At 63.6% G+C, this 114,601-nt stretch carries 105 protein-coding genes (2 of these 105 only partly in view); 58 read left to right on the forward strand and 47 right to left on the reverse strand.

Annotation, left to right across the window (positions count from 1 at the left end; all coding sequences use genetic code 11):
• Positions 1-147: the final stretch of a dihydroxy-acid dehydratase gene (gene ilvD / locus FA04_RS15340; RefSeq protein WP_034786822.1), read on the forward strand. The gene continues 1,692 nt to the left of window position 1, outside the view; 147 of the gene's 1,839 nt are visible here — the last part of the coding sequence; its start codon lies beyond the left edge, outside the window; it ends in the stop codon at positions 145-147.
• Positions 148-307: 160 nt separating this feature from the next.
• Positions 308-736: a lipocalin-like domain-containing protein gene (locus FA04_RS15345; RefSeq protein ID WP_034786824.1), complete on the forward strand. Its 429-nt coding sequence runs from the start codon at positions 308-310 to the stop codon at positions 734-736.
• A gap of 18 nt (positions 737-754) precedes the next feature.
• On the opposite strand, the gene FA04_RS15350 is transcribed toward FA04_RS15345, so the two are convergent.
• Both FA04_RS15350 and FA04_RS15355 read right to left on the reverse strand, forming a co-directional pair.
• Positions 755-1,159: a GFA family protein gene (locus FA04_RS15350; RefSeq protein WP_034786825.1), complete on the reverse strand. Its 405-nt coding sequence runs from the start codon at positions 1,157-1,159 to the stop codon at positions 755-757.
• A 141-nt stretch (positions 1,160-1,300) separates the two neighbouring features.
• Positions 1,301-1,708, reverse strand: coding sequence for a GFA family protein (locus tag FA04_RS15355; protein WP_034786827.1), 408 nt, complete (start codon positions 1,706-1,708; stop codon positions 1,301-1,303).
• A gap of 95 nt (positions 1,709-1,803) precedes the next feature.
• On the opposite strand from FA04_RS15355, the gene FA04_RS15360 reads away from it, so the two are divergent.
• Positions 1,804-2,277, forward strand: a complete 474-nt coding sequence (locus tag FA04_RS15360) for a MarR family winged helix-turn-helix transcriptional regulator (RefSeq protein WP_034787245.1) — start codon at positions 1,804-1,806, stop codon at positions 2,275-2,277.
• A gap of 11 nt (positions 2,278-2,288) precedes the next feature.
• Here the strand turns inward: FA04_RS15360 and FA04_RS15365 are convergent, their stop codons facing one another.
• Positions 2,289-2,735: a MarR family winged helix-turn-helix transcriptional regulator gene (locus FA04_RS15365; RefSeq protein ID WP_034786829.1), complete on the reverse strand. Its 447-nt coding sequence runs from the start codon at positions 2,733-2,735 to the stop codon at positions 2,289-2,291.
• Positions 2,736-2,796: 61 nt separating this feature from the next.
• Between FA04_RS15365 and FA04_RS15370 the strand changes: the two genes are divergently transcribed.
• From FA04_RS15370 to FA04_RS15385, 4 genes are all read left to right on the forward strand, one after another.
• The gene (locus FA04_RS15370) at positions 2,797-3,525 is read left to right on the forward strand and encodes a DUF899 domain-containing protein (RefSeq protein ID WP_034786831.1); all 729 of its coding nucleotides are present in this window, start codon (positions 2,797-2,799) and stop codon (positions 3,523-3,525) included.
• Between the two features lie 100 nt (positions 3,526-3,625).
• A complete protein-coding gene (locus FA04_RS15375; RefSeq protein WP_034786833.1) occupies positions 3,626-4,102 on the forward strand; it encodes a DUF1579 domain-containing protein in 477 nt (158 codons plus the stop codon).
• Positions 4,103-4,231: 129 nt separating this feature from the next.
• Positions 4,232-4,999, forward strand: coding sequence for a VOC family protein (locus FA04_RS15380; protein WP_034786835.1), 768 nt, complete (start codon positions 4,232-4,234; stop codon positions 4,997-4,999).
• 452 nt (positions 5,000-5,451) lie between these two features.
• Entirely contained in the window at positions 5,452-7,269 is a 1,818-nt protein-coding gene (locus FA04_RS15385; protein WP_064817010.1) for a GGDEF domain-containing protein, read from the forward strand.
• On the opposite strand, the gene FA04_RS15390 is transcribed toward FA04_RS15385, so the two are convergent.
• Entirely contained in the window at positions 7,241-8,152 is a 912-nt protein-coding gene (locus tag FA04_RS15390; protein ID WP_034786836.1) for a LysR family transcriptional regulator, read from the reverse strand. The two genes, FA04_RS15385 and FA04_RS15390, sit on opposite strands and share 29 nt — an antisense overlap.
• 129 nt (positions 8,153-8,281) lie before the next feature.
• Between FA04_RS15390 and FA04_RS15395 the strand changes: the two genes are divergently transcribed.
• The 14 genes from FA04_RS15395 (at position 8,282) to nudI (ending at position 30,799) form a co-directional block, all read left to right on the forward strand.
• On the forward strand, positions 8,282-9,316 hold the full coding sequence (locus FA04_RS15395) for an aldo/keto reductase (RefSeq protein ID WP_034786838.1): 1,035 nt from the start codon (positions 8,282-8,284) through the stop codon (positions 9,314-9,316).
• A gap of 162 nt (positions 9,317-9,478) precedes the next feature.
• Entirely contained in the window at positions 9,479-12,805 is a 3,327-nt protein-coding gene (locus FA04_RS15400) for a transglutaminase family protein (protein ID WP_034786839.1), read from the forward strand.
• Complete coding sequence (locus FA04_RS15405) at positions 12,806-15,214, forward strand: circularly permuted type 2 ATP-grasp protein (protein ID WP_034786842.1); 2,409 nt, start codon at positions 12,806-12,808, stop codon at positions 15,212-15,214.
• Positions 15,215-15,216: 2 nt separating this feature from the next.
• Complete coding sequence (locus FA04_RS15410) at positions 15,217-16,095, forward strand: transglutaminase family protein (protein ID WP_034786844.1); 879 nt, start codon at positions 15,217-15,219, stop codon at positions 16,093-16,095.
• A 217-nt stretch (positions 16,096-16,312) separates the two neighbouring features.
• Entirely contained in the window at positions 16,313-17,596 is a 1,284-nt protein-coding gene (locus tag FA04_RS15415) for a vWA domain-containing protein (protein ID WP_256385302.1), read from the forward strand.
• A gap of 207 nt (positions 17,597-17,803) precedes the next feature.
• Positions 17,804-20,266, forward strand: a complete 2,463-nt coding sequence (locus FA04_RS15420) for a glycogen/starch/alpha-glucan phosphorylase (protein WP_034787265.1) — start codon at positions 17,804-17,806, stop codon at positions 20,264-20,266.
• A complete protein-coding gene (glgB, locus tag FA04_RS15425) occupies positions 20,263-22,473 on the forward strand; it encodes a 1,4-alpha-glucan branching protein GlgB (protein WP_034786849.1) in 2,211 nt (736 codons plus the stop codon). The genes FA04_RS15420 and glgB overlap by 4 nt, the downstream gene beginning before the upstream one ends.
• Before the next feature lie 112 nt (positions 22,474-22,585).
• The gene (gene glgC / locus FA04_RS15430; protein ID WP_034786853.1) at positions 22,586-23,848 is read left to right on the forward strand and encodes a glucose-1-phosphate adenylyltransferase; all 1,263 of its coding nucleotides are present in this window, start codon (positions 22,586-22,588) and stop codon (positions 23,846-23,848) included.
• Positions 23,849-23,855: 7 nt separating this feature from the next.
• Positions 23,856-25,298, forward strand: a complete 1,443-nt coding sequence (gene glgA, locus FA04_RS15435) for a glycogen synthase GlgA (protein ID WP_034786855.1) — start codon at positions 23,856-23,858, stop codon at positions 25,296-25,298.
• 6 nt (positions 25,299-25,304) lie between these two features.
• Positions 25,305-26,933, forward strand: a complete 1,629-nt coding sequence (locus FA04_RS15440) for an alpha-D-glucose phosphate-specific phosphoglucomutase (RefSeq protein ID WP_034786858.1) — start codon at positions 25,305-25,307, stop codon at positions 26,931-26,933.
• Positions 26,934-27,221: 288 nt separating this feature from the next.
• A complete protein-coding gene (glgX, locus tag FA04_RS15445; protein WP_034786860.1) occupies positions 27,222-29,186 on the forward strand; it encodes a glycogen debranching protein GlgX in 1,965 nt (654 codons plus the stop codon).
• A 74-nt stretch (positions 29,187-29,260) separates the two neighbouring features.
• Positions 29,261-29,749 (forward strand): MaoC family dehydratase, encoded by a 489-nt coding sequence (locus FA04_RS15450; RefSeq protein ID WP_034786863.1) that lies wholly within the window; start codon positions 29,261-29,263, stop codon positions 29,747-29,749.
• A 23-nt stretch (positions 29,750-29,772) separates the two neighbouring features.
• On the forward strand, positions 29,773-30,312 hold the full coding sequence (locus FA04_RS15455; protein ID WP_034786865.1) for a GNAT family N-acetyltransferase: 540 nt from the start codon (positions 29,773-29,775) through the stop codon (positions 30,310-30,312).
• 49 nt (positions 30,313-30,361) lie between these two features.
• Positions 30,362-30,799 (forward strand): nucleoside triphosphatase NudI, encoded by a 438-nt coding sequence (nudI, locus tag FA04_RS15460; protein WP_034786869.1) that lies wholly within the window; start codon positions 30,362-30,364, stop codon positions 30,797-30,799.
• 67 nt (positions 30,800-30,866) lie between these two features.
• Here nudI and soxG read toward each other — a convergent pair whose 3' ends face one another.
• The 4 genes from soxG to FA04_RS15480 are packed head-to-tail and all read right to left on the reverse strand — an operon-like array spanning position 30,867 to position 36,000.
• A complete protein-coding gene (gene soxG, locus FA04_RS15465; protein WP_034786872.1) occupies positions 30,867-31,418 on the reverse strand; it encodes a sarcosine oxidase subunit gamma family protein in 552 nt (183 codons plus the stop codon).
• Positions 31,411-34,404 carry a sarcosine oxidase subunit alpha gene (locus FA04_RS15470; protein WP_034786875.1) on the reverse strand — a complete coding sequence of 998 codons (2,994 nt, stop codon included), beginning with the start codon at positions 34,402-34,404 and terminating at the stop codon, positions 31,411-31,413. Before FA04_RS15470 ends, soxG begins: the two co-directional genes overlap by 8 nt.
• Positions 34,401-34,736, reverse strand: coding sequence for a sarcosine oxidase subunit delta (locus tag FA04_RS15475; RefSeq protein WP_034786877.1), 336 nt, complete (start codon positions 34,734-34,736; stop codon positions 34,401-34,403). The genes FA04_RS15470 and FA04_RS15475 overlap by 4 nt, the downstream gene beginning before the upstream one ends.
• A gap of 10 nt (positions 34,737-34,746) precedes the next feature.
• Positions 34,747-36,000: a sarcosine oxidase subunit beta family protein gene (locus tag FA04_RS15480; protein WP_034786880.1), complete on the reverse strand. Its 1,254-nt coding sequence runs from the start codon at positions 35,998-36,000 to the stop codon at positions 34,747-34,749.
• 324 nt (positions 36,001-36,324) lie between these two features.
• On the opposite strand from FA04_RS15480, the gene rpsU reads away from it, so the two are divergent.
• The 3 genes from rpsU to FA04_RS15495 all read left to right on the forward strand — a co-directional run bounded on the left by rpsU (position 36,325) and on the right by FA04_RS15495 (position 38,299).
• Positions 36,325-36,537, forward strand: a complete 213-nt coding sequence (rpsU, locus tag FA04_RS15485; RefSeq protein WP_034786884.1) for a 30S ribosomal protein S21 — start codon at positions 36,325-36,327, stop codon at positions 36,535-36,537.
• Positions 36,538-36,800: 263 nt separating this feature from the next.
• Positions 36,801-37,688 (forward strand): tetratricopeptide repeat protein, encoded by an 888-nt coding sequence (locus FA04_RS15490; RefSeq protein ID WP_034786887.1) that lies wholly within the window; start codon positions 36,801-36,803, stop codon positions 37,686-37,688.
• A gap of 134 nt (positions 37,689-37,822) precedes the next feature.
• A complete protein-coding gene (locus FA04_RS15495) occupies positions 37,823-38,299 on the forward strand; it encodes a DUF992 domain-containing protein (protein WP_034786890.1) in 477 nt (158 codons plus the stop codon).
• A 112-nt stretch (positions 38,300-38,411) separates the two neighbouring features.
• On the opposite strand, the gene FA04_RS15500 is transcribed toward FA04_RS15495, so the two are convergent.
• The 6 genes from FA04_RS15500 to FA04_RS15525 form a co-directional block, all read right to left on the reverse strand.
• Positions 38,412-39,812: an NAD(P)(+) transhydrogenase (Re/Si-specific) subunit beta gene (locus FA04_RS15500; RefSeq protein WP_034786893.1), complete on the reverse strand. Its 1,401-nt coding sequence runs from the start codon at positions 39,810-39,812 to the stop codon at positions 38,412-38,414.
• Between the two features lie 10 nt (positions 39,813-39,822).
• A complete protein-coding gene (locus FA04_RS15505; RefSeq protein ID WP_034786897.1) occupies positions 39,823-40,233 on the reverse strand; it encodes an NAD(P) transhydrogenase subunit alpha part 2 in 411 nt (136 codons plus the stop codon).
• The gene (locus FA04_RS15510; protein ID WP_034787268.1) at positions 40,233-41,378 is read right to left on the reverse strand and encodes a Re/Si-specific NAD(P)(+) transhydrogenase subunit alpha; all 1,146 of its coding nucleotides are present in this window, start codon (positions 41,376-41,378) and stop codon (positions 40,233-40,235) included. Before FA04_RS15510 ends, FA04_RS15505 begins: the two co-directional genes overlap by 1 nt.
• A 387-nt stretch (positions 41,379-41,765) precedes the next feature.
• Positions 41,766-41,990: an aa3-type cytochrome c oxidase subunit IV gene (locus tag FA04_RS15515; RefSeq protein WP_034786900.1), complete on the reverse strand. Its 225-nt coding sequence runs from the start codon at positions 41,988-41,990 to the stop codon at positions 41,766-41,768.
• Positions 41,991-42,225: 235 nt separating this feature from the next.
• Positions 42,226-42,999 (reverse strand): N-acyl amino acid synthase FeeM domain-containing protein, encoded by a 774-nt coding sequence (locus FA04_RS15520; protein WP_034786904.1) that lies wholly within the window; start codon positions 42,997-42,999, stop codon positions 42,226-42,228.
• 232 nt (positions 43,000-43,231) lie between these two features.
• Positions 43,232-45,541, reverse strand: a complete 2,310-nt coding sequence (locus tag FA04_RS15525; RefSeq protein ID WP_034786908.1) for a putative bifunctional diguanylate cyclase/phosphodiesterase — start codon at positions 45,539-45,541, stop codon at positions 43,232-43,234.
• 429 nt (positions 45,542-45,970) lie between these two features.
• Here FA04_RS15525 and FA04_RS15530 point away from each other — a divergent pair, with 429 nt between their 5' ends.
• Positions 45,971-46,729, forward strand: coding sequence for a gamma-glutamyl-gamma-aminobutyrate hydrolase family protein (locus FA04_RS15530; protein ID WP_034787271.1), 759 nt, complete (start codon positions 45,971-45,973; stop codon positions 46,727-46,729).
• Positions 46,730-46,771: 42 nt separating this feature from the next.
• Here FA04_RS15530 and FA04_RS15535 read toward each other — a convergent pair whose 3' ends face one another.
• The 3 genes from FA04_RS15535 to FA04_RS15545 form a co-directional block, all read right to left on the reverse strand.
• Positions 46,772-47,737 (reverse strand): 2-hydroxyacid dehydrogenase, encoded by a 966-nt coding sequence (locus FA04_RS15535; protein ID WP_034786911.1) that lies wholly within the window; start codon positions 47,735-47,737, stop codon positions 46,772-46,774.
• 27 nt (positions 47,738-47,764) lie between these two features.
• Positions 47,765-48,787 (reverse strand): LacI family DNA-binding transcriptional regulator, encoded by a 1,023-nt coding sequence (locus tag FA04_RS15540; protein WP_034786913.1) that lies wholly within the window; start codon positions 48,785-48,787, stop codon positions 47,765-47,767.
• 168 nt (positions 48,788-48,955) lie between these two features.
• Positions 48,956-49,453 carry a MarR family winged helix-turn-helix transcriptional regulator gene (locus FA04_RS15545; protein WP_034786917.1) on the reverse strand — a complete coding sequence of 166 codons (498 nt, stop codon included), beginning with the start codon at positions 49,451-49,453 and terminating at the stop codon, positions 48,956-48,958.
• 113 nt (positions 49,454-49,566) lie between these two features.
• Here FA04_RS15545 and FA04_RS15550 point away from each other — a divergent pair, with 113 nt between their 5' ends.
• The 3 genes from FA04_RS15550 (at position 49,567) to FA04_RS15560 (ending at position 52,797) form a co-directional block, all read left to right on the forward strand.
• Positions 49,567-50,358: a creatininase family protein gene (locus FA04_RS15550; protein WP_034786920.1), complete on the forward strand. Its 792-nt coding sequence runs from the start codon at positions 49,567-49,569 to the stop codon at positions 50,356-50,358.
• Between the two features lie 79 nt (positions 50,359-50,437).
• Complete coding sequence (locus FA04_RS15555) at positions 50,438-51,841, forward strand: hypothetical protein (RefSeq protein ID WP_034786923.1); 1,404 nt, start codon at positions 50,438-50,440, stop codon at positions 51,839-51,841.
• A gap of 77 nt (positions 51,842-51,918) precedes the next feature.
• Positions 51,919-52,797 (forward strand): glycosyltransferase family 2 protein, encoded by an 879-nt coding sequence (locus FA04_RS15560; protein WP_034786925.1) that lies wholly within the window; start codon positions 51,919-51,921, stop codon positions 52,795-52,797.
• A gap of 15 nt (positions 52,798-52,812) precedes the next feature.
• On the opposite strand, the gene FA04_RS15565 is transcribed toward FA04_RS15560, so the two are convergent.
• A complete protein-coding gene (locus FA04_RS15565; RefSeq protein ID WP_034786928.1) occupies positions 52,813-53,904 on the reverse strand; it encodes a glycosyltransferase family 4 protein in 1,092 nt (363 codons plus the stop codon).
• Positions 53,905-54,091: 187 nt separating this feature from the next.
• Here FA04_RS15565 and FA04_RS15570 point away from each other — a divergent pair, with 187 nt between their 5' ends.
• From FA04_RS15570 to cysE, 3 genes are read left to right on the forward strand one after another with little or no spacing between them, the layout of a single operon-like run.
• A complete protein-coding gene (locus FA04_RS15570) occupies positions 54,092-55,180 on the forward strand; it encodes a CobW family GTP-binding protein (RefSeq protein ID WP_034786931.1) in 1,089 nt (362 codons plus the stop codon).
• Positions 55,180-56,169: a WD40 repeat domain-containing protein gene (locus tag FA04_RS15575; protein WP_034786943.1), complete on the forward strand. Its 990-nt coding sequence runs from the start codon at positions 55,180-55,182 to the stop codon at positions 56,167-56,169. Before FA04_RS15570 ends, FA04_RS15575 begins: the two co-directional genes overlap by 1 nt.
• A gap of 10 nt (positions 56,170-56,179) precedes the next feature.
• Entirely contained in the window at positions 56,180-57,007 is an 828-nt protein-coding gene (gene cysE, locus FA04_RS15580; protein WP_034786945.1) for a serine O-acetyltransferase, read from the forward strand.
• 16 nt (positions 57,008-57,023) lie between these two features.
• Here the strand turns inward: cysE and FA04_RS15585 are convergent, their stop codons facing one another.
• The 3 genes from FA04_RS15585 to FA04_RS15595 all read right to left on the reverse strand — a co-directional run bounded on the left by FA04_RS15585 (position 57,024) and on the right by FA04_RS15595 (position 60,089).
• The gene (locus tag FA04_RS15585) at positions 57,024-58,208 is read right to left on the reverse strand and encodes a ZIP family metal transporter (protein ID WP_034786948.1); all 1,185 of its coding nucleotides are present in this window, start codon (positions 58,206-58,208) and stop codon (positions 57,024-57,026) included.
• Positions 58,205-59,332 (reverse strand): multicopper oxidase domain-containing protein, encoded by a 1,128-nt coding sequence (locus FA04_RS15590; protein WP_034786951.1) that lies wholly within the window; start codon positions 59,330-59,332, stop codon positions 58,205-58,207. Before FA04_RS15590 ends, FA04_RS15585 begins: the two co-directional genes overlap by 4 nt.
• 310 nt (positions 59,333-59,642) lie before the next feature.
• Entirely contained in the window at positions 59,643-60,089 is a 447-nt protein-coding gene (locus FA04_RS15595; protein WP_034786954.1) for a glyoxalase superfamily protein, read from the reverse strand.
• 274 nt (positions 60,090-60,363) lie between these two features.
• Between FA04_RS15595 and FA04_RS15600 the strand changes: the two genes are divergently transcribed.
• The 3 genes from FA04_RS15600 (at position 60,364) to FA04_RS15610 (ending at position 62,122) form a co-directional block, all read left to right on the forward strand.
• A complete protein-coding gene (locus FA04_RS15600; protein WP_034786957.1) occupies positions 60,364-60,996 on the forward strand; it encodes a LysE family translocator in 633 nt (210 codons plus the stop codon).
• 1 nt (position 60,997) lies between these two features.
• Entirely contained in the window at positions 60,998-61,570 is a 573-nt protein-coding gene (locus FA04_RS15605) for an ASCH domain-containing protein (protein WP_034786960.1), read from the forward strand.
• Positions 61,571-61,714: 144 nt separating this feature from the next.
• The gene (locus FA04_RS15610) at positions 61,715-62,122 is read left to right on the forward strand and encodes a VOC family protein (RefSeq protein ID WP_034786961.1); all 408 of its coding nucleotides are present in this window, start codon (positions 61,715-61,717) and stop codon (positions 62,120-62,122) included.
• Positions 62,123-62,128: 6 nt separating this feature from the next.
• On the opposite strand, the gene FA04_RS15615 is transcribed toward FA04_RS15610, so the two are convergent.
• The 3 genes from FA04_RS15615 to odc2 form a co-directional block, all read right to left on the reverse strand.
• Entirely contained in the window at positions 62,129-62,755 is a 627-nt protein-coding gene (locus tag FA04_RS15615; protein WP_034786964.1) for a LysE family translocator, read from the reverse strand.
• A gap of 197 nt (positions 62,756-62,952) precedes the next feature.
• On the reverse strand, positions 62,953-63,543 hold the full coding sequence (locus tag FA04_RS15620) for a GNAT family N-acetyltransferase (RefSeq protein ID WP_034786966.1): 591 nt from the start codon (positions 63,541-63,543) through the stop codon (positions 62,953-62,955).
• A gap of 88 nt (positions 63,544-63,631) precedes the next feature.
• Positions 63,632-64,771, reverse strand: coding sequence for an ornithine/lysine decarboxylase (odc2, locus tag FA04_RS15625; protein WP_218686560.1), 1,140 nt, complete (start codon positions 64,769-64,771; stop codon positions 63,632-63,634).
• Between the two features lie 695 nt (positions 64,772-65,466).
• Between odc2 and FA04_RS15630 the strand changes: the two genes are divergently transcribed.
• The 3 genes from FA04_RS15630 to FA04_RS15640 all read left to right on the forward strand — a co-directional run bounded on the left by FA04_RS15630 (position 65,467) and on the right by FA04_RS15640 (position 68,152).
• Complete coding sequence (locus FA04_RS15630; RefSeq protein ID WP_034786968.1) at positions 65,467-66,360, forward strand: LysR family transcriptional regulator; 894 nt, start codon at positions 65,467-65,469, stop codon at positions 66,358-66,360.
• A gap of 101 nt (positions 66,361-66,461) precedes the next feature.
• Entirely contained in the window at positions 66,462-67,106 is a 645-nt protein-coding gene (locus FA04_RS15635; protein ID WP_034786971.1) for a DUF1007 family protein, read from the forward strand.
• Positions 67,100-68,152, forward strand: coding sequence for a nickel/cobalt transporter (locus FA04_RS15640; protein ID WP_034786973.1), 1,053 nt, complete (start codon positions 67,100-67,102; stop codon positions 68,150-68,152). Before FA04_RS15635 ends, FA04_RS15640 begins: the two co-directional genes overlap by 7 nt.
• Positions 68,153-68,174: 22 nt before the next feature.
• Here the strand turns inward: FA04_RS15640 and FA04_RS15645 are convergent, their stop codons facing one another.
• From FA04_RS15645 to FA04_RS15660, 4 genes are all read right to left on the reverse strand, one after another.
• Positions 68,175-68,381, reverse strand: a complete 207-nt coding sequence (locus FA04_RS15645) for a hypothetical protein (RefSeq protein ID WP_034786975.1) — start codon at positions 68,379-68,381, stop codon at positions 68,175-68,177.
• Positions 68,382-68,423: 42 nt separating this feature from the next.
• On the reverse strand, positions 68,424-69,119 hold the full coding sequence (locus tag FA04_RS15650) for a GNAT family N-acetyltransferase (protein WP_034787278.1): 696 nt from the start codon (positions 69,117-69,119) through the stop codon (positions 68,424-68,426).
• Between the two features lie 120 nt (positions 69,120-69,239).
• Positions 69,240-69,953, reverse strand: a complete 714-nt coding sequence (locus tag FA04_RS15655) for a tellurite resistance TerB family protein (protein ID WP_034786977.1) — start codon at positions 69,951-69,953, stop codon at positions 69,240-69,242.
• A 207-nt stretch (positions 69,954-70,160) separates the two neighbouring features.
• Positions 70,161-70,799 carry a 2-dehydro-3-deoxy-phosphogluconate aldolase gene (locus FA04_RS15660; RefSeq protein WP_034786978.1) on the reverse strand — a complete coding sequence of 213 codons (639 nt, stop codon included), beginning with the start codon at positions 70,797-70,799 and terminating at the stop codon, positions 70,161-70,163.
• Positions 70,800-70,999: 200 nt separating this feature from the next.
• On the opposite strand from FA04_RS15660, the gene FA04_RS15665 reads away from it, so the two are divergent.
• The 3 genes from FA04_RS15665 (at position 71,000) to trhO (ending at position 73,444) form a co-directional block, all read left to right on the forward strand.
• Positions 71,000-71,473 (forward strand): CYTH domain-containing protein, encoded by a 474-nt coding sequence (locus FA04_RS15665; protein WP_034786982.1) that lies wholly within the window; start codon positions 71,000-71,002, stop codon positions 71,471-71,473.
• A complete protein-coding gene (locus FA04_RS15670) occupies positions 71,470-72,378 on the forward strand; it encodes a CHAD domain-containing protein (RefSeq protein ID WP_034786985.1) in 909 nt (302 codons plus the stop codon). Before FA04_RS15665 ends, FA04_RS15670 begins: the two co-directional genes overlap by 4 nt.
• A 109-nt stretch (positions 72,379-72,487) precedes the next feature.
• On the forward strand, positions 72,488-73,444 hold the full coding sequence (gene trhO, locus FA04_RS15675; protein ID WP_034786988.1) for an oxygen-dependent tRNA uridine(34) hydroxylase TrhO: 957 nt from the start codon (positions 72,488-72,490) through the stop codon (positions 73,442-73,444).
• Positions 73,445-73,707: 263 nt separating this feature from the next.
• Here trhO and FA04_RS15680 read toward each other — a convergent pair whose 3' ends face one another.
• The 4 genes from FA04_RS15680 to FA04_RS15695 form a co-directional block, all read right to left on the reverse strand.
• Positions 73,708-74,115: a GFA family protein gene (locus tag FA04_RS15680; protein WP_034786992.1), complete on the reverse strand. Its 408-nt coding sequence runs from the start codon at positions 74,113-74,115 to the stop codon at positions 73,708-73,710.
• A gap of 113 nt (positions 74,116-74,228) precedes the next feature.
• A complete protein-coding gene (locus FA04_RS15685; protein WP_034786995.1) occupies positions 74,229-75,005 on the reverse strand; it encodes a MetQ/NlpA family ABC transporter substrate-binding protein in 777 nt (258 codons plus the stop codon).
• A 36-nt stretch (positions 75,006-75,041) separates the two neighbouring features.
• The gene (locus tag FA04_RS15690; protein WP_034786999.1) at positions 75,042-75,707 is read right to left on the reverse strand and encodes a methionine ABC transporter permease; all 666 of its coding nucleotides are present in this window, start codon (positions 75,705-75,707) and stop codon (positions 75,042-75,044) included.
• The gene (locus tag FA04_RS15695; RefSeq protein WP_034787001.1) at positions 75,697-76,779 is read right to left on the reverse strand and encodes a methionine ABC transporter ATP-binding protein; all 1,083 of its coding nucleotides are present in this window, start codon (positions 76,777-76,779) and stop codon (positions 75,697-75,699) included. The genes FA04_RS15690 and FA04_RS15695 overlap by 11 nt, the downstream gene beginning before the upstream one ends.
• Positions 76,780-77,193: 414 nt before the next feature.
• On the opposite strand from FA04_RS15695, the gene FA04_RS15700 reads away from it, so the two are divergent.
• A complete protein-coding gene (locus FA04_RS15700; RefSeq protein ID WP_034787004.1) occupies positions 77,194-78,066 on the forward strand; it encodes an NAD-dependent epimerase/dehydratase family protein in 873 nt (290 codons plus the stop codon).
• A 54-nt stretch (positions 78,067-78,120) separates the two neighbouring features.
• Here the strand turns inward: FA04_RS15700 and FA04_RS15705 are convergent, their stop codons facing one another.
• The 4 genes from FA04_RS15705 to xylA all read right to left on the reverse strand — a co-directional run bounded on the left by FA04_RS15705 (position 78,121) and on the right by xylA (position 83,766).
• Positions 78,121-79,488, reverse strand: a complete 1,368-nt coding sequence (locus tag FA04_RS15705; RefSeq protein ID WP_034787007.1) for a GH1 family beta-glucosidase — start codon at positions 79,486-79,488, stop codon at positions 78,121-78,123.
• 146 nt (positions 79,489-79,634) lie between these two features.
• Positions 79,635-80,816 carry a Gfo/Idh/MocA family protein gene (locus tag FA04_RS15710; RefSeq protein ID WP_034787011.1) on the reverse strand — a complete coding sequence of 394 codons (1,182 nt, stop codon included), beginning with the start codon at positions 80,814-80,816 and terminating at the stop codon, positions 79,635-79,637.
• Positions 80,817-81,076: 260 nt separating this feature from the next.
• A complete protein-coding gene (locus tag FA04_RS15715) occupies positions 81,077-82,129 on the reverse strand; it encodes a sugar phosphate isomerase/epimerase family protein (protein WP_034787015.1) in 1,053 nt (350 codons plus the stop codon).
• Between the two features lie 326 nt (positions 82,130-82,455).
• Positions 82,456-83,766: a xylose isomerase gene (gene xylA / locus FA04_RS15720; RefSeq protein ID WP_034787018.1), complete on the reverse strand. Its 1,311-nt coding sequence runs from the start codon at positions 83,764-83,766 to the stop codon at positions 82,456-82,458.
• A 142-nt stretch (positions 83,767-83,908) separates the two neighbouring features.
• On the opposite strand from xylA, the gene FA04_RS15725 reads away from it, so the two are divergent.
• Entirely contained in the window at positions 83,909-84,271 is a 363-nt protein-coding gene (locus FA04_RS15725) for a nuclear transport factor 2 family protein (RefSeq protein ID WP_034787281.1), read from the forward strand.
• Positions 84,272-84,306: 35 nt separating this feature from the next.
• Here the strand turns inward: FA04_RS15725 and xylB are convergent, their stop codons facing one another.
• The 5 genes from xylB to FA04_RS15750 form a co-directional block, all read right to left on the reverse strand.
• Positions 84,307-85,761 carry a xylulokinase gene (xylB, locus tag FA04_RS15730; protein ID WP_034787284.1) on the reverse strand — a complete coding sequence of 485 codons (1,455 nt, stop codon included), beginning with the start codon at positions 85,759-85,761 and terminating at the stop codon, positions 84,307-84,309.
• A gap of 50 nt (positions 85,762-85,811) precedes the next feature.
• Positions 85,812-86,849: a LacI family DNA-binding transcriptional regulator gene (locus FA04_RS15735; RefSeq protein WP_034787022.1), complete on the reverse strand. Its 1,038-nt coding sequence runs from the start codon at positions 86,847-86,849 to the stop codon at positions 85,812-85,814.
• Between the two features lie 145 nt (positions 86,850-86,994).
• Positions 86,995-88,110 carry a metallophosphoesterase gene (locus FA04_RS15740; protein WP_034787024.1) on the reverse strand — a complete coding sequence of 372 codons (1,116 nt, stop codon included), beginning with the start codon at positions 88,108-88,110 and terminating at the stop codon, positions 86,995-86,997.
• 89 nt (positions 88,111-88,199) lie between these two features.
• Entirely contained in the window at positions 88,200-89,789 is a 1,590-nt protein-coding gene (locus FA04_RS15745) for a DHA2 family efflux MFS transporter permease subunit (protein WP_090427252.1), read from the reverse strand.
• A gap of 148 nt (positions 89,790-89,937) precedes the next feature.
• Positions 89,938-91,149 carry an HlyD family secretion protein gene (locus FA04_RS15750; RefSeq protein WP_034787034.1) on the reverse strand — a complete coding sequence of 404 codons (1,212 nt, stop codon included), beginning with the start codon at positions 91,147-91,149 and terminating at the stop codon, positions 89,938-89,940.
• A gap of 191 nt (positions 91,150-91,340) precedes the next feature.
• Between FA04_RS15750 and FA04_RS15755 the strand changes: the two genes are divergently transcribed.
• From FA04_RS15755 to FA04_RS15765, 3 genes are all read left to right on the forward strand, one after another.
• Positions 91,341-92,012, forward strand: a complete 672-nt coding sequence (locus FA04_RS15755) for a TetR/AcrR family transcriptional regulator (protein WP_226020723.1) — start codon at positions 91,341-91,343, stop codon at positions 92,010-92,012.
• A 111-nt stretch (positions 92,013-92,123) separates the two neighbouring features.
• Positions 92,124-92,963 carry an AraC family transcriptional regulator gene (locus FA04_RS15760; RefSeq protein ID WP_034787039.1) on the forward strand — a complete coding sequence of 280 codons (840 nt, stop codon included), beginning with the start codon at positions 92,124-92,126 and terminating at the stop codon, positions 92,961-92,963.
• 169 nt (positions 92,964-93,132) lie between these two features.
• Complete coding sequence (locus FA04_RS15765) at positions 93,133-93,882, forward strand: TerC family protein (protein ID WP_034787044.1); 750 nt, start codon at positions 93,133-93,135, stop codon at positions 93,880-93,882.
• 239 nt (positions 93,883-94,121) lie between these two features.
• On the opposite strand, the gene FA04_RS15770 is transcribed toward FA04_RS15765, so the two are convergent.
• Both FA04_RS15770 and FA04_RS15775 read right to left on the reverse strand, forming a co-directional pair.
• Positions 94,122-94,502, reverse strand: a complete 381-nt coding sequence (locus tag FA04_RS15770) for a VOC family protein (protein ID WP_034787050.1) — start codon at positions 94,500-94,502, stop codon at positions 94,122-94,124.
• A 226-nt stretch (positions 94,503-94,728) separates the two neighbouring features.
• A complete protein-coding gene (locus FA04_RS15775) occupies positions 94,729-95,076 on the reverse strand; it encodes an ArsR/SmtB family transcription factor (protein WP_034787053.1) in 348 nt (115 codons plus the stop codon).
• 257 nt (positions 95,077-95,333) lie between these two features.
• Between FA04_RS15775 and gltX the strand changes: the two genes are divergently transcribed.
• Both gltX and lysS read left to right on the forward strand, forming a co-directional pair.
• Positions 95,334-96,791 carry a glutamate--tRNA ligase gene (gene gltX, locus FA04_RS15780; protein WP_034787058.1) on the forward strand — a complete coding sequence of 486 codons (1,458 nt, stop codon included), beginning with the start codon at positions 95,334-95,336 and terminating at the stop codon, positions 96,789-96,791.
• A gap of 10 nt (positions 96,792-96,801) precedes the next feature.
• Positions 96,802-98,298 carry a lysine--tRNA ligase gene (lysS, locus tag FA04_RS15785; RefSeq protein WP_034787063.1) on the forward strand — a complete coding sequence of 499 codons (1,497 nt, stop codon included), beginning with the start codon at positions 96,802-96,804 and terminating at the stop codon, positions 98,296-98,298.
• Positions 98,299-98,395: 97 nt separating this feature from the next.
• On the opposite strand, the gene FA04_RS15790 is transcribed toward lysS, so the two are convergent.
• A complete protein-coding gene (locus FA04_RS15790) occupies positions 98,396-99,055 on the reverse strand; it encodes a hypothetical protein (protein WP_034787288.1) in 660 nt (219 codons plus the stop codon).
• Positions 99,056-99,254: 199 nt separating this feature from the next.
• A complete protein-coding gene (locus FA04_RS15795) occupies positions 99,255-99,578 on the reverse strand; it encodes a hypothetical protein (protein ID WP_034787066.1) in 324 nt (107 codons plus the stop codon).
• A gap of 204 nt (positions 99,579-99,782) precedes the next feature.
• Between FA04_RS15795 and FA04_RS15800 the strand changes: the two genes are divergently transcribed.
• From FA04_RS15800 to mnhG, 11 genes are all read left to right on the forward strand, one after another.
• Positions 99,783-100,736: a nucleoside hydrolase gene (locus FA04_RS15800; RefSeq protein ID WP_034787069.1), complete on the forward strand. Its 954-nt coding sequence runs from the start codon at positions 99,783-99,785 to the stop codon at positions 100,734-100,736.
• 88 nt (positions 100,737-100,824) lie between these two features.
• A complete protein-coding gene (locus tag FA04_RS15805; RefSeq protein ID WP_034787073.1) occupies positions 100,825-101,835 on the forward strand; it encodes a ligase-associated DNA damage response exonuclease in 1,011 nt (336 codons plus the stop codon).
• Positions 101,836-101,839: 4 nt separating this feature from the next.
• Positions 101,840-103,459: a cisplatin damage response ATP-dependent DNA ligase gene (locus FA04_RS15810; protein WP_034787074.1), complete on the forward strand. Its 1,620-nt coding sequence runs from the start codon at positions 101,840-101,842 to the stop codon at positions 103,457-103,459.
• Between the two features lie 63 nt (positions 103,460-103,522).
• A complete protein-coding gene (locus tag FA04_RS15815; RefSeq protein WP_034787077.1) occupies positions 103,523-103,708 on the forward strand; it encodes a DUF3008 family protein in 186 nt (61 codons plus the stop codon).
• Positions 103,709-103,840: 132 nt separating this feature from the next.
• Positions 103,841-106,480, forward strand: a complete 2,640-nt coding sequence (locus FA04_RS15820) for a bifunctional diguanylate cyclase/phosphodiesterase (RefSeq protein ID WP_034787079.1) — start codon at positions 103,841-103,843, stop codon at positions 106,478-106,480.
• 284 nt (positions 106,481-106,764) lie between these two features.
• Positions 106,765-109,710, forward strand: coding sequence for a monovalent cation/H+ antiporter subunit A (locus tag FA04_RS15825; RefSeq protein ID WP_082573068.1), 2,946 nt, complete (start codon positions 106,765-106,767; stop codon positions 109,708-109,710).
• Positions 109,710-110,057 (forward strand): Na+/H+ antiporter subunit C, encoded by a 348-nt coding sequence (locus FA04_RS15830; protein WP_034787081.1) that lies wholly within the window; start codon positions 109,710-109,712, stop codon positions 110,055-110,057. The genes FA04_RS15825 and FA04_RS15830 overlap by 1 nt, the downstream gene beginning before the upstream one ends.
• A complete protein-coding gene (locus tag FA04_RS15835; RefSeq protein WP_034787084.1) occupies positions 110,050-111,666 on the forward strand; it encodes a monovalent cation/H+ antiporter subunit D in 1,617 nt (538 codons plus the stop codon). The genes FA04_RS15830 and FA04_RS15835 overlap by 8 nt, the downstream gene beginning before the upstream one ends.
• A gap of 3 nt (positions 111,667-111,669) precedes the next feature.
• Positions 111,670-112,155 (forward strand): Na+/H+ antiporter subunit E, encoded by a 486-nt coding sequence (locus FA04_RS15840; RefSeq protein WP_034787086.1) that lies wholly within the window; start codon positions 111,670-111,672, stop codon positions 112,153-112,155.
• The gene (locus FA04_RS15845) at positions 112,152-112,433 is read left to right on the forward strand and encodes a K+/H+ antiporter subunit F (protein ID WP_034787089.1); all 282 of its coding nucleotides are present in this window, start codon (positions 112,152-112,154) and stop codon (positions 112,431-112,433) included. The genes FA04_RS15840 and FA04_RS15845 overlap by 4 nt, the downstream gene beginning before the upstream one ends.
• Positions 112,430-112,801, forward strand: coding sequence for a monovalent cation/H(+) antiporter subunit G (mnhG, locus tag FA04_RS15850; RefSeq protein ID WP_034787092.1), 372 nt, complete (start codon positions 112,430-112,432; stop codon positions 112,799-112,801). Before FA04_RS15845 ends, mnhG begins: the two co-directional genes overlap by 4 nt.
• Before the next feature lie 53 nt (positions 112,802-112,854).
• On the opposite strand, the gene cobM is transcribed toward mnhG, so the two are convergent.
• Positions 112,855-113,616: a precorrin-4 C(11)-methyltransferase gene (cobM, locus tag FA04_RS15855; protein ID WP_034787095.1), complete on the reverse strand. Its 762-nt coding sequence runs from the start codon at positions 113,614-113,616 to the stop codon at positions 112,855-112,857.
• A 68-nt stretch (positions 113,617-113,684) separates the two neighbouring features.
• Positions 113,685-114,601: the 3' portion of a bifunctional cobalt-precorrin-7 (C(5))-methyltransferase/cobalt-precorrin-6B (C(15))-methyltransferase gene (locus FA04_RS15860; RefSeq protein ID WP_034787097.1), read on the reverse strand. It continues 325 nt past the right edge of the window; only the last 917 of its 1,242 coding nucleotides appear in the window; its start codon lies beyond the right edge, outside the window — the gene reads right to left on this strand; the stop codon is at positions 113,685-113,687.

A 114,601-nucleotide genomic window follows, 5' to 3' on the forward strand; every position in this document is an offset into this window, starting at 1 on the left:
CTTAGCCGTCGTCGCACTGAGCAGGACGCCCAGGGCTGGAAGCCGACCGAACAGCGCAAGCGCAAGGTGACGACGGCGCTCAAGGCCTATGCCGCCTTTGCCACCTCCGCCGACCGCGGTGCTGTGCGCGACCTCGGCGAACACTGACCAGCTAAGTTCGGGCAGCGCCCGAGCGGCGCAAGAAACAACGAAGGGCTCCCGCGCGTCGGGGGCCCTTTTCTTTGATCTCATCCTAGGGATCGGCCCGACTTTGCCGGACAGGAAGCATCTGCTATTTTAGTTTATCCTAAAATCAAACAGGTGGGTCATGGCGGACGAGTCTGGATTGCTCGGCACCTGGAAGATGCTTTCCTGGACGCGCGAGGTCGTCGCCACTGGCGAAGTCACCGATGCCATGGGCCCCGATCCTATCGGCTATCTCTCGTACTTTCCCGATGGCCGGATGACCGCCGTTGTGGTGAAACGCGATCGACCGCAGCTCAAAGGACTCGTGCCGTCTCACGACGAAAAGGCGGCACTGTTTGACTCCATGCTCGCCTATTCCGGCTCCTATTCGCTCAAGGACGGCCGGATCATCCATCATGTCGAGGCAAGCTGGAACCCGGCCTGGGGCGTCTCCGACCTGATCCGCCCCTTTGTCCTGCAAGGGGATAAGCTGGTGATCTACGGCGCGCCGGGCGTGGACCCGGCAACCGGCGAGGAGGTCATCTACCACCTCGAATTTCGCAAGATGTAACCAGCTTCGCTGTGGGCTTTAGAGGTGACGGGTCTCGGCTGGCGCGTGGAACCAGTTGTTGTTGCGCCCGTCCATGTACTGCACCGGTGCTTCGGCCAGCACCGCCGGATCGAGGTCGTCGAGGCAGGCGAGGTTGACGGAGTAATAGGCGCCGCCAATCTCCTCGATATAGCCGTGGCCGAAGGCGGCAACGCCGCAGGTCCTGCAGAAGCGGTGATGCACGCTGTCGCTGCCGAACTGGTAGTCAGCGATATTGGCTTCGTCGCACTGCAGCCGGAAGGCGTCGGGCTTCACGACCGCCCCCCAGTAGCGCCGCTTCCAGCAAATCGAGCAGTTGCATTTGCCGGTGCCGGCATCGAGGTCGATGTCGGCCTCATAGCGGATGTTTCCGCAATGGCAGCTTCCCTTATAGGTCAGTTTCATACCCGTCGCTCCTGCGTGGCGGGCCAGGCAGGCCCCCTATTGCCGCCCACCCGGCAGGCGATATGCTGCCAGGTGAAACTCATGCAGTCCATATGCCATATTGACAATATATTGTCAAATAGGTGCGAGATCTCGCACGCGTCAGAGATGACGGAATTCGGCAGGCGTTTCATCCCAGCGGTCGTTCCGGCCATCCAGATATTGCACCGACACCTTAGCCAGGACCGTCGGATCGACATCGTCCAGCGTTGCGACATTGATGCTGCAATAAGCGCCGCCGAGTTCCTCGACATAACCATGGCTATAGGAGGCGATGCCGCAGGCAGGGCAGAAGCGGTGGTTGCCAACCTTGGCGCCAAACTGATAGAGCCCAACCTGATCTTCCGGTGACAGGAGGCGAAAATCCTCCGGCTGGACCTGTGCACCCCAGTAGCGGGCCTTGCCACAGAACGAGCAATTGCATCGCGTCGTCCCCGCATCGAGATCGAAAGTCGCTTCGTATCTGACCTTGCCGCAATGGCAACCGCCGCTGTAAGTCCTTCTCGCCATGCTCTCATCTCCCTTGCTAAATTGACTTGCTGAAACGACCGCATCATGACAACATGATGTCATACAAACATTCACACGACGGTGGTGCTGTCAACATGAAAGATCCCGATCGGACACCCGCCGGAGACGCCTTTGCGGAGTTCGCCATATCGGTACTGCGGCTAGCGGGCCCGCTGACGCAGGCCGGCGACGCACTCGCCAAACCTTCCGGACAGACGAGCGCCCGCTGGCAGGTGCTGGCCGCGGCAAACCATGCGCCGATGTCGGTTGCCGATGCGGCACGCGCGCTCGGCCTTGCGCGCCAGGGGGTGCAGCGCATCGCCGATCTCTTGGAGGCCGAAGGGCTGATCGCCTACAGGGACAACCCGACCCACCAGAGGGCAAAGCTCATGGTTCTGACTGCGGCGGGAGAAACGGCACTGCACGACATCAAGGAGCGGCAGGCGGCCTGGGCGGACGGCCTGGGCGGCGCACTCGGCGAACGACGGCTGCGGCAGGCCTCTGCCTTGATCGCCGAGGTGATCGAGGTGCTCAAGGAGCGCCCCGCGCCAGAGCCGTCCGAGGACTGACCGGCCGCGCGTCAAGCCAGCCTTAAGAGATCGGCACGCAGGCGGTCCGAACCGCCGTCATCGAGCACCGGATCGAGCGCCTCATGCAGGTTCCGCCAGATCGGCACGGCGCGCGCCAGCAGCGCCTGCCCTTCGGTCGTCAGCCGCAATCGCCGCGACCGCCGGTCGTCGGCATCCGGGAAGCTTTCGACCAGGCTGCGCCGTTCCAGCGGCTTCAACGCCGCCGTCAAGGTCGTCCGGTCCATGGCAAGAAGCGACGCCACCGAGCCCATATTGGGCGGCGCCGGGCGGTTGAGCGACATCAGGAGAGAGAACTGTCCGTTGGTGATATCGAGCGGGCGCAGCGCCTCGTCGAACCGGCGGGCAATGGCGCGCGCTGCGCGTTGCACATGCAGGCAGAGGCAGGTGTCCTTCACATGCAGGGTAGTGTCGAACGAAACAAGCGGCATTTTTGACATGCCCGATTAATGTTGATATCAACGTAAATAGTCAAGTGCAACGTTGGAAGGAGGAACGGGCATGAGACAGGATCACGCAGTGGTATCGCCTGGAGAGTGGCTGAAAGCGCGCAAAGATCTGCTTGCGCTGGAAAAGGAACACACCCACGCACGCGACAAGGTCAATGCCGCCCGGCTGGCCTTGCCCTGGGTGAAGATGGAAAAGACCTACGTCTTCGATACGCGGGCGGGCCGCAAATCCCTGTCCGAGCTTTTCGACGGCCGCAGCCAGCTCATGGTCTACCATTTCATGTTCGGCCCCACCTGGGAGGCCGGTTGCCCCGGCTGCTCCTTCCTGGTCGATCATTTCGCCGGCATGCTGCCGCACCTCAACCATCACGACGTGACGCTGGTCGCCGCATCGAACGCGCCGCTCGCAAAGATCGAAACCTACAAGAAACGCATGGAGTGGGATTTCCCCTGGGTCTCGGCGGAAGGCAACGGCTTCAACCATGACTTCCACGTGGCCTTTTCGCCAGACGAGCTCGCAAGCGGCAAAGTCGGGTACAACTTCACCGACATAGAAAGCGCCAATGCGCATGAGGAACTGCCCGGTCTCAGCGCCTTCCAGAAGGGCGAGGACGGCACGATCTACCACACCTATTCGTCCTATGCCCGCGGGCTCGAGGAACTCGTGGGCACACTGATGCTGCTCGACCGCGCACCCAAGGGGCGCAACGAGGACGGGACCATGAGCTTCGTTCGCCGCCACGACGAATATGATCGGGAGCCCGGACGCAAGGCGGGCTGAGGTCCGCATCCCGGCGGACGGAACTTTTCGCCCGCAAAATCGTTTTGAGAACGCTCGCGTGCCGGGCCGAACGTCTGCGCCCGGTCAAGAAGGAAATCCCGTGAGAGCAGAACCGGAAGAAGCGCACCGCTGGCTCGAGCAATTGCTGGGCGACTGGCACGTTCGCGCGGCCGGCTCCGATGGCGAGCCCGATGGCAGTGGCCCCTGGACCGAGCATGTCCGGTCACTCGAAGGCCTCTGGATCGTCTGCGAGGGTCAGGGAACGATGCCGGGCGGCAGTTTCGGCCAGACGCTGATGACGCTCGGCTTCAATCCGCAGACAAAACGTTACGTCGGCACCTGGGTCGGTTCGATGATGAGCCACATGTGGATCTATGACGGAGAACTGGACGCGGACGGCACGTCCCTCTCCCTCTACTGCGAGGGGCCAGATTTCGAAAACCCCGGCAGGACCATGCGCTACCGCGACGTCATCACGCTTGCCGGGCCATCCCGTCGGCTGCTGACGGCGCAGGCGCAGACAGCGGACGGAAACTGGAAAGACTTGATGACGGCGGAATACCTACGTCGGGATTGAAAGCCGCGCTGACGACGGCCTTGGCTGTTCGGCCATGCATCATGTCAGGCTGACCCGACAACAGTTCATTCGAACAGGCAAACAAGTGGCGCCAGATACGCCGCGCCAGAGCAAAACCGGAGGAAGGCAATGGCAGATCACGGCAAATTCGTTTGGTACGAACTGATGACCACCGACATGGCGGCCGCCGAGACGTTCTACAAGGACGTGGTCGGCTGGGCCGCCAGCGATGCCGGCATGGCCGGCATCAGCTACACGCTGTTCAACGTCGGCGAGATTCCGGTGGCGGGATTGATGACCATGCCGGAAGGCGCGCTCGAAATGAACGTGCCGCCCGCCTGGCTCGGCTATGTCGGCGTCGACGATGTCGACGTGAGCGCCGCCAGCATCGCCGCCAAGGGCGGCAAGGTGCACCGGGCGCCGGACGATATCCCGGGTATAGGGCGCTTCGCCGTCGTCACCGATCCGCACGGCGCGGTCTTCTCGATCTTCAAGGGTACGGGCGATCCGCCGCCGGTCACCGACCCGATGGCGCCCGGACTGATCGGCTGGCACGAGCTTGCCTCGGGCGACCTCGACACCGCCTTTCCCTTCTATTCCGAACTCTTCGGCTGGACGAAGGACCAGGGCATGGACATGGGCGAAATGGGCATCTACCAGATCTTCGCCCATGGCGGCGCCCCGATCGGCGGGATGATGACCAAGCCGAAGGAAGTGCCCGCGCCTTACTGGCTCTACTACATCAACGTACCGGCCATCGATGCCGCCATCGAACGCATCAAGGCTGGCGGCGGCAAGATCGTGCTGGAGCCGATGGAGGTCCCCGGAGGCGCCTGGATCGTTCAGGCGCTCGACCCGCAGGGCGCCCTCTTCGCACTGGTCGGGCCGAAGCGCTGAGACGACTGCTTGTCTCCTTAAATCGTCCTCGACGTAAGGGAACAGACTTGCAGAAAATCAAAGTGTTACAGCGACCTTAGCCCGTCTGATAAGACGCGCGGCGCTTTAGGCGGCAGCACAGATCACGTTGCCGTGAAGAGTTGCTGAAGTAAAATGACGACCAACCAAGTCCAGGCCCGCTTTCGGCAAGAAGGCGGGCAGGATTTATTGCGATCATGGACCGGAAAGCGAATACGGGGGCCGCAAAGCTGGGGTCTGCCGTGCGCCGGGCGCATCCCTCGGTTGCGGAATAGCCCCTAGTATTTCAGGGTATTTCAAGCATATTTAACATCTTATACGATAGCAGGGGCGGCAAGCACACTGATTTCGGATGGGTTTCTTGTCGGGTGGCAAGAATTTGTCGCGATTGTCGAGCAGACGGGCGGCGACGTGAGTGGAGCAACTTCGCGCAAATGAGCAATAAGGGCAGCACCTATGCGTCCCCTCAGATGGGCGTAGGGGAAGCGCGTACGGCCAAGGCCCTGCGACGCAAGCTCCAATGGCTGGTGGCGATCGTCGTTGCCTGCACGGGCATTCTTGCGACCGAAATCATCGCCGCATCCTATAGCGACTTTGTCGTCGCGCGCCGCAACCTGACGGAAGTCATGGCCTTTTGCCGCGTCCTCGACGCCGCAAACTACCTCTCGGCCGAACGTGGCCCGTCCAACGGTGTGCTCGGCCTTGGCGTAGCGCCCGGCTCGACTGTCCAGGCGCGGCTGGCGGAGTTTCGTGCCCGCAGCGACGCGGCATTGGCTCAGATCACCGCCGACATCGACAATGCCAGCCGCTCCGAACCGGCCGGCGCGCTTTCGCCAATCCTGGTCGAGGTCCATCGTCGGCTGATACTCGCGCGTGCGGAAGTCGATCGCATTGCGGCCCTTCCGCCGGAACGGCGGAACCTTGCCGAAATCGAAGCGACGATCGAGGCCATGTTCGGCGTGATCGATGCGCTTCGCCCCGCGATCGACTGGAACATTCAGCGCCTGACCAACACCGACCCGAACCTTGCGGGCATTGCCCTTGCAGCCCAGATGCTTGCCAATCTGCGTGAGGACGGAGGGCGCCTCGGCTCGCACGTCATGGCGCCCGTTGCCGTCGGCAAGCCGCTCGCGATCAAGAATCTGGCCGACAGCGAGCGCACGCGCGGCAGGCTGCAGGAGGTCTGGGCGATCGTCGGCAAGCCGGGCGCGCTTCCAGGCTTGGATCCGTCGAAGATCGGCGATCTCGCCAAGATCGACCGCGAGTTCTTTGCCGAAGGTTTTGCAATCATCGACAACATCGTCGCCGTCGGTAAACGCTCGGGCGACTACCCGATGACCGCCGAACAGCTCACCGACCTTTTCGTCCCGAAGATGAAACCGCTCGAAGATCTGCGTCGCGCCTTCATGGATTCGACCGTCGAGCGCCTGTCCGCCAACAAGACCCGCGCGTCGATCAAGCTCGCCGTGGCGAGCCTTGCGACCTTCTCGCTCTTCCTGATGTTGCTGATCTTGATGCGGCGCGCCCGATCGCTGGTGTTCGAACCGCTGCTTCTTGCGCGCCACAGCATCATCGAGCTTGCCAATGATCGCCCGATCGCGCGCCTTCAGGGCAAGGGTGGAGAAGGCGAAATGGGGCGCCTGTTCGATGCGATCGACATCCTGCGCCAGCGCCTCGACGAGCGCACGTTGCTGATGCAGCATCTCGAACGCCAGGCGGAAACCGACGAACTGACCGGCCTGCTCAACCGCCGCGCGCTGGAGCTGATCGGCGGCGCGGAAGACACGGACGGCAAGGATCAGGACGCCTGTCTGATCCTGATGGACATCGACCATTTCAAGCAGATCAACGATACCCACGGCCATCTGATCGGCGACATCGTGCTTCAGGAAACCGCCCGCATCATCCGCAATTCCGTGCGCAATTCCGATCTCGTCGCCCGCTTCGGCGGTGAGGAGTTTGCCGTGATCACGCCCGGCGACAGCATCGAGTCCGCCCTTGCCCTTGCCGAAAGGATCAGGGTCAACCTCGCGCACGAACCGATCGTCCTTGCCGACGGACGGAAGCTGAACGTCACCGCCAGCTTTGGCGTGGCCGAGGGCCGCAGCGCGAACGGTGGCTGGAAGCACCTGATCGAACTTGCCGATAACGAGCTCTATCGCGCCAAGTCCGAGGGCCGCAATCGCGTCTGCGGCCAGCCGGCCGAAGCGACGCACCAGCCGTTCAAGGCGATGAAATCCGCGCGCGCTTAGCCAGGAAATCAAGTACCACCCGCACGCGCGCCGGCAGGGCTCCACCCTGCCCGTGGAACACCGCATGGAATGCCTCGATGTCGCCCGGGTTCAAGTGCTCGGCGACCGCCGTCAGCCGGCCGCAACGGATATCCTCCTTGACCGTAAACGTGGGCAGTCGCGCCAGCCCGACACCGGCGAGCGTAAGCTGGCGCAAACCCTCGCCGTCGCTCACGCGGACCTGCTCCGTCGGCGCCAGCGTGAAAGGCTCCCCGTTCGACAGGAGCGGCCAACCATCGATCGAACGCGCATAGCTATGGCTCAGCCTGTTCATCGCTTCGAGGTCGCCGACACTCTCGGGCATGCCGAACCGTTGAAGATAGGACGGCGCGCCCACGATCGTCATCGACGTGCTGCCGAGCTTGCGGGCGATCAGGCTCGAAGACTTCAGAGGACCGGCGCGCACGGCGATGTCGGCCCGCTCCGCCATCAGATCGACCACGGCGTCGGTCTGCAGGATATCGAGCGAGACCGATGGAAAGGCCGAGAGAAACTCCGGCAGCACCGGCATCAGCACATGCACCGCATAGGAAGCGCTGACGTTTAGCCGCACGCGGCCCTCGGGCGTTTCGCCTGAACCCGCCTCGCGCTCCGCCTCGTCGATATCGGCAAGGATGCGCACCGCCCGCTCATAGAAGGCACAGCCTTCCGCCGTCAGCTGCAGCCGCCGCGTCGAGCGGTTGATGAGCCGGACGCCGAGCCTTTCCTCCAGCCTCTGCACGAGCTTGCTGACGGCCGAGGGTGTCATGCAGCAGACCTTTGCGGCGGCCGAAAAGCCGCCGAGCTCCACCGCCTTGGCGAAAACCGCCATCTCCCCCGAACGGTTGATAGACAAGCGCGACATGTGACTTCAACTCACAAATGATGTTCTTTCATCCGGTCTACATCGCAAATGGCTGCGATACCACCTTCTCCTGGTGGGCGAGCGGACTTCCGCTCTCGCAAAGACAAAACCAACGAGGAGTTTGACGACATGGAATACAGACGGCTTGGATCATCGGGACTGAAAGTGCCTGCCTTGAGCTTCGGCGCCGGCACCTTCGGCGGCAAGGGGCCGCTCTTCAGCGCCTGGGGCAACAGCGACGCCGCGGAAGCCCGGCGGCTGATCGACATCTCGCTCGAAGCCGGCGTCAATCTCTTCGATACCGCAGACGTTTACTCCGACGGTGCGTCCGAGAGCGTGCTCGGCGCGGCCATCAAGGGCCGGCGTGATGCCGTGCTTCTCTCCACCAAGATGGCATTGCCGATGGGCGACGGACCGAACGACGCCGGCACGTCGCGCACGCGTCTCGTCAAGGGCGTCGACGATGCCTTGAAGCGGCTCGGCACCGACTACATCGACCTTTTGCAACTGCACGCCTTCGACGCGGGAACGCCGGTCGAGGAGGTGCTTTCGACACTCGACAGTCTGGTTGCCGCCGGCAAGCTGCGCTACGTCGGTGCCTCAAACTTTGCCGGCTGGCAATTGATGAAATCGCTGGCTGTCTCGGAGAAGCACGGCCTCGTGCGCCACGTCGCCCACCAGGTCTACTATTCGCTGGTTGGACGCGACTACGAATGGGAACTGATGCCGCTGGGCGCCGACCAAGGCGTCGGCGCTCTTGTCTGGAGCCCGCTCGGCTGGGGACGTCTCACCGGCAAGATCCGCCGCGGCAAGCCGTGGCCCGAAGGCAGCCGCCTGCACGACACCGCGGCCTTCGGCCCACCGGTCGATGATGAGAAGCTCTACGATGTCGTCGACGTGCTCGACCAGCTCGCGGAGGAAACCGGCAAGACGATCCCTCAGATCGCCATCAACTGGCTGCTGCAGCGCCCGACGGTCTCGAGCGTCATCATCGGCGCCCGCAACGAGGAGCAGCTTCGCCAGAACCTCGGCGCCGTCGGCTGGTCGTTGTCAGCGGACCAGATCGCCCGACTCGACGCGGCGAGCCGAACGACGCCGGCCTACCCCTACTTCCCCTACTACCGCCAGGAGGGTTTTGCCCGCATCAATCCGCCGATCGTCTGACCGAGGATGGCCAATGTTTCGCACGCCCGTCCGGGCGTGCGAATGCGTTGCGCCGCCCTGATTTTCTGCGGGCGCTTTCGCGCTTGCATTCTCGATTTGCATTGCACAAACTTCGTGGCGATGGGGGGCGTCAGACCCGCCACGAAGGGGATCAAATCCGGCATGTCGATCAAGGCCAGTATCTATCACCTGACCCACTATATCTATGACCGTCCCGTAAGCCTCTCGCCGCAGATCATCCGGCTGAAGCCCGCTGCCCATTCCAAGACCAAGGTCATCAGCCACTCGCTGAAGGTTTCGCCCGGCAACCATTTCGTCAACCTGCAGCAGGACCCCTACGGCAACTACCTCGCCCGTTTCGTCTTTCCCGATCCGGTGAGCGAGCTGAAAATCGAAGTCGATCTCGTCGCCGACATGACCGTCTACAACCCCTTTGACTTTTTCGTCGAGGAAGAGGCCGAACATTGGCCCTTCCCCTACCCCGAGGATCTCAGCGACGATCTCCGGATCTATATGACGCCGGAGCCGCTCGGCCCGGCGCTCTCCGCCTTCATGGCAACGGTCGACCGTTCCCGCCAGCGCACCATAGACATGGTCGTCGGGCTCAACGCACGCCTGCAGAAGGAAGTCGGCTATGTGATCCGCATGGAGCCGGGCGTGCAGGACCCGGAGCAGACGCTGACATCGGCAAGAGGATCCTGCCGCGATTCCAGCTGGCTGCTCGTACAGATCCTGCGCAATCTCGGCTTCGCCGCCCGCTTCGTCTCCGGCTATCTCATTCAGCTGACGCCGGATCTGAAAGCCCTCGACGGCCCCTCCGGCACCGACCACGACTTCACCGACCTGCATGCCTGGGCCGAAGTCTACCTGCCCGGCGCCGGCTGGGTCGGGCTCGACCCGACCTCGGGCCTGCTGACCGGCGAGAGCCACATTCCGCTTGCCGCAACGCCCCATTACCGCAACGCCGCGCCGATCTCCGGAGAATTTTTCGGCGATCCCGAGACCCGCACCGACTTCGCTTTCGACATGAAGGTGAGGCGCGTCGCCGAGCACCCGCGCATCACCAAACCCTTCTCCGACGAAAGCTGGGATGCGCTGAATGCACTCGGCGGGAAGGTTGACCGGGAGCTTGAGGAAAACGACATCCGCCTGACGATGGGCGGCGAGCCGACCTTCGTTGCGATCGACGACTTCGAGTCCGAGGAATGGAACACGGAGGCCGTCGGACCAACCAAGCGCGAGAAGGCCGACACACTGATCCGCCGGCTGCGCGAACGCTTCGCCCCCGGTGGCTTCCTGCATTATGGCCAGGGCAAATGGTATCCGGGCGAAACCCTGCCGCGCTGGACCTTCTCCCTCTACTGGCGCAAGGACGGCGTGCCGATCTGGCGCCGGCCGGACCTGATCGCCGAGGAGACCAGCCGCCACGACGTGACGGTAGCGGATGCCGAACGCCTGCTGCATCTGGTCGCAGGCGAATTGAGCCTGCCGACCGAAATGGTCGTGCCGGCCTTCGAAGACCCGGCCGACTGGCTGCTGAAGGAGGCAAACCTCCCCGACAACGTCGATCCTGCCAACTCCAAGCTGAAGGATCCCGAGGAGCGCAGCCGCATGGCCCGCGTGTTCGAGCGCGGCCTGACGGCGCCGACCGGCTATGTTCTGCCGGTGCAAGCCTGGAACGCGCGCGCCACCGGCGTGAAGTGGATGAGCGAGAAATGGCAGACGCGCCGTGGCCGCATCTTCCTCGTTCCCGGCGACAGCGCCGTCGGCTATCGCCTTCCGCTCGGCGCCCTACCCTATGTCGCGCCCTCCGCTTACCCCTATATCCATCCGGTCGATCCGACGGTCCCGCGCGACGATTTGCCGGACTTCAGCGAAAGCAGCGCCCGCACGCAGCATGCACGCTTCCAGGCCTCGGAAGTTCCGGAAACGCCGCTCCCGGCGCCGCGCGACGAGATCGCCGGACTGGTGCGCACCGCCATCAGCGTCGAGCCGCGCGACGGCCGGCTCTGCGTCTTCATGCCGCCGACGACCAGCGTCGAGGAGTATCTCGATCTGATCGCGTCTGCGGAGCGCGCTGCCGCTGCGATCGGCCTGCCCGTGCACATCGAAGGCTATGCACCGCCGCAGGACGAGCGCATCAACGTCATCCGCGTTGCGCCGGACCCGGGCGTCATCGAGGTCAACATTCATCCGGCCGCCCATTGGCAGGACTGCGTCGATATCACCACGGCGATCTACGAGGAGGCGCGCCAGAGCCGGCTCGGTGCCGACAAGTTCATGATCGACGGCCGTCACACCGGCACCGGCGGCGGCAATCACGTGGTCGTCGGCGGCGCCAATCCGAATGACAGCCCGTTCCTGCGCCGCCCGGATCTGCTAAAAAGCATGGTGCTGCACTGGCAGCGGCATCCCTCGCTCTCCTACCTGTTCTCCGGCCTCTTCATCGGCCCGACCTCGCAGGCGCCGCGTATCGACGAAGCCCGGCACGACCAGCTCTATGAACTCGAAATCGCCCTGGCGCAGGTGCCGATGCCGGGCTCTGCAACGCCGCCGCCCCTGCCCTGGCTCGTCGACCGGCTGTTCCGCAACCTGCTCGTCGATGTCACCGGCAACACCCATCGGGCGGAGATCTGCATCGACAAGCTGTTTTCGCCTGACGGGCCCACCGGCCGCCTCGGCCTCGTCGAGTTCCGCGGTTTCGAGATGCCGCCGAACGCCCGCATGTCGCTTGCCCAGCAATTGCTGGTGCGCGCCCTCATCGCCCGTTTCTGGAAACACCCGGTCGACGGTCGCTTCGTGCGCTGGGGCACAGCTTTGCACGATCGTTTCATGCTGCCGCATCACGTCTGGCAGGATTTTCTCGACGTGCTCGCCGATCTCCGGGCGCATGGCTTCGATCTGAAGCCGGAATGGTTCGAGGCCCAGCTCGAGTTCCGCTTCCCCTTCTGCGGCGAGGTCGAATACGAGGGGGCAAAGCTCGAAATCCGTCAGGCGCTCGAACCCTGGCACGTGATGGGCGAACAGGGCGCGATCGGCGGCACCGTGCGCTATGTCGACAGCTCGATCGAACGGCTGCAGGTCAAGCTCGATACCGCCAATCCCGAGCGATATACGGTCGCCTGCAACGGTCGGCCCTTGCCGCTCACACGCACTGGTTCGAATGGCACGGCGGTGGCCGGCGTCCGCTACAAGGCGTGGCAGCCGGCCTCAGGGCTACACCCGGTGCTACCGGTCAACACTCCCCTTACATTCGATATCTATGATACATGGTCGAATCGGGCGATCGGCGGCTGCATCTACCATGTCGCCCACCCGGGTGGGCGCCACTACGACACGTTTCCGGTCAACGGCAACGAGGCGGAGGCGCGACGCCTGGCGCGGTTCGAGCCTTGGGGCCATACGCCGGGAGGCTATCCGCTGCGCCCCGAAAGCCCGTCGACGGAATTCCCGATGACGCTTGATCTCAGGCGTCCACCAGGAGCGTAAATGCCGAAGAAGCAGACAGCGGCCGCAAACCATCCGGGCACCGACGACGATCCGGTCTTCGGCTACCGTGCCCTACCGGGCATTGCCGACGAAATGCTCGACCAGGAGGGCAATGTCCGCCCGGTCTGGCAGCGGCTGCTCGCGACGCTTGGGCGGCTCGACGAGACCGAACTTGCCAACCGCTTCGCGCGCGCCGACCGCTATCTGCGCGACGCCGGCGTGTTCTATCGCGTCTATGGCGCCAAGGAGAGTTCCGAGCGAAGCTGGCCGCTGTCGCACATTCCGGTTCTGATCGACGAAAAGGAATGGGCGCACGTCTCGCAAGGCCTCGTGCAGCGCGCCGAACTTCTGGAAAAGGTGGTCGCCGACATCTATGGCGAGAACCGGCTGGTGCGCGAAGGGCTGTTGCCGCCGGCGCTCGTCGCCTCCAATCCGGAGTTCCTGCGCCCGCTCGTCGGCGTCAAACCGGCCGACGGCCACTTCCTGCATTTCGTCTCCTTCGAGATCGGCCGTGGCCCCGACGGTAACTGGTGGGTCCTGTCCGATCGCACCGAGGCACCTTCGGGCGCCGGCTTCGCCCTGGAGAACCGGGTCGCGACCACGCGTGCCTTCTCCAATCTTTATGCCGAAAGCCACGTCCACCGGCTGGCCGGCTTCTTTGGCGAGTTCCGCGACACGCTGCAGAGCCGCCGGCTGCACCCGGACGACCGCATCGCCGTTCTTTCGCCGGGGATCGCCAACGAGACCTATTTCGAACATGCCTATATCGCCCGCTATCTGGGCTTCATGCTGCTTGAAGGCGAGGATCTGACCGTGCTCGGCGGCCGGGTGATGGTGCGCACCGTCGCCGGCCTCAAGCCCATCGGCGTGCTCTGGCGTCGTCTCGACGCGGCCTTTGCCGATCCGCTCGAGCTCAATCAGTCCTCGCATATCGGCACACCCGGCATTGTCGAGGCGCTCAGGGCCGGCTCGGTCTCAATCGTGAACGCGCTCGGCACCGGCATCGTCGAAACCCGCGCCTTCCTCGCTTTCATGCCGGCGATCTGCCGCCATCTGCTGGGCGAGGAACAGAAGCTGCCCTCGATCGCCACCTGGTGGTGCGGCCAAGGCGCCGAACGCGAACAGGTCGCCGCCAACCTCGACCGCATGGTCATCGGCCCCGCCTACCAGACCCGCCCTTTCTTCGACGACAATGGCCAGTCGGTACTCGGCCGTACGCTTGATGAGAAGGCTCGAGCCTCGATCGCAGATTGGCTTAGCGCCGAGGGCGGCAAGCTCGTGGGCCAGGAGGTGGTCACGCTCTCGACCACCCCTGCCTGGGTGCGCGGGCGGCTGACGCCGCGGCCGATGAGCCTGCGGGTGTTTGCGGCACGCACCCGCGACGGCTGGCAGATTATGCCAGGCGGCTTTGCCCGCATCGGCTCCGGCGACGATGTCGCCGCGATCGCGATGCAGGCGGGCGGCACCGCCGCCGATGTCTGGATCGTCAGCGACCGACCGGTCGAGCGCACGACGCTGCTTCCGGCCGAGGAAAGTTTCACCCGCAACATGCCGGGAAGCCTGCCGAGCCGGGCGGCCGACAATCTCTTCTGGCTCGGCCGCTATATCGAGCGTGCGGAAGGGGCGCTACGCATCCTGCGCGCCTGGCACGGCCGCTTCGCCGAAACCGCCGATCCGGACCTGCCGCTCCTTAAGGATGTCGGCGACTATCTCGCAGCCCTCGACATCGATGCGCGCCAGCCTGTGCCCGACAGCCTGCTCGCCAATATCGCAAGCGCCCTCTTCAGCGCCGGCAACATCCGCGACCGGTTCTCGCCGGACGGCTGGCTGGCACTGAACGACCTGTCGCAGACGGCGCGCAAGTTCCACGCGACGGTGCAGGCCGGCGACGACGCGACCCGCGCGATCACCGTGCTCCTGCGCAAGCTCGCCGGCTTTGCCGGTCTCGTGCATGAAAACATGTACCGCTTCACCGGCTGGCGCTTCCTTTCGATCGGCCGCTATATCGAGCGCGGCCTGCACATGACCCGGCTGCTCGGCCACATGTCGGGGCCGGATGCGCCCGATGGCGCCTATGACATGCTGCTCGAAATCGGCGACAGCGTCATGACCCATCGCCGGCGCTACAATGTCAGCACCGCCGCCTTGACGGTCACCGACCTCCTGGCGCTCGATCCGCTCAATCCGCGCTCGGTGCTTTACCAGTTGAATGAGATCAAGACCGAGGTCGAGCTGTTGCCGAACGCCTTCGTCAACGGCCAGATGTCCTCCTTCTACCGCGAGGCGATGCGGCTGCATTCGGGCCTGGCGGTGATGACACCGGAAGCCATGAACCTCGGCGTCTACAATCGGTTGGAGCGGGATCTCGAAAGCCTGTCCGATCTGCTCGCGCGCACCTATCTCGGCTAGCCATGCTTTACGACATCAGCCTGAAGATCATCTATGACTACGAAGTGCCGGTGTCCGGCGGCCGCCACCTCGTGCGCGTGCTGCCGGCGACGCTGCCCGGTCGCCAACGTCTCGTCGTCGGCTCGCTCAGCTGCCATCCCATGCCGGCCGAACGTACCGAGAGCATCGACTTCTTCGCCAACCCGTTTACGTCGATTCTCTTTCGCAACTCGCATGCAGACCTGACGATCCGCATGCAGGCGCGCGTGCAGGTGGAAGCACAGGCCCTGACCGCGGACTTCTCCCCTGACCTCACCGGCCTGCCGGCCGAGCTTGCGGCCTGCTGGTCCGTCGATGCCGACGCGCCGCATCACTTCGCCGGCCCGAGCCCACTCTTGCCCGAGGTCGCCGACATTGCCGCCTACGCGCGTGACACCATTACCGACACGATGACCGTGCGCCAGATCGCCGTTGCACTGTGTGACCGCATCCATCGCGACTTCGCCTATGACGGCGAGGCGACGACCGTGAACACGACGCCGGCAGAAGCGTTCAAGCTCAAGCGCGGCGTCTGCCAGGATTTCGCCCATGTCATGATCGTGGCGCTCAGAAGCCTCGGCATCCCTGCCGGCTATGTTAGCGGTTTCCTAAGGACGATCCCTCCGCCCGGCAAGGAGCGCCTGGAGGGGGCCGATGCCATGCACGCCTGGGTGCGCGTCTGGTGCGGCACAACCGGTGGGTGGCTCGAACTCGATCCGACCAACAATATTCCGGCTGGAACCGACCATATCGTCGTCGGCCATGGCCGCGACTACGGCGATGTCGCGCCCGTCATCGGGGTCCTGAAAAGCTACGGCAGCCAAACGACGAAACAGGCGGTCGACGTCATTCCGGTACCGTGACCCGATTTGGCACAGGCCGATTCCCGCTTCGGAACAGACAGGGTGCCGCAGAACCCCTTACAACAACCGGTTTTCCGGCAATCCATTAAAATTGCAAGGATTGCCGGAACGATATCGTAAGCCATCGCCGCTATTGATGCCCCCAAGCTTGCAACGTGTTCCTTTGGGGTGTGCAAAGATGGGAAGACGATACACGGTAGGCCGGTCCTTCGTAGCTATGCTCAAGGACCGGGGTGGCAATTTTGGCATCATGGCAGCACTCGCGGCGCCATTGGTGTTGGCAGCCGGCGGCGTCGCCGTCGATCTGGCCACCATGATGACGACGAAAAACCAGATGCAGGATGCAGCCGACGCTGCAGCACTTGCGGCTGCGTCCGCACTCGTTGCAAACAAGGATACCCTGGCGACCGAGAAGGCCAAGGAAATCGCCTTGAACTTCCTGAAGGCGCAGTCGGGCGCAAGCTCGACCGATCTGCCCGGTGGAGCCGGCGGCAGCGACCCGGGCACCAGCAGCGCTTCCGCGGGCGGCGTGACCGACCCGACGGAGACCCAGGTTCAGCCGACGGTCGACATCGTCATGACGACTGTCGGCAAGAGCGACAAGGCCTTCAAGGTCACGATCGTCAACAAGCAGACAATTCAGCTCAACCCCATGACGCGGTTGCTCGGACAGAAGTCCGTCAATCTGGAAACGGTAGCCGTTGCCGAGAGCGCGACGGAAACCAAGAACGCCATGTCGATGTATCTCGTGCTCGACCGCTCGGGCTCGATGGCCTTCGTGACGAATGTGAAGGACGAGAAGCGCACCAAGTGCAAGAACTGGACGGCGGAGAACTGGGGCAAGAGCATCTCTGAGACCAGCCCTTGCATGATCGACAAGATCACGACCTTGAAATCCGCGGTTGAGACGCTGCTGAAGCCACTCACCGAGATGGACCCCGACAACAAGTATGTCCGTGTCGGCGCTGTTTCCTATAGCAGCTCCATCTTCCCGGAAGAGAAACTGGCCTGGGGCACGACGAAGGCCAGTACCTACGTCAAGAACCTGGAGGCGAACGGCGGCACGGATTCGAGCGGCGCTTTCGCCAAGGCCGTCACGGATCTGAAGCTCAAGGGCGAAAACGACGCGCACACGGCTTCCAACGGCCTGACGCCGAAAAAGTACATCGTCTTCATGACCGATGGGGCGAACACACATTTCGAAGGAAAGGCGTTGACCATCCCGGCGGCGCCAAAGCCGGAACCGGAACTCGACAAGTACAAAGCCCAGGATTCCAAATCCGACACGGCAACGCTCAAGGCGTGCCAGGATGCCAAGGACGCCGGCATTCGCGTCTTCACCATCGCCTTCATGGCGCCGATCCAGGGAAAATCGGTGCTCAGCCGATGCGCCAGCAGCACAGCCGACTACAAGTCGCCGGAAGATGCCGCAGCTCTGGTCAAGGTTTTCGGTGAAATCGGCGCCACCACCTCGGGCAAGATGGCACGCCTGACAAGGTAAGACAGACCACATCGCTGACGATGCCGCCCGGCCCCGCCGGGCGGCATTTTGCGTTTCGGCGGGATACGTTCTCCACCGTCTGAGACAAGTCTAATCCATTTAAAAACATCTGTTGCAAGCGCTTCGGATCGATGCATAAATTGGCTTTATCCCCGGTCGGGTCCGGCCTGCGATCTCCCAACGCAAAAGGGTAAAGACAGTTTCATGATGAACAGGCTCTCCACCAACGACGTGCCGCAGCCCGCCCCAAGGTCGTCTGAACCTAGCCAGCTCGCCGTCGAAATCCTCGAACGTCTGAAGTACCGCATCGGCAAGGACCCGAAGGTCGCCAAGCCCCATGACTGGCTGACGGCGGCGATCCTGGTTGCGCGTGACCGCATCACCGACAAGTGGATGGACTCCACCCGCAAGACCTACGCAACCGGCGCCAAGCGCGTTTATTATCTCTCGCTCGAATTCCTCATCGGCCGGCTGATGCGCGATGCGATGACCAATATCGGCCTGATGGACGAGATGCGCGACGCACTCGCCTCCCTCGGCGTCGATATCGATGTCGTCGCCCAGCTCGAGCCGGATGCGGCCCTCGGCAATGGCGGTCTCGGACGGCTGGCTGCCTGTTTCATGGAATCGATGGCGACCGTCGACGTACCCGCCTATGGCTACGGCATCCGCTACATGCATGGCCTCTTCCGCCAGCAGATGGCCGATGGCTGGCAGGTGGAACTACCCGAAACCTGGCTTGCCCACGGCAACCCCTGGGAATTCGAACGCCGCGAAAGCTCTTACGAAATCGGCTTCGGCGGCGTGGTCGAAACCGCCAATGTCGACGAGGAAATCCAGCGTTTCGTGTGGAAACCGGCCGAGCGCGTCATCGCCACCGCCTTCGACACGCCCGCCGTCGGCTGGCGGGCAAAACGCGTCAACACGCTGCGCTTGTGGACCGCGCAGCCGATTGACCCGATCCTGCTGGCCGCCTTCAACGCCGGCGACCACATCGGCGCCCTTCGCGAAAGCAACAAGGCGGAAAGCCTGACGCGTGTTCTCTATCCGGCCGACGCGACGCCAGCGGGCCAGGAGCTGCGCCTACGCCAGGAATACTTCTTTTCCTCGGCCTCGCTGCAGGACATCCTGCGCCGTCACCTGCAGCAATACCCGGACTTCAACTCGCTGCCGGACGCCGTCGCCATCCAGCTCAATGACACCCATCCAGCCATTTCCATTGCCGAACTGGTGCGGCTCTTGACCGACCTGCACGGCCTCGATTTCGAGCAGGCCTGGGACATCACCCGCCGCACGATCTCCTACACCAACCACACGCTTCTGCCCGAAGCGCTCGAAAGCTGGCCGGTACCGCTGATCGAGCGCCTGCTGCCGCGCCACATGCAGATCGTCTATGCGATCAACGCCAAGATCCTGATCGAGGCCCGCCGCCAGAAGGGCGCCACGGACGACGAAATCCGCAACATCTCGCTGATCGACGAAAGCGGCGAACGACGCGTGCGCATGGGCAATCTCGCCTTTGTCGGCTCGCACTCGATCAACGGCGTTTCGGCACTGCACACCGAGCTGATGAAGGAAACGGTGTTTGCCGACCTGCACAAGCTCTACCCGGACCGCATCAACAACAAGACCAACGGCATTACGCCGCGCCGCTGGCTGATGCAGTGCAATCCCGGTCTCTTCGGACTGATCCGCGACGCGATCGGCGACGAGTTCATGGACAATACCGAGGCGCTGCAGGCGCTCGACGTCTTCGCCGACAAGGCGGACTTCCAGGAACATTTCGCCGCGGTCAAACGCGCCAACAAGGTGCGCCTCGCGCAGCTCGTGCAGAGCCGCCTCGGCATCCGGCTCGATCCGTCGGCGATGTTCGACATCCAGATCAAGCGCATCCACGAGTACAAGCGCCAGCTCCTCAACATCATCGAGGCGGTGGCGCTCTACGACCAGATCCGCTCCCATCCGGAGCTCGACTGGGTGCCGCGCGTCAAGCTCTTTGCCGGCAAGGCGGCGCCGAGCTATCACAATGCCAAGCTGATCATCAAACTGGCCAACGACGTCGCCCGTGTCGTCAACAACGATCCGGCGGTGCGCGGCCTCCTGAAGATCGTCTTCGTGCCGAACTACAACGTCTCGCTCGCCGAGATCATGGTTCCGGCTGCCGACCTTTCCGAGCAGATCTCGACGGCCGGCATGGAAGCATCGGGCACCGGCAACATGAAGTTCGCGCTGAACGGCGCCTTGACGATCGGTACGCTCGACGGCGCCAATGTCGAAATGCGCGACTGGATCGGCGAGGAAAACATCAAGATCTTCGGCATGACCGCCGAAGAGGTGACCAGGGCACGAGCCGAAGGTCACAACCCGCGCGCCATCATCGAAGGCTCGCGCGAGCTGTCGCAGGCGCTGCAGGCGATTGCGTCCGGCGTGTTCTCGCCCGATGACCGCAATCGCTTCGCAAGCCTCGTCGAAGGTCTCTACAATCACGACTGGTTCATGGTCGCTGCCGATTTCGAAGCCTACGCCAAGGCGCAGCGCGAGCTCGACCAGCTCTGGACGACGCCGTCCGACTGGCACGCGCAGGCAATCCGCAACACCGCAAGGATGGGCTGGTTCTCGTCCGATCGCACCATCCGGCAATATGCCGGGGAAATCTGGAGAGCTGGATGACGCCCTCGGCCGGCAAGGACCCGGAACCCGCAGCTTCAGGTCTGCTGTCAGCCCCGGATATCGCGGCCATCCTCAAGGGCACGCATGACGACCCCTTTGCGGTTCTTGGCGTGCACCCCGTCGGCAAGACCGTCCTTGCCCGCTGCTTCATCCCCGATGCCGAGACGGTGACGGTCGAAACGCTCTCGGGCAAGGACCTGGGGGCGATCGAACGGCGCGACGATGCCGGCTTCTTCGAAGGCCCGGTGGCGCTGAAGAAGCCACAGCCCGTCCGCTACCGCGCCCGCAATCAGGGCGGCGAATGGGTGGTCGTTGATCCCTACAGCTTCGGTCCGGTTCTCGGGCCGATGGACGATTATTACATTCGCGAAGGCTCGCATCTCAGGCTCTTCGACAAGATGGGGGCGCACCCGATCGAGCATGACGGTGCCAGCGGCTACCATTTCGCCGTCTGGGCACCCAATGCGAAGCGTGTTTCGGTCGTCGGCCAGTTCAACGACTGGGACGGCCGTCGCCACGTCATGCGGTTGCGCACCGACACCGGCATCTGGGAAATCTTCATTCCCGGCGTCGATGCGGGCCTTGTCTACAAGTACGAGATCCTCGACCGCAACGGCACGCGTCTGCCGCTCAAGGCCGATCCCTTTGCCCGGCGCTCCGAACTACGCCCGAACACGGCCTCGATGACCACGCCGGAAATCGCGCAGACCTGGGACGACGAGGCACACCGCAAGCATTGGGCCTCGGCCGACGCAAGACGGCAACCGATCTCGATCTACGAAGTGCACGCCGGTTCCTGGCAGCGCCGCGACAATGGCGAGATGCTCTCCTGGGACGAGCTTGCCGACCGGCTGATCCCCTACTGCGTCGACATGGGCTTTACTCATATCGAGTTTCTGCCGATCTCGGAGTTTCCTTTCGACCCCTCCTGGGGCTACCAGACAACCGGTCTTTATGCGCCGACCGCCCGTTTCGGCGAGCCCGAAGGTTTTGCCCGCTTCGTCAACGGCTGCCACAAGGTCGGCATCGGCGTCATCCTCGACTGGGTGCCGGCGCATTTCCCGACCGACGAGCACGGCCTGCGCTGGTTCGACGGCACCGCACTCTACGAACACGAGGATCCGCGCCAAGGCTTCCACCCCGACTGGAACACGGCGATTTACAATTTCGGCCGCCAGGAAGTGCTGTCGTTCCTCGTCAACAATGCGCTCTACTGGGCGGAAAAATTCCATGTCGACGGCCTGCGCGTCGATGCGGTCGCCTCGATGCTCTACCTCGACTACTCGCGCAAGCACGGCGAGTGGGTGCCGAACGAATATGGCGGCAACGAGAACCTCGAGGCCGTCCGTTTCCTGCAGACGCTGAACACGGAAATATACGGCTCTCACAAGGGTATCCTGACGATCGCCGAGGAATCGACCTCCTGGCCGAAGGTCTCCCATCCGGTCCATGCGGGGGGTCTCGGGTTCGGCTTCAAGTGGAACATGGGCTTCATGCACGACACGCTGCAATATCTGTCGCGCGAGCCGGTGCACCGCAAGTTCCACCACAACGACCTGACATTCGGCCTGCTTTATGCCTTCAACGAGAACTTCGTGCTGCCGCTGTCCCATGACGAGGTCGTGCACGGCAAGGGCTCGCTGATCGCCAAGATGGCCGGCGACGACTGGCAGAAGTTCGCCAATCTCCGGGCCTACTACGCCTTCATGTGGGGCTATCCCGGCAAGAAGCTCTTGTTCATGGGTCAGGAGTTCGCGCAATGGCGCGAATGGTCCGAGGATCGGGCGCTCGACTGGAACCTGCTCGAATACCATCTGCACGAGGGCATGCGACGGCTGGTGCGTGACTTGAACGGCACCTACCGCGCCAAGCCGGCGCTGCATGCGCGCGATTGCGAAGGCGAAGGTTTCGAATGGCTGCTGGCCGACGACCGCGACAACTCGGTCTTTGCCTGGCTGCGCAAGGCGCCCGGCGAAAAACTGGTCGCCGTCATCACCAATTTCACCCCCGTCTACCGGGAAAGCTACGCCATCCCGCTGCCGGTCAAGGGTCGCTGGAAGGAGATCCTCAACAGCGACGCGGAAATCTATGGAGGAAGCGGCAAGGGCAATGGCGGCGCGGTTTTTGCCGAGAAGAACAGCACGGGAGCGATCATGGCCAACATCACCCTGCCGCCGCTCGCGACACTGATGCTGGAACAGGAGTAATTTATCCGACCCGCCAGCCGAAGGCGGCGGAAGACTGCAAATATCGAGGGCCGCAAGGCGTCGCAGAAGGCCGCCGTGACGACCCCTTAAGGTCAATGAATGGGGAGGACAAATGGTGGAAAAGCGTACGCAACCTCTGGCACGTGATGCCATGGCCTATGTTCTCGCCGGCGGTCGCGGCAGTCGCCTGAAGGAACTGACCGACCGACGGGCGAAGCCGGCGGTCTATTTCGGCGGCAAGGCCCGTATCATCGACTTCGCGCTGTCGAACGCGCTCAACTCCGGTATCCGCCGCATCGGCGTCGCCACCCAGTACAAGGCGCATTCGCTGATCCGCCACCTGCAGCGTGGCTGGAACTTCTTCCGCCCGGAGCGAAACGAAAGCTTCGATATTCTCCCGGCCAGCCAGCGCGTTTCCGAAACGCAATGGTACGAAGGCACGGCCGACGCCGTTTACCAGAACATCGACATCATCGAGGATCATGGCGTCGAATACATGGTGATCCTTGCTGGCGACCATATTTACAAGATGGACTACGAATTGATGCTGCAGCAGCACGTCGATTCCGGCGCCGACGTCACCATCGGCTGCCTCGAGGTGCCGCGCATGGAAGCAACCGGCTTCGGCGTGATGCATGTCGACGAAAAGGACCGCATCATCGCCTTCGTCGAGAAGCCGGCCGATCCGCCGGGCATTCCCGGCAATCCGGAGATGGCGCTTGCCTCCATGGGCATCTATGTCTTCCACACGAAGTTCCTGATGGATCTTCTGCGCCGCGACGCCGCCGATCCGAAATCGAGCCGCGACTTCGGCAAGGACATCATCCCCTACATCGTCGATAACGGCAAAGCCGTCGCCCACCGTTTCGCAGAGTCCTGCGTGCGGTCGGACTTCGAGCGCGAGGCCTACTGGCGCGACGTCGGCACGATCGATGCCTATTGGCAGGCCAATATCGACCTGACCCACGTGACGCCGGAGCTCGACATCTACGACAGCACCTGGCCGATCTGGACCTTTGCCGAGATCAAGCCGCCGGCGAAATTCGTGCATGACGATGAAAACCGCCGCGGCTCGGCAACCTCGTCGCTGATCTCCGGCGACTGCATTATCTCAGGCGCCGCGCTCAACCGCAGCCTGTTGTTCACAGGTGTCCGCGTAAATTCATATTCCCGTCTGGAGAATGCCGTAGTTCTTCCCGATGTGAAGATCGGTCGCCACGCGACGCTGCGCAACGTGGTCATCGACAGCCGTGTCGTGATCCCCGAGGGCCTCGTCGTCGGTGACGATCCGGTGCTCGATGCCAAGCGTTTCCGGCGTTCGGAAAACGGCGTCTGCCTGATCACGCAAACGATGATCGACAAACTGGGAATGTAGGCACTTCATGAACGTCCTGTCCGTTGCGTCCGAAGTCTATCCGCTGATCAAGACCGGGGGGCTCGCCGATGTCGTCGGCGCGCTTCCGGCAGCGCTTTTGCCGCACGGCGTCAAGACCCGCACGCTGGTGCCCGGCTATCCGGCCGTGCTGCAGAAGCTGAAGAAGAAAAAGAAGGTCGGCAGTTTCGAAAACCTGTTCGGCAATCCGGCGACAGTTCTCGCCGCCGAAATCGACGGGCTCGATCTGCTGGTCCTCGACCTGCCTGAACTCTACGCTCGAGACGGCGGCCCCTATGTCGATGCCACCGGCCGCGACTACGTCGACAATTTCCGCCGCTTTGCCGCACTCTCGCTTGCGGCGGCCGAAATTGCCGGCGGCGATGTCGTCTCGGGCTGGAAACCCGATATCGTTCACGCCCATGACTGGCAGACGGCGCTGACGCCGGTCTACATGCATTTCGGCCCGGCGGCCGCAACGCCGACGGTGATGACGATCCACAACATCGCCTTCCAGGGCCAGTTCGGCGCCTTAGTCTTCCCCGAGCTTGCCCTTCCCGCCGAAGCCTTCTCGATGCAGTTCGTCGAATATTACGGCGACGTCGGCTTCCTGAAGGGCGGCCTGCAGACCGCCGACGCCATTACCACCGTCAGCCCCTCCTATGCGCAGGAAATCCTGACGCCCGAATTCGGCATGGGCCTCGAAGGCCTGTTGAAGAGCCGCGTCGCCGACCTCTCTGGCATCGTCAACGGCATCGACGCCGACATCTGGGATCCGCAGACCGACCCGCACATCGCCCAGCATTTCAGCGCAACGAGCCTGAAGCAGCGCGCGGCCAACCGGCGTGCGCTCGAGGAACGCTTCGGCCTTGAAAAAGGCAACGGCCCGATCTTCTGCGTTGTCAGCCGGCTCACCTGGCAGAAGGGCATGGATCTGGTCGCCGAGATCGCCGACGAGCTCGTCGCCATGGGCGGCAAGCTCGTGGTGCTCGGCTCCGGCGACGCGGCGCTCGAAGGCGCGCTGCTCGCCGCTGCCTCCCGCCATCGCGGCCATATCGGCATGGTCACCGGCTACAACGAGCCGCTGTCGCATCTGATGCAGGCGGGCTCCGACGCCATCCTCATTCCGTCGCGCTTCGAGCCCTGCGGGCTTACCCAGCTCTATGGCCTGCGCTACGGCTGCGTGCCGGTCGTCGCCCGCACCGGCGGCCTTGCCGATACCATCATCGACGCCAACGAGGCCGGGCTTGCGGCCAAGGTCGCGACCGGCTTCCAGTTCACGCCTGTCAATGCCGATGGGTTGCGGCTTGCGATCCGGCGGGTGCTGCGTGCATACAGCGAGCCCAAAGTCTGGTCGAAAATTCAGACCCAGGGCATGAAATCGGACGTTTCCTGGGCCACAAGTGCCGAGCGTTACGTCTCTCTTTATTCCGGACTTCTCGGGAAAGGTTAAGTCAGCATGATAAGAACGGTTACCACAACCCCCTACGGCGACCAGAAGCCTGGCACGTCAGGGCTGCGCAAGAAGGTCCCGGTCTTCCAGCAGAAGAACTATGCCGAGAACTTCATCCAGTCGATCTTCGATTCGCTCGAAGGCTTTCAGGGCGAAACGCTTGTCATCGGCGGCGACGGTCGCTTCTACAACCGCGAAGTCATCCAGATCGCCATCAAGATGGCGGCGGCCAACGGCTTCGGCCGCGTGCTCGTCGGCCGCGGCGGCATCCTGTCGACGCCGGCTGCCTCCAACGTCATCCGCAAGTACAAAGCCTTTGGCGGCATCGTGTTGTCGGCCAGCCACAATCCTGGCGGCCCGACCGAAGACTTCGGCATCAAGTACAACATCGGCAATGGCGGCCCGGCACCGGAGAAGATCACTGACGCGATCTTCGCGCGCAGCAAGGTGATCGACAGCTACAAGATCTCCGATGTCGCCGACATCAACCTTGATGCCGAAGGCACGCAGGACATCGACGGCATGACGATCACCGTCATCGATCCCGTCGCCGATTATGCCGAGTTGATGGAAAGCCTGTTCGACTTCGGCGCGATCCGCAAAATGATTGAAGGCGGCTTCCGCGTCGTCTTCGATGCGATGAGCGCCGTTACCGGTCCCTATGCCAAGGAGATCATCGAAAAGCGACTCGGCGCGCCTAAGGGCTCGGTGATGAACTTCATCCCGCTGCCCGATTTCGGCGGCCACCACCCGGACCCGAATCTGGTTCATGCCCGCGCACTCTATGAGACGATGATGGCGCCCGACGCACCGGATTTCGGCGCCGCTTCCGACGGCGACGGCGACCGCAACCTCGTCATCGGCCGCGGCATCTTCATCACACCGTCCGACAGTCTGGCCATGCTCGCCGCCAACGCGCATCTGGCACCCGGCTATGCCAAGGGTCTTGCAGGTATCGCCCGTTCGATGCCGACCAGTGGTGCTGCCGACCGTGTCGCCGAAAAGCTCGGCATCGGCATCTACGAGACGCCGACCGGCTGGAAGTTCTTCGGCAACCTGCTCGACGAGGGCATGGCGACGATCTGCGGCGAGGAAAGTGCGGGCACCGGCTCCAACCACGTGCGCGAGAAGGACGGGCTCTGGGCAGTCCTGCTGTGGCTCAACATTCTGGCGGTGCGCAAGGAAAGCGCGCTCGACATCGTCAAGAACCATTGGGCGACCTACGGCCGCAACTACTATTCGCGCCACGACTACGAAGAGGTCGATTCTGATGCGGCCAATGGCCTGATCGCCAACCTGCGCGACCAGCTTGCCACGCTGCCCGGCAAGTCCTTCGGCGCGCTCAAGGTCGCGACCGCGGACGACTTCGCCTACAACGATCCGGTCGACCATTCCGTCAGCAAGAACCAGGGCATCCGCATCCTGTTCGAAGGCGGCTCCCGCGTCGTCTTCCGCCTGTCGGGCACCGGCACATCGGGAGCAACGCTGCGCGTCTATATCGAGCGCTTCGAGCCGGACGCCTCGCGTCACGATATCGAGACGCAGACGGCGCTCGCCGATCTCATCGCCGTTGCCGAAGAGATCGCCAGCATCAAGACCCGCACCGGCCGCACCGAGCCGAGCGTCATTACCTGAAATACCGCACTATCGGGGCCGCTGATGCGGCCCTTTTTCGTTTGCCGCTTACCCCCCTCTGCCCTGCCGGGCATCTCCCTCACAAGGGGGAGATCGATCTGCGGCACGGCCTTGCCCTAAGATGGCGTTGACGTCGCAGGGATCCCCTCGCCCGTAAACCAACGCATCGGTTTATCGGTGGAATGGGAGGATGCCACAAGTCAACCTCCCCCTTGTGGGGCAGATGCCCGGCCGGGCAGAGGGGGGTGGGTCACACACACCGACGACACCACGAAGAGGGCCGCCTTCATGCCGACCAAAGGAAACCCACCCCTCGGTGCCACCATCACCTCCGAAGGCACCGTGTTTTCGGTCTGGTCGCACAATGCCGCCCGTATCGATCTCTGCCTTTTCGACAAATCAGGCGCCAAACAGCTGCGCCAGCTGCCGATGACGCGGAACGGCGACATTCACAGCTTGAAGGTTGCCGACGCGCCGAAAGGAACGCGCTACGGCTTCCGGGCCGATGGCGTCTATTCGCCCGATCACGGTCTCTGGTTCGATCCATCCAAGCTTCTCGTCGATCCCTATGCCATCGAACTCGACCGCCCGTTTGGCCATGATCCGCGCCTGACGATCTTTGGCGAAGACACCGCCGACCTCGTACCGAAAGCGATCGTCACCGAGGTGAAGGCTGCCAAGGTGAAGGCGCCGCTCTTTCGCTCCGGCGGCCTTGTCTACGAAATCGCCGTCAAGCCTTTCACCATCCTCCATCCCGACGTACCCAAAGCCAAGCGCGGCACGGTGGCCGCCCTCGCCGAGCCCGCCATCATCGAACATCTGAAGCGCCTCGGCGTCTCGGCCATCGAGCTGATGCCGATCGTCGCCTGGATCGACGAACGCCATCTGCCACCGCTCGGTCTGAAGAACGGCTGGGGTTATAATCCGATCGCCCCTATGGCACTCGATCCGCGCCTGGTGCCGGGCGGCATCAAGGAGCTGCGAAAGACCGTCGAGGCGCTGCGCAAGGCCGGCATCGGCGTCATCCTCGATCTCGTTTTCAACCACTCCGGTGAAAGCGATTGCTTCGGCACAACGCTGTCGATGCGCGGGCTCGACAACCTGACTTATTATCGTCACGCCACCGACCGCCCGGGCGAACTGATCAACGATACCGGCTGCGGCAACACGATCGCCTGCGACAATCCGGTTGTCGAGGCACTGATCCTCGACAGCCTGCGCCACTTCGTCAGCGCTGCCGGCGTCGACGGCTTCCGCTTCGATCTCGCCTCGATCCTCGGCCGCGACATGGGCGGCTTCCACCGCGATGCCCCACTCTTTCAGGCGATTGCGGCCGATCCGCTGCTTGCCGACCGGGTGCTGATCGCCGAGCCCTGGGATATCGGTCCCGGTGGCTACCAGCTCGGCAATTTCCCCGCGCCCTTCCTCGAGTGGAACGACCGCGCCCGCGACGACCTCCGCATCTACTGGCGCGGCGATCGCCATTCGATCGGCGCGCTGGCGACAGCGCTTGCCGGCTCCTCAGGCAGTTTCGCCCGCTGGGGTGAGAGCGGCACGCGCACGGTCAACTTCATCGCCGCCCATGACGGCTTCACGCTGGCCGATCTCGTCTCCTATGCCGGCAAGCACAACGAGGCGAACGGCGAGGAAAATCGCGACGGCCACAACGAGAACCATTCCTGGAACAATGGCGCCGAAGGGCCGACGGCGGATCCGGAAATCAAGGCGGCTCGCCGCCATGACGTGATGGCGCTCATCGGAACGCTCTTTGCCACCCGCGGCACGATCATGCTGACCGCCGGCGACGAAGCCGGGCGCAGCCAGCGGGGCAACAACAACGCCTACTGCCAGGACAACGCCATCACCTGGCTCGACTGGACGGCGATGGACGACGAGATCGTCGCCCATACTGAGGCCCTGTCAGCCATGCGCTCCCGCTTCGGCGTTTTCGACGAGACCACGTTCCTGACAGGAAACGGCGACGTCGAGTGGTGCCGTCTCGACGGTCACCCGATGACCGTGACCGACTGGGAGCATCCGGCAACGGACAATCTGACAATGGTGCTGACCACCCCCGACCGCACGCAGAAGCGGGCAACGCGGCTTGCCGTCGTCATCAATCGCAGCCATGCGCCGCATCCCCTCCGCCTGCCCGACAGCGTCGATGGAAAATGGCAGGATGCGCTCGCAGCGTCATCCCCCGCCGATCACGTGGCGCCGCGCTCGGTTGCCTTCTTCGTCGAGGTTTTCTAAAGCTTTTCCACCACTTGCAGGTTGCAACGGGCGAGCCTATAGATCGCTTGGGGGGCTTGTTTCGAGGCGTTTACATGCTGCACGACATTTCACTTTCTGAGATCAAGGTGCTGGTCGGCAAGGAGGTCGGCGTTTCCGACTGGATCACGGTCACGCAGGAAACAATCGACAAATTCGCCGAGGCAACCAGCGACTATCAGTATATTCACGTCGACCCGGTGCGGGCCGCTGCCGAAACGCCCTTCGGCGGCACGATCGCGCATGGCTTCCTGTCGCTCTCGTTGCTCTCCGCGATGAACTACAATTGCCTGCCGAAAATCCGCGAACAGACCATGGGCATCAATTACGGCTTCGAGAAAGTGCGCTTCATCGCGCCGGTGAAGAGCGGCGCCAAGGTGCGCGGCCACTTCACCATGGCCGATGCCCGCTTCCGCGGCGCCAGCATGCTGATGATCACCTACGACGTCAGCGTCGAGATCGAAGGCGAGCGCAAGCCGGCGCTGACGGCAACCTGGCAGACGATCATCCAGTTCGATCCCAAGGATCGCCCCGCCGATGCCTGAGGCGGTTTGAGCAGGAAGATCCCATGACAGTAGCAGTCATCGTCGAGCCGGCCGACGGGCGTTTCGTCAGCGACTTTGCCGGCTGCGACTTTTCCTTCGAGGTCACGTCCGAGGCACGGCCGCCCTTCATCGGCCCCGATCTCGGCGACGTCGCTCCGGTCGAGAGCTACATCAAGACCTATGGATCCGACCCGGACGAGCTTGTGGAGACCGCGGCTGGGCCGGATGCCGCCCTCTTCACAGCGCGTCTCGACGGCCGGCTCGCCGGTTACATTGCACTCTCGAAGGCGTGGAACGGCTATGCCGAGGTGGACGATATCGCCGTCGACAAGGACGCGCGCCGCGCCGGCGTCGCGCGAGCTCTCATGGACAGGGCAGTGTCCTGGGCGCGGGAACGGGGCCTGCCGGGGATCAGGCTTGAGACCCAATCGAACAATGTCGCCGCCTGCCGCTTTTACGAGCGCTACGGCTTCGAGCTCGCCGGCCACGACCGACACCTCTATTCGGCATTGACGCCGGGAACGCACGAGATTGCGCTCTTCTGGTACTTGCGCTTCGCGTAAAAAAGCCAGGCGGCTGTCGTGGTCGCCAAATCAGTAAATGGAGAAGTCATTGCGCCAGCGTATCATCGTCTGCCCGCTCATTCAGAACAGGGGCGCCTACCTGCTCTGCAAGATGCCGCCCGATCGCGGCGTGTTTCCCGGGCAATGGGCGCTTTCGGGTGGCGGCCTCGAGCCGGGCGAACGTCTCGATGAGGGCCTGCGCCGTGAAATCCGGGAAGAGCTTGGAGACCGTCTGGAGATCGGAACGATCAAGCCCTGGACCTTCCGGGACGACATCCGGACAAAGTCCTATGCCGACGGCTCAACCGAGCAGCTTCATATGATCTATCTGATCTTTGACTGTGAGGCCGAAAATCGCGAGGTCAGCCTCAACGACGAGTTCGTCGAACATGCCTGGGTCGAACCCGAGCACCTTCAGGATTACGACCTGAACGACGCGACGAAGCGCACGCTCCTCGAAAAAGGTATCTTGCTCGCTCGGCAATGAGAGCGAGCTGTTTCAAACAGTCTTCGAATGCCGGGAGGTGCTTGCTCGCACCTCCCGGCTTTTTCATTTAGTGGCCGGCGTCAGCAGCGCCCTCGGAAAGCAGTCCGAAGACGAAGGGCGAGAACGACCGCCAGCACTCGACCCGGAACTGATCCTCAGCTGTGCGGAAGAGGATGATCTCCGCCTTGCCGAGGATCGTGCGCGAGCAGCCACCTACCGGGAAGATCGCCAGCGACAGATCCTGCGGGCAGCCGCTGTTGATAGCCACGTCGGCGCCCGGACCGCTGACAATGACGGCGACGTTGCGATGCGAAATGTCGACCGCCGAATGCAGCGTGCCGCTTGAGGCCGCTGCCGCCATCAGGTCGGCTTGGCTCTCATCGATGACCAGCCACTCGTCCGGGCCGATCCACAGCGCATGGCGCTGGCCGGAAGAAGCCGAGGTCTTCGGCCGGGTCGGCAGCGTCACGCCAAGTGCGGCCGAAAGGGCCGGCAGTGCGTCGGCGCCGGCGCGCAGCGAAATGCGCGTTGCTGCCGGTGCAGGCGTCAGGATCGCCTCGGCCGAGCCCCCGCGCGCGGTGAGTGCCGCCTTGCGGCTTGCAGTAACCTGGTCAGCCATGGAGGCGGCCCCCTTCCTTGTCAAAGAACACCATGTCGCTCACTTCGACGGCAATGGTGCGATCGGTCATCGGCACGTAGAGCGTCTGGCCGAGGCGCTCGCGGCCACCGGCCACCATGGCCAGCGCAATCGAGCGACCGCAGTTTGCCGACCAGTAGGACGACGTCACGTGACCGAGCATGGTCATCGGCTTCGGCTGGTTCGGGTCGGCGACGATCTGCGCGCCTTCCTCCAGCACCACCTTCGGATCCTTGGTGAGAAGACCGACGAGCTGCTTGCGGCCATCCTTGACGAGATCCGGGCGTTTCAGGCCGCGGATACCGACGAAGTCGGGCTTCTTCTTCGAGACGGCCCAGGAGAGGCCGGCATCGTCCGGCGTCAGCGTACCGTCGGTATCCTGGCCGACGATGATGTAGCCCTTTTCGGCGCGCAGCACGTGCATGGTTTCCGTGCCATAGGCGCAGGCGCCCATCGGCTCGGCCCGCGCCCAGATCGCTTCCCATACCGCCTGGCCGTAGTCCGCCGGCACGTTGACTTCGAAGCCCAGCTCGCCGGTGAACGACATGCGGAAGAGCCGTGTCGGCACGCCGCAGATCCTGCCCTCGGCGACGCTCATGTGCGGGAAGGCCTCGTTGGAGAGGTCGATGCCCTCGACGAGCGGAGCGATGATCTCGCGCGCCTTCGGTCCCTGCACGGCGATGACGGCCCACTGTTCCGTCGTCGAGGTCAGCCACACCTTCAGGTGCGGGAACTCGGTCTGCAGATAATCTTCCATGTGGTTCATGACGCGCGGCGCACCGCCGGTCGTGGTCGTCACGTGGAAGCGATCCTCGGCCAGTCGACCGACCACGCCGTCGTCATAGACGAAGCCGTCGTCGCGCAGCATGATGCCGTAGCGGCAGCGGCCGGGCTTCAGGTTGTCCCAGGCGTTGGTGTACATGAGATTGAGGAACTGCGCCGCATCCGGGCCAACAACCTCGATCTTGCCGAGCGTCGAGGCGTCGAAGACACCAGCCACGTCGCGCACCGTCTTGCACTCGCGCGCGACCGCCTCATGCATGTCTTCGCCGGAGCGCGGGTAGAACCAGGCGCGCTTCCAGTTGCCGACATCCTCGAACTCGGCGCCATGCGCCTCCTCCCAGGCGTGGATCGGCGTCTTGCGCGCGGGGTCGAACAGGGCACCACGCGAGTGGTTGACGATCGCTCCGAAGGTCACCGGCGTGTAGGGCTGGCGGAAGGTCGTCAGACCCACCTGCGGAATGTCCTTGCCAAGCGCTTCGGCGGCGATCGCCAGACCATGCATGTTGGAAAGCTTGCCCTGGTCGGACGCCATGCCGTTGGTGGTGAAGCGCTTGATGTGCTCGATCGAGTGCATGCCTTCGCGCACCGCCAGACGAATGTCCTTGGCGCAGACGTCGTGCTGGAAGTCGATGAAGGCCTTGACCGTGGTATCGGGACCAGCGCCTTCGGCAGCGCCGATCATGCCGCCGGTCCAGCCGTAGCGGTTTTCGCCCGAAAGCGTCACCTGCGCACCGCCCTCTGTACCGGCCGCACGCGCGGTCAGTTCGCCGGCCGCAAGCGCCTCGTCGATGGTTGCCTGCAGGTCGTCGGTGCCGTTGCAGGCGCCGATCGACAGGCAATCCTGCAGGTACGTGCCTGGCAGGAAGCGCTGCGTCGCCGCATCGAACTTCACCTTGCCGCGCGACTGCGAGAACAGGTGCACCGACGGTGTCCAGCCGGCCGAGACCAAAAGCGCGTCGACGGCGAACTTGCGGGCCGAGCCGCCGCCATTGCGGGCGACACTGATCGAGTTGACGCGGAGCTTGCCACCGGCCTTGATCACCGAATGCCCGGTCAGCACCTCGATGCCGAGCTTGCGCGCTTCCGCCAGCACCGCCTCGCCCGGATTTTCGCGGCAGTCGACGATAACAGGAACCGAAACACTGGCCCGCTTCAGGTCGAAGGCCGCCTCATAGGCCGAGTCATGCGCCGTGTAGACGCCAACCTTGGAGCCGACTGCGACGCCGAAGTGATTGAGATAGGTGCGGCCGGCCGAAGCGAGCATGATGCCCGGGCGGTCGTTGTTGGCGAACACCATGTGCCGCTCGATCTGGCCGTTGGCGAGGATCACCTTCTTGGCGCGCACCTGCCACAGCCGTTCACGCGGCAGCGACTTGTCGAGGGCCGCCAGATGATCGGTCACGCGCTCGACGAGGCCGACGAAATTGTGGTTGTAGTAGCCGAAGCCGGTGGTGCGGGTGAGCACCGTGACGTTGTCCATGGAGGCAAGCGTCTTGGCGGTCTCCTGCGCCCAGTCCCAGCCATCCTTGCCGTCGATGGTCGTGCCGCTCTCGTAGCGAAGCGCACCACCGACTTCCGGCTGCTCGTCGCAGATGATCACCTTGGCGCCGGCCTTGGCAGCGGCAAGTGCTGCGGATAGACCGGCAACACCCGCACCGATGACAAGCACATCGCAATGCGCGTAGCGGCTGGCATAGTGATCCGGATCGGCTTCCGTCGGCGTAACGCCGAGGCCGGCAGCACGGCGGATGAAGGGTTCGTAGATCGCGTGCCAGGCAGCCTTCGGCCACATGAAGGTCTTGTAGTAGAACCCGGCGGCAAAGAAAGGCGACAGGAGATCGTTGAAGCCGCCGACGTCGAAGGCAAGCGACGGCCAGCGGTTCTGCGATTCCACCTTCATGCCGTCGAAGACTTCCTGCACCGTGGCGCGCACGTTCGGCTGGCGGCGGGCGGCATCCCGCGAGACGTCGAGCAGCGCGTTCGGCTCCTCGGCTCCGGCCGAAAGAATGCCGCGCGGGCGGTGGTACTTGAACGAACGGCCGACCAGATGAATGCCGTTGGCAAGCAGCGCCGAAGCGACCGTGTCGCCCTCGAGCGCCGTCAGCGTGCGGCCGTCGAAGGTGAAGCGCGCGGTGCGGGCGGGGGTCAGGCGGCCGACGCCTGGAATGCGATTGGCGCCCATCATTTCGCGGCTCCCTTATCCTGGCCGTTCTTGTCCTGCTCGCTCTGGAGAATGGTGGCGATGTCAGGCTTCGGTTCGCCAGCCTTGTAGGTGGTGTAGAAACGGTCGCTGACCGTGTCGCGGGCGGCGTTGAAGAATCGGCCGCAGCCATGGATGTGGCGCCAGCGTTCGAAGATCAGACCCTTGGGGTTCTGACGCAGGAAGAAATATTCCTCGAACTGTTCGTCGGTGATGTCGGCGATGTTTTCCGGACGGGCGATATGGGCGTCGCCGGCACCGCGGAACTCGAGCTCGGAACGCTCTTCCTCGCAATAGGGGCAGTAGATCAGAAGCATCTCGAAATCCTCAGTGCGCAACGGCGGCGGCAGCCGCTTCGTCGATGAGCCGGCCGGTGCGGAAGCGCTCCAGCGTCAACCCTGCGGCGAGACGATGCGGCTCGCCCTTGGCGATCAGATGGGCGAAGAGATGGGCCGAGCCCGGCGTCGCCTTGAAGCCGCCCGTACCCCAGCCGGCGTTCAGGTAGAGGCCCGGAACCGGCGTGACACCCTGGATCGGCGAGCGGTCCTGGGTGACGTCGACGATGCCGCCCCACTGCCGCATCATCTTGACGCGGCGGAACATCGGGAAGAGCTCGCAGATCGCATCGAGCGTATGGGTAATGATCTGCAGGCCGCCGGTCTGCGAATAGGAATTGTACTGGTCGGTGCCGGCGCCGATGACGAACTCGCCCTTGTCGGACTGCGAGATATAGGCATGCACCGAGTTCGACATGACGACGCAGGGGAAGATCGGCTTCAGCGGTTCGGAGACCAGCGCCTGCAGCGGCTGGCTCTGCAGCGGCACGCGCACATCGGCCATCTGCATCAGCACCGAGGTGTGGCCGGCGGCGGAAATGCCGACCTTCTTAGCGCCGATATAGCCGCGATTGGTGTCGACCCCGACGACCCGGCCGGTCTCGTCGCGGCGGATCCCGGTCACTTCGCAGTTCTGGATGATGTGCACGCCGCGGTCGGAGGCCGCACGCGCATAGCCCCAGGCAACCGCATCGTGGCGGGCCGTGCCGCCACGGCGCTGCAGGGCCGCCCCGTTGATCGGGTAGCGCGCAGTCTTGGCGATATCGAGCGGCGGGCAATAGGCCTTGGCCTGCTCCGGCGTCAGCCACTCGTTGTCGATGCCGTAGAGACGGTTGGCATTGATGTGGCGCTTGAACGACTGCTGGTCATGGATGTTGTGCGACAGCATCATCACGCCGCGGGGCGAATACATGACGTTGTAGTTCAGATCCTGCGAGAGGTTTTCCCAGAGCTTCAGCGAATGCTCGTAGATGTCCATGCTCTCTTCATAGAGATAGTTGGACCGGATGATCGTCGTGTTGCGGCCGGTATTGCCGCCGCCGATCCATCCCTTTTCGAGCACCGCGACATTTGTGATGCCGTGCTCCTTGGCAAGGTAATAGGCTGCTCCCAAGCCATGGCCGCCGCCGCCGATGATGATGGCGTCATACTCCTTTCGCGGCTCCGGCGATGCCCAGTGCGGGCCCCATCCCTTGTGGCCGCGCAGCGCCTCGCGCGCCACGGCGAAAACTGAATATTTGCGCATCGGCCCGTTACTCCCGGTGATCATTCTCGTTGGAGTTAGAAATCGCAAATCCGAGACCTGCGCAACGTTTCTTTTGCGACGCATTTGCGTGGACTTGCGCGCAGTTGCGACATGACTATGGATCGGTTAAGCGGCGGGGGAGAAGTCGCGCGACACTCGTATCTCAGGTTTTTTTCAGCGCCGCCTCATGTCGTCGCTGGACTTTCGCCTGATGATCTGGTATCCGCTCATCTAATCGTAAAGCTTCCAGCTTAGCGAATGTCACTCTTTTGCCTCCGCACCTGACGGAGCAGCAAACAACACGAACCAAGGAACGGGATTCACGTGCAGGTACTAGTCCGCGATAACAATGTCGATCAGGCGCTCCGCGCTCTCAAGAAGAAGATGCAGCGCGAAGGCATTTTCCGCGAAATGAAGATGCGTGACTACTACGAGAAGCCGTCCCAGAAGCGCGCTCGCGAAAAGGCTGAAGCCGTTCGCCGCGTCCGCAAGCTGGCACGCAAGCGTGCACAGCGCGAAGGCCTCCTGGCTCGCTGATTTGTCGTTTTTTCGACGCTATTCGATGTAAGTCGTGGCGGGGGCGAAATATCGCCACCGCCTTTTTTTGGTATGGACATCTTTTCCGCCGACAGGCTAGCGTGCTCGACGCTGCCACCGACGGACGACCGACCGGAGTGTTTGGACCGGTGGTCTGCCAAGGCCGACTTTGGCCCGGCTTGAGGAGCCCGCGGGGAGTTCAGCGGCTCCAGAAACGGAAAGCCGATGGCTTTCGAGACCTTGTCGATTTGAGGGATCAACCTTTGACACTTGCTGCCATGACTGCGGACGTCTCCGGTTTTAATGTCCATGAGGCGTCTCGCCGCCACCAGCGCAAGCCGAGGCTTGCCGCCATGCTGCTTCTCGGCTCGGCCCTCCTCATCGCCGGCTGCACGACCGACGGTCCGGACTCCGTCACCAACAAGGTCGAGCGCGAACAGGGCTCGCAGGAAAACATCGCCTCGCTTTCGAGCGTCATCGCCTCCAACCCGAGCGATCCGGAAGGCTACAATGTCCGCGGCTCGGCTTACGGCCGCGCCGGCGAATACCGCCGCGCGATTGCCGATTTCGACCAGGCGATCAAGCTGAACCCGCGCTTCTACCAGGCCTATGCCAACCGGGCGCTCGTTCATCGCAACATGGGCAATACCCAGGCAGCGCTTGCCGACTACAACACGGCCCTGCAGCTCAACGCCAACTACGACGTCGCTTATATCGGCCGCGGCAATCTCTATCGCCAGGCCGGCCAGCTCGATTCCGCCTTCAACGATTTCAACAAGGCCATCCAGCTCGATACCACCGATCCGCGCGCCTATCACAATCGCGGCCTGATCTACCAGGCACGCAACCAGCACGGTCAGGCGATCGAAGACTTCTCGACCGCGATCTCGCTGTCGCCGAGCTCGCCGGAACCCTATAACGGCCGCGGCATCTCCTATGTCGCGCAAGGCGACGACGACAACGCCTTCTCCGACTTCAACACCGCGATCAACCTGAACGGCAAGGTCGCCGAATCCTGGGCCAACCAGGCGCTGATCTACGAGCGCAAGGGCGACAAGGCCAAAGCGTCGAAATCCTATTCGCACGCGCTGCAGCTCGACCCGAAATACGAGCCGGCCCGCGCAGGCCTTGCCCGCGTCAAGGCATCCTGAGCCAACCCGTTCACGCATTTCGAAACGCCCGCGACCGCATCGCGGGCGTTTTCGTTTGCAGGCATTGCCCCTGCACAGCGGAACCTTCCTGCCCGCCATCCGTTTGCTTGAAGCATCAAGAACGGAGACTAGCCATGATCAAACGAACCCTCGTCACTGCGCTGGCGCTCGCCGCGCTTGCCACGGGCCCGGCCGCCGCGCAAAACTATGTCGCCCTTGGCCGCCTCGTTTGTGGTTCGGAAGGCGGCACTGGCATGATCCTGACCTCAACCAAGAACCTGATGTGCACCTTCACGCCCACCAATGGCGCACCGAAGGCCGTCTATGCCGGCACGATCCGCAAGATCGGCATCGACATCGGCAAGACGGGAAAGAGCACGATGATCTGGGACGTGCTTGCCAAGACAGGCACACCGATCAGCGAATTCGCGCTTGCCGGTGAGTATTACGGCGTCGGCGCCGATGCGAGTCTCGCCGTCGGCGGTGGCGCCAAGGTGATCGGCGGCGGCACCAACAAGGCGTTTATGCTACAGCCGGTCAATGTCCAGGTGCAGGAAGGCCTGAACCTCGCCGTCGGCATTGACGAGCTGACACTGGCACCGGCTGGCTAAGTCGACCTGGACTAAAGCTCGACACATCGCCGCATACGGCGCGCGCATCTCCTTCAACGCGAAACGCCCGCCGAAAGGCGGGCGTTTCTTTATCGGTCGATGCGAGCAGCCCTCAGGCGTGCAGCGCCTTGACGATGTCTTCCGTCACCTTCTTGGCATCACCAAGCAGCATCATCGTGCCGTCCTTGTAGAACAGCGTGTTGTCGATGCCGGCATAGCCGGAGCCGAGCGAACGCTTGACGAACAGGCAGGTCTTGGCCTTGTCCACGTCGAGGATCGGCATGCCGTAGATCGGCGAGGACTTGTCGTCGCGCGCCGCCGGGTTGGTGACGTCATTGGCGCCGATGACATAGGCGACATCGGCCTGCGCGAACTCGGAATTGATATCCTCGAGCTCGAACACTTCGTCATAGGGAACGTTTGCTTCCGCCAGCAGAACGTTCATATGGCCGGGCATGCGGCCCGCGACCGGATGGATCGCATATTTGACCTCGACGCCGGCCGCCTTCAGCTGATCGGCCATTTCGCGCAGCGCATGCTGCGCCTGAGCAACCGCCATGCCGTAGCCGGGCACGATGATCACCTTGGAGGCGTTCGCCATCAGGAAGGCCGCGTCATCGGCCGAGCCCTGCTTGACCGTGCGCTGGACGCCGTCGTCACTGCCGGCCGCTGCTGTCTCACCGCCGAAGCCGCCGAGGATGACCGAGATGAACGAGCGGTTCATGCCCTTGCACATGATGTAGGAGAGGATCGCACCGGACGAACCGACGAGCGCCCCGGTGATGATCAGCGCCAGGTTGCCGAGTGTGAAGCCGATGCCGGCCGCCGCCCAGCCCGAATAGGAGTTGAGCATCGAGACCACCACCGGCATGTCGGCGCCGCCGATCGGAATGATGATCAGCACGCCGAGCGCCAGCGACAGTGCGACGATCAGCCAGAACACCGTCGTGCTCTGGGTCAGGACCAGCATGATCACCAGCACGACGAGCGCCGCGGCCAGACCGGCATTGATCGCATGGCGACCCGAAAGCATGATCGGCTTGCCGGACATGCGACCGTCGAGCTTGAGGAAGGCGATGACCGAGCCGGTAAAGGTGATCGCGCCGATGGCGACGCCGAGCGACATTTCGACCAGCGCCTGCGCGTGGATGTCACCGATCGTACCGATGCCGAAGCTTTCCGGCGCATACATGGCGGCAGCCGCGACCATGACGGCCGCAAGACCGACCAGCGAGTGAAAGGCAGCAACAAGTTGCGGCATCGACGTCATGGCGATGCGGCGGGCGATGAACGCACCAATACCGCCGCCGATGGCAAGGCCAAGCACGATCAGCATCAGGCCACCGAAGCTCGGCTTGGCGAGCAGCAACGTCGTGACGATGGCGATGCCCATGCCGACCATGCCGTAGGTATTGCCCTTGCGGCTGGTGGTCGGATGCGAGAGGCCGCGCAGCGCCATGATGAACAGGACGCCGGAGACGAGATAGAGGAAGGCTGCGAAGTTGGCGTTCATCGGGCCGGCCTCACTTGTCTTTTTTCTTGTACATGGCCAGCATGCGCTGGGTGACGAGGAAGCCGCCGAAGATGTTGACCGAGGCCAGCACCAGCGCAATGAAGCCAAAGCCGGTCGCCAGCCCCGAGGCGGAAATGCCGACCGCCAGCAGGGCGCCGACGACGATGACCGAGGAGATCGCGTTGGTGACCGCCATCAGCGGCGTGTGCAGCGCCGGCGTCACCGACCAGACCACGTAGTAGCCGACGAAGATCGCCAGCACGAAGATCGCCAGGCGAAAGACGAAGGGGTCGATCGCCCCGCCGGTGGCGCCATGGGCGACGGCACCGGCCGCATCCGGCACATACTCGGCCGCGGTGCGGACCGCTTCCACCGCCCGGTCGAGATCGGCGAGCGCCTTGTCGAGAAGTTCATTCGCCATCACTTGTCCCCCTTGCTGGCGCCGAAGTTCGGATGCACGACCTGACCGCCATGGGTGAGCGCCGTCGCCTTGACGAGCTCGTCTTCCATGTTGAGCGCGAGCGCCTTGGTCTCCTTGGAGACCATCGTCTCCAGGAAGGTGACGAGGTTCTTGGCATAAAGCCCGGAGGCGGAAGCGGCGATGCGGCCAGGCACATTCAGATGGCCGATAACCTTGACGCCTTCGACCTCGGCGACCTTGCCGGCCTCTGCCCCCTCGACGTTGCCGCCGCGCTCGACCGCAAGGTCGACCGCGATCGAACCGGGCTTCATGCTCTTCAGCATCTCGCGGGTAACGAGCCGCGGCGCCGGGCGGCCGGGGATAAGCGCCGTGGTAATAACGATGTCCTGCTTGGCGATATGCTCGGCGACAAGTGCTGCCTGCTTGGCCTGATAGTCCTTGGACATTTCCTTGGCGTAGCCGCCGGCGGTCTCAGCCGCCTTGAACTCGTCGTCCTCGACGGCGATGAACTTGGCCCCGAGCGAGGCGACCTGCTCCTTGGCGGCGGGACGCACGTCGGTTGCCGAGACCACGGCCCCGAGACGGCGGGCCGTCGCGATCGCCTGCAGACCGGCAACGCCGGCGCCCATGACGAAGACCTTGGCGGCAGGAACCGTGCCGGCCGCCGTCATCATCATCGGCAGCGCCCGGTCATATTCGTAGGCCGCGTCGATGACCGCCTGATAGCCGGCGAGGTTGGCCTGGCTGGACAGCACGTCCATCGACTGCGCGCGCGTGATGCGCGGCATCAGCTCCATCGCAAAAGCGGTCAATCCGGCATTCGCCATGTCGGCGATCGCCGCCTCGTTGCCGTAGGGATCCATGATGGCGATGACGATGGCGCCGGACCTGTAGCCGGCAATCTCGACACTCGTCGGCCGACGGACCTTGAGCACGACATCCGCCGCCCTGTAGTCTGCCGTCGTGCCGATCCGGGCTCCGGACTTTTCGAACTCGGCATCCGGAATGCGCGACAGAAACCCGGCGCCCGCCTCGACGACGACGTCGAAGCCGAGACCTTTCAGTTTCTTCACAGTATCCGGTGATGCGGCAACGCGACCCTCATTCGGATCCGTTTCCTTGGCGACGAAGACGATCTCGCTCACAAGTCCCCCCTCCTGGCCGCAATCGAGCCAGGGCCGGAATGCGGGCATTCTCTCCGACTGCAAAGCGGGTGGCCTACCGGGCCGACACGCCCTCATGTGCGCGGCACACCTGTGCCCGGCGCAATCGTCTGGAGCAAGCCATCGCCTGGATGCGGGACCTTTGGCGATCCACCGGCATCGAGCCGCAATCGGGCTCTGCGGGCCTGCTGTCCACTCCTCCCTCACTCGGGTGAGGACTATCCACCTCTGCCCTACGACGGGCATCCGGGCCTCAAGCCATATGCGTCGGCACCTCCAGCCGGCGACATGCAGCTTCTTCCGGGCAAACGCCCGGTCGCCGAGGCAGCACGGTGTGCGCTCCCTCAACAGTCGGTTTGGTCGCGCCGATTAGCGAAGGAAGAAGAAACCGGCGACGTTGATCAGAATGAAAAGCACGATCGAGGAGATCAGGCCCATCGTCGTGAAGAAGCCGGCAGCCATCGCGATCAGCAGGGCGACGCAGAAAAGCGTGCCGTACTTCGAGGCACTCAGGAACATGAGGTAGGTCTTCTCGTGTTCCGGATAGTCCATCGGAGCGCCCACATCGACCGGTCCAGAATGATGCTCAGCCATCGTTCAAAATTCTCCCTGAATGCCGCGGCGCCACCTTGGGGTCATCGCCGCCCCTATCGAAGCATGGTCTCGCGAAAAGCCGCGAAACCCTTATAGCTGCCCTTACACAATGCGCACGGCTGGCGCAACGAAAACCCGTTCTTTAGCCGTGCCTGATGGGGCGAAATGTCACGCCACACAGCAAGGTGCGGCGCGCCTCGACGCGCCCCGAATTCGCATTCGCAATCGAGGCCGCTTACCGGAAGACGGACGTCCGGTAGGAGCGGCCGTAGCCGGTCTGCGCCATGCGCGCGGTCGGCAGGATCGTCAGCGGCGCAAACGGCACCTCGCTGCGGTCGGCAAACATCATGCGGCGTTCGAACGGTTCGGAATCGAAGACCGGGTAGCGGTCGAGGATCGACGGCCGCTGCCCCCGCACCTGTGCCACCAGAAGCGCGCCGTCGGCATTGTAGACACCGAGGTTCTCGCGCTTGGCGACAACCGTCTCCGACGCAAAGATGCGCTTGTAGAAAGCCGCGTGGCGCGGACGGCAGGCCGTCAGGCAGCGGTCGGCAGCGAAGTACTCGCACGCCATCGCGACCGGTCGCAGCGTCAGATAGGGAAGCGCCCGCATCTCGTCGCCGATCACGTCAGGATCGACCGCCAACCGGCCGGGATCGACCAGCACCATGCCGGCATCGAGGAACGCGTCGATCTCGGGAGCGAAGATCATGCCCGACGTGCTGGCGCGATGATCCGGCGTCACATGATGAACGCGCACGGTGCTGACAAGCACTTCGTCGAGATAGAGACCGAAGACATAGGCGTGACTGTCGAAATCGAGATCGTCGATCAGCGTCGAGCCGGTCAACTCCATCAGATTGACGGACTTGTAGGACTTGTAGCGCAGCCGCGCGATGTCCTCCATGTCCTCGCCGGTTTCGACCCGCCGGTATTCGACGCGATCGAGCAATTGCATCAGTTTTTCAGAAAAGCGCCCAGGCTCAGCCTGGTGAATCGTCTCACCCATACTCAACACCTCATGGTTAACAAATCGTTAACCTATTGACGGGTGATGGGGCGGCAACCGCAAATCGAAACAGTTCACCGTTAACTTTTCGTTAACCATAAAAATTCGTGAACTTATTTGCTCGATTTGAAATCAAGCGCACCAAAGCGGAATCAATTTGGCGCACCTAATCAATGACTTGCTACCGGAAAACCAGTAGTAAAACAGGACAGTTTCCAGAAGATTTCAGGGGTTAGGCGATGCGCTTGCTGGTGGTTTTTGCGCCTCGTTTTGGCACACCATTCTTGCAAAGCGTAGCAATGGCCGAAGCCGGCATGGGCGCGGCAAAGACGAAGCCCTGTATCAAATCGGCACAATTGTGCTCGTTGATAAGTTGTAGCTGGTCCGCCGTCTCGACACCTTCGACGACGATGCGCAGGCCGAGCGCGCGGGCAAGGTTGGCGGTCCCACGCAGAAGCTTGAAGCGCCGAGAATCCTCGCGGATGTTGCGCACGAAGGAACGGTCGATCTTGATGATGTCGACCGGCAGCGCATCGAGATAGCTGAGGCTCGAGTAGCCGGTGCCGAAATCGTCGATGGCGATCGTGATGCCCAGTCCGCGCAGTTCGCGCAGGATCGCCTGCACCTTCAGCGGCTCGTCCATCAGGCAGCTTTCCGTCACTTCCAGATGCAGCCGCGCGGCATCGAGACCGGTTACGCGAAGTGCGTCCGTGACCATGACCACGATTTCGCTGCTGCGAAGGTCGAGCACCGACAGGTTGACCGACACCGATACGTCGCCCGGCCAGTTCATGCAGTCCCGGCACGCCTGATCGAGAACAAAGCGGGTGATTTCCGTGACCAGCCCGAGCTCTTCGGCAAGCTGGATGAATACGTTCGGCGGCACCGGCCCGCGTTCCGGATGGGTCCACCGCGCCAACGCCTCGCAGCACTCCACGCGCCCGCCGTTCGGGGCGAACATCGGCTGGTAGGAGAGCGTCAGGCTGCGGGCGTTGATCGCCTCGCGCAGGTCGGCCTTCAGCTTCTGGCGATCGACGTAGCGTGCATCCATCTCGGCCTCGAAGGCCGTGCAGCCGCCGCGGTTGCGCAGCTTTGTTTCCGAAAGCGCAAGATCCGCCTTGATCTGCAAGTCCTCGAGCTTGAGGTCGAGGCTCGAAGCGATGACGATGCCAGCGCTCATCGTCATGCTGAAGGTGAAGCCGCCGGCTTCGTAAGTGTCGCGCAGATCGGCATGAAGTCCGCGCATCCGCTCTTCGAGTGCAATAGCGTCACTGCCACCGGGAATGAACACGACGAACTCGTCGCCCATCAGCCGCGCGACGATCGCATCGTCACCGGCAAGCACCCTTAGCCGGCCGGCAATCGCATGAAGCAGTCTGTCGCCGACGATATGGCCGCGCATGTCATTGACGTGCTTGAATTCCGTTACGTCGAGAACCATCAACCCGACCAACCGTTCGGCCGTGTCGTCCGCGCTCACCGTCGCCTGCACCAGCTCCCCGAAATAGTCGCGGCTCGGCAGCTGCGTCAGCTTGTCGAACCGCACCATATGCAGGATCTGCTTTTCCGCCTGGACGCGCGCGGTCACGTCTTCAAAAATCAGCACCGTGTCGCCGTTATCGCGGCGGCTCGCCGAAAATTCCAGATGCAGCTCTTCGCTGACGGGGATCAGCACCTGCGGCCGCTTGCCCTTGAGCAGAAGGTCGAGCTGGCGCGAAATGGCCTTGGTCTTGTCCGGATCGAGCCGCATGCGCCGGGCGCCGCGCCGGATCACATCATCGAGCAACCAGCCCTTGAGTTCGGTGCGGTCGCCGAGGGCCAGCAATTCGCAGGCCCGCTCGTTGGCGACGACCACCCGGCCATCAGCATCAAGCATGAACAGCCCATGCGTCATGTTGTTGAGCGCCGTGTCGAACTGGCCGGCGATCGTGGCGATCTCGCGCGCTGCCATCACGTTTTCATAGAGGAAGGCGCGCACATTGTTGGCCATCATCCAGGTGGACAGGATGAAGGGCAGGATCAGCACGGCAAGCGCCAGCATGAACACGTCCTGCAGCGTGATCAGGCCGATGACGATCGGCAGGCAGGCCGAGGAAGACAAGAGGAGCACGGCCCGCTCGGAGCCGTAATTGCGACCGACGAGCGAAATCATCGACGCAAGCGTCACCGAAATGGTGGCGAGCTCGGAAAAGGGGTCCTGGCTGATGGCGATGGCGTAGCCACAGGCAATACCGCAGGTGAGCGTGACGCTGACGCCGCCGACGATGTAGCGGTTCTCCCACTTGCGGACCATCGCCCGATCGGCATTGGAGAAATCCTGCCGGTCGAACCGCGCCATGTCGAGATTGCGCAGCGCCCAGAGGACGAAGATCACACCGGAGCAGGCGAGATAGAGCGGATCACTGGTTTTCAGATAGACGAGCAGGAACGTCACGACATGCGACAGCATGCCGATCACCAGCGTTTTGCGATGTTCGTAGAGCGAGCTCACGGATGACAGATACACGTCAGTCGGAAGAGCGCTCTGTCCAAGTCGCATCATGAACCAAGCTCCGGTTTACCGGATTGTTAGGGGTGATGACTTAACGAAAGATTTCGTCTAACACCCCGAAAAATGTACCGAATCCCAGCAAAACCACGGGTCTTCGCCGAAATCTCCCAAGAGTTCAACTCAGTAGTGCGAACCGCACGGGACAATACTCGGTTTCTACAACCAAACATAGGCATTCGCACAATAAAACGGCTTGATCGCAACTTCGACAATTCTGCGACGCCCGTAGATGATCCCAAACTTGCGCCTGTGATGGTTACTCGTTCTTGAAGAAATACCTGCGATTTCCTGCCGTTTCGGATCGCTCCTCCTGTCTCGCTGCCCGGGATCGGCGCGACGATCGCGCTCACCACCTTCTCAGTTGACTTTCATCTGCAACTGAAGGCAAGGCTTTTCTCAAGCATCCAACGGAGCCTGATGATGTCGAAACCTGTCGTTGCCATCCCGTGCGATTTCCGCGAATTCGACGGCAATGTCTGGCATGTCGTTGCCCATCAATATGTCCGCGCCGCCGTCGAAGGCGCCGGCGTCATGCCCTTCCTCATCCCGGCACTCGAGACCGGCAACGACATCGACGAGATCCTCGACCGCGTCGACGGCGTGCTGGCAAGTGGCGCCCGCTCGAACGTCCATCCCTCGCTTTATGGAGCCGAGGCCAAGGAGAGCGACGGCCCCTTCGATCCCGGCCGCGACGCGACCAGCCTGCCGCTCATCACCCGCGCGCTGGAGCGCGGCGTGCCGCTTCTCGCCATCTGTCGCGGCATTCAGGAACTGAACGTCGCGCTCGGCGGCACGCTCGCCTCCGAAATTCAGGACCAGCCGGGCATCTGGGATCACCGCAAGCCCGACGTGAAGGAACTCGACGTCGCCTACGGCATCCGCCAGGACGTGATCGTCAAGGAAGGAAGCTGCCTCGCGCCGGTGCTCGGCGCCGGCCGCATCCGCGTCAACTCGCTCCATCGCCAGGCGATCGGCGCTGCCGCGCCCCGTCTTGCGGTCGAAGCGGTTGCCGACGACGGCACGATCGAGGCCGTCTCGGTGATCGGCTCCAAGGCCTTTGCCGTCGGCGTGCAATGGCATCCGGAATATTGGGTGCGCACGGACACGCCGTCGGCGAGCCTGTTCAAGGCGTTCGGCGATGCGGTCAGAACCTACGCCGCCGGTCGTCTGGCCGCCTGAGCTATCTGTTTGACCTTGCGCCTGGCGCGTCGACGTCGGGCCTTAGTCCGCGCGTCGCGTGAACGGTGTTTCCGGCACGGGCGTCAGCGCTTTGCCGGTCGAGAACCACGCCACGACGTTGTCGGCGACGAGGTCGGCCATGGCGTTGCGCGTCACCACCGAGGCAGAGGCCACGTGCGGCAGGAGCGAAACATTCGGCAGCGCCACAAGCGCCTCCGGCACCTGCGGCTCGTTCTCGAAGACATCGAGACCGGCACCGGCGATCACGCCCGCCTGAAGCGCCGCGATCAAGGCCTGTTCGTCGACCGTCGAGCCGCGTCCGACATTGATCAGCACCCCATTGCCGCCAAGCGCGGCAAGCACCTCGGCATTGACCGTCCGCCGCGTCGCCTCGGTGCCGGGTACGATGACAACAAGCGTGTCGACCGCAGCTGCGAGCCCCGTCAGCGTCGAATGGTAGGCATAGGCAAGGCCTTCGCGCGGGCTGCGCGTATGGTAGGCGATCGATACGCCGAAGGCTTCGAGCCGCTTGGCAATCGCAAGACCGATGCGTCCAAGACCGTAAAGACCGACGCTTCGACCCCGCAGCGACAGCGGAGATAGCGGGAACGCGCCCTCGCGGCTCCAGCGACCTTGGCGCAGCCATTGCTCCGCCTGCGGCAATTGACGGAGCGTGTTGAGCAGCAGCCCGACCGCGGTATCGGCCACTTCTTCCGTCAGGACGTCGGGCGTGTTGCTGACGGCAATTCCCTTGGCCGCGGCATGCCCGACCTCCACCCCGTCGTAGCCGACGCCGAAATTGGCGATGACCTCAAGCTGCGGCAGGGCGTCCATCAGTGCAGCCGGCACGCGCCCGGAAACGGCGATCGCCTTGACGTCCTGCATCTGCGGCGTCACCAGCGTCGCATCGGCACCTTCGATCCGCACCACGTCGAACCGTTCCGCCAGACGATCGATCACCCGCGGATTGATTTTTCCGGGCACGAGAACGCGAATGCGGGCAGACATGGCAATTTTCCTTGCGGGTGATGGACCTCAGGCGATGACCCGCAAGGGGCCGGTCGACTGCCGGATGCGCATCTCCGGCTTGATCAGGTGAATTCCATCCGGCTCATGGCTGCCGGAGAGCTTGTCGAGTAGTGCGCGGGCAGCACTGCGGCCGACATCGGCCTGCCCATTCCAGACGGTGGTGAGCGCCGGCGTCGCGATCGACGCCTCTTCCAGGTCGTCGTAGCCGGTCACGGAGATGTCGACGCCCGGCACGAGGCCGGCGCGCGCGATGCCGTTCATCATGCCGATCGCCACGAGGTCGTTCCAACAAACGACCGCGGTCGGCTTCTGCGGCAGCGAAAGCAGGTGCACTGCGGCCTCGAAGCCGCCCTGCTTCGTGCGGGGCCCGGGAATGCGCAGTTCCGGATCGACCTCGATGTTGGCCTTGCGCAGCGCGTTGACGTAGCCCTGGTAGCGGTCGCGTCCGGTGGAGGTCTCGTCCGTGCCGCCGACCATGGCGATGCAGCGGTGGCCAAGGCCGATCAGGTGGTTGGCGGCAAGCGAGATGCCGTAGGCGTCGTCGCCGCGGAAGATCGGCACGTCCACGCCCTCGATCGAGCGGGCGATCAGGATCGCCGGCATGCCGTTGTCCTCGGCGAGCTGGATGTCCTCCAGCGGCGTGCCGATCGCCGGCGACATGATGACGCCGTCGCCGCCGAGCTGCAGCAGCGTCTCGATGAAATCGCGCTGCTTGTCGACGGAATCGTAGTGATTGGAAAGAATGAAGGTCTGCTTGTCGCGGTCGAGTTCGGCCTCGATCGCCTTGAGGATTTCACCGTAGAACGGGTTCATGATGTCGTGCACGACGACGCCGATGATGCCCGATCGCGATGTCCTGAGACTGGCGGCGCGGCGGTTGTAGATATAGCCGAGCGCGCGCGCCTGTTCCTTGATCTTGTCGCGGGTGACCGTCGCCACCAGCGGGCTGTCACGCAGGGCCAGGGATACCGTCGCCGTCGAAAGACCGAGTGTTTCCGCGATCGTCGAAAGCTTGACCTTTTGCGCCACGATGCCCCCTGTAAGCCCTGTTTCGCCCCATCCGCACGAACCCCAGCCAGGAGCGGTGCGTCAAACGTTCGGCATCCTTCGCGCGCCTGTGAGACGGCGCGCGTGCCATAAATTTAAATCCCTATTTAAACTGTTTAAATCGCCGCGGCAATATGCGGCAAATCCGGTTCAGTCGGCCGCGCGCGCAGCCTGGAGATTGCTGTCAACGGCGCGCAGCAGCTTCATCAGCGTGCGAACCTGCTTGTCGGTCAGACCACGGGTCGCGAGCTTTTCAGAATGCTGACCGGCCTCGGCGATCGTCTGCAGCCGGTTGCGGCCGGGCTCAGTGAGATAGACCTTGGTGAGCCGTGCATCATCGTCGTCCGGCCGCCGCTCGAGAAAGCCCTGCGCTTCCATGCGGCCGATGGTGCGGGTCATGGTCGGCGCCTTGACGCCGAGCTTGACCGCGAGCCCGCCGGCCGTCAGACCGTCGGTCTCGGCCAGCGCCAGCATGACGCCATCCTGTCCGGCATAGAGGCCGCTTTCGAGCAGATTGCGGGAGAGCACGGTGCGCATCGACCGCGCAGCCTGGACAAGGACGGCGGCAAGATCGTGAGGCTCGATCAGGAGCTCGTCCTTCTTCTTGCCGTTCTTGCCCTTCTTTTCGGCCTTGTTCTTCTTGCCCATTGGACCTCCTGCCGAATCCCGTCTCGAACACTTATAACAATACAGCTTGCGATTACGAACTGTATGACTCAAATAACAATTTTACGACAATTGACGTGGAGGATCGAAGAGAAATGTCGATGCCCGAGCCGCGATGGCAGGACAATCCGGCCGACCTTCCGCCTGACGCCCGCCGCGACTGGATCGCGGTGCTGCCACTCGGCGCGCATGAGCAGCACGGACCTCACCTGCCCTTCGAAACCGACACGCTGATTGCCCAGGGGATCGTCTCCCGCACCATCGCCGTCCTTCCCGCCGATCTGCCTGTAACCTTCCTGCCGGCCGAGCCGGTCGGCTACTCGATCGAGCACATGGATGTCGCCGGCACCCGCACGCTCGCCTATGACGAGGCCGTGGAGCGCTGGCTCGGCATCGCCGGGGATCTCCATGGCCTTGGTATTCGCAAGCTCGTGATGCTGAACGCCCACGGCGGCAATTCGCCGTTGATGACGATCGTCGCGACCGAAGCGCGCGTGCGCTTGAACATGCTGGCGGTCGCAACCAGCTGGACCCGCTTCGGCCAGCCGGACGGCTGGATCGCGCCAGAAGACAAGGCCTTCGACATTCACGGCGGCGATATCGAGACTTCGGTGATGCTGGCGCTGCATCCCGACAAGGTGGACACGACAAAAACGTCCGATTTCCCCTCGCGTCAGCGCGACTTTGCCGGTCGCTTCAAGCATCTGCGTGCCTACGGCCCGCATGCCTTCGGCTGGAAGATGCGCGACCTCAACGCCGATGGCGTTGCCGGCAACGCGTCAGCCGCAACGGCTGCGCGCGGCGAGGCGCTGCTTGCCCATGCCGTCAAAGGCCTTGTCGAACTGCTCGAAGACGTCAGGGATTTCGACCCGTCTGAACTCGCCTGACGCGTGAAGCGACGCCCGGCAAACACTTTCTTTGCGGTTTTGCGCTATCAAGGACGTCCGTTGGAAGAGCAGAGAACCCATGGCGAAGATCATAGCGCTCGGCGCCTATTTTTATCAGGCCGTCATCGCCTTCGGCCTGCTGATCATCGTCGCCCATTGGCTGGCGCCTGCGGACTACGCCAGCTATTCGCTGTTCGTCTCGATCTGCCAATTCGCAGCGATCGCCGCTTTCGAATGGGTGCGCTTCGCGTGCACCCGCTTCTATCCGGGGCCGGACGCTGACAGCGAGGCGGCTGAGCGGCGCACGATCCTCGTTGAAGCGACGGTCTGCGCAGCACTCTGCCTGGCCGCAGCCTCGATAGCCGTGTTCTTCGGCGTGCCGCCGGTCGTCGCCCTTGTCGGCGGCCTGGTGTCGATCGCGCAAGGGGGCAGCGACCTGCATCTGACGATGCTGCGGTTTCGTCAGGACTTTCGCGCCTTTTCCGTGTTGCAGGGATCACGCGCCACAATTCTGGCAGTCGGCACGCTCGCCGGGGCATTGGCCTCGCCCACCTTCCTCTCGACGGTCACGGGGCTTCTGGCCGGCTACGCTGCCTACGGCCTGCTCGCCTCGGTTCTTTCCCGCAACCCGGCAGCGCGACCGACCGTTGCACTGGAGACTGCGCGCTTCCGCAAGCACCTCGTCTATGGCAGCGTTTCGGCCGGCGCTGCAACGGCCGCCATGTTCGCGCCGCTCGCCCTCAAGACGCTGCTGACATCCGTTCTCGGAGCGAGGGGTGCCGCCGGCGCGCTGTTGGCGCTCGACCTTTTGCAGCGGCCCTTCGTGCTCATCGTTTCGGCGCTTCAGGCGATCCAGTACCCCGAAATCGTCGCCGCCCACGACCGGACCGACAACCGCGCGGACCTCGCCCGGACGCTCGGGCAATACTATGCCCTGCTTGCCAGCTTCGCGCTGATGATGGCGGCCGGCATCTTTGCGGTGCTCCTGCCGGTCACGTGGGTCGTCATCAGCCCGGACCTGCAGCAGGGGTTCCTCGCCACGGCGCCTGCGATCATCCTCATTTCGCTTGCCCGCACGCTGACGCAGATCATGTTGCCGACGCCGCTGCACCTGAAGCAGCGTCTTGCGCTGATCCTTCTGCTCGCCGTCATCGACTGCCTGCTGCTGAACCTCGGGGCGCTCGCGGCACTGGTTGTCGCAGGCCCGATCGATACGGCGCTTGCGACCGGTGGTGCGATCGGCGCGGTCCTTGCGACCGCCTTCGGTCTGCGCCTGATGGCGGTGCTTCCCTTCGACCTCCCCTGGCCGCCGGTGCTTCTTGCCGCCGCAGGGCTCGCCACGGCCGGCTTCGCCTTCGCGCTCGCCGGCGAAACCAGCTATCTCGCGATCGGCGCCGGCATCCTCGGGGGCGGCGTCCTGTGCCTGCTCGCACTCAACCAATTGCGGCTGATGATGCGGGCTCCGAAGCTTGCCGCCCCATAGGGCTGGAAGCAATTGCGCTAAGAAAAACTGCACGAATTTCCGGTTAGATCGCCGCCGAAACGTTCGGAGAGTCCGCCATGAACATCGTCGTCGGCATAGCGACCGCGGGCCGCCGCGAAGTCCTTTCGGACACCCTGATGCATCTGACGCGGCAGACCCGCTTGCCGGACTCCATCCTGGTCTGCCCGAGCGCGCCCGAGGACATCGACGAAAACCGCCTCAGTGCCCTCGCAGCCGACGTCCGCGTCGTTAGGGGCAGCAAAGGCTCGAGCGCGCAGCGCAATGCGATCCTCGACCACGCGACGACCGCCGACCTGATCGTCTTCTTCGACGACGACTTCCTGCCACACCATGACTTTCTCGCAGAGACCGAGCGATTGTTTGCGCGCGAGGCGGATATCGTCGTTGCAACCGGCCTGGTTCTGGCAGACGGCATTCACGGACCCGGCATTTCGGTGGCCGATGCGAAGGCGATCCTCCATGGCGACGCCGGTCCCGCGCCCGAGGATCAAATCACGCCCGCCTTCAATGCCTACGGCTGCAACATGGCCTTCCGTGTTGCGGCGATCGCCGTCGAGCACACCCGCTTCGACGAGCGCCTGCCGCTCTACGGCTGGCAGGAGGACGTCGATTTCTGCCGGCGGCTTGCGTCACGCGGGCGCATCGTCAAGTCACAGAGATTGCGCGGCGTCCATCTCGGCAACAAGCGCGGCCGCACCTCGGGTTTGCGTTTCGGCTACTCGCAGGTCGCCAATCCGCTCTATCTGCGCAACAAGGGCACGGTCGGCCTCAAATGGGCGCTGCGTCTGATGGGGGGCAACGTCGCTGCCAACATCCTCGGCAGCGTCAGGTCGCAAGGCCTCGTCGACCGCCGCGGTCGGCTGAAGGGCAACGTCATCGCCGTCTTGGATATGCTGCGCGGGCGGTTGGACCCGATGCGCGTGCTCGACCTCTAACGCCCTCCGCAGCCATCAAGCCCGGCTGGCAGCCAGCATGTTGAGCAGCACCACCGCGCTTCCATCCCAGGAAAAGCGCTTGGCATTGTCGTAACCGGCATGCGTCAACTCACGACGCAAAGTCGCGTCGGCCGAAATCATCCGCATTGCCTCGACCAGCGTTTCCGTCTTCAACGGATCGAAGTAGCGCACCGCATCGCCGCAGGCCTCGCGCACCGGTGGAATGTCGGCGGCAAGCACGGGGCAGCCTTGCGTCATCGCCTCCAGCGGCGGGATGCCGAAACCTTCGTAAAGGCTCGGAAAGACGAAGGCGACAGCGCGGCGTTGCAGCCCGGCGATCTCCGCGTCGGTCAGACGTCCGGGAAAGATCAGATTGCCCTTCGACGTCGGCGCGATATCGCGAAAAACCGACGGATCGGTGCCGCCCACCACGACCAGCTTGTGGTCGCGGGCGCCAAGGGTCTCGAAGGCGCGGACAGCGAACTCGACATTCTTGTTGGGTTTCAGGGTGCCGACAAGCAGGAAGAAGGGCGTATCGGCAAGGCCAAGGCGGCCGATGATGCCGTCGTCCGGCTGAAGATCCGCGAAGTGATCTGTCGCGTTGTAGATAACGTCGATACCGGGCGCCGGCACGCGGAACACGTCTGCGAGTTCCTTGCGCGAAAAATTCGACACGGTCCCGATCTTTGCCCGTCGTGCCAGAAGGAAACCGAGCGCCCCGTGGAACAGCCGGTAGCCGCGGCCAAAGGAGGCCGGATGGCGAAAGAGTGTAACGTCGTGGATCACCACCACCTGGTCGCCATGCAGCACCGGCCCACTACCGCCGAAGCCGATGAGCGTGTCGCGGCGTGACCGCCAGAAGAGTGGCCCCTGCTCCCACAGATGGCCCGGGCCGGAGCCGAAGCGCTCCACCGAAATCGCCTTGAGGCCGAGATCGTAGACAGCCTTGCCGGGAGAAAGGAGCCGCCAGCGCACGCCCTTCAGCGCATGCGGCACGGCACCCGAAGCGATGCGCTGATCGAGCGCCCGGGTCATCTCGCGGGCGAAGCGCTGCACGCCCGTAAGCGGCTGGGTCAGGAACCGGCCGTTGATGGAAATCGTCTTCACGTGCGCACCCCCTCGATGTGCTGCGCACTCTCGCCGATCTTGATGAAAGGAGGGTTATCGGGATCGCAGCGATCAACGCCGCCCGACCGGCAAAATCGCCTGCGCCATTTGCGCATCGCCGCCGCATCTCCTATATGAGACGCGACTAGGATGCCTGCTCCCGCATCCGGAAATCCCAGAGGTTCCCATGACCGAAACATCCCCGCAGAAGCCGATCCCCGTCACCGTGCTCACCGGCTATCTCGGCGCCGGCAAGACGACGCTTTTGAACCGCATCCTCAGCGAGAACCATGGCCGCAAATACGCGGTCATCGTCAACGAGTTCGGCGAGATCGGCATCGACAACGACCTGATCGTGGAATCCGACGAGGAAATCTACGAGATGAACAACGGCTGCGTCTGCTGCACCGTGCGCGGCGACCTGATCCGCGTGGTGGAAGGCCTGATGCGCCGCCCCGGCCGCTTCGATGCGATCATCGTCGAGACCACGGGCCTTGCCGACCCGGTCCCGGTCGCCCAGACCTTCTTCATGGACGACGACGTGCGCGCCAAGACCGAGCTTGACGCCGTCGTCGCGCTGGTCGACGCCAAGCACCTGCCGCTGCGCCTCAAGGACAGCCGCGAGGCCGAAGACCAGATCGCCTTCGCCGATGTCGTGCTGCTCAACAAGACCGACCTCGTCACGCCCGAGGAACTGGAGCGCATCGAGGCGACCGTGCGCGTCATCAATCCGTCGGCCCGCATCTATCGCACCCAGCGCTCCGAGATCGATCTCGCCAAGGTCCTCGACCAGGGCGCCTTCAATCTCGAAAAGGCGCTGGAAAACGATCCGCACTTCCTCGACCAGGACGATCACGAACACGATCACACCTGCGGTCCGGATTGCGGCCACGATCATCACCATCACCACCATGATCATGACCACGATCACGACCATCATCACCACCACGATGCCCCCTCGCCGATCCACGACGTGACGGTGCAGTCGATCTCGCTGCGCGGCGGCGAGATGAACCCGGATCGCTTCTTCCCCTGGATCCAGAAGATCACCCAGACGGACGGCCCGAACATCCTGCGCCTGAAGGGCATCATCGCCTTTGCTGGCGACGCCGAGCGTTACGTCGTTCAGGGCGTTCACATGATCATCGAGGGCGATCACCAGCGTGCGTGGAAGGAAGGCGAAAAGCGCGAAAGCCGCCTCGTCTTCATCGGCCGTGACCTCGACCGCGAAAAGCTCGAGCGCACCTTCAAGGCCTGCGAGGCGCAGCCGAACTGATGCCGACTGTCGCTCCCCTCGATCTCGAAGGTCACGTCGTCGGCGTGGCCTTTCTCAAAGGCGTCCCCTTCTTCGCCGAAGCCATCGGCGCCATCCACCGCCTCGACCTCGGCCACAAGACGACGGAGGTCCACGAGGGCCTGCTCTCGCTCGTGGTCGACGAAGCCAACGATACGCTGCTGACGGGCGGCGAAGATGGCAAGGTCATGCGCACCGCCGCCGACGGTACCACGGCGCTGGTCGCCGAAGCGCCGCGCAAGTGGATCGCCCAGGTTGCCGCCGGCCCGCAAGGTGCCGTTGGCTATGCCTATGGCAAGACCACGCACGTGAAGCTTGCCGACGGCACGACGAAGGAATTCGCCGAGCAACGCACGGTCGAAGGCCTCGCCTTCGCGCCGAAAGGCCTTCGCGTCGCCGCAGCGCGCTACAACGGCGTGTCGTTGCACTGGGTCGGCACATCGGGCCAGCCGATCGACCTCGAATGGAAGGGCGCCCACACCGGCGTCACCTTCTCACCCGACGGCCGCTTCCTCGTCACCACGATGCAGGAAAACGCGCTGCACGGCTGGAAGCTCGACGCCAAGCCCGGCGCCGAAGCGCGCCACATGCGCATGACCGGCTATCCGGCCAAGGTGAAGTCCTTTTCCTGGTCGGCCAAGGGCAAGTGGCTCGCATCCTCGGGCGCGCCGGCTGCCATCGTATGGCCCTTCCAGGGCAAGGACGGCCCGATGGGCAAGGCGCCGCTCGAACTCGGCACCCGCGCCGACATCATGGTGACCTCCGTCTGCTGCCATCCGGCTGAAGATATCGTCGCCATCGGCTATCAGGACGGCATGATCCTCGGCGCACGCTTTGCCGACAGCAAGGAAGTGCTGCTGCGCCGTCCCGGCAAGGGCGCAATCACCGCCATGGCGTGGAACAAGGATGGCCGGCAGCTGGCCTTCGGCTCGGCCGAGGGCGACTGCGGCGTCGTCGATATCGCGGGATAAACGGTGGCGCATGACCGCATTGATTGAGACGCTACGGTACGAAGGCTCGCTTGCGGCACCGCTCGCCGATGGCGCGGTCTGGAGCCTGATCCGGGCGGAAGCGCGCGCGCTTGCCGCACGTGAACCGGTCATGGCGCCCGCCCTGATGCCGATCATCGATGCCGGATCGGATGCCGAATTGCTGGCCGGCGTGCTCGCAGCCGGCTTGGCCGTCGCGCGCGTCGACGAAAGCTCGCTTGCGCAGCTGCTCGCCGACGTCTTCAAGACAAACCCTCAGATCCTGCTGGCGACCGAAGCCGATCTTCAGGCGGTGAAGGAGCGTGACCCGGCCTGCCCGGGCCTCAAGCATGTGCTGGTGAACCTCAAGGGCTTTCAGGCACTGCAGACCTACCGCGCTGCTCACCAGCTCTGGGTCGACGGCCGCCGTGAGGTCGCGAACTGGCTTTCGAACCTCGCCTCGCTCGTCTTCGGACCTGACATTCATCCGGCCGCCTGCATCGGCAAGGCTGTCATGCTCGACCATGGCTCCGGCATCGTCATCGGAGAAACCTCGGTCATCGAAGATCAGGTCTCGATCCTGCAGAACGTCACGCTCGGCGGTACCGGCAAGGAAACCGGAGACCGCCACCCGAAGATCGGCCGCGGCGTGATGCTCGGCGCCGGCGCCAAGATCCTCGGCAATATCGAGGTCGGCGCCCATAGCAAGGTCGCCGCCGGCAGTGTCGTCCTCAAGACCGTTCCGCCGCGCACCACCGTCGCGGGCGTGCCGGCAACCGTCGTGCGCATCCATCGCGTCGATGAAATTCCGGCAGCGGAGATGGACCAGACGATCGTCTGACCCATCCTGTTGCCTGTCAGATCTTCACCAGCGCCGCGGTGGCATACATGAATGCCGCACCGGCTGCGAGGCCGGCCAAAACCGGCGGCGTCAGGAACACGTCGCTCCTGCGCTCGCTCTGACGCATCAGATAGGCGCCCACTTCGACGATCACCTGCAGGATCGCGCCTGCCCCGATCGCCAGCGCCAAGGCGGACCATTGCGCCGAGGCGGCAAGGCTCCCGAGCCACATGCCGATGACGGCCGGGCTGCCCGCCAGCAGCGTCAAACCGACGAAGACCGAGAACGGCGGCCTCTTCTTCAGGATCGGCGCGGCGATGCCGATGCCTTCTGTGACATTGTGGAGCGCAAAGCCGAGCACGAGGAAGGTGCCGAGCCCGGCCGAGCCGGCCGCAAAGGCGGCCCCGATCGCCAGCCCCTCGCCAAGATTGTGCAGGCCGATGCCGAGCGCGATGTAGGTGGAGAGCGCCAGCCCGGTCGGCGCACCGCTTCGCCGGCCGATTGCCATCAGCAGGAGGAAACTGCTTAAAGCCGCCAGCACCACCATGACTGGCCCCTGGAAGATCGCCGCGGCTTCGCCGGCAAGCTCGAGCGCCTCGCCACTCGCATCGACCAGCAGGAAGCCGAGCAGGCCGATCGTCAGCGACAGCAGAAAGGCCATGCCCTCGCGCCCAACACCACGCAGCACCGGATAGAACATCAGCCCGACGGCCACGGGCACGATGCCGACGATAATCCCGACCACGGCCTGCAGCCGCAACTGGCCCGGCGTCGCCTGCGGTGTCGGCACGGCGACGGCGATGTCGTGCGCAAACGTGGCGCCGGTGTTGGTCACCACCTTCACGGCATGCGCCTCGCCAAGCATCCATGGAAATGGCAGTTTCAGCCATGCGGCCCCACCGCGTGCGATCGGCCCCGGCGGGTCCTGAGCGAATTGCCAATAGGCGTCGTCCACCTGGACCTGCGCCACCGTCATCGGTTCCGATCCGCCGGCGCGAACAAGCAGACTGAGACCACTATCGTCGAGAACGGTTCTTTCGAAGGTGAGGTTTTCGACCGGCGGCGCGCCGTTGCGGAAGCCCGACAACGGATCGGTCGATACGAGCCAGGCAACGGCGATGCCAAAGACGATAAGAGGCAACGCCAGCCACACCAGGTTGGTCTTTGCCGCGCGAATGGCAGCTCTTGGCATCTCGTTCATGCGAGCGCCTCCACCACGTCGAACATGCCGACCCAACCGAGCTCAGTGAACTCGGTCTGGTGCGGGTGGAACATGTAGAGGCCGGGTTCGTGCTCAGTGAAGGTGAATTCGAGGATGCCGCGCTGCGCCTGGCACTGGGTGATGAGATCGACGGTTTTCAAAGTCGGCGTCAACGTCGTGCCCTGATCGTAATAGTCGAAGAAATTGGCGTGCAGGTGGAAGGAGTTGATCGGGTCGAACTCGATGACGTTGATGAGATAGATGCGCACCGGCCTGCCCTTCACGATCCGGATCGGCCGTTTCATGAAGGCGTGCGCGATGGTGTTGACCGCATAGAATTCGTTCTCGGCATCGAAATTGGTGTCGAAGGCATTCATCACCATCACCAGTTCCTGCCAGCCGGCATTCTCTGGTGTGCCGAGCAGCCTGGAGCGGGCGACCTCCACATGCTCCGGCCGGCGCTCCGGGTCGGGATCGATCACGAAGGCGCCGTACATGCCCTTGTGGATGTGCCGGCGCAACGGCATCGCATGGCAGTGGTAGAGATGGCAGCCGAAGGGCTTGGCATCGAACTCATAGATAAATTCGTCACCCGGATCGACCATGCCGGCCCCAGGAACGCCGTCCATGCGCGCCGCGTGAATACCGTGGAAATGGATCGAGTGCGGATGCGAAGCATAGTTGCGAAAGACGATCCGCAGCCGCTCGCCTTCCTTCGCCCGGAGCGCCGGCCCGGGGACCCGACCGTTATAGGTCCAGGCGGGAAATTTGATGCCGGGCGCGATTTCGATCTCACGGTCCTCCGCCGTCATCTCGAAGGTGCGCAGCGTCCGTCCGTCCGGCAGCGTCGAAACCGTGCCCGTGTCCCAATCTGTGAGCATCTCCGTCGGGTCGAAGCCGTTGACGGCGCTATCGACCTCGCCGACCGTCATCATCGCGCCATGCCCCATGGCCGGCATCGGCTCCTGTCCCGCCGCTCCCGATGGCGCGGCATGACCGACATGGCTCGCCTGTTGTTGACCCAAGGCGGCGCTGGTGCAGATCGCCGTTCCACCCGCTGCCGCCAGCCCGCCCATCAGCAGACTGCGCCTTCGCAGCAGGTCCGGTCTTGTCGGCTTGTCCATATTCGCCCCTCTCCCTCATTGGGTAACACGCACCGCACCGCGCCTGACTGGGGCAAGCAACGATCCACCTGCTTCTGCAAATCATTTGCAACAACATCAATAGTGCAAATGCATCCCATTCGCAACTGACTTGGGAAGCGTGATGTCCGAAGGGGCCGGCAGGACCGCGCGCTCAGCACGGCGCGCCCGTCATCATCCCGTAAACGAAAACGTCCCCGGAAGGCGCTGGCCTCGGGGACGTTGGGTTGAACTTCGGCGCCGGAACGGAAACGAACATGTCCGCAGGGCCTCGGCAGGCGGTGGCCGCGCCTCACCATTCAAGTTCGAGTTGCGGGATCCCGTTGGAGGTTTTTTCGACCGTACGGCCACTCTCGTCCACCGTCGCGGTGACCCGCTGGCGGAAGGCCGAGAAGCTCTCGAAGGTGACGACGTCGACGGGCTGGTCGAATTTCATCGTCAGACGATAGCGTCCCGGCTGCGCCGCGATCGCCTGGACGCCCAGGATCTCGCCTTCGAAGGTCTGGCCGAGATAGCGCCCCTTCACGCGGGACCCGAGCATCCAGGGATTGAAGGGCGGCCGGTTGCCGACGGCGGCATGCAGCGTGTTCCAGTCGCGATAGCCATATTGTGCGGCGATCAGCTCGAGCGAGCGGGAATGGCCGATGGTTTCGCCTTCGGATGCGAGGCGGATGCGCAGACGCTTGGCCTGGTCTTTCAGGGCGTCGAGCGAGGGAAGCGGGATTGATCCGCGCGTCATGAGAAGGTCTCCTGCAGCGGCATGCATTCCTTGAAGATGGGAGCCCGCATTGCCACCGGTTCGCATGCCGTTTCGGCTGACCGTGTCTCAAAAGAAGGACTTCACCAAAGCATGACGCTCGCGGACGGCAGGGACCTTCACCCTGCCGCTTCCATAGGGGATGCCGCCTCGACTGTCAAACCAGGCCCGGAAATGCGGCTGCGACCCCGCGAAAGACGATTGCGCACGCGCAAAAGCTGTGGGACGACTGAAGGAGACGACGAGGGAGGAACTCATGACCGAAATGACGATACTCGCATTCGCGCTGGTTGCCTTCATCGGCATCGCGACACCGGGCCCGACGGTCCTCCTCGCACTCACCAACGGATCGCGCTACGGGGTGCGGCGCGCAATCGCCGGCATGGTCGGCGCCGTCCTCTCCGATTTCGTGCTGATCGGCGCGGTCGCGCTTGGCCTCGGCGCGCTGCTGGCGGCCTCCGAATTCTGGTTTACCGTCGTCAAATGGCTGGGCGCGGGCTATCTGGCCTTTCTCGGCATCATGCTGCTGCGGTCGAAAGGGACGATCCAGGTGGCAAACGAAGCCGGCAGCGCGGCTCCCGTTTCCTCTGCCGCGATTTTCCTCAAAAGCTTCCTGGTCGCTGTCACCAATCCCAAGGGTTATCTGTTCTTCACCGCCTTCCTGCCGCAGTTCATCGATCCGACGGCACCACAGGCGTCGCAATACGCCATGCTTGCGCTCGTCTTCGCAGTCGTCGATTTTACCGTGATGTTCGGCTATGCGCTGCTCGGCGCGAAGGCTGCAGCTTTCCTCAAGCGTTCCGGCGCCGTCTGGCTCGACCGCCTCTGCGGCGGCGCCTTGCTGGCGCTCGCCGGCTCGCTCGCCCTCTATCGCCGCGCCACCGCCTGAAATGCTGTTTCGCCAAAACGTGCTCGCTGGCATCGCCAGCGGCGACGTAACCTTGGCCTTCCGGCGTTGGACCAAGCCGACTGTCAAGGACGGCGGTAGCTTACGCACCGCAGTCGGTGTTCTCGCTATCGATGCCGTCGACGAGATCGACGAAGGCGCGATTACCGACAGCGATGCCCGCAAAGCCGGCTTTGCCGATCGCGCCGCCCTCGCGAAGGAGCTTACCGCGCGCACCGAAGGGCGCTGCTATCGCATCGCCTTCCACCGGGCCGGCGACGATCCACGCATCGCCCTGCGGGAAGCGGCTGACCTCGACGGTGAAGGACGGGCAGAAATCGACCGCAAGCTCGCGCGCTTCGACGACAGCGCCGGCATGGGCTGGACGCGTCCGGTACTGCAGCTGATCGCCGTCCGTGACGGGACGACCGCAGCGGAGCTGAGCGCCGCCATCGGCATGGAGAAACTGAAGCTCAAGGCGCGCATCCGCAAATTGAAGGAGCTCGGCCTCACCGAAAGCCTCGATGTCGGCTATCGCCTGTCCGGCCGCGGGCGCGCCTATCTCGACGGCGAATAGCCCGCGTGAAAAAGCGGGCGGTGACGCGGACACGATCGGTCATTCCTTCCAATCCCGATCGCCGCTGTTGCGTGCCTAAAGCAGGTGTGAGACGACTTGCCACCGAAACGGACCACCCCCATCAGGCAAGGCGAGGAGACAGGCATGATCGGCTACACCATGGTCGGAACGGCGGACCTGAGGCGCGCAGAGCGCTTCTACGATCCGGTGATGGCGCTGATCGGCCAGGAGCGCTGCTACTGCGACGAGCAGGTTTCCTCCTGGGGTCGAAAGGATGATGACAAGGCGCCCCGTTTCTTTGCCTGCCACCCCTTCGACGGGAAAGCCGCCTCGGTCGGCAACGGTGCGATGACCGCCTTCCTGGTGGAAAGCGCCGAGGTCATCGACCGGCTGTTCGAGACCGCCATGGCGCGCGGCGGCAGCGAAGAGGGAAAACCAGGCTTCCGTCCGCAATATGGCGATGGCTTCTACGCGGCCTATGTGCGTGATCCCGACGGCAACAAGCTGGCCTTCGTCTGCTACGACGCCCGCGAGGTCGAGAGCCCGTCCTGACCCGCCTTAACGGCGCGTCGACCAGCCGAACCAGATCGCCACGGCCGCAAGCATCAGCGCGAGCACACGCCGCACCAACCGTTCGCGTGCCGGCGAGTTGAGGACCGGCTCCAACGCCCCGGCCAGAAGCACGATCGCGGCATGAACCGCGGTCGCGACCCCCACATAGAGCGCGGCAAGCGTCAGGTTCTGGGGCAAGAGCGGGCGTGTATCGTCGACGAAGGTCGGAAGCACGGTGACGAAGAACAGCGCCGCCTTCGGATTGAGCAGATTTGTGATCAGGCCACGCCGGAAATAGAAGGATGCGGGCTTGCCGCTCGGCCCCGCCTCCTCACCGTCACCGTTCCAGGCCTCGAAGGCGAGATAGAGCAGGAAGCCGACGCCTGCCCAGCGAAGCGCCCCATAGAGCATGTCCGACTGGCCGACGAACTCGGCGACCCCGAAGGATGCGGCAAGGCCGACGATCGCCAGGCCGAGCGCCACGCCGGCGACGGTCGCCATGCCGGGCCTGCGCCCCTCCGAGGCCGCGACCATGGCGAGGTAGGCCATGTTCGGTCCCGGCGTCAGTTCGATGATGAAGGATGTCAGTAGAAAGGGCAGCAGGGTCGCTGCCCCGAAAATGAACGGATCCATGCGCGAGACTTCCATCCGCCTGCAACGAGGCCTTGGCGCAAGGACAGGTCAGCGGCGCTGCCTTGTCAAGGAAGATCACAAACCGATCAGCAGGGAGCGCCCGGCATGTCATGCGTCTGCCCCCTCGCCGATCAGATCGGACCAGCGAGGGAGCAGCGAAAAATCCGCCACCGCAGGGTTGGCGGCGGAAAGAGATCTCAGGCGGCGCGGCGAACCGGCGGCATGGCGAGCTTGCGGCCGCTGGCGACGATCAGGCCGGCGGTGCCCTCGAGCCAGTTGTCCCGAAGCTCGAGCGCCAGGAACCGGTCGCGTTCGAACGGCCCTGGCATCACCAGATGCTGGGTGCGGCTGGCAAAGAAGCCGAAGCGCTCGTAATAGGCAGCATCACCGACGAGCAGGATCGCGCCATGGCCGCGGTTCTTGGCCTCTTCGATCGCGGCCCGCATCAGCATGCCGCCGATGCCCTTGCCCTCATGGGCGGGGTCGACTGCGAGCGGACCGAGCAGCAGCGCCGGCACGGCATGGCCCTCACGGCTGACGCCGGCCTCGACGTTCCAGAGCCGGACCGTGCCGATCACGTGACCGTCGACATCGCGGGCGACGAAGGCAAGGCCTTCGGCCGGCAGCCGGCCGCTGCGCAGCTTCTCCGACGACTTGCGGCGGCGCTCCGGCCCCATGGCACGGTCGAGCAGGTTCTCGCGCGCGACGACGTCGCCCGGATTCTCCGCATCGATTACAAATGTAGTGGGCGCGAAAAACGCGCGCAGGGCGTCAACAACAGCGGCCATCGGGGCCTCCCGTCATCAAAACCGCTTCAGGCGGACCGAACGAAAATTGTGAAGTGGCGCTCCCGCCCGAGGACGGGAGCAGGCCGGATCAGATCACATAGGCCTTCAGCGGCTCGAAGCCGTTGAAGGCGACGGCCGAGTAGGTCGTCGTATAGGCGCCGGTACCTTCGATCAGAACCTCGTCGCCGATCGAAAGGGTGATCGGCAGCGGATACATGTTCTTCTCATAGAGCACGTCGGCCGAATCGCAGGTCGGGCCGGCGAGCACGCAAGGCTCCATTTCGTCGCCATCGCGCGCCGTACGGATCGGGTAGCGGATCGCTTCGTCCATGGTTTCGGCGAGTCCGCCGAACTTGCCGATGTCGAGGAACACCCAGCGATGGGCGTCGTTGTCCGACTTCTTCGAGACGAGAACGACTTCCGCCTTGATCACGCCGGCGTTGCCGACCATGCCGCGACCGGGCTCGATGATCGTTTCCGGGATGTGGTTGCCGAAGTGCTTCTTCAGCGCGCCGAAGATCGCCTGGCCATAGGCTTCCGCCGTCGGCACGTCCTTCAGGTACTTCGTCGGGAAGCCACCGCCCATGTTGACCATCTTGAGCTCGATGCCCTGCTTGGCCAGTTGCACGAAGACGCGCTTGGCATCGGCAAGGGCCTGATCCCAGGCATCCAGCTTCGTCATCTGCGAACCGACATGGAACGAGACGCCGTAGGAAACGAGGCCATGCTGGTGGGCGTAGACGAGCACGTCGACGGCCATCTGCGGGACGCAGCCGAACTTGCGCGACAGCGGCCATTCGGCGCCTTCACCATCGGTCAGGACGCGGCAGAACACGCGAGCGCCGGGGGCTGCGCGGGCAACCTTCTCCACTTCCTCGTGGCTGTCGACCGCGAACAGGTTGACCCCAAGCGCGTGGGCGCGGGCAATGTCGCGCTCCTTCTTGATGGTGTTGCCATAGGAGACGCGGCTCGCGGTCGCACCGGCGTCGAGTGCCATTTCGATTTCGGCGACGGACGCGCAATCGAAGGAGGAGCCCATGCCGGCGAGCAGGCGCAGGATTTCCGGCGCCGGGTTTGCCTTGACCGCATAATAGATCGAGCTGTCCGGCATCGCATGGCGGAAAGCCTTGAAATTGTTGCGCACGACGTCGAGGTCGACAACAAGGCACGGGCCTTCCGGTCGTCGGGTGTTGATGAAGTCGATGATGCGAGCCGTGGTCATGGCCATATTCCCCTGATCCAAGATGCCCCGCTTTCGCGGAGGACAAAGGGCATACGCGCACATGCTCTGGAACCAGCCGGTGGAGACCCCGGAACCATGCATGCGCTCGATGCGCGAACGGTGAATCAAAGCCCGCCTAGGCTTCAATTCGGCTTTGTCTGCCATGGATTGGAGGGAATAACCCAACCGCACTTCCGGCAATGAAGGTGTGCCTCTTCAGTAACCCCGGCTGTTGGAAAGCCGGCAGACACCAGAAAGGCCCGCACCGTCGTTGCTTCAAGATGTCCTCGCATTTCCCGGTTGGCCGGAATAGCGACTGGAGGGGTTAGTTCCAGGTACCTTACCGATACCCTCACCTAATCGAGGGTCGGCGGACACCCACAGGCACGTGCGACTTTGGGCAAGGGCGTAGGTAAGAAAAAAGCCCGTCGTAATCAAGAGTTTTTTCACAACCGCGGTTGAATTTTTTTCCAGCCGGGCAAAACTGTCGATGTTCACAAATTTTGAACGCTTGGCGCCAGATCGTCCACAACGCTAAAGCATTGAAAGAAGACTATTATTTATAAGAACAGGCACTGAAGGCAGAACCCGGCGCAATGACGCAAGCGACGGACAATCTGCCGTCTGCATTATCGACGCGGAAAGAGGCCTTCGCCGGCGAATCGGCGAAGCACGATTGAGAGCACGAAAGAAAGATCGCCATGGACACACTCACCCGCATCCGCGCCTTTATCGATGTCGTGGACGCCGAGGGGTTCTCGGCCGCCGCAAGGCGTGTCGGCAAGTCGAAGGCGCTGCTTTCGAAATATGTGCGCGAGCTCGAGGATGAACTCGGTGCGCTGCTCCTCAACCGCACGACACGGCAGTTCTCGCTGACCGAGGCTGGCCACACCTACTATCGCACCGCGTCGGAAATCCTGAAGGAGATCGACAATCTCGCCGATCTCGTGCGCGCCAACAATTCCGACCTGAAGGGACGGCTACGCATCACCGCGCCGCGCACCTTCGTCGATGCCGACATCGGCCAGTCGCTGGTCGATTTCGGCAAGCAGCATCCCGAACTCTCGCTCGAAATCATCTCCGACGACCGTTTCGTCGATCTGGTCGAGGAAGGCTTCGACGTCGCCATCCGCATCACCCGGCTCGAAGATTCGACGCTGATCGCCCGCAAGCTCGACGATTTCCAGGTGCTGATCTGCGCTGCCCCGGAATTCCTGGAAAAATCTGGCCCCATCGCTCACCCGACGGACCTTTCCAAGCTGCCCTGCATTCTCGATACCAATGGCCGCTCCTATTCCAACTGGCGCTTCGTCGAGCCCGATGGTTCGGCCTTCACCGTGCCCGTCCGCGGCCCGATCGAGGTCAACAGCCCGCTTGCAGCCCTCAGAGCCACCGTCTCCGGCCTCGGCGTATCGATCATCCCGGATTTCATCGCCCGCCCGAAAATCGCTACCGGCGAACTCGTCACGCTGTTCGACGATTTCCTCCCCCGCGACCGCGGCATCTATGCGATCTATCCGCATCGCCGCTACCTCCCGGCCAAGGTCAGAACCCTCGTCGACTTCCTGCACGCCTGGTTTCGCAAGCCACGGTGATCGGGCGCCGGCACCTCAAAGTCCCAATTCCGTCCCATTTCCGGTACATTCCCGGAAACGAATCGCGGAGCGATCGCTCCAGCCGAAAGGATTGCCGCCACATGAGAACCAAACGCCTCGTCATGGCCGGCCTTGCCACCCTGGCTGCCCCGTCGCTGGCCTTTGCCCACCCGCACATCTTTGCGGAAGCGCGCCTCGAGGTCGTCTCCGACGACAAGGACGAGATCAGCGAACTCAGGAACGTCTGGCGCTTCGACGAACTGTTCTCCTCCAGCGTGGTGCTCGATTTCGACAAGAACTCGAACGCGACGCTCGATCCGGATGAATTGGCCGAAGTCGGGCAGACGGTGATGGAGTCCCTGTCCGAGTACAATTATTACACGACGATCCTCGACAACGGCAAAACCATCAAGGTCAACAAGCCGGATCACATCACCGTCGACTACAAGGACGGGCAGTTGCTGATGATGTTCGCGGTCAAGCCGGCCGAGCCGATGCCGCTCAAGGGCAAGCTCTCCTTCGGCGTCTACGATCCAACGATGTATACGGCCATGGACTTCGCCACCGACGATGACCTGACCGTCGTCGGCGACAAGATCAATGCCTGTGAGCACAAGGTCGTCCGCCCTGATCCCGACGAAGTTCTCGCCGAGAACAAGGACACCTTGACCGACGCCTTCTGGAGCGACCCGACGGGCACCGACATGTCGAAGCTGTTTGCAACCAGGATCGAGATCACATGCTGAACACCCGCGGGATCGCACGTCTGGTCACGGCCGCGCTCGTCGTCACGGCGCTTTCTGCAACGATCGCCGCGGCGCAGTCGCCCCTCGGCATCGGCACGGCCGAGCCCGCGTTCAAGACGACCGGTTTTCTCGGCGGCTTCTTCGCCTGGATCAACATGGAGCAGCAGGGCTTCTACCGGCTGATGACCAATGCGCTGAAGGGGATGCGTGAGAACCCCTGGCAGCTCTGGTCGCTGGTCGGCCTGTCCTTCACCTATGGCGTGTTGCATGCCGCCGGCCCCGGCCACGGCAAGGCGGTGATCTCGTCCTACATGATCGCCAACGAGACGGAACTGAAGCGCGGCGTGCTGCTCTCCTTCCTGTCCTCGCTGCTGCAGGGCGTGGTCGCGATCCTCCTGATCGGCGCCGTTTACCTCATCCTGCGCGGTACCTCGATCAGCATGACCAGCGCCACGCGCTGGCTGGAGATCGCAAGTTACGCGCTGATCGCCGCCTTCGGCGGCTGGCTTCTCCTGCGCAAGCTACGGCAGATGCTGCGTCCGGTTGCCTTGGCTTCCGTTGCCGGCGGCGGGCACGTCCAGCTCGCGGACGATCACCATCATGATCATCATGATCATCATCATAGCCACCATCATGATCACCACGGGCACAGCCATGGCCCGGGCGAGGTCTGCTCGAGCTGTGGCCATGCGCATGCGCCCGACCCGTCGATGCTGAAAGGGGATCGTTTTGCGCTCCGCGAAGCTTGGTCGGCAGTCATCGCCGTCGGCCTGCGCCCGTGCTCCGGCGCACTCATCGTGCTGTCCTTCGCACTCCTGAACGGGCTTTACCTCGGCGGCGTGCTTTCGGTCTTCGCCATGTCGATCGGTACGGCGATCACCGTCTCAATCCTTGCGACCATGGCCGTCACCGCAAAGGGCGTTGCGCTGCGCTATGCGGCAAACGGCGCGGCGGCTGCCCGGATCTCGAACGGCATCGAGATCGCCGGCGCTGCCCTGGTTCTGTTGCTGGGATTGGCGCTGCTCGGCGCGGCTCTGCAGAGCTGACGCACGCGGCCTGATCGGGCCGTCAGAGCCCGCGCTTGCGCTGGTAGCGGGCGCGCAGCCAGAAGAGCAGGAAGAAGCCGAGCACGAAGATCACGCCGAAGGCGGCAGCAAGCCAGGGCGAGATATCGCCGAGCTTGAGCATGATCGACGGCAGGACGAAGAAGCCGAGACCGGCGACGACGAGAATGATCGCAGCGGCGATCGCCGGTGACTTTTCCTTGTTCTGCATGACTTCCCTGTTGTTGTCTGCTGCGGCTTAAGCAGCCAGCGCCTATTTCGACGCCTGCAGCTCCAGATCCGAGCGTATATCTTCAAGCCGCCGCTTCTGGCGACCGTCTTCATCGAAATTATCAGCTGCAAGCCAGGTTTCGAATGCGGCATTGAGCAGCGGCCATTCGCTGTCGATCATCGAAAACCAGGCCGTATCACGGTTGCCGCCCTTGGATATCATGTGCTGGCGGAAGATGCCCTCGAAGGTAAACCCGAGCCGGGCGGCGGTCTTGCGGCTCGCCATGTTCTCGCTATGGCATTTCCACTCGTAGCGGCGATAGCCGAGATCCTCGAAGGCGTGCTTCGCCATCAGGTAATGCACTTCGGTCGAGAGCGGCGAGCGGGCCATGGCGGCGCCGTGTGCCACGGAGCCGACTTCGACGACGCCGTTGGCGGGATCGGCACGCATGTAATTGGCCATGCCGACGACGATGCCGGTCGCCTTGTCGCGGAAGACCTCTGTAACCCAGCCGGATTTCTCCTGCGCCGCCGTCAGCCAGGCATCGAAAGCGTCGATATCCCTAAAATCCGGCTGCGTGAAGTATTTGAGCAGCGGGTTGATCGCCATACCGCCGAGGCCTTCCCAGAGGTCCTGCAGATGCCGGTCGCGCTCATAGGCCTCGAGCTTGACGAAACGCCCTTCGAGCGCGACGCCCTTCGGCGCCGGGCACCCTTTCCAGTTCTTCAGATCCTGCATCGGCCGCTCCTCCTTCATCCCTGCCCTTCGGCATAGGCCAGAGTGGCGGCCGACACAAATTCAAACTGGTGATGAACCCTGTTCGAACCGGTGATGAAACCATGCCCCCCGAACGGTATCCTACGCGGTGGCCGGCACCTTGGCGGCCGAGACCGTCGCCTCGATGTGATCGACGAGCGCGTCGGGAAGTCCGAGGCGTCCGGCGAGCAGGTCGAGATAGCCGCGCTCCGCACGGGTTTCCGGCTCGATCGTCAGGCGCGACGCGGTGTAGATCTCCACGCGCTCCTCTTCGGTCTTTGCCGCGCCGACGATCGCGTCGATATCGACCGGGTTGGCAAGCTCGCCTTCGAGGAAGGCCGCGGCATCGGCCGAAAGGCCCGAGACCGACAACTTGTCCATAATGTGCTGGCGCTCGGCCTCGTCGATATGGCCGTCGGCACGCGAAGCGGCGATCATTGCGCGCACGAGAGTCAGCGCAAAATCATGGCTGACGGCTTCCGGAGCAGAGGCGAAGCCGGAATCGGCCGGCGGCGGCAGAAGTTCCGGCTCGCCCTTGGCAACCGTTGCACCGCCCGGCGTATTGCCGGCCTGATAATTCTTGTAGGCTTGGTAGCCGAGACCGGCGATCGCCGCGAGACCGCCAAGCACGGCGGCGTTGCCGGCCAGCTGACGACCCGACTTGGTGCCGAGCAGAACAGCGGCAATGGCGCCGCTCGCCAGTGGATTGTCCTTGGCAAGCTGCGTCGCCTGGGTCGCGCGATCGCGCACCGTGCCGCCGGCACCGGGCACCTGCGATCCCAGAAACTGATCCAGCAATTTCTTCGCGTCGAACATCGGGTTTCGCTCCTTGTCGGTTCCGGGCGGTTGAAGGCGAGCTCAAGGGTGCGCCGCCCGCGCGCCCGTCGCTGAATGGATTGAGACATAGGAACGTTGCAGGGAAAATACAAATTCGCGCCAGAGGCGAGCGACGCCGTACAGCCAAAGAAAAAGGCCGGGCTCTCCACCCGGCCTTTCAAAAAAACGGAAGGCGTTGCTTGCCGCTCAGCCCTTGAGCACGAAGGCTTCTGCCGCAAGCTTGGTGATGCCGGCCCAGTCGCCCTTGGCAACCAGTTCCTTCGGCGCAACCCAGGAGCCGCCGACACAAACGACGTTGGGCAGCGTCAGATAGTCGCGCGCATTGGCAAGGGAAATGCCGCCCGTCGGGCAGAAGAGCGTGCCGGCAAGCGGCGAGGACAGCGACTTGAGGTAGGCGGCGCCGCCGGCCTGCTCGGCCGGGAAGAACTTCATGACGTCGTAGCCTTCTTCACGCAGACCCATGACTTCGCTCGCCGTCGCCGCACCCGGCAAAAGCGGCACCTCGTGGTCGTTGGCCACATCGATCAGTTCCTGCGTCGTGCCGGGGCTGACGATGAACTTCGAGCCGGCTTCGACCGCGGCTTCGAACTGGGCGGCGTTGAGGATCGTACCGGCGCCGGCAACAGCGCCTTCGACTTCGTTGGCAACGGCGCGGATCGCTTCGAGTGCGGCCGGCGTGCGCAACGTGATCTCGATCGCCTTCAACCCGCCGGCAACGAGCGCGCGCGCCAGGGGAACGGCGGTCGCCACGTCGTCGATCACCAGCACCGGAACAACCGGCGCCAGTTTGAGGGTTGAAAGAAGCCTGTCGGATTTCGCGCTCATGCCGATCGTCCTTTTTAAAACGATTGAATATGCCCTCCGCATACTCCCCCGGCCACCGGTTGTCGAGACCCAAGGCGGCGGGAGCGCGGCTTTCGCATGTAAGGCAACGGTAATATGCAACTTGCGACAAAGAGATGACTTGAGCCTTTGCGTGAAAGCGATAGGTTGAAACTGCGGGCCCCCGAAATGGCGGATTTTCCATGGCGAAGGAAATAGAGCGCAAGTTTCTCGTCGCTTCCGATGGATGGCGAGAGCGTGCGGACAAGGGCATTGACCTCAGGCAGGCCTATGTCGTGACCATGGACGACCGCTCGCTGCGCGTGCGCATCCACGGCGACAAATGGGCGCGGCTGACCATCAAGATCGGCAAGTCGGCACTGGTCAGAAACGAATACGAGTACGACCTGCCGATGGACGATGCCCGCGAGATGCTGACCCAGGCGGTCGGGATCGTCATCGAGAAGAGGCGCTACCGGGTGCCGCACAAGGGGTTCACCTGGGAAGTCGACGTCTATGGAGGCGCGCTCAAAGGCCTCGTCGTTGCGGAAGTCGAGATGAAGCGCGAGACCGACATGCCGGCGCTGCCCGATTGGGTCGGGCAGGAAATCACGGGCGATCGCCGCTACTCCAACCAGTCCCTCGCCACAGAAGGACTGACGGAACCGCAACCATGACTTACGCCTTCGAACCTGGACGGCCTTTTTCCGAAGACTTCCGCACGATCGCCGCCGAACAGCTCACACAGGCGGTGATGAAGCTCGAGGATCGGCCTGACGGGGTGCACGAGGCGATCCACGACGCCCGCAAGAACTTCAAGCGCCTGCGCTCGCTGTACCGTCTCGTCGCAGCGGACGTGCCGCTTTTTCAGAAGCACGAAAATGCGCGCATCCGCGACATGGCCCGCAACCTCTCAACCGTTCGGGACGCGGCCGCACTGGTCGAGAACGCCCATTACCTCAAGGCAGCCGCTTGCAACGAGGAGGAAGAACGGGCGCTCGCCCATGTCTGCGAGCGGCTGACGACACGCCGGGACCGCATCACGGCAAGCGCGACCGATATCGAGGACCGCGTGGCAGCCACCATCGTGCGCTGCGAGCAGGCACTGCAGGCCCTCAGCCAAGTGACATTCGACGATCGACGCCGCAAGACCGCAGACCGGCTGACGAAGGGATGGCGGCGCACTCTGAGGCGGGCCAAGCGCGCCCGGCAGGCATGCAGCGAGACTTCGGAAGCCCCGGCGTTCCACGAGCTGCGAAAGCGGGCGCAGGACTACCGCATGCATCTCGGCTTGATGCACGCGGTCTGGCCTTCCGCCCTGCAGGCCAAGCGCGCCGAGGCTAAAGCGCTGGTCGACACGCTCGGGCACCTCAACGATCTCGCGGTCATGACCCAGTTGATCAACGAGGATCCGGGGCTTGCCGGTAACAGTCAGGATCAGGCCCACCTCATCGCGGCCGTCATCGACCGACAGGGAAGCTTGCGCAAGCACGCTCTTGATCTCGCCGCCGAGGTCTTCCAGGAGGAACCGGACGACGAAAGCCGAACGATCCGGTTGCTCTGGCTCGACGCCGCGCGCTGATGTTTCGGCGAAATTTCGGCGGGCGGACCGACTGTCCGCGCCGCGACAGAGTGCCCCTGGGCCCCGCCGCGATTGCGCTTGCGGCGCGAAAGCTGTATTTGCACGGGCCATGACCGACATTTTCACGACCCCGCGCTCTGAGCCCCATGGTGAGACGCATGGCAAGTTTCTGGTGGCCGCGCTCTATCATTTCGCACGCTTCCCGCGTTTCTCCGATTTTCGCGAACCGCTGCAGGCCGTCTGCGACGAAAACGGCGTCAAGGGAACGCTGCTTCTGGCGCATGAAGGCATCAACGGCACGATCGCCGGCACGGATGCCGGCATCGCCGCGGTGCTCTCGTTCCTGCGCGCGCAGCCCGAATTCGGCGCACTGGAGCACAAGGAAAGCCGTGCATCGTCCATGCCGTTCCTGCGCATGAAGGTGCGGTTGAAGAAGGAAATCGTCACCATGGGCGTCGAGGATATCGACCCCAACAAGATCGTCGGCACCTATGTCGATCCGAAGGATTGGAATGCACTGATCTCCGATCCCGAGACGATCGTCATCGATACGCGCAACGACTACGAAACCGCCATCGGCATCTTCAAGGGTGCGGTCGATCCGAACACCAAAACTTTCCGCGAATTTCCCGATTGGGTGCACAACAACACCGGCCTGCACAACAAGCCGAAGATCGCCATGTACTGCACCGGTGGCATCCGCTGCGAGAAGGCGACCGCCTTCATGAAGGAGCAGGGCTTTGATGAGGTGTACCACCTCAAGGGCGGCATCCTGAAATATCTCGAGGAAGTGCCCCAGGAAGAAAGCCTCTGGGAAGGCGCCTGCTTCGTCTTCGACGATCGCGTCTCCGTCACCCATGGCCTCGAGGAAGGCGAGCACACGCTCTGCCACGCCTGCCGCCAGCCGCTGACCAAGGCGGACCTGGCTTCACCGCACCACGAGGACGGCGTCTCCTGCATCCATTGCCACGAGGTCCGCACCGACGAGGACCGCGAACGCTACCGCCAGCGCCAGCGGCAGATCGAACTTGCCAAGAAGCGCGGCGAGCGCCACCTCGGTAGCTGACATACGCTTGGGCATCCGCCCTTCGCTTGTGCGAGCGGGAAGCGCCCCTCATCCGCCTGCCGGCACCTTCTCCCCGCAGCGGGGCGAAGGGACTTGCGGCACCGCCCCGGCCGACAACGCTAACTCCAGCTTACGGCTGCGACTTGCACGCAGTTCCCCGGGTACCGAGAGCTCCGTTCCGCGGCGCCCCAGCGTGGCACGTCCCCTCGCCCCGCTTGCGGGGAGAGGGTTAGGGTGAGCGGCGGTTTCACTCGCGAACGCAGTCAGCCCGGCAACGCCTCGCATTCCTCAAGTGCCAACGCACTGCGGTCCCATTCATGGCGGCTGCGGGTGAAAATGGCGTCTGTCGGTCGAAATACCGACGGGTCGTCGAGCGTGCCGGCATAGATCGACACACGCGGATCGTCCGGCGGGCCGGAGCCATAAACCTGGCTGCCGCAGGTTTCGCAAAAATAGCGGATCGAAGGATTGCCGTTTTCAGCGCGCGTCTCGTAACCGCGGCCGGTTCCCGACATCGTCACATCGGCCCGCTCGAAGATCATGTAACAGCAATGACCGGTGCCTGTCGTGCGCTGGCAATCGCGGCAATGGCAGAAACCGGAAAAGAGCGGCTCACGGTTCAGCTCATACCGGATTGCACCGCAGAGACATCCGCCTTTCAAGACGCTCATGGTTCGTCCTCCTCGAAGTGCCAGGAGGATAGCCAAGCAAGCCATGCGGTCAAAGAAAAACCGCGCGCCGCAAGTTGCAGCGCGCGGTCCATGTTTCTCTTTACCAGAGACGCTTACCAGCTCGGGATCAGCGCGCCCTTGAAGGTGTCGTTGATGAAGGCCTTCACCTTTTCGTCGTGGTAGGATTCGACCAGGGTCTTCACCCACGGAGCATCCTTGTCGGCCTTGCGCACGGCAATCACGTTGGCGTAGGGCGACTTCTCGCCTTCGATCGCGATCGCGTCCTTCTTCGGGTGCAGGCCGGCCTCCATCGCGTAGTTGGTGTTGATGACGGCGGCATCGACGTCCTGCAGCGAGCGCGGCAGCTGGGCAGCGTCGAGCTCGGCAAACGTGATGTTCTTCGGGTTCTCGGTGATGTCGGCCGGCGTGACCTTGAGGCCGACCTCTTCCTTGACCTTGATCAGGCCCTTCGACGCCAGAACCAGCAGCGCGCGGCCGCCATTGGTCGGGTCGTTCGGGATGGCGATCGTGGCGCCGTCCTTGAGCTCGTCGAGGCTCTTCACCTTCTGCGAATAGACGCCCATCGGGGTGGTGATGGTGGTGCCGACGCTGACGATGTCGAAACCACGATCGGCGATCTGGTTGTCGAGATAGGGCTGGTGCTGGAACGAGTTGGCGTTGAGGTCGCCGTCAGCCAGAGCCTGGTTCGGGACGACATAGTCGGAGAATTCGAGGATCTCGATATCGAGGCCCTTGGGAGCTGCGATTTCCTTCACCTTCTCCATGATCTGGGCGTGTTCGCCCGGCGTGACGCCGACCTTGATGGTTTCGGCGAGTGCCGTGCCGGCGGAAAGAGCGGCAATCGCTGCCGCGATGATAAGCTTCTTCATGGTCGTCTCCTTGTTCACGTTCAGTCTTGGGAGGAATCAGGTCTTGCGGTTTTTCTTGTCGAAACGCCGCGCCAGCCCGTCGCCGGCGCTCTGGACGAGCTGCACCAGCACGATCAGCACGATGACGACGACGAGCATCACGTCGGGCATGAAGCGCTGGTAGCCGTAGCGGATGCCGAGGTCGCCGAGCCCGCCGCCGCCGACGGCACCGACCATCGCCGAATAGCCGATGAGGCTGACGGCGGTCATGGTGAGCGCCAGGGTCAGCGCGGGCCGCGCTTCGGCGAGCAGCACCTTGAAGACGATCTGCATCGGGGTCGCGCCCATGGCGCGCGCCGCCTCGATCAGGCCCTTGTCGATCTCGCGGATCGCCGCTTCCACCAGGCGTGCGACAAAGGGAATGGTGGCAATCGTCAAGGGCACAATCGCAGCCTTCGTACCGATGGAGGTGCCGGTGAGCAGTCGGGTAAACGGAATGATGGCGACGACGAGGATGATGAACGGCGTCGAGCGCGTGGCGTTGACGATCAGCCCGATGATGCGGTTGAGCGTCGGCGCCGGGAAGAGTTCACCTTTGCCGCTGGTGGCGAGGAAGATGCCGATTGGCCCGCCGATCAGCGAGCCGATCAGGCCGGCGATGGCGACCATGTAAATCGTGTCGACCGTGGCCCCGCCGATGCGCAGGAGAATATCAGGCGACATAACCGAGCACCTCCGTGACCAGACCGTTTTCGACAAAGAAGCGTTCGGCGCGGCCGGACGTCTCGGCATCCGCGCCATAGGCGACGACCAGCGAGCCATAGGGCGCGCCGCCGATCTCGTCGATCGTGCCGGCGATGATGTTGACCTCGGCGCCGACAGACTTGATCAGCTGCGAGATCAGCGGCTTCTCGGCCGCAGCCCCGAAGAAGGTGAGCCGCACGACGGCGCGATCGCCGGCCGCGGGTGCAGGCTTCAGGGCGCGGGCGACCGCGTCTGGAAGCTTCGAACCCGGCAGCCCCGAGAGCAGCGCCCGCGTCGTCTCGTGCTTCGGATGGGTGAAGACGTCGAAGGTGTGGCCACGCTCGACGATGCGGCCATGATCGATGACGGCGACGTCTGAGGTCACCGCCTTCACCACTTCCATCTCGTGAGTGATGAGCAGCACCGTCAGGCCGAGATCGGCATTGATGCGCTTCAAAAGCTCCAGGATCGACTGGGTCGTTTCCGGATCGAGCGCCGAGGTCGCCTCGTCGGAGAGCAGGAGCTTCGGCTCGGTCGCAAGCGCCCGGGCGATGCCGATGCGCTGTTTCTGGCCGCCTGAAAGTTCGGCCGGATAGCGCCCGTGCTTATCGGCGAGACCGACGAGATCGAGCAGCGGCCGAACGCGCTGTTCGATCGCGCGCTTGTCCATGCCGGATATTTCGAGCGGCAGCGCGACGTTTCCGAACACGGTGCGCGAGGACAGCAGGTTGAAGTGCTGGAAGATCATGCCGACGGAGCGGCGAAGGCTGCGCAGCGCCGCCTCGTCGAGCCCGCCGACATCGACGCCGTCAACCAGCACCTTGCCGCCCGTCGGCTTTTCGAGCCCGTTGACCAGTCGGATCAGCGTCGACTTGCCAGCGCCGGAGCGGCCGATGATGCCGGTGATCGAACCACGGTCGACGGTCAGCGAGACCTTGTCGAGCGCAGTGAAGGCGCCGCTGGTGCCGGACGCGGGGAAATGCTTGGAAACGCCGTCGAAGACGACGGCCGCGTCAGCCGATGGCGCGGCGTTTTGGGCGGAAACGCTCATCGTTCGGAATTCCCCGAATGAGGCGCAGTCGGAATGTGCGGGTACATAAGTGCTCTCGGATGTTCAAAACTCATGATCCCGGGCCTGGCCGGGATGGAACGCGCGTCTGGTCAGGCCGACATTCGACAACGCATTCGGAACAGGGAGCACTTCTCTAACATCAAGCAACCAGTCAGTTCAACTTTGCTGCCGCATGGCCCGCATGCGACATAATCTACGGGTCTTATGGAGAATTGCCACGCCCTTTCACAGGCATGATTTTTCCGAATTTGCCAAGCAACGGCAAAACCATGCTCTTTTGCTTCGCAACGCGCCGTCATCCCGCAAATCGCCATCTTGGAAATCCTTGCTCGGGCGGACTGTGTCCGACCGCATTTCATGCTAACGGGCAGGAACAGGATTATGAGGTGAGAAATGCGCATCGTCTTGACCGGAAGTTCCGGCCGCATCGGCAGAGCGATCTACAACGCGCTCGCCGCCGCCGACCATGACGTCATCGGCATCGATCGCGCGCCCTTCGGCACGACGGCCGTCGTCGGCGATCTCGTCGATGGCGAACTGCTGGAGCGCGCGATGGAAGGGACGGACGCCGTCATCCATACGGCGGCCCTGCACGCGCCACATGTAGACGCCGTCGCCGACCAGGAGTTCGAGCGCGTCAATGTGATGGGCACCCATCTGGTGATTGCCGCAGCCCAGGCCGCCGGCGTCGGCCGCATCGTCTTTACCAGCACGACGGCACTTTATGGTCACGCGGTCACGGAAGGCGGCTGCGCCTGGATCACCGAGGAGACGCCGCCGAAGCCGCACACCATCTACCACCACACCAAGCTTGCGGCCGAAGCTCTGCTCGAAAACGCGGCGGATCGTGCTTTGCATGTGCGGGTGCTGCGCATGTCGCGCTGTTTCCCGGAGGTCGCCGATCGTATCGCAAGCTACCGCCTGCACCGCGGCATCGATGCGCGCGACGTGGCTGCCGCGCATGTGGCAGCACTCGACAATGGCGGCCCGGCTTTTCAGCGCTACATCATCTCGGGCGAAACGCCGTTCCTTCCAACGGATTGCCGCCGGCTGGCGGAGGATGCCGCAGGGCTCCTGCGTGAGCGTGCGCCAAAACTGTCGCAGGCCTTTGCCGATCGCGACTGGCCGCTGCCCGCGACCATCGACCGGGTGTATGACCCGAGTGCTGCGATCGAAAAGCTCGACTGGAAGCCGCGCTACGGTTTCAAGGAAGTGCTGGCCCAGCTCGACCGGCAGAGCCTGGAAGTCCTGCCGGTCCGGCGGTGAATTGACCGAGCCGCACGGAAGCGTTGCGGGCGGGTGAGCCCGCCCGCTTGAGCGTCAGATGTGGTTGCCCTTCGGGAACTGTTCGGCCAGAGCCTGGTACCACTCACCGCTCTTCTTGATGGTGCGGACCTGGGTGTCGTAGTCGACATGGACGATGCCGAAACGCATCTTGTAACCTTCGGCCCATTCGAAATTGTCCATCAGGCTCCAGGCGAAATAGCCGCGCATCGGATAACCCTCGGCGATCAGATCCGCCGTCACCGACAAGTGGTCGGCGATATAGTCGAGCCGCGGCTGGTCGTCGACAATGCCGTTCTCGACGCCCATGTTGTAGCAGGCGCCGTTCTCGGTGATGTAGCAGTCGGGCAGCTGGTAGGTCGCGTTCAGCGTCTTGACCAGGCTGCCTAGCGCCGGAGCGTAAACCTCCCAACCGATATCCGTCTTTGTCTGGCTCACCGGCTTGGCATTGATGGTTGCCGGATATTCTGCGCCCTTGGCCGGATCGGCACTGACCCGCATCGGCGTGTAGTAGTTGAGCCCCCACCAGTCGAGCGGCCGGGAGATCGTCTCCATGTCGCCGTCTTCGATCGCGGGCATGCGATGGCCGAGCGCACTCATGAAGCTTTCGGGGTACTCCCCCTTGAAGATCGGGCCGAAGAAGACGCCATTGTGGAAGTCGAAGGCGCGATCGGCGGCTTTCCTGTCGGCCGCGCTGTCGCTGCCCGGGTAGACCGAATGCGCATTGATGACGATGCCCGTAGGCAAGTTCGGCCGCTCGGAGCGGATGGCGTCGACGCCGAGCCCGTGCGCCAGATTGGTAAAGTGCAGCGCATGCAGGGCTGCGTCCATGTTGCGCTCGCCCGGCGCATGGATGCCATAGAGGTGGCTGAGCCACACCGAGCACCAGGGCTCGTTGAAGGTCGCGACCGCATCGAGCCGGTCGCCGAGGCGAGCGATCACGGTCTTGGCGTAGCGCTGGAAGGCATAGGCCGTCGTGCGCGCCGTCCAGCCGCCATCGCCCATCAGCGCCAGCGGCAGGTCCCAATGGTAAAGCGTGGCGAAGGCCTTTATGTTACGCGCCTTCAGGCCGTCGACGAGGCGGTCGTAGAAATCGAGACCCTTTTCGTTGATCGGGCCGGTGCCTTCAGGAATGATCCGCGGCCAGGCAACGGAAAACCGATAGGCATCGACGCCGAGGCTTTTGATCAGGTCCAGATCCTCGTCGAGCCTATTGTAGTGATCGCAGGCGACATCGCCGTTGTGACGCCCGAAGACACGGCCCGGCATGTTCGAAAAGGCATCCCAGATCGACGGCTTGCGCCCGTCAGCTTTGGTCGCGCCTTCGATCTGGAAGGAGGCGGTCGCCACCCCGAATACGAAATCGCCCGGGAAGCGCTCTGCCAGGATCTTGGGATCGGTCATCTCTTTGTCTCGTCTCGTTCCGGCCCCGCTGCCAGCGGGACCTTGGTTTTCGGTTTGTAGCGGGCCGACCTAAATCCATGCCGGCAAATGTCAACTCGCGAAAAAGGGCGGGAAAGCCCCGCCCTTCCGCCGGTATTGGCCTGCGGTTATACCTTTACCCACGCCCCATTTCGTTTGGATGACTGTACGCAGGCGTCGACGAAGACCATGCCCTTCATGCCATCGTCGATGGTCGGGTAAGTGACGGCCGGATCGATCTTCTCGCCCTTGCGCTTGGCAAAGATGGCGCGCGCCGCCTCCGTGTAGATGTTGGCGAAGCCTTCCAGGTAACCTTCCGGATGGCCCGACGGAATACGGCTGACGCGGTTTGCGGCCGCACCCGCCCCGGCGCCGGCGCGAGTGAGCAGGCGCTTCGGCTCACCGAACGGCGTGTACCAGAGATAGTTCGGGTCCTTCTGCGTCCATTCAAGCCCGCCCTTGGTGCCGTAGACGCGCACCATAAGGCCGTTCTCGTGGCCGGGCGCCACCTGGCTGCACCAGAGCAGCCCCTTGGCGCGCTCGCCGTCCTTCGCCTTGAAGCGCATCATCACATGGGCATTGTCGTCGAGCTGGCGGCCGTCAACGAAGCTGTCGAGATCGGCAGCGAGTTCTTCGAGTTCGAGGCCGGAGACGAAGGCGCCGAGATTATAGGCGTGCGTGCCGATATCACCCGTCGAGCCGCCGGCACCCGAGCGCGCCGGATCGGTGCGCCAGGCCGCCTGCTTCTGGCCCGACTGCTCGATGTTTTCGGTGAGCCAGTCTTGCGGGTACTCCATCTGCACCAGCCGCACCGCACCGATCTCGCCATTGGCGACCATCTCGCGCGCCTGCCGTACCATCGGATAGCCGGTGTAATTGTGCGTCAGCACGAACAGCGCATCGCTCTCGTCCGCCGCTTTCTTCAGCTTCTTCGCGTCGCCAAGCGTCGAAGTCAGCGGCTTGTCGCAGATCACGTGGATGCCGCGCTTCAGGAATTCCTTGGCCGCAGCGTAGTGCACATGGTTTGGCGTGACGATCGCCACCGCCTCGATGCCATCCTTCAGCTTCGCTTCGCGGATCGCCATCTGCTTGAAGTCGGAATAGACACGCGACGGATCGAGCCCGAGCTCTCGGCCTGAGCTTTCCGCCTTTTCCGGCGTCGACGACAGCGCGCCGGCCACCAGCTCATAGTGATCGTCGATACGGGCTGCGATGCGATGCACCGCGCCGATGAATGCGCCGGAGCCGCCGCCCACCATGCCGAGCCGGATGCGACGCTCGCGCTTCTCGCTCGTTCCTTCGATTGCCATGATCTTCTCCCCTGTTCGTTCCGTGTTGTTTGTTCGTTTCCTGGCGCAAGGGATGCCCCTCATTCGCCCGCCGGCACCTTCTCCCCGCACGCGGGGAGAAGGGCTCATGCCGCACCCGCTTGCGAAACCGCAGCAACAGCAGCCACGATAACCCGTGGTCAGCGGCAATCCACGTCCCCTCTCCCCGCCTGCGGGAAGAGGGCCAGTCCTCGGGTTAACCCGAGGAGACCGGGCAGTCGCACCCTCAGGTCCTACCTGCCTCAGATCCCCAGCATGCGCCGGTTGGCCGCCTCGTCCGTGCCAGCCCCGGCAAAGTCGTCGAACGCCTTCTCGGTCACGCGGATGATGTGATGCTTGACGAAATCGGCACCCTCGCGTGCCCCATCCTCTGGATGTTTCAGCGCGCATTCCCACTCGACCACCGCCCAGCCGGCGAAATCGTTGGCGGCCATCTTCGAGAACACCGCACCGAAATCCACCTGGCCGTCGCCGGGCGAGCGGAAGCGGCCGGCGCGGTTGACCCAACCCTGGTAGCCGCCGTAGACGCCCTGGCGCCCGGTCGGGTTGAACTCCGCGTCCTTGACGTGGAACATGCGGATGCGGTCCTTGTAGATGTCGATATTGTCGAGATAGTCGAGGCACTGCAGCACGTAGTGCGAAGGGTCGTAGAGCATGCAGGCGCGGGCATGGTTGCCGGTGCGCTCCAGGAACATCTCGTAGGTGATGCCGTCGTGCAGATCCTCGCCCGGATGGATCTCGTAGCAGACGTCGACGCCACAATCCTCGGCATGGTCGAGGATCGGCTTCCAGCGCTTCGCCAGTTCATCGAAGGCGGTCTCGACGAGACCGGCCGGCCGCTGCGGCCAGGGATAGACGAAAGGCCAGGCGAGCGCGCCGGAGAAGCTTGCCATGGCGTTGAGGCCGAGGTTCTTCGAGGCCGTCAGCGCCAGCTTCACCTGTTCCACCGCCCAGGCCTGGCGTGCTTTGGGATTGCCGCGCACCTCGGGTGCTGCAAACCCCTCGAAGGCTTCATCATAGGCCGGATGCACGGCGACGAGCTGACCCTGCAGATGGGTCGAAAGCTCGGTTACCTCGACGCCATTGTCGCGCGCCGTGCCGGCGAACTCGTCGCAATAGGCTTTCGAGGTCGCCGCCTTTTTCAGATCGATCAGCCGCGCGTCCCAGCTCGGCACCTGCACGCCCTTGTAGCCGCAATCGGCCGCCCATTTGGTGATCGCATCCCAGGAATTGAACGGCGCGGCATCGCCGGCGAATTGCGCAAGAAAGAGCCCTGGCCCCTTGATGGTCTTCATGCTGATTTTCCTCCCGATGGAACGGCCGAAATTGGTGTTGGCCTTGTCCTGACAGCCGGCATGAAAGGCGATTGCACGCCTTTGTTTTCTCCCAGAACTGCCGGATCTGAAACGTTGCAGGCGCCGAAGCTAGCAGATTTTCAGCGAGGGGCAACAGCGCACGACCGGATTCCGAAAAGTTTTGTAATCGATTTCATTGCACACGGCATTAGACCAGCCACGGCACGCCCTCGCTGCAGAAATCCGCGACATCAACGATCGCCTCCCGTGCGCGTCGACGAAGAGAAAGGGCGCTTTCGAGGCGCCCTTTCGATATCCATCTCCGCTCAGACGTAGCGGTTGACGACGTTTTCGAGCAGCTCCTGCTTGCCGGACTTCGGCTGCGGGTTGAGGTCCGACTTCAGCACCCAGGCCTCGATCTCTTCCAGCGAGAAGCCGCCGTCGAGCATCTTCTTGGCTTCCGGCACCTGCCAGCCGGCATAGCGGCCTTCGAGCGGTGCGGAGAGCGCCTTGTCCTCGATCATTTTTGCCGCTGCCTTCAGGCCACGCGCGCAGCAATCCATGCCGCCGATATGGCCGATCAGCAGGTCCTCCGGATCGATCGACTGGCGACGCAGCTTGGCGTCGAAGTTCGTGCCGCCGGTCGCAAAGCCGCCGCCGGCAAGAACCTGGTAATAGGCGAGCGCCATTTCCGGCACGTTGTTCGGGAACTGGTCGGTATCCCAGCCGGACTGGTAGTCGTTGCGGTTCATGTCGATCGAGCCGAAGATGCCGAGCGCGTTGGCAAGCGCCAGCTCGTGCTCGAAGGAGTGGCCGGCGAGGATCGCATGGCCCTGCTCGATGTTGACCTTCACCTCGTTTTCCAGGCCGTAGTTCTTGAGGAAGCCGTAGACCGTCGCGACGTCGTAGTCGTACTGGTGCTTGGTCGGTTCCTGCGGCTTCGGCTCGATCAGGATCGCGCCCTTGAAGCCGATCTTGTGCTTGTACTCGACGACGAGGTTGACGAAACGGCCGAGCTGGTCGAGCTCGCGCTTCATGTCGGTATTGAGCAGCGTCTCGTAGCCTTCACGACCGCCCCAGAGTACGTAGTTCTGGCCGCCGAGGCGCTTGGTGGCGTCAAGGCAGGTTTTCACCGTCGCGGCTGCGAACGCGAAGACGTCCGGATCCGGATTGGTCGCCGCACCCGACATGTAGCGCCGGTTGGAGAAGAGGTTCGCCGTGCCCCACAGCAGGTTGACACCGGTCTCGGCCTGCTTCTTTTCGAAGTAGTCGACAATCTCGTTGAGGTTCTTCGTGTTCTCGACGAAGCTTTTGCCTTCCGGGCGCACGTCGGCATCGTGGAAGCAATAGAACGGGACGCCGAGCAGGTCGAAGAATTCGAAGGCGACGTCGGCCTTCAGCTTGGCCGCAGCCATGTCGTCCTTGAACCAGGGACGTTCGAAGGTCTGTCCGCCGAAGGGGTCGCCGCCCGGCCAGACGAAGGTGTGCCAGTAGGCAACCGCGAAGCGCAGGTGATCTTCCATGCGCTTGCCGAGCACGACCTCGTCCTTGTTGTAATGGCGGAAGGCGAGCGGGTTGGCGCTATCCGGTCCTTCATATTTGATCTTGGCGATATCGCCGAAAAAGCCAGTGCTCACGGGTCTTGCTCCTCTTTCAAGAGTGGTGTCGGCCGGCGTCGCCCATGCGATAGGCGCGGCCATTACGTGGAAGGTAATTGGTTTCATTCCCTCGTCCGGCGATACCGGAAGCATCGAAACGCCAAACGAAAGGAACACTTCGATGCACGACTTCAACGCCATCGCCAGAGCCTACATCGCCGCCTGGAACACGACCGACGCCGCAAGCCGCGCCGGCCAGATCGAGAAGGCCTTCACCGCCGACGTCGCCTATCGCGACCCGATCATGCAGGGCGACGGCCATGCCGGCATGGATGCGCTCATTGCCGGCGTGCACGGACAGTTCCCCGGCTTCCGCTTCACGCTGAAGGGTGCCGCCGACGGTTACGCCGACACGATCCGCTTTTCCTGGGCACTCGGTCCGGACGGCGTTCCCTCTGTCATCGAAGGCACCGATGTCTGCCAGATCGAAAATGGTCGGCTGAAGACGGTCACCGGTTTCCTCGACAAGGTTCCGGTCCGCTGAGCACGAGGCGGCGGATCGAGACAGGGGGCGCCGCATCACGACACGGCGCCCTTGATCGCCGGATAGAGCCGGCGGTAGCGCTGGTAGCTCGCCTCATAGGCCGAAACCAGCGACGCCTCCGGCGCAATGGTCTCGGCCGTCTGTGGGGCGTAGCAGGTGACAACGGGATGGGCACCGGTCGCGGCGATCAGGCCGAGGCGGGCCGCCCCGAAGGCAGCGCCGAAATCGCCGTCGGCGGGCAGGTCGACCGGCAGGTTGAGCGCCGTAGCGATCGATTTGAGCCAGTAGCGCGAGCGCGAACCCCCACCGATCGCCGTCACCCGAGAAAGCGTCGTGCCGGCGGCGCGCAAGGCTTCCAGGCTGTCGCGAATGGCGAAGGACACGCCCTCCATCACCGCCTGGGTCAGCACCACCCGGCCGCTCTCATGGCCAAGCCCGACAAAGGCGCCACGGATCGCCGCGTCATTGTGCGGCGTGCGCTCGCCCGACAGATAGGGAAGGAACGTGACGCCCGAAGGCGCCTTCAGATGATCGCCGAGTTCGGCGCTCAGGTCGGCAGCACTGCGGCCGGCGATGCCGGAGTACCAGTTCAACGCATCGGTCGCAGACAGGATCACGCCCATCTGGTGCCAGGTATTCGGCAGCGCGTGGCAGAAGGCATGCACGGCGCTTTCCGGGTTGGGCAAGTAGCTCGCATTCGCCGCGAAGAGAACACCCGAGGTACCGAGCGAGACGAAGGCATTGCCCTCGCCGACCGTGCCCATGCCACAGGCAGAAGCCGCATTGTCGCCTGCACCGCCGGCAACCACGACGTCACCGGAAATGCCCCAGCGCGCGGCCAGTTCCGAACGCAGCTTCCCGGCCGCATCGGTTCCCTCGACCAGACTCGGCATCTGCTTTTCGTCCATGTCGGTGGCGGCAAGCAGGCTTTCCGACCACTGCCGCTTGCCAGTGTCGAGCCAGGCAGTGCCGGCGCTGTCGGACATTTCCGACATGTGCTCGCCGGTCAGCCACAGGCGCAGATAATCCTTCGGCAGCAGCACCCAGCGCACCTTGGCGAAGATGTCGGGCTCGTTGGCCCGCACCCAGGCAAGCTTCGGTGCGGTGAAGCCGGGGAAGACGATGTTGCCGGTGATGGCGCGGAACTGCGGGTCCGCATCGAGCGCTGCCGCCTCTCGGAAGCTGCGGGTGTCGTTCCAGAGGATGCAGGGCCGAAGCACCCGGTCGTCGGCATCAAGCAGCGTCGCACCGTGCATCTGGCCGGAAAGGCCGATACCGCGCACCGCCGAAAGCTCCGCCGGGTGTGCCGCCTTCAGCCCGGCAATTGCCTCTTCGGTGGCGCGCACCCAATCGGCCGGGTCCTGTTCCGACCAGCCGGGATGCGGCCGCGAGACGTCGAGCGCGCCGGAGGCCGAACCGACGATGCGCTGGCCGCCATCGATCAACATTGCCTTGACGCCCGAAGTGCCGAGATCCAGTCCGAGATACATGCTTGCCTCCATTGAGCAATTCTTCGAAAGAACTGCGTAAATTCAAAGCGCTACGCCGGATCGACCGGCAGGTTGTCCTTCAGGAAAATTTCGATGCGGATGCGCTCCTGCGCCCCGATCACCGAAAGGCCGTCGGCGCGGGCCTTCAGCACCCGGATGGCGCTGCGCACCTCATGGCCGCCGTCCTGATTGAGGAGAGCGTCGAGCGTGCCGGAAAGAAGTGCCGCGCGGCTGTGCGGCGTCAGTTCATGGGCGATGGCGCAGACAGCCTTTTCGCGACCGGCCTTTTCCAGTGCCGCGATCAGGCCACGATTGCCGGCGCCGAGACTGTAGATGCCGGCAAGCTCCGGTTGATCGGCGAGAAGGTTGGAGACGAGGCGATCGACCTCGGCCGGATCGTCATGGCCTTCGACGACGGGCAGCAGCCGGCGGCCAGGCGCACTTTCTGCCATGGCCGCGCCAAAACCTTCGAGACGGTCGCGATGGTCGCGCACCAGCATCGAGCCGGCTACGATCGCCACCGGGCCGTTTCGGCCACCGAGGAAACGTCCCATCAGGGTGCCGGCGGTCCGGCCGGCGGCAACGTTGTCGACACCGGCGAAATGATCGCGCGACGATCCCGGCAGGTCGGAAACCAACGTCACGACGGCGACGCCGTCTTCACGCAGCGCATCTACCGCACTGACGACCTCGGGCGCATCGATCGCAACGACCGCGACGCCGGCCGGGTCAAGCGCCCGCGCTTTATGAAGGGCTGCAGCCAACGCTTCCGGGTCGAAGGCCGGCACGGAAAAGACCGTGATCGCCGTGCGCTCGACTGCCGAGCGCGCCTTCGCCGCCTCCACCTCGGCCGCAAGGCCGCGCATGAAGGTGTTGTCGCCCTCCGGCAGGATGAAGACCAGCGGGTAGATCCGGCTCTTGGCGAGGTTGGCGGCGGCGACGTCGCGCACATAGCCGAGCGCTTCGATGGCGCGCTCGACCTTGTCGCGGGTGACACCACGCACGCCCGGCCGGTTGTTCAGAACCCGGTCGACGGTCGCGAGGCTGACCCCGGCTCTAGCAGCGATATCGTGAACTGTCGGGCGCATGTTTTCCTCCGGGTTCTGCCTTTAGAGGAATTTCTGATGTACGTAAATCAAAAATCCGCAAGACGTGAAAAACGGAGCGCCGCACGGCTGTCCGGAGACAGGGGATTCGACACCTTAAATATTTGATTCAGATAGAGTTTTCGACCTAGGAAAGGCGCTTGCTGAAGGTATCGGTAAAGACAACCTCGCCATGGCTCTGTCCAGCCTCCGCCAGCGCCACGTCCATGAAGCCATCGGTAACGCGCACGACGCCAAAGCCGCCCATGTAAGCGGCCTTCGGCTTGATGAGATCGAGCCCGCCCTGCCGGTAGATCATTGCGGTTTCGTGCTGATGCCCGTGGAACAGGCCTATGACGTTGCTGCCTTTGACGGTGTCGAGCAGCGCCTGGCGCTGAGGGATGCTCCACCAATGCGGAGCGCCGTCGCCTTCGTCGTCGAAAGTCCTGGCCTTCGCATCCCAGACCTCCGTCGAAAAGGCGTCCCAGCCGTAGTGCTGGAAGAGGATCACCGGCCGGCCGTCGGCGGCATAGGACGCCAGATCCTGTTTCAGCCAGGGCAGCGCATTGACCGCACCCTTGGTCTCGTCGCCGCCGAAGCGCTGCAACTGCACCAGATGCAGCCCGCCCCAGTCCCAGGAATAGCAATCCGACAGCGGATCGTAGTTGGTGACCGGCACCGGAGGCTTGTAGAACACCGACTGGCGGTGGTTGAACTCAACATAGTCGCGCAGTTCGCGGCGATACCAGTCGACATGCGGCGGGGGCCCATCCTGGTCGAGGTCGTGGTTGCCGAGGCCGACATAGACGGGCATGTGGACGTGGTCGGGTCCCGCCCCTTCCTGGTAGCGACTTGAAAATTGCTGCAACTGCCGCCCCTCGCGCGGCTGGCGCACCTGGCCGCCGCCGTCATCGGTGAGATCGCCGCCGAGCACCAGGCCGAGCGGCTTGCCGATCTCTCGCCCGGCGCTTGCAAGCCCGCTCGGCTTGCCGGCAACCGTCTCCGGCCAGCGCATGGCGTGCACGGCATTCAGCGCCGCGACGTGGCGCAGCAGATTTGCGTCCGTCTTGCCTTCGGCCGCGCAGTTGGGAGCAAGCCCTTCGATTGAAACGAGGCAGGCATGGATATCGTTGGAAAACAGGAATGTCGCGTCGATGGCCGGGACTGCGGCGCGGCTTCGGGAGGCAGCAAGCGCTGCCCCGAGACCGGCAAGGCCCGCAACGAATGATCGCCTGGATATGCCGTCAGAACCCGATCGCCGCATGCCGCTCCCCCTCTCACACTTGGGACAGAAGTGTGCCGCAAGGCTCGGCTCGCGTAAACCGAGAGTCGCGTCCTGCTTAAGAGGGGGAGCTAGTGACCGCCGCCGCTAGGGCCGACGCCCTCGGGCTTCTTGATCATCATGACGCCGAGGATCAGCGACAGGAACAGCACCGTCAGCAGCATGAAAATGTCGCCGAAGGACAGGATGATCGCCTGCTTCTGCGCCATGCCCGCAAGCTGCTTGATCGCGATCGTCGTGCCGTCGAGACCATGAGCGTTGAAGTTGGCGGCCATGTTGTTGAAGCGTTCCATGGCTTCCGGGTTACCCCACTGGATATGCTCGGCAAGGCGGGCATAGTGGAAGTCCTGGCGCTGGGTCAGGATCGTGTTGATAACCGCAAGCCCCACCGCGCCGCCGAGGTTACGGGTCAGGTTGAACAGGCCCGAGGCGCCGCGCATGCGCGCCGGCGGCATGGTGCCGAGCGCGATGTTGTTGATCGGCACCATGCACAGCATCAGCCCGACGCCGCGCAGGATCTGCGGGATGAACAGCTCGTAGAAGTCCCAGTCGGCCGTCAGGTGCCCCATGATCCAGGTGCCGCTGGCAAAGCTGGTGAAGCCGATCGTCATCAGCACGCGCGGATCGAGCTTACCCGAGAGAATACCCGCAACCGGCGCCGTGAAGAACATGGCGAGGCCCGAGACGAACATGGTCTCGCCGATCATCAGCGAGTCGTAGCCGCGGATACGGCCGAGATAGAGCGGATAGAGATAAGTGAGACCATAAAGGCCGATGCCCATGACGAAGGAGAACATCGAGCCGAAGGCGAAGTTTCGGTTGGCAAAGGCCCTGAGGTCGACGACCGGGAACTCCACCTTGAAGGCGCGGTAGAAGAACACGATGGCGGCAATCGCCGAAGCGACGGCACCGATGACAATGTGCTCGTCGTTGAACCAGTCGTTGGTGTTGCCCTCTTCCAGCACGTATTCGAGCGCGCCGAGGAAGATCGCCATCGAGGCGAGACCCCACCAGTCGAACTTCTTGAGCAGGCCAAGCTCCGGCTTGTCGAAGTCGATGAAGGTCCAGGTGAGCGTCGCAACGATGATGCCGGGAATGACGTTGACGAGGAACAGCCAGTGCCAGGAGAAGGCGTGGCTAAGATAGCCGCCGACCGTCGGACCGATGGTCGGGGCAAGCGTGGCGATCAGGCCGATGATCGGCGAGACGATGTTGCGCTTCGACGGCGGGAAGATGGTGAAGGCGGCCGCAAAGACCGACGGGATCATGCCGCCGCCGATGAAGCCCTGGATCGCGCGATAGACGATCATCTGGTCGATGTTCGTCGCGGTCGCGGCAAGCGCGCTTGCCGCGGTGAAGCCCGCCGCCGAAACCGAGAACAGCACACGCGTCGAGACGATGCGCGCCAGCGTGCCCGAGAGCGGGATCATGATGACTTCGGCAATGAGATAGGAGGTCTGCACCCAGCCGATCTCGTCGGAACCGGCCGAAAGGCCGGCCTGGATCTCGGCAAGCGAGGCCGAGACGATCTGGATGTCGAGGATGGCCATGAACATGCCGACGACCATGGCGAAGAAGGCGATCAGCCTCTTCGGGTCCATATGTTCCTCGACCTTCGGTGCGGCGGCCGCCACCGAGCCTGCTGTTGCCGTTGCGGCCATCTCAGCCACTCCTTGCATGGGCGCGCTTGGGCGCCAGCGTTCTGGACATGCGCGTTTCGCCGCGCCGGCGTTCCGGACTTCACCGCGCTCCGTAGCGCCGGGGTCTCGACAAAAGGCGCGCCCAAGGGCGCGCCGGCATTTCGTCCGCTTACTTGGTCGCGGCAACCTTGGTCTGATCCGGCGCTGTGCGCGTGTCGACGTCGACGACAACGCTCAAGCCCGCACGCAGGTGACCTTCAGCCAGCACGTCGGCCGGCAGGGTGATGCGCACCGGCACGCGCTGGATCACCTTGGTGAAGTTGCCGGTGGCGTTTTCCGCCGGCAGCAGCGAGAAGACCGAGCCGGAGGCCGGGGAGATCGAGGCGACAGTGCCTTCGATCGCATGATCCTCATAGGCGTCGACATGCACCTTCACCTTGGAGCCCGGCACCAGATGGGCGATCTGGGTCTCCTTGAAGTTGGCGTCGATATAGAGCTGGTCGACCGGAACCAGGGCGGCAAGCCGCTGGCCGGCCGACACGAGGTCGCCGACCTGCACCGCGACGTTGCCGACGATGCCGTCATAGGGCGCCTTCAGCACGGTGAAGCCGAGGTCGCGGTTGGCCTTGTCGCGCGCAAGCTCCAGCGAACGGATCTCGCTTTCGGCTTCCGTGCGCTGCGCTTCGAGAACGGTGATGCTGGCGTTGGCAGCGGCGATGTTGGCATCGGCACCGGCAAGGTTTGCCCGTGCCTGGTCGAGCGCCACATCGGCGTTATCGAGCGAAGCGACGGTGCCAACGGCCTTGGACTGGAGGTCGCTCGCGCGCTTCTGCGCGAGTTCGGCGCCGCGCACCGTCGCTTCGAGAGCCTTCTTCTGCGCTTCGGTCTGGGCAAGGCTCGCCTTGGCGCCGGCGATCTGCGCATCGAAGCGGCTGAGCGCAAGCTTCTGGGTGGCAATCTTCGCCTCGGCCTGCTCGGCGGCGATGCGGTAGTCGCCGTCATCGAGCGTGACCAGCGGGTCGCCGGCCTTCACCTTCTGGTTGGCGACGGCGTCGACCTTGGCGACATAACCGGAAACCTTCGGCGAAATCGTCGCGATGTCGCCTTCGATATAGGCGTCATCGGTCGAGATCATGAAGCGGCCATTGGTCCACCAGTCGTAGCCATACCAGGCACCAGCAGCCAGAAGCGCCAGGCCGAGTACGGGAAGGATGGGCTTGCGCGCCTTCTTCTGCGGCGCGGCGGCTTCCTTTGCCGGAGCCGGCGCGACCGCCTGCTCCGCAGCGGGCGCCTTCGCCTCAAGCGCGGTTTCCTGCTGCACTTCGAAAGTCTCGTCGACGGGACGGACGCGGGCAGCGCTGGACGTGTTGGATGCGGACATTGGGCACCGGCCTGGTTAAGGATTGCTGAACGAACTGAACCGTTCGGTTCGATTGGAACTTGACATAGGCCCTTTCTGGTCGCATATCAAGAGGAAATCGAACCGCGTGGTTCGATGACTTAAATTTAATATGAGCAGGGCGGAAACAAGCGACCATCATGAGCGAGGCAAAGAACGGAACCCAGGACGTCATGCAGCCGGCAGCCGGCATGGATGAGGATCTCTGTTCGGGTGGCGGCCGTCACGCCGCCGGCGAGGATCCAGCCAAGCGTGAACAGATCCTCGAAGGCGCGCGACGCGCGTTCCTGAGCCAAGGTTTCGATGCCGCCAGCATGAACGACATCACCCGCGAGGCGGGCGTCTCCAAGGGCACGCTCTACGTCTATTTCGAGAACAAGGAAGACTTGTTCAAGGCGCTGATCATCAAGGGCAAGACCCGGGTGGTCCAGACCGCCAAGCACGCGCTCAACGATCACGACGACGTCGAAGAATCACTCTACGATTTCGGCGTGACGCTGACGACGAGCATGACGGCGGAAGAGACGATCCGCTCCATGCGCATGGTGATCGGGGTGATCGACCGCATGCCGCATCTGGCCGAGCGCTTCTTCAGCGAAGCACCGGAGAACGGCTACACTGTGCTCAAGGCCTATCTCGACCGGCAGGTCCCGACCGGCGTGCTCGACATCGACAACACAGAAATGGCCGCCCGCCAGTTTATCGAGATGGCCCAAGCCGGCCTCTTCAAGCACCGGCTTTTCGGCGGCATGTGTTCGGCACCGCCGAAAGAACAGATCGAGGCGACGGTGACCGCCGCCGTCCGCGTCTTCATGTCCGCCTACGGTCCGAAGAAGAAGAAATAGGCGGACTGACGCCGAACCTCCTTCAGCCCTCCTGCGTTTCAATCGAGCAATTTCGATCAAGCGCGCCTTCAGCCGAGCCCCTATCAAAAGGGCGTTGCCAGGGGAGTGAAGATGAGTGCCATCGGACGGGCGGTCTGGTTCATCGAGAGCCATTTCGCAAAAGAGATATCGCTGGATGAAATCGCCGGGGCCGCGGGCCTTTCGCGCTTCCATCTTTCGCGCGTTTTCGGGCTGGTCACCGGCCGCTCGATCACCGCCTATATCCGCGGACGGCGTCTCAGCGATGCCGCCAGCGCGCTTGCCGATGGCTCCATCAGCATTCTCTCGGTGGCACTCGATGCGGGTTACAGCTCGCACGAGGCTTTCACCCGTGCCTTTCGCGACCAGTTCGGCGTGACACCCGAAACGGTTCGCAAGCAAAGGCACATTCGAAACATCGAGCTGATGGAGCCTTTAAGAATGGACGATACCCGCCTTCTCAAGATCGACCCGCCCCGCTTCGAAGACAGCCCGCCATTGCTTCTGGCGGGCCTTTCGGAAACCTACACCTACGGCCGCACCGAAGGCATCCCGTCGCTCTGGCAACGGTTCAATCGCCATTTCGGCGCGATACCCGGACAGAGAGGCGACATCGCCTACGGTGTGTGCACCGACAGCAACGGCGAGGCTGGCACCTTCCGCTACATGGCGGCAGCCGAAATCAGTGACGCCGACGACCTGGCGGAAGGCTTTTCGACGCTACGGCTGCCGAAGCAGCGCTACGCCGTCTTTCTGCATCGCGGGCACATCTCCGCGATCGCCAAAACCGCCGACTACGTCTTCGGCACATGGCTGCCCGAATCCGGACTGCAGCATGGAGAAACGCCCGACCTCATCGAACGCTATGATGCGCGCTTTGACCCGCATTCGGGCATGGGCGTGGTCGAAATGTGGATTCCTGTCAAATCGTAAACGGTAAAGCGCCGCTGCAATCGGGCAGCGGCGCTTGTCTCTTCCGCAATGTTTCTTAAATACTTTCGGCGATTCTTGCGCGTCGACGCGCCATCCCCCACAGCGCCGCGCGTCCATCGGACGCGCGGCGCTGTGGAACTTATGAAGTGCTGAAAGAGAAAGATCGCCGATGCAGGATATCCTGTTGCTTGCTCAAGACCCCGCCGCCTGGGTCGCCCTCGTCACCCTGGTCGTCATGGAGGTGGTTCTCGGCATCGACAACCTGATCTTCATCTCGATCCTCACCAACAAGCTGCCTGTCGAGCATCGCGAAAAGGCCCGGCGCATCGGTATCGCCCTTGCCCTCGTCATGCGCCTTGCGCTGCTCGGCACGGTTGCCTGGATCGTCAAGCTGACGACGCCGGTGTTCGAGGCCTTCGGCCACGGCTTCTCCTGGAAGGACATGATCCTCATTGCCGGCGGCCTGTTCCTCGTCTGGAAGGCGACCAAGGAAATCCACCACAATGTCGATCCGGCCGATCACGGCGAGGACTTCATCGCCTCCTCGGCGATCAACAGCTTCGGCGCCGCGATCGCCCAGATCCTTTTGCTCGACCTCGTCTTCTCCGTCGACAGCATCATCACCGCCGTCGGCATGACACCGCACCTGCCGATCATGGTCATCGCCGTCATCGCCGCCGTCACGGTCATGCTCGTTGCAGCCAACCCGCTCGCCAACTTCATCGAGAAGAACCCGACGATCGTCATGCTGGCGCTCGCCTTCCTGCTGATGATCGGCACGACACTGATCGCCGAAGGCATGGGCCTGCATGTGCCGAAGGGTTACATCTACGCCGCCATGGCCTTCTCGGCGCTCGTCGAAATCCTCAACATGGTCGCGCGCAATGCGCGCCTGAGGAAGGCCGGAAAGCTCGACTGACGCGCCGGGCCGAAAACAATCCCGTCATGAGAAGGGCCCGCATCCAAGATGCGGGCCTTCTGCTTGCGGGAGTTCTGGAAGACGCGGAGGCTGGCTGACCGGCCGTCAACCGCGAGCCATCGGCGGCAAGACAAACGGGGTCGTTTCCTCTTTCCGCCAAGCTTGCCGGGGCCAGTCCCCACGCCTTCTGGTTGGACAACGCATCTCCTCAGGAAACGTTCCGATCCGGTTTCAGCCGCTCAAACATCCGGGCGATGGCCGACCTCGACCAGAATGTTGCCGGGTATCACTACGTAGAAAACATAGGCGCCGTGCCGATCGGCAGGCGGGATCACCTGGGCGCCGGATCCAAGCACCCGCTGATAGGCATCGTCGACGTCGGCCCGCACCGGCAGCAAAAAGCCTATGTGGTAGGTCTGGGTCCCGAGGCTGACCTGGTCGCCGCCGCCGAGCGCAGTGATCGGCGGGCTGACGACGAGCACCAGGCCGGAACCGTCCGTCAGGCGGAAAAAGGCATCCTTGCCGCGTTTTTCGACCAGCGTCAGGCCGAAATGATCGATGAGGAAGGACGCCGTTTCGGCAACGACAGGGCTATAGAGGTCGATATGGTTCAGTCGCATGTTTACAGTCTCCGTGTTCGAGAAACGCGGCGGACTGCGTCGATTGCATACACCCCGCCGCGGACCGATGCGATTGCATCGGAACCACGTCGCGGGTTCGAACGGGACGTTCGAGCAGAGCTTCGTTTAGAAAACCGAAGGGACCGGGCTTACCATATCCGGTCCTGCCTTTTTCGACGTCCCCTGCTTAGCGCAGAACGGCCAAGGACGGAAGACGGGCCGGCGATCAGTTCTTGCCGGCACCGGGGTCGACATGCTGGAGTTCCTGCAGATAGGCGTCGAGACGGTCGAACTTCTGCTCCCAGAAGCGACGATAGCCGTCGAGCCAGCTGTTGACGTCCTTCAGCGGGGCGGCTTCAAGCTTGCATGGTCGCCACTGCGCTTCGCGGCCACGGCTGATCAGCCCGGCGCGCTCGAGAACCTTGAGATGCTTGGAGACTGCCGGCAGGCTCATTTCGAAGGGCTCCGCCAGCTCGCCGACCGAGGCCTCTCCAAGTGCGAGGCGGGCGAGAATGGCCCTTCGCGTTGGATCGGCCAGAGCTGAGAGCGTCGTCGACAAGCGATCTTCCGGCATTTTCTAAAAAACCTTTCAGTTAAATAACCTTTCGGTTCATTAACGCCCGCAGGCGGCAGTGTCAACAAAAACCGGCGTGATCGGGTTTCCGTTGACATGATCGGCGTTCTATGGTCTCACGCGAGCCTATTGGAATAGCCTGCCGATACCGTTGTTGCGGCACCCTTGCGGGCCTTTCCTTCCCATAAAATGCGCGCCCCCGGCGGCCGGTTTCTTCTCCGGCAAGGGGCGAAAAGCACGTCAGACGGGCAAAGACCATGGCAAATTCAGCAGTCCGGGTACGCATCGCACCCTCCCCCACCGGCGAGCCGCATGTCGGCACCGCCTACATCGCTCTGTTCAACTACCTCTTCGCAAAGAAGCACGGCGGCGAGTTCATCCTGCGCATCGAAGACACCGATGCCACCCGCTCGACGCCCGAGTTCGAACAGAAGGTGCTGGACGCGCTGAAATGGTGCGGGCTCGAATGGTCGGAAGGTCCTGATGTCGGTGGTCCCTATGGTCCCTACCGCCAGAGCGACCGCAAGGACATGTACCGCCCCTACGTCGAGAAGATCGTCGAGAATGGTCACGGCTTCCGCTGCTTCTGCACGCCCGAGCGGCTCGAGCAGATGCGCGAGAGCCAGCGCGCCGCCGGCAAGCCGTCGAAGTATGACGGCCTGTGTCTCCACCTGTCCGCCGAAGAAGTGACCTCGCGCGTTGCCGCCGGCGAGCCGCATGTCGTGCGCATGAAGATCCCGACCGAGGGCTCGTGCAAGTTTACCGACGGCGTCTATGGCGACGTGGAAATTCCGTGGGATGCCGTCGACATGCAGGTCCTCTTGAAGGCCGACGGCATGCCGACCTACCACATGGCCAACGTCGTCGACGACCACCTGATGAAGATCACCCACGTCGCCCGCGGCGAGGAGTGGCTGGCCTCCGTGCCAAAGCACATCCTGATCTACCGCTATCTCGGCCTCGAGCCGCCGGTCTTCATGCACCTGTCGCTAATGCGCAATGCCGACAAGTCGAAGCTGTCGAAGCGCAAGAACCCGACGTCGATCTCGTACTACACGGCGCTTGGCTATCTGCCGGAAGCGCTGATGAACTTCCTCGGCCTGTTCTTCATCCAGATCGCCGAAGGCGAGGAGTTGCTGACGATCGAGGAACTGGCTGCAAAGTTCGACTCGGAGAACCTCTCCAAGGCCGGCGCGATCTTCGACATCCAGAAGCTCGACTGGCTGAACGCCCGCTGGATCCGCGAGAAGCTTTCGGAAGAAGAATTCGCCGCCCGCGTCCTTGCCTGGGCCATGGAAAACGACCGCCTGAAACAGGGCCTGAAGCTCAGCCAGTCGCGCATTTCGAAGCTCGGCGAACTGCCTGATCTCGCAAGCTTCCTTTTGAAGTCCGACCTCGGCCTCAAGCCCGAAGCCTTCGCCGGCGTCAAGTCGACGCCCGAAGAACTGCTCGAGATCCTCAACACCGTTCAGCCGGACCTTGAAAAGATCCTCGAATGGAACAAGGAATCGATCGAAGCCGAACTGCGCGCGGTCGCCGAGCGCATGGGCAAGAAGCTGAAGGTGATCCTGGCGCCGCTCTTCGTGTCTGTATCCGGCTCGCAGCGCTCGCTGCCGCTGTTCGACAGCATGGAAATCCTCGGCCGCGCCGTGGTCCGCCAGCGTCTCAAGGTCGCGTCCCAGGTGGTCGCCTCCATGGTCGGCAGCGGAAAGTAAGGAGAGCACGATGAACGACAAGACCGAGACCACTGGCCTCTCCTCCGACGCCACGGAAGTGCGTGCACAGAAGCTGAAGCTTTTGCGTGAGCAGATCGGCGACGTCTATCCGGCGCATTTCCACCGGACGATGAGCAATGCCGAGCTGACCGCAAAGTACGAGAGCCTGGAGCCGGACACCGAGACCCAGGATGTCGTGACCGTTGCCGGCCGCGTCTATTCCTCGCGCAACTCCGGCATGTTCATGGACATCCATGACGCCTCCGGCAAGATCCAGATCTTCAGCCATAAGGACACCACGCCGGAAGACGCCCGCGCGCTGCTGCCGATGATCGACATCGGCGACATCATCGGCGTGACCGGCGTCGTTCGCCGCACCAAGCGTGGTGAGTTGACGATCAACGCCCAGGCAATCACCATGCTGACGAAGTCGCTGCTGCCGATGCCCGAAAAGTGGCACGGCCTGTCGGACATCGAGATCCGCTACCGCAAGCGCCACCTCGACATCATGACCAACGAGGAATCGAAGCTGCGCTTCCAGCAGCGCAGCAAGATCGTCTCGGGCATCCGCCGCTTCATGGAAAACGACGGCTTCATGGAAGTCGAGACGCCGATGCTGCACTCGGTCTACGGCGGCGCCACCGCCGAGCCGTTCAAGACGCATCACAACACGCTGAAGCTCGACATGTTCCTGCGCATCGCGCCGGAACTGTACCTGAAGCGCACGCTGGTTTCGGGCCTCACCGACAAGGTCTTCGAGATCAACCGCAACTTCCGCAACGAAGGCGTCTCCACCCGGCACAATCCGGAATTCACCATGATGGAGTGCTACTGGGCCTATGCCGACTACGAGGACATCATGGACCTCGTCGAGCGGCTGTTCGGTGAGCTTGCCATGGCGATCCACGGCTCGACCGAGTTTGCCTATGGCGACAAGGAAATCTCCTTCAAGGGTCCGTTCCGCCGCGTGCCGATGCCCGACGCTGTCAAGGAAGCGACCGGCATCGACTTCCTGGCGATGAAGACCGACGAAGAAGCCCGCGCTGCCGCCAAGGCTGCCGGCTTTGAGGTCGAGAAGGACTGGACCTGGGGCGAGTGCCTCGCCTTCATCTTCGAAGAGAAGGTCGAAGGCACGCTGATCCAGCCGGCCCACGTCACGCATTTCCCGAAGGACATCTCGCCCTTTGCCAAGGAAGTGCCGGGCGAACCGCGCCTCGTCGAGCGTTTCGAGACCTATTGCAACGCCTGGGAACTGGGCAACGCCTTCTCCGAACTTAACGATCCGGAAGAGCAGCGCGCACGCATGGTCGAGCAGCTGGAACAGGCCCACGCCCGCGGCGAAAAGGCCAAGCAGCTCGACGACGAGTTCCTTGACGCGATCGACCAGGGCATGCCGCCGGCCGGTGGCCTCGGCATCGGCGTCGACCGCCTGATCATGCTGCTCACCAACGCACCGTCGATCCGCGACGTCATCCTCTTCCCGGCCCGCCGGCAGAAGGCTGACTGATCAAGGTCGCAAAACCCACGAACACGAAGGCCCGCCGCTCACGCGCCGGGCCTTTTTCAATTCTCAGAAAGAACGGATTACCGAACGTAACCCGGGCCTAGTGGCCCGCAGGCGCCTCGGCGGTCTCGGCCGGCTTGGCCTCCTGCTCACCGGCGCCGCCCTCGGCGCTCACGCCATCGGCCGGTGCGGCCGATGGGTCGATGCATGGCGAATGGTCGTCCATGGCCGCCATCATCGTGCGGATGTCGTCCATCGAAAGGTCGACGGTCTTGCCATGGAAGACGCCGACAGAATTTGCCGTGCCGTCATTGTAGAACGCCCGAAACGTCTCGCTCATGCCCGGAACGCTCTGCGGACCGGGGGCGAAGAGCACCTCCGCACCGATCGCCGCACCGCGCACGTCAGCCCGGTTTTCGGGACCGGCGGAATCGAGCACGACGACCTGATAGAGATCTGCCCGCTCGGCCTTCGCGAGGGCGCCCACGACGCGCAACGCCGTGCGCATGCGCGCCTGGCCGTCGGCGCGGTCGGTCTTGACGTGCATGCGGATCCAGCGCTGGCCGTTGTGGCCGAGCTTCAACGTGCGAATGGTCGTGCACTCGAGGCCCGAAACCTTCGGCTTGGAAAGTTCCGCCATGAGCGCATCGCGGCTGACATAGACGGCAGCACCGCCCGAAGCGGCGGAAACACCGAAAGCCGCCGTGAGAATGACGAGCAGTCTCTTTGATGGCCTGATCTTGCCGAGGATAGCCTTCACGAGCGTGGACTCCGCCATCATATCCAGAAATTGCAGAAAGCCCGGAACGGGCAGCACAACATTAGGCGCGCGACCTTTCGGAAAGTTTAAATTGCGGTAGCGATCTTCCGGCAACCCGCAAGACACCGGCGGGTGGCAGATCAACAGACAGGAGGCCGGTGATTGTGCGCCGGCCTCCTGTCTGAAGCATGCACGCCGATCAGTCGACGGCGATATCGATCCGGTCGCGGCACTCGCGGTAAGGCGAAAGATGCACCTTGCCCGAGGCATCGATCCACCGGCGGTTTTCGACGCAATAGGCGCCCGACTTCGTCAGGATGACCTTGGGGCGCCGCCGGCTGTAGCTGTCGTTGGCATGGGTGAAGGAACCGATGCCGGCATACCAGTCGCTGCTGTCGGAAGAACCGTGTCCGCCACCACCGCCGCCGCGGCCCTTGCCACCGGCACTTTGGGCAAAGGAGGGGGCGGCAAACGACGTTGCCGCGGTGACGACGATCATGGAAACAAGGACCAGCCGATGCATGACATTACCTCCCGGTTGACTGGATGAGCCGTTCTCATCCACACGCAGAGCTTGCCATGCTCGCCCGGTTGGTGATGTTCCCATGGAAACCATGGCCAGAGGCGCGGCCGCTCCCCGAGTCAACCCGGATGGCGATTGACATTCGCAGCCATCTTGCCTCCATTGCGAGCCGTCAAACACAAGAACAAGAAAAGAAGAACGAGAATGCATAAAGTCATCTTTGATACGGATCCGGGCATCGACGATGCAATGGCGCTGCTTTTCCTGCACCGTCACCCGGCCATCGACCTGATCGGCATCACCACCGTATTCGGCAACGCCTCGGTCGAAACCACTACCCGCAACGCGCTGTTCCTGAAGCAGCGTTGGGGCATCGATGCGCCCGTCGCCAAGGGTCTCGACAAGACTTTCAATCCCGACCGCCCGCATGTCGGCTGGCCGACCTTCATCCACGGTGACGATGGCCTCGGCAACATCGACGTGCCCGAGACGGTCGACCTGCCGGTCGATCCGCGCCCGGCGCACCGCTTCATCATCGACACCGTTCGCGCCCATCCCGGCGAAGTGACGCTGATCGCCGTTGGCCGGATGACCAACCTGGCGCTGGCACTGCGCGAGGATCCCGATTTCGCAGCGCTCGTGCGCGAAGTCGTCATCATGGGTGGCGCCTTCGACGTCAACGGCAACATCACGCCGGCTGCCGAGGCCAACATCCACGGCGACCCGGAAGCTGCCGACGTCGTGATGACGGCGCCCTGGCCGGTCACCGTCGTTGGCCTCGACGTCACCACCCAGACCGTGATGACCAAGGCGATGATCGCCGATATCGCCGAACGCGGCGGCGACGCCGGCAAGCTGCTTGCCGATATCTCAAAATTCTACGTCACCTTCTACGAGCAGCACGTGCCCGACGGCATGGTCGTGCATGACAGCTGCGCCTGCGCCTATGTCGTGGCGCCCGACCTCTTCACCGTCAGGAGCGGATCGATCCGTGTCGTCTGCGGCGGCATTGCCGACGGCCAGACGATCCAGAGCCCCGACAACCGTTTGTTCCCGCCAAGCCCCTGGGACGATCTGCCGAGCCAGAAGGCCTGCATCGACATCGATGCCGCCCGCACGCTGAAGCTCATTATCGACACGCTGGTTCTGCCCGGCTGAACCTGATCGAGGCGCAGCGAATGTTGCGCCTTGAAAAACTTGAACAAGACGGCTGGCGAATGCGCATTCGCCGGCTATCTTTCAGTCCATGAAACCGGACGCCCTGCTCTACCCCGCCCCCAAAGGCCTCTATTGCCCGATCGGTGACTTCTACATCGACCCGGTTCAACCGGTCGAAAGGGCGCTGATCACACACGGCCATTCCGACCATGCCCGCGCGGGGCACGGCCACGTGCTCGCCACCCGCGAGACCCTCGACATCATGCGCATCCGCTACGGCGACGACTTCTGCGGCACGAGCCAGGCGATCAGCCTCGGTGAACCCCTTGTCGTCAATGGCGTCGACGTGGGCTTCCATCCGGCCGGTCATGTACTCGGCTCGGCGCAGATCTCCGTTCGTGCAAACGGCGTGCGCATCGTCGCGTCTGGCGACTACAAGCGACGGCGGGATCCGACCTGCGCTGGCTTCGAGCCGGTCGCCTGCGATGTCTTTATCACCGAAGCCACCTTCGGCCTGCCGGTCTTCCACCACCCGGACGATCGCGCGGAAACCCGCAAATTGCTGACGTCGCTCGCCCAGTTTCCCGAGCGCACGCACGTGGTCGGTGCCTATGCGCTCGGCAAGGCGCAGCGGGTGATCGCACTCCTGCGCGAAGAGGAGTATCACCAGCCGATCTTCATCCATGGCGCCCTGCAACGGCTGTGCGACTACTATCAGAGCCAGGGCATCGACCTCGGCGCCCTACGTCCGGCAACGCTTGCCGCCGACGAAAAGCAGGATTTCAAGGGCACGATCGTGATCGGCCCGCCCGCCGCCTTCGCCGATCGCTGGTCGCGGCGCTTCTCCGACCCGATTGCCAGTTTCGCTTCCGGCTGGATGTTGATCCGGCAACGAGCGAAACAGCGGGGCGTCGAGCTGCCATTGATCATCTCCGACCATTGTGACTGGGCCGAACTGACGGCAACGATCACCGAGATCGCGCCGGCCGAGGTCTGGGTCACGCACGGACGCGAAGAAGCGCTGGTGCGCTGGTGCGAGCTCAAGGGCATCGCCGCCCGCCCGCTTCACCTCGTCGGCTACGACGACGAGGGAGAGTGACGAGATGCGCGCCTTCGCCGAACTGCTCGACCGCCTCGTCCTCAGCCCGCAGCGCAATGCCAAGATCCGCCTGCTTGTCGATTACTTCCGGACCGCGCCGGACCCGGATCGCGGCTATGCGCTCGCGGCGATCGCCGGCACGCTGTCGCTCAACACCGTCAAGCCGGCGATGATCCGCGACCTCTTGCTCGAACGCATGGACGCGGTGCTTTTCCAGTATTCCTACGACTATGTCGGTGACCTCGCCGAAACGGTGTCGCTCGTCTGGGAGCCGCCTGCCGGCACCGTAGAGGCGGACATACCGCTTGGCGAGGCCATCGAGCGTCTGCAAAGGACCGGACGGGCCGATGTGCGCGGCGTCGTTCGCGACATGCTCGACCGATTGGATACGTCGGCGCGCTTCGCCTTCCTCAAACTTGTGACGGGCGGCCTTCGCATCGGCGTATCGGCGAAGCTCGCCAAGCAGGCGCTCGCCGACATGGGCGGCAAGGACGTCGCCGAGATCGAGACCCTCTGGCACGGCCTGTCGCCGCCCTATCTGCCGCTCTTCCGCTGGCTTTCGGGCGAGGCGGAAAAGCCCGAGCTTTCGACGCCGGCCGTCTTCCATTCGGTCATGCTCGCCAATCCTGTCGGCGACGGCGATCTCGACGGGCTCGACCCCAAGGACTTCGCTGCCGAATGGAAGTGGGACGGGATCCGCGTGCAGCTTGCCAATATCGGCGGCGTGCGCCGGCTCTATTCCCGCAGTGGCGACGAGATTTCCGGCGCCTTTCCCGACGTCCTGGAGGCCGTCGACTTCACCGGGGTGATCGATGGCGAACTGCTCGTGGGCGGCACCGCGCGCAGCAACCGCGCAACCCGAACTTTCGCCGACCTGCAGCAACGGCTGAACCGCAAGACGGTCAACCCTAAGCTCATCGAGACCTATCCGGCCTTCGTCCGCGCCTATGACATTCTCTTCTCAGGCGAAGAGGACGTTCGCCCACTGGGTTTCGTCGAACGACGCGCGCGGCTCGCCGACATCGTCGAGCGCGCCTCGCCGCAGCATTTCGACCTGTCGCCGCTGGTGCCCTTCTCGTCCTGGCAAGAACTCGACAGCCTGCGCGCCGACCCGCCCGATCCGGTGATCGAGGGCATCATGCTGAAACGGCTGGATTCGCCCTATACGCCGGGCCGCGTCAAAGGCCCGTGGTTCAAGTGGAAGCGCGCGCCCTTCAACATCGACGCGGTGCTGATGTATGCCCAGCGCGGCCACGGCAAGCGCTCGAGCTACTACTCCGATTACACCTTCGGCGTCTGGACCGACATCGACGGAAAGGAAACGCTGGTACCGGTCGGCAAGGCCTATTTCGGCTTCACCGATGCCGAACTGGAAATTCTCGACCGTTTCGTCCGGGACAATACGACCGAGCGCTTCGGGCCGGTGCGCGCCGTCAGGGCCGAGCCCGAGTTCGGTTTCGTCGTCGAGGTCGCCTTCGAGGGTATCAACCGCTCGAGCCGCCACAAGTCGGGCGTCGCCATGCGCTTCCCGCGCATCGCGCGCCTGAGACAGGACAAGCTGCCGCGTGACGCCGACCGGCTGGAGACGCTGCAGGCGATGATCGAAGCGCGGGAGAATACCTAGCTTCGCGGAACATCCGGCGCTGCCTCGCGTTGGCCAGGGCAACCAACCGAAAGGCGATGTGCCATGCCAGCCAAGTCGAAAGCCCAACAGCGTGCAGCCGGCGCTGCCCTTGCCGCCAAGCGCGGCGACGTCAAGAAATCCAGCCTCAAGGGCGCCTCGCGCGAAATGGAGAAATCCATGAGCGAAGGTGAACTCGAAGACCTTGCAGAAACCAAGCACAAGAAGCTGCCCGAGCACAAAGGTGACTGAGACGCGAAGGAATAAAAGCGGGACCTAAAACAAGGTTTATTAAGACCCTTTTGGGATTATCCGGCTCAAGACATAGCCATTCGCGTGCCGCCGGGGTGTTTCGTGCCTGCCAGACATGCTTTCAACCTCGGGATGAAGAGGCTCTCCAGGGTTTTGACGCCAAGCTATCTTCCGGCGATCATTGCCGCCTTCGTTGTTCTGGTCGCTGGCATCCTTGCGGACAACCAGAACCAGGTGGTCGACGAGGCGCGCCAGCGCGCGCGCGTCGCCGAGGAACTCAATCCCATCCGCTCCAAGCTCGAGGCCAACGTCAACGGCAACATCCAGCTCGTGCGTGGGCTGATCGGCACGCTGGTCACCGAGCCGGCAATGGATCAGCAGCGCTTCGCCGCGCTGTCGCGCAGCGTCTTCACCGAGCGCTCGCAATTGCGCAGCATCGCGGCTGCGCCCAATCTCATCGTCTCGCTCGTCTACCCGCTCGAACAAAATCGCCGCGCACTCGGCCTCGACTACCGCCGGAACGAAGCGCAGCGCGCCGCCGTCATGCGCGTAAAGGACACCGGCCAAATGGTGCTTGCCGGGCCTGTCGATCTCGTCCAGGGCGGCAAAGGGCTGATCGGCCGCTTCCCCGTATCGATAGACGCCGGCGGCGGCAGCAACCGCTTCTGGGGCATCGTCTCGGCCATCATCGACGTGGACCGGCTCTATCGCGACAGCGGCCTTTCTTCCGATGAACTCGGCTTAGACGTCGCCATTGCCGGTCAGGACGGCACAGGCGCGCAAGGTCCGGTCTTTTACGGCGACGCCAATATTTTCCGTGGCTCGCCGGTCGAAATGACCGTGCTCCTACCCGGCGGTTCCTGGCATATCGCAGCCGTTCCGAAGGGCGGTTGGCCGACGACGGCGGGCAACGCCTGGCTCATCCGCGGCCTCATCGTCATCGGCGGACTGATGATCATCCTGCCGATGGTGTTGACCGGGCGCCTCTTGAGCGAGCGGCAAGGCAACATTCGTGCGCTCAGATACAGCAAGGTGCAGCTCCAGGAACTGTCCCATCGGCTGAAGATCGCGCTCGACTCCTCCCAGATCGGCATCTGGGAACTCGACATCGCCAGCAAGAAGCTGCTCTGGGACGAGCGGACCAAGGAACTCTATGGGCAAAAGACGTCGTTGCGTCAGGCCTATGACGACTGGAAGGACGCGCTGCACCCCGACGACCTCGACCGCGCCGAGCGGGAATTTGCCGAGGCGCTGGAATCCGGGCTCGCCTACAATTCCGACTTCCGCGTTCGCCTCCCCGACGGCAGCACGCGCCACATCCGGGCCAACGGCTCGTTCTATATCGGCGCCGACGGCCACAGGAAGATCGTCGGGGTCAACTGGGACGTGACCGCCGACTTCGAAACCCGCGAAACGCTTTTCGAAGCCAAGCGCACCGCGGAGGCGCACAGCGTCGAACTCGAAGCGGCGCGCCATCGCATGGAGTTCAACGCGCTGCACGATCCGCTGACCGGCCTGCCAAACCGGCGTTTCCTCGACCAGGTCCTGGCCGATCGCGACCGGCATTTCGCGCGGGAGGCGAAACTCAGCATCTTCCACATGGACCTCGACCGCTTCAAGCAGATCAACGATACGCTCGGCCACGCGGCCGGTGACGAGATCCTGCGGCATGCCGCCGAGCTTCTGCGCGGCAATGCCGACGAAAAGGACTTCGTCGCCCGCATCGGCGGCGACGAATTCGTGCTCGTCCGCCAGGATGGAGGCATCGAGCCGGATGCCCGGCTGGCGTCACGCATCATCGAGGCGATGAGCGTGCCCGTCCGCTACAAGGACCAGGAGTGCCGCATCGGCGTCAGCATCGGCATCGCCGCCCAAAGCCAGACGAGCGAAGAGCTGTCGCACGTGCTCGTCAACGCCGACATCGCGCTCTATGAAGCCAAGCGCCGCGGCCGCAACCGCCACGAGATCTTTACCGGCGAACTGAAGACGGCCGTCTTCAAGACCAAGCAGACGGCCGACGAGATCCTGCGCGGGCTCGAACACAACGAATTCATCGCGCATTTCCAGCCGCAGTTCTGCCCGCGCTCGCTCGACATCATCGGCGTCGAGGCGCTGGCGCGCTGGGACCATCCCACCAAGGGCCTGCTCGGCCCGCACACGTTCCTGAAGACGGCCGAAGACATCAACGTCGTGGCCGCGATCGACCAGGCGATCCTGGAGCAGGCGCTGTTCCAGATCTATCGCTGGGAAGCAAGCGGCATTCGTATCCCCAAAGTCTCTGTCAATCTCTCCTATGCCCGGCTTCACGACGAAAATCTGATCGAGCGCCTGGAACAGTTGCAGATCCCGGCCGGCCGCCTGTCGTTTGAACTGTTGGAGTCGATCTCCTTCGACGAAAGCGACATGACGGTCCTGTCGAACATCCGCCGGATCAAGGAACTCGGCATCGCCATCGAGATCGACGATTTCGGCACCGGCTATGCATCCATCGTCAGCCTGTTGAAGCTGACGCCGCGACGCTTGAAGATCGACCGCCAGCTCGTCCTGCCGATCCTCAAATCCCCAGCCGAAAAGCGTCTGGTCGAGTCCATCATCGACATCGGTACGTCGCTCGGCATCGAAGTGATCGCCGAAGGCGTCGAGACCCTCGAACACGCGGCCATCCTGAAGGAACTCGGCTGCCATGGGCTGCAAGGTTATGCTTTCGCGCGGCCCATGAGCGCCAACGACCTTGCGACCTTCGCCTTCGAGCGTCGGTGGCTGGCAGCCTGAGAGGCTTCGGCCTCAGCTAAAAAGCGCAGGTGCGTGCATTTTTCGCAGGCTTGAGGCTTGGCAGCCCTGCCGCGAATCGCCATAAAAACAATTGCCTGCCTCCACATTCTTGGGAATGGCGGCATCACCTGCGGCAGTCGCTGATGCGACCGCCCTTTCGGGCCTCTAGAGTGTCTCGCTTCAAGTGGAACCACTGAAAGCGGAAAAGATGCTCTAGAATCAAAATCCTGGTGCGTCCCTTGTGCATTCTTTTGGAAAGCACGGCGCTCGGGTGCCCGCTCTCCATGAACCCGAACGAAGGGAACGGTACGATCGAATACGCGGGAAAATTGCTTTCTGTCTTCATTCTCGCCCCATTTGTGGGAAGCCTCCTTGCAATCTTCTTTCCGCCCGATCAGCGCGGTGCGACAGCCTGGTTTGCAGGAGCGATCGCCCTCCTTTGTTTCCTCGTCGCCGCCGGCCTCTATCCCTTCGTCACCTCGGGCGGCGTCCTGCGCTATGACATCGCCTGGCTGCCGGAACTCGGCCTCAACTTCACGCTCCGGATGGACGGCTTCGCCTGGCTCTTCACGGTTCTGGTAACCGCGATCGGCGTGCTCGTGGTGCTTTACGCCCGCTACTATATGGCCGCGGAAGACCCGGTGCCGCGCTTCCTGTCGCTTTTCCTCGCCTTCATGGGCTCGATGCTCGGCGTCGTGCTTTCAGGCAATCTCATCCTGCTCGCCGTCTTCTGGGAACTGACGAGCATCGTCTCCTTCCTTTTGATCGGCTACTGGCACCACAATGCCCACGCCCGTGACGGCGCCCGCATGGCGCTGACCGTGACCGGCACAGGCGGCCTCTGCATGCTCGTCGGCCTTCTGCTGATGGGTCGCATCGTCGGCAGCTACGATCTCGACGTGGTGCTCGCCTCCGGCGACCTCATCCGCAACTCGCCGCTCTACATGCCGGTACTGATCCTGGTGCTGCTCGGCGCGCTGACGAAGAGCGCGCAGTTCCCGTTCCATTTCTGGCTGCCGCACGCCATGTCGGCGCCGACGCCGGTTTCGGCCTATCTGCATTCGGCAACCATGGTGAAGGCCGGCGTCTTCCTGTTGGCGCGCCTCTGGCCGGTCATGGCCGGCACCGAGGCCTGGTTCTGGATCGTTGGCCTTGCCGGTCTTTCGACGCTGCTGCTCGGCGCCTATTTCGCCATCTTCCAGCAGGACCTCAAGGGCCTGCTCGCCTATTCCACTATCAGCCATCTCGGCCTGATCACCGTGCTCCTGAGCCTCGGCAGCCCGCTGGCCGCGGTCGCCGCGGTCTTCCACATCGTCAACCACGCGACCTTCAAGGCGTCGCTGTTCATGGCGGCCGGCATTATCGACCACGAGACCGGAACGCGCGACATGCGCAAGCTCGGAGGGCTGATCAGGTACATGCCTGGAACGGCGGTGCTCGCCATGGTCGCGAGCGCGGCCATGGCTGGCGTACCACTCTTGAACGGCTTCATCTCGAAGGAAATGTTCTTCGCCGAAGCGATCGAAACGCACCAGGCCAACATTCTCGATACGATGACGCCCTATGTCGCGACGCTCGCCGGCATGTTTGCCGTTACCTATTCGCTGCGCTTCATCCACAGCGTCTTCTTCGGCAAAACGCCGGAGGACCTGCCCAAGGTGCCGCACGAGCCGCCGCGCTGGATGCGTGTGCCGATCGAGTTCCTGGTGCTCGCCTGCCTCGTCGTCGGCATCATTCCGGCGATCACCATCGGCCCGTTCCTGCACACGGCTGTCGTCTCCATTCTCGGCGCCAACACGCCCTATTACAGCCTTTCCGTCTGGCACGGCTGGAACCTGCCGCTGATCATGAGCTTCGTCGCTCTTGCCGGCGGCATCGGTCTCTACTTCCTGATGCGCAACTACCTCGCCACCAGCGTCGAGGGGCCACCGATCTTCCGCCTGCTGCACGGCCAGCGCATCTTCGAGCGCGTGCTGGTAACGCTCTCCTGGAAATGGGCGCGTTCGCTGGAGCAGCGCCTCGGCACGCGGCGGCTGCAGCCGCAGATGCGCTTCCTCGTCTTCATCGCGATCGCCGCCGGCGCGCTGCCGCTGCTTCTCAATCATTTCGAGCTGCCGCCGCTTCTCGTGCGCAGCATCGATCCGGCCTTTGCCCTCCTCTGGGCGGTCGGCATCGCCTGTGCCATCGGTGCTGCGATCCTGGCGAAGTTCCACCGGCTGGCGGCACTCGTGCTGCTCGGCGGCGCCGGGCTCACCACCTGCCTCACCTTCGTCTGGCTTTCGGCGCCGGATCTGGCGGTTACACAGCTCCTCGTCGAGATCGTCACGACGGTGCTGATCCTGCTCGGCCTGCGATGGCTGCCGAAGCGCATCGAGGACACCGAGGAAACCGAGCTCTTGTCGCTGAAGGTCCGCTTCCGGCGCCTGCGTGACTTCCTGCTGGCGATCGTCGCCGGCGGCGGCGTGGCGCTGATCGCCTATACGATCATGACCCGGCCCATGCCTGACACGATCGCGAGCTACTTCCTCGAGCGCGCCTACAAGGAGGGCGGCGGCACCAATGTCGTCAACGTCATCCTCGTCGACTTCCGCGGCTTCGACACGCTCGGCGAGATCGCGGTGCTGGCGATCGTCGCGCTTACCGTCTTCGCCCTGCTGCTGCGCTTCCGCCCGCAGGCCGACAGCCTGGAGGCTCCGGAACAGCAGCGCGTCCAGAACGCCTTCGACGACGATCACCCGGATCGCAACAAGGGTGACAGCGTGGCTGAATACCTGTTCGTGCCATCGGTGATCATGCGTTGGATGTTCCCGGTCATCGGCATGCTCGCAGCCTACCTCTTCCTGCGCGGCCATGACCTGCCGGGCGGAGGCTTTGCTGCCGGCATCGCCATGTCGATCGGCTTCATCCTACAATACATGTCCGGCGGAACCCGCTGGGTCGAGGAGCGGCTGCGCATCCATCCGCTGCGCTGGATGAGCATCGGGCTTCTGGTGGCCGCTGCGACCGGCATCGGCTCCTGGTTCTTCGGCTATCCGTTCCTGACGTCGCATTCGCAATACGTGACGCTGCCAATCATCGGCAAGTTTCCGCTGGCGAGCGCCCTGTTCTTCGATCTCGGCGTCTTCTCGCTGGTGCTCGGCGCGACCGTGCTGATCCTCATCGCGCTCGCCCACCAGTCGATCCGCGCGCCGCGTGCCCATGCACGCGCCATGCGAAAGGAGGCACGCTGATGGAGATCATTCTCTCTGCCGCCATCGGCGTGCTTACGGCATCCGGCGTCTACCTGCTGCTGCGTCCCCGTACCTATCAGGTGATCATCGGCCTCTCGCTGCTCTCCTATGCGGTCAATCTCTTCATCTTCGGCATGGGGCGCCTTCGCGTGAACGCGCCGCCGGTGCTGGAGCCAGGCGGTGTCGGCGATCTCAGCCGCTTCACCGATCCGGTGCCACAGGCCCTGGTGCTGACAGCGATCGTCATCGGCTTTGCCATGACCGCGCTCTTCCTCGTCGTGCTGCTCGCCTCGCGCGGCTTCACCGGCACCGACCACGTCGACGGCAGGGAGCAGCGCCATGACTAACTGGATGCACCACCTGCTGATCCTGCCGATCCTGCTGCCGCTGATGGTCGGCGCCGCGATGATCCCGATCGACGAGCGCAACCGCTCGCTCAAGGGTGTGCTGAGCTTCGTCTCGACGCTCGCGCTCTTCATCCTCTCGATCGTGCTGATGCGGATCGCCTCGATGGATGGGGCGCCCGCAGGCAACGGCGTCTATCAGCTCGGCAACTGGCCCGCCCCTTTCGGCATCGTGCTGGTGCTCGACCGCCTTTCGGCACTGATGCTGTGCCTGACGAGCGGACTGGCGCTTGCCGCCCAGGCCTATTCGATCGCGCGCTGGCACACCGCGGGCCATCATTTCCATTCGCTGTTCCAGCTCTTGATCGCCGGCCTCAACGGTTCGTTCCTGACCGGCGACCTCTTCAACCTCTTCGTCTTTTTCGAAATCATGCTGGCGGCGTCCTACGGGCTGCTGCTGCACGGCTCCGGGCCGCTGCGCGTCAAGGCCGGCCTGCACTATGTCGCGATCAACCTCGCCGCCTCTTCGCTCTTCCTGATCGGCGTCAGCCTGATCTATGGCGCGACCGGCACGCTCAATATGGCCGATCTCTCCATGAAGCTGGCGACGCTCTCGCCGGAGGATCGCCAGATGGTCGAGGTCGGTGCCGGCGTGCTCGGCGTCGCCTTCCTGGTGAAGGCCGGCATGTGGCCCTTGAGCTTCTGGCTGCCGACGGCCTATGCAGCCGCGACGCCGCCGGTCGCCGCCGTCTTTGCGATCCTCACCAAGGTCGGCATCTATGTCATCCTCAGGCTGTCGCTGCTGGTCTTCGGCGCGAGTGCCGGCGCGTCTGCCGGTTTCGGCCAGCCGATCCTGCTTGCCGGCGGCCTGCTGACGATCGCCTTCGGCGCCATCGGCGTGCTCGCATCGCAGGCCATGGGCCGCCTCGCCGCCTATTCGGTGCTGGTCTCCTCCGGCACCCTGCTCGCCGCCATCGGCCTCGGCCACCCAAGCATGATCGCCGGTGCGCTCTTTTACCTCGTCAGCTCGACACTGACGATCGCCGCCTTCTTCCTGCTGATCGAACTGGTCGAGCGCGGACGTGACGCCGGCGCCGACGTTCTGGCGGTGACGATGGAAGCCTACGGCGACGCCGACGAGGACGAGGAGGAAGAAGAAGTCGGCTCGGCGATCCCCGGCACGATGGCGATCCTCGGCCTCTGCTTCTGCCTTTGCGCCCTCTTGCTTGCCGGCCTGCCGCCGCTCTCCGGCTTCGTCGCCAAGTTCGCGATCCTCGGCGGTCTCTTCGGCCTGTCGGGAGCGGAAGCCACCCCGGCGGTCTCCGCCGCCGACTGGACCTATGTCACGCTGCTGATCGTTTCCGGTCTCGCCGCGATGATCGCTATGAACCGCGTCGGCATCCGCACCTTCTGGGCGTCGATCGAAAACACCGTGCCGCGCGTCGTGGTCATCGAGATCACCCCCGTCGTCGTGTTGCTCGCTGCCTGCATCTTCTTAAGCGTGCAGGCCGGGCCGGCGATGCGCTACATGCAGGCAACAGCGGATTCGCTCTTCGATCCTGCGGGTTATACGGAGCGGGTGCTCTCAGCGCCGCGGGCGGGAGGGCAATAGGCGATGCGCACCTGGCTCCCCTATCCCCTGCTCTCCGTCGGGCTGCTCATCATCTGGCTCCTGCTCAATCAGTCGGTTGCGCCCGGCACCTTCCTGATGGGGACGGTACTGGCAACCGGTCTTGGCTGGGTGACGCTGAAGCTTGGCCTCGTGCGCTCGCACCCGCGCCGGGTTCTGTTGATCGTGCGCTTCGGCTTTGCCGTCGCCGTCGACGTGATCCGCTCGAACATCGCCGTCATCGCCGTCATCCTGCGTGGCCAGCGCCGACCGCCGAACTCGGGCTTCCTGACCATCGATCTCGATCTGGAAGACGAAAACGCCCTGGCGCTGCTTGCCTGTGTCATGACAGCCACGCCGGGAACGGCCTGGCTCGAATACGATCGCGGCCGCAAGTCCCTGCTCTTCCACGTGCTCGACATGGAGAACGAGGACATTTGGCTCGATACGGTCAAGCGCTATGAGACCGCCCTGAAGGAGATATTCGGATGATGGAACTATCAATCATCTGGTCGATCCTGATTGCCCAGATCATGCTCGGCCTGGCGATGGCTTTTGCCTTCTATCGCATGGTGAGGGGACCGCGCGCCCAGGACCGCATCCTCGGCCTCGACACGCTCTATATCAACGCCATGCTGATGCTCTTGACCTTCGGCATCCGCACGGCCAACTCGCTCTATTTCGAGTCCGCCTTGATCGTGGCTTTGATCGGCTTCGTCTCGTCGATCGCCTTCGGCAAGTTCCTGATGCGCGGGGAGATCATCGAATGAGCCACCTCACCGACCTTCCCGTCTGGGCAGCCGTTCTCGTCTGCGGGCTCACCGTCCTCGGCGCCGCAGTGGCGCTGATCGGCTCCGTCGGCCTGCTCCGGTTCACCAGCTTCTACGAGCGCCTGCACGCACCGACGCTGGCGACCAGCGGCGGCGTACTGATGATCTGCACCGCCTCTATCATCTGCTTTGCCGTGCTGCAGAGCCGCTGGGTATTCCACGAAATCCTGATCATCGTCTTCGTCGTCGCCACCACGCCGGTGACGCTAATGCTGCTTGGACAGGCAGCGCTCTACCGCGACCGCGTCGAGGAAAAGCGCGGCGTCCCGCTCAAGCAGCGGCCGCCGCGCGAAGAACCGGCAGAATAGGTTTCAAAGCCCTCTCAGCGGGAAACTTAGGCCGATCCCCGAGGGAGTGCGGCCTATTCGCCGCGCCCTCTGAAGCGCCGCTGATAGGCGGGATCGTAGAGCGAGCTTTCACGGAAATCAGAGGCTTCGAGCCCCGGACCGACGAAGATCAGCGCCGTGCGCTCGATCGGCTCTTCCGCCACCTTGGCGGCGATGTCGCCGAGCGTGCCGCGCACCACGCGTTCGTCCGGCCAGGAGGCCTTGACGACGATGGCGACCGGGCAGTCGGCACCGTAGAGCGGCGTCAGTTCCTCGACCACCTGCTGAAGCGCATGGATCGCAAGGTGGATTGCCAGCGTCGATCCAGTAGCGCCGAAAGCGGAAAGCGTTTCTGAGTTCGGCATCGGCGAGGCGCGGCCCGAAACGCGGGTCAGCACCAGGCTCTGGGCCACGGCCGGAATGGTCAGTTCGCGACCGAGCGCTGAAGCCGCCGCCGCAAAGGAAGGAACGCCCGGCGTCATCGTATAGGCGATGCCATGCTTCTCGAGCCGGCGGATCTGTTCGGCCACAGCACTCCAGACCGAGAGGTCGCCCGAATGAAGCCGCGCCACGTCGAGCCCTTCGGCTTCGGCCTTCACATACTCCGCCTCGATCTCGTCGAGCGACATCGGCGCCGTATCGACAATGCGGGCGCCCGGCGGGCAATATTGCAGCAGCTCCGGCGAGACGATCGAGCCGGCGTAAACGCAGACCGGGCAGCGCCCGATCAGGTCGCGACCACGCACCGTGATCAGGTCTGCGGCTCCCGGGCCGGCGCCGATGAAATGTACCGTCATAGGTTACTCTTTCTTTTTCTTACGCAGTTCCGGACGCAAAACCGCGTCACACTTTCGCTGGAACTGCTTTAGCCCTTCGTCCACGACCATTGGGTGACCGGCATGGCCGGCTTCCAGCCGGTCATGCCACCGATGGGTCCTGCACGCGCGATATCGATGCGGATCAGCGAACCGCCGAGCCGCGCGTGATGATCGAGCAGCACCGCTTCCATGTCCGTCGTCACCGCGTTGGCAACCAGCCGTCCGCCTGACTTGAGCGCCTCGATCGCTGCTTCCATGACGCCGTCTTCGCTGCCGCCGCCGCCGATGAAGATCGCGTCCGGTTGTGGCAGGCCGGCAAGCGCCGCCGGCGCCTCGCCTTCGACAACCGTCAGCCCGGGCACGCCGAACATCGTCGCGTTGCGGCCGATGCGCGCTGCCCGCTCCGGCTCCACCTCGATGGTGATCGCCTGCATGGTCGGATCGGCGAGCATCCATTCGATGCCGATCGAGCCGGAGCCGCCGCCGATGTCCCATAGCAGTTCGCCCTTGCGCGGTGCGAGTGCCGACAGCGTCAGCGCCCGGACCTCGCGCTTGGTGATCTGCCCGTCATGTTCGAACAGCGCATCGTCGCGGCCGGCGGCAAGCGGCAGGATGCGCGCGCCCTCGTCGGCCGCCACCTCAATGGCGCAGACGTTCAAAGGATGCACGAGGCCGAGCATGAAGCGCGCGGCGATCTGCGTCGTCACCCGTTCGCCGGCGCCGCCAAGCGCCTCGAGAACCGTCAGCCGCGACTGACCGAAGCCGCTCGAAACCAAGAGCTCGGCAAGGTCCCTGGGGCCGGCGCCATCGGAGGTCAGCGTCAGCACCTTGGCGCCCGGATGAAGATGCGGCCGGACGAGATCCAGCGGCCGCCCATGGACGGAGACGAGCGTCGCATCCTGCAGCGCCCAGCCGAGGCGCGAGGCGGCAAGACTGATCGACGACGGCGCCGGAAGCGTGCGTA

This window comes from Ensifer adhaerens (assembly GCF_000697965.2).
In the GTDB taxonomy this organism is placed as follows: Bacteria; Pseudomonadota; Alphaproteobacteria; order Rhizobiales; family Rhizobiaceae; genus Ensifer; species Ensifer adhaerens.

Bases quoted from the DNA above. Each gene is read 5' to 3' on its own strand.
- FA04_RS15345 (WP_034786824.1), top strand. From the start codon at position 308: ATGGCGGACGAGTCTGGATTGCTCGGCACCTGGAAGATGCTTTCCTGG.
- FA04_RS15350 (WP_034786825.1), bottom strand. From the start codon at position 1,159: ATGAAACTGACCTATAAGGGAAGCTGCCATTGCGGAAACATCCGCTAT.
- FA04_RS15355 (WP_034786827.1), bottom strand. From the start codon at position 1,708: ATGGCGAGAAGGACTTACAGCGGCGGTTGCCATTGCGGCAAGGTCAGA.
- FA04_RS15360 (WP_034787245.1), top strand. From the start codon at position 1,804: ATGAAAGATCCCGATCGGACACCCGCCGGAGACGCCTTTGCGGAGTTC.
- FA04_RS15365 (WP_034786829.1), bottom strand. From the start codon at position 2,735: ATGTCAAAAATGCCGCTTGTTTCGTTCGACACTACCCTGCATGTGAAG.
- FA04_RS15370 (WP_034786831.1), top strand. From the start codon at position 2,797: ATGAGACAGGATCACGCAGTGGTATCGCCTGGAGAGTGGCTGAAAGCG.
- FA04_RS15380 (WP_034786835.1), top strand. From the start codon at position 4,232: ATGGCAGATCACGGCAAATTCGTTTGGTACGAACTGATGACCACCGAC.
- FA04_RS15385 (WP_064817010.1), top strand. From the start codon at position 5,452: ATGAGCAATAAGGGCAGCACCTATGCGTCCCCTCAGATGGGCGTAGGG.
- FA04_RS15390 (WP_034786836.1), bottom strand. From the start codon at position 8,152: ATGTCGCGCTTGTCTATCAACCGTTCGGGGGAGATGGCGGTTTTCGCC.
- FA04_RS15395 (WP_034786838.1), top strand. From the start codon at position 8,282: ATGGAATACAGACGGCTTGGATCATCGGGACTGAAAGTGCCTGCCTTG.
- FA04_RS15400 (WP_034786839.1), top strand. From the start codon at position 9,479: ATGTCGATCAAGGCCAGTATCTATCACCTGACCCACTATATCTATGAC.
- FA04_RS15405 (WP_034786842.1), top strand. From the start codon at position 12,806: ATGCCGAAGAAGCAGACAGCGGCCGCAAACCATCCGGGCACCGACGAC.
- FA04_RS15410 (WP_034786844.1), top strand. From the start codon at position 15,217: ATGCTTTACGACATCAGCCTGAAGATCATCTATGACTACGAAGTGCCG.
- FA04_RS15415 (WP_256385302.1), top strand. From the start codon at position 16,313: ATGCTCAAGGACCGGGGTGGCAATTTTGGCATCATGGCAGCACTCGCG.
- FA04_RS15420 (WP_034787265.1), top strand. From the start codon at position 17,804: ATGAACAGGCTCTCCACCAACGACGTGCCGCAGCCCGCCCCAAGGTCG.
- glgB (WP_034786849.1), top strand. From the start codon at position 20,263: ATGACGCCCTCGGCCGGCAAGGACCCGGAACCCGCAGCTTCAGGTCTG.
- glgC (WP_034786853.1), top strand. From the start codon at position 22,586: ATGGTGGAAAAGCGTACGCAACCTCTGGCACGTGATGCCATGGCCTAT.
- glgA (WP_034786855.1), top strand. From the start codon at position 23,856: ATGAACGTCCTGTCCGTTGCGTCCGAAGTCTATCCGCTGATCAAGACC.
- FA04_RS15440 (WP_034786858.1), top strand. From the start codon at position 25,305: ATGATAAGAACGGTTACCACAACCCCCTACGGCGACCAGAAGCCTGGC.
- glgX (WP_034786860.1), top strand. From the start codon at position 27,222: ATGCCGACCAAAGGAAACCCACCCCTCGGTGCCACCATCACCTCCGAA.
- FA04_RS15450 (WP_034786863.1), top strand. From the start codon at position 29,261: ATGCTGCACGACATTTCACTTTCTGAGATCAAGGTGCTGGTCGGCAAG.
- FA04_RS15455 (WP_034786865.1), top strand. From the start codon at position 29,773: ATGACAGTAGCAGTCATCGTCGAGCCGGCCGACGGGCGTTTCGTCAGC.
- soxG (WP_034786872.1), bottom strand. From the start codon at position 31,418: ATGGCTGACCAGGTTACTGCAAGCCGCAAGGCGGCACTCACCGCGCGC.
- FA04_RS15470 (WP_034786875.1), bottom strand. From the start codon at position 34,404: ATGATGGGCGCCAATCGCATTCCAGGCGTCGGCCGCCTGACCCCCGCC.
- FA04_RS15475 (WP_034786877.1), bottom strand. From the start codon at position 34,736: ATGCTTCTGATCTACTGCCCCTATTGCGAGGAAGAGCGTTCCGAGCTC.
- FA04_RS15480 (WP_034786880.1), bottom strand. From the start codon at position 36,000: ATGCGCAAATATTCAGTTTTCGCCGTGGCGCGCGAGGCGCTGCGCGGC.
- FA04_RS15495 (WP_034786890.1), top strand. From the start codon at position 37,823: ATGATCAAACGAACCCTCGTCACTGCGCTGGCGCTCGCCGCGCTTGCC.
- FA04_RS15500 (WP_034786893.1), bottom strand. From the start codon at position 39,812: ATGAACGCCAACTTCGCAGCCTTCCTCTATCTCGTCTCCGGCGTCCTG.
- FA04_RS15505 (WP_034786897.1), bottom strand. From the start codon at position 40,233: ATGGCGAATGAACTTCTCGACAAGGCGCTCGCCGATCTCGACCGGGCG.
- FA04_RS15515 (WP_034786900.1), bottom strand. From the start codon at position 41,990: ATGGCTGAGCATCATTCTGGACCGGTCGATGTGGGCGCTCCGATGGAC.
- FA04_RS15520 (WP_034786904.1), bottom strand. From the start codon at position 42,999: ATGGGTGAGACGATTCACCAGGCTGAGCCTGGGCGCTTTTCTGAAAAA.
- FA04_RS15525 (WP_034786908.1), bottom strand. From the start codon at position 45,541: ATGATGCGACTTGGACAGAGCGCTCTTCCGACTGACGTGTATCTGTCA.
- FA04_RS15530 (WP_034787271.1), top strand. From the start codon at position 45,971: ATGTCGAAACCTGTCGTTGCCATCCCGTGCGATTTCCGCGAATTCGAC.
- FA04_RS15535 (WP_034786911.1), bottom strand. From the start codon at position 47,737: ATGTCTGCCCGCATTCGCGTTCTCGTGCCCGGAAAAATCAATCCGCGG.
- FA04_RS15545 (WP_034786917.1), bottom strand. From the start codon at position 49,453: ATGGGCAAGAAGAACAAGGCCGAAAAGAAGGGCAAGAACGGCAAGAAG.
- FA04_RS15550 (WP_034786920.1), top strand. From the start codon at position 49,567: ATGTCGATGCCCGAGCCGCGATGGCAGGACAATCCGGCCGACCTTCCG.
- FA04_RS15555 (WP_034786923.1), top strand. From the start codon at position 50,438: ATGGCGAAGATCATAGCGCTCGGCGCCTATTTTTATCAGGCCGTCATC.
- FA04_RS15560 (WP_034786925.1), top strand. From the start codon at position 51,919: ATGAACATCGTCGTCGGCATAGCGACCGCGGGCCGCCGCGAAGTCCTT.
- FA04_RS15570 (WP_034786931.1), top strand. From the start codon at position 54,092: ATGACCGAAACATCCCCGCAGAAGCCGATCCCCGTCACCGTGCTCACC.
- FA04_RS15575 (WP_034786943.1), top strand. From the start codon at position 55,180: ATGCCGACTGTCGCTCCCCTCGATCTCGAAGGTCACGTCGTCGGCGTG.
- cysE (WP_034786945.1), top strand. From the start codon at position 56,180: ATGACCGCATTGATTGAGACGCTACGGTACGAAGGCTCGCTTGCGGCA.
- FA04_RS15585 (WP_034786948.1), bottom strand. From the start codon at position 58,208: ATGAACGAGATGCCAAGAGCTGCCATTCGCGCGGCAAAGACCAACCTG.
- FA04_RS15590 (WP_034786951.1), bottom strand. From the start codon at position 59,332: ATGGACAAGCCGACAAGACCGGACCTGCTGCGAAGGCGCAGTCTGCTG.
- FA04_RS15595 (WP_034786954.1), bottom strand. From the start codon at position 60,089: ATGACGCGCGGATCAATCCCGCTTCCCTCGCTCGACGCCCTGAAAGAC.
- FA04_RS15600 (WP_034786957.1), top strand. From the start codon at position 60,364: ATGACCGAAATGACGATACTCGCATTCGCGCTGGTTGCCTTCATCGGC.
- FA04_RS15605 (WP_034786960.1), top strand. From the start codon at position 60,998: ATGCTGTTTCGCCAAAACGTGCTCGCTGGCATCGCCAGCGGCGACGTA.
- FA04_RS15610 (WP_034786961.1), top strand. From the start codon at position 61,715: ATGATCGGCTACACCATGGTCGGAACGGCGGACCTGAGGCGCGCAGAG.
- FA04_RS15615 (WP_034786964.1), bottom strand. From the start codon at position 62,755: ATGGATCCGTTCATTTTCGGGGCAGCGACCCTGCTGCCCTTTCTACTG.
- FA04_RS15620 (WP_034786966.1), bottom strand. From the start codon at position 63,543: ATGGCCGCTGTTGTTGACGCCCTGCGCGCGTTTTTCGCGCCCACTACA.
- odc2 (WP_218686560.1), bottom strand. From the start codon at position 64,771: ATGGCCATGACCACGGCTCGCATCATCGACTTCATCAACACCCGACGA.
- FA04_RS15630 (WP_034786968.1), top strand. From the start codon at position 65,467: ATGGACACACTCACCCGCATCCGCGCCTTTATCGATGTCGTGGACGCC.
- FA04_RS15635 (WP_034786971.1), top strand. From the start codon at position 66,462: ATGAGAACCAAACGCCTCGTCATGGCCGGCCTTGCCACCCTGGCTGCC.
- FA04_RS15640 (WP_034786973.1), top strand. From the start codon at position 67,100: ATGCTGAACACCCGCGGGATCGCACGTCTGGTCACGGCCGCGCTCGTC.
- FA04_RS15645 (WP_034786975.1), bottom strand. From the start codon at position 68,381: ATGCAGAACAAGGAAAAGTCACCGGCGATCGCCGCTGCGATCATTCTC.
- FA04_RS15650 (WP_034787278.1), bottom strand. From the start codon at position 69,119: ATGCAGGATCTGAAGAACTGGAAAGGGTGCCCGGCGCCGAAGGGCGTC.
- FA04_RS15655 (WP_034786977.1), bottom strand. From the start codon at position 69,953: ATGTTCGACGCGAAGAAATTGCTGGATCAGTTTCTGGGATCGCAGGTG.
- FA04_RS15660 (WP_034786978.1), bottom strand. From the start codon at position 70,799: ATGAGCGCGAAATCCGACAGGCTTCTTTCAACCCTCAAACTGGCGCCG.
- FA04_RS15665 (WP_034786982.1), top strand. From the start codon at position 71,000: ATGGCGAAGGAAATAGAGCGCAAGTTTCTCGTCGCTTCCGATGGATGG.
- FA04_RS15670 (WP_034786985.1), top strand. From the start codon at position 71,470: ATGACTTACGCCTTCGAACCTGGACGGCCTTTTTCCGAAGACTTCCGC.
- trhO (WP_034786988.1), top strand. From the start codon at position 72,488: ATGACCGACATTTTCACGACCCCGCGCTCTGAGCCCCATGGTGAGACG.
- FA04_RS15680 (WP_034786992.1), bottom strand. From the start codon at position 74,115: ATGAGCGTCTTGAAAGGCGGATGTCTCTGCGGTGCAATCCGGTATGAG.
- FA04_RS15685 (WP_034786995.1), bottom strand. From the start codon at position 75,005: ATGAAGAAGCTTATCATCGCGGCAGCGATTGCCGCTCTTTCCGCCGGC.
- FA04_RS15690 (WP_034786999.1), bottom strand. From the start codon at position 75,707: ATGTCGCCTGATATTCTCCTGCGCATCGGCGGGGCCACGGTCGACACG.
- FA04_RS15695 (WP_034787001.1), bottom strand. From the start codon at position 76,779: ATGAGCGTTTCCGCCCAAAACGCCGCGCCATCGGCTGACGCGGCCGTC.
- FA04_RS15700 (WP_034787004.1), top strand. From the start codon at position 77,194: ATGCGCATCGTCTTGACCGGAAGTTCCGGCCGCATCGGCAGAGCGATC.
- FA04_RS15705 (WP_034787007.1), bottom strand. From the start codon at position 79,488: ATGACCGATCCCAAGATCCTGGCAGAGCGCTTCCCGGGCGATTTCGTA.
- FA04_RS15710 (WP_034787011.1), bottom strand. From the start codon at position 80,816: ATGGCAATCGAAGGAACGAGCGAGAAGCGCGAGCGTCGCATCCGGCTC.
- FA04_RS15715 (WP_034787015.1), bottom strand. From the start codon at position 82,129: ATGAAGACCATCAAGGGGCCAGGGCTCTTTCTTGCGCAATTCGCCGGC.
- FA04_RS15725 (WP_034787281.1), top strand. From the start codon at position 83,909: ATGCACGACTTCAACGCCATCGCCAGAGCCTACATCGCCGCCTGGAAC.
- xylB (WP_034787284.1), bottom strand. From the start codon at position 85,761: ATGTATCTCGGACTGGATCTCGGCACTTCGGGCGTCAAGGCAATGTTG.
- FA04_RS15735 (WP_034787022.1), bottom strand. From the start codon at position 86,849: ATGCGCCCGACAGTTCACGATATCGCTGCTAGAGCCGGGGTCAGCCTC.
- FA04_RS15740 (WP_034787024.1), bottom strand. From the start codon at position 88,110: ATGCGGCGATCGGGTTCTGACGGCATATCCAGGCGATCATTCGTTGCG.
- FA04_RS15745 (WP_090427252.1), bottom strand. From the start codon at position 89,789: ATGGCCGCAACGGCAACAGCAGGCTCGGTGGCGGCCGCCGCACCGAAG.
- FA04_RS15750 (WP_034787034.1), bottom strand. From the start codon at position 91,149: ATGTCCGCATCCAACACGTCCAGCGCTGCCCGCGTCCGTCCCGTCGAC.
- FA04_RS15755 (WP_226020723.1), top strand. From the start codon at position 91,341: ATGCAGCCGGCAGCCGGCATGGATGAGGATCTCTGTTCGGGTGGCGGC.
- FA04_RS15760 (WP_034787039.1), top strand. From the start codon at position 92,124: ATGAGTGCCATCGGACGGGCGGTCTGGTTCATCGAGAGCCATTTCGCA.
- FA04_RS15765 (WP_034787044.1), top strand. From the start codon at position 93,133: ATGCAGGATATCCTGTTGCTTGCTCAAGACCCCGCCGCCTGGGTCGCC.
- FA04_RS15770 (WP_034787050.1), bottom strand. From the start codon at position 94,502: ATGCGACTGAACCATATCGACCTCTATAGCCCTGTCGTTGCCGAAACG.
- FA04_RS15775 (WP_034787053.1), bottom strand. From the start codon at position 95,076: ATGCCGGAAGATCGCTTGTCGACGACGCTCTCAGCTCTGGCCGATCCA.
- gltX (WP_034787058.1), top strand. From the start codon at position 95,334: ATGGCAAATTCAGCAGTCCGGGTACGCATCGCACCCTCCCCCACCGGC.
- lysS (WP_034787063.1), top strand. From the start codon at position 96,802: ATGAACGACAAGACCGAGACCACTGGCCTCTCCTCCGACGCCACGGAA.
- FA04_RS15795 (WP_034787066.1), bottom strand. From the start codon at position 99,578: ATGCATCGGCTGGTCCTTGTTTCCATGATCGTCGTCACCGCGGCAACG.
- FA04_RS15800 (WP_034787069.1), top strand. From the start codon at position 99,783: ATGCATAAAGTCATCTTTGATACGGATCCGGGCATCGACGATGCAATG.
- FA04_RS15805 (WP_034787073.1), top strand. From the start codon at position 100,825: ATGAAACCGGACGCCCTGCTCTACCCCGCCCCCAAAGGCCTCTATTGC.
- FA04_RS15810 (WP_034787074.1), top strand. From the start codon at position 101,840: ATGCGCGCCTTCGCCGAACTGCTCGACCGCCTCGTCCTCAGCCCGCAG.
- FA04_RS15815 (WP_034787077.1), top strand. From the start codon at position 103,523: ATGCCAGCCAAGTCGAAAGCCCAACAGCGTGCAGCCGGCGCTGCCCTT.
- FA04_RS15820 (WP_034787079.1), top strand. From the start codon at position 103,841: ATGAAGAGGCTCTCCAGGGTTTTGACGCCAAGCTATCTTCCGGCGATC.
- FA04_RS15825 (WP_082573068.1), top strand. From the start codon at position 106,765: ATGAACCCGAACGAAGGGAACGGTACGATCGAATACGCGGGAAAATTG.
- FA04_RS15830 (WP_034787081.1), top strand. From the start codon at position 109,710: ATGGAGATCATTCTCTCTGCCGCCATCGGCGTGCTTACGGCATCCGGC.
- FA04_RS15835 (WP_034787084.1), top strand. From the start codon at position 110,050: ATGACTAACTGGATGCACCACCTGCTGATCCTGCCGATCCTGCTGCCG.
- FA04_RS15840 (WP_034787086.1), top strand. From the start codon at position 111,670: ATGCGCACCTGGCTCCCCTATCCCCTGCTCTCCGTCGGGCTGCTCATC.
- FA04_RS15845 (WP_034787089.1), top strand. From the start codon at position 112,152: ATGATGGAACTATCAATCATCTGGTCGATCCTGATTGCCCAGATCATG.
- mnhG (WP_034787092.1), top strand. From the start codon at position 112,430: ATGAGCCACCTCACCGACCTTCCCGTCTGGGCAGCCGTTCTCGTCTGC.
- cobM (WP_034787095.1), bottom strand. From the start codon at position 113,616: ATGACGGTACATTTCATCGGCGCCGGCCCGGGAGCCGCAGACCTGATC.